General features: G+C 46.8%; 114 protein-coding genes, 1 pseudogene and 1 riboswitch (1 of these 116 running past the window's edge). Of the genes and pseudogenes, 89 read left to right on the top strand and 26 right to left on the bottom strand.

All coding sequences use genetic code 11. From position 1 onward, the window contains the following. The 5 genes from C7R93_RS10550 to C7R93_RS10570 all read left to right on the top strand — a co-directional run. On the top strand, positions 1–80 hold the end of the coding sequence (locus tag C7R93_RS10550; protein ID WP_106838763.1) for a Stp1/IreP family PP2C-type Ser/Thr phosphatase. It extends 676 nt beyond the left edge of the window; 80 of the gene's 756 nt are visible here — the last part of the coding sequence; its start codon lies off the left edge, out of view; the stop codon is at positions 78–80. Between the two features lie 5 nt (positions 81–85). Next, positions 86–2,068, top strand: a complete 1,983-nt coding sequence (gene pknB, locus C7R93_RS10555) for a Stk1 family PASTA domain-containing Ser/Thr kinase (protein WP_106838764.1) — start codon at positions 86–88, stop codon at positions 2,066–2,068. An 18-nt stretch (positions 2,069–2,086) separates the two neighbouring features. Beyond that, positions 2,087–2,977: a ribosome small subunit-dependent GTPase A gene (gene rsgA / locus C7R93_RS10560; RefSeq protein WP_106838765.1), complete on the top strand. Its 891-nt coding sequence runs from the start codon at positions 2,087–2,089 to the stop codon at positions 2,975–2,977. Beyond that, complete coding sequence (gene rpe / locus C7R93_RS10565) at positions 2,971–3,621, top strand: ribulose-phosphate 3-epimerase (protein WP_106838766.1); 651 nt, start codon at positions 2,971–2,973, stop codon at positions 3,619–3,621. The genes rsgA and rpe overlap by 7 nt, the downstream gene beginning before the upstream one ends. Positions 3,622–4,006: 385 nt before the next feature. Next, complete coding sequence (locus C7R93_RS10570) at positions 4,007–4,471, top strand: protease complex subunit PrcB family protein (RefSeq protein ID WP_106838767.1); 465 nt, start codon at positions 4,007–4,009, stop codon at positions 4,469–4,471. 210 nt (positions 4,472–4,681) lie between these two features. Here the strand turns inward: C7R93_RS10570 and C7R93_RS10575 are convergent, their stop codons facing one another. After that, positions 4,682–5,104, bottom strand: a complete 423-nt coding sequence (locus C7R93_RS10575) for an RDD family protein (protein ID WP_106838768.1) — start codon at positions 5,102–5,104, stop codon at positions 4,682–4,684. Positions 5,105–5,234: 130 nt separating this feature from the next. After that, positions 5,235–6,368: a M20 family metallopeptidase gene (locus C7R93_RS10580; RefSeq protein ID WP_106838769.1), complete on the bottom strand. Its 1,134-nt coding sequence runs from the start codon at positions 6,366–6,368 to the stop codon at positions 5,235–5,237. A 244-nt stretch (positions 6,369–6,612) separates the two neighbouring features. Between C7R93_RS10580 and C7R93_RS10585 the strand changes: the two genes are divergently transcribed. The 6 genes from C7R93_RS10585 to spoVM all read left to right on the top strand — a co-directional run bounded on the left by C7R93_RS10585 (position 6,613) and on the right by spoVM (position 10,052). Then, positions 6,613–7,419 carry a transporter substrate-binding domain-containing protein gene (locus tag C7R93_RS10585; protein ID WP_106838770.1) on the top strand — a complete coding sequence of 269 codons (807 nt, stop codon included), beginning with the start codon at positions 6,613–6,615 and terminating at the stop codon, positions 7,417–7,419. A gap of 53 nt (positions 7,420–7,472) precedes the next feature. Continuing rightward, a complete protein-coding gene (locus tag C7R93_RS10590) occupies positions 7,473–8,132 on the top strand; it encodes an amino acid ABC transporter permease (RefSeq protein WP_106838771.1) in 660 nt (219 codons plus the stop codon). Next, complete coding sequence (locus C7R93_RS10595; RefSeq protein ID WP_106838772.1) at positions 8,125–8,847, top strand: amino acid ABC transporter ATP-binding protein; 723 nt, start codon at positions 8,125–8,127, stop codon at positions 8,845–8,847. Before C7R93_RS10590 ends, C7R93_RS10595 begins: the two co-directional genes overlap by 8 nt. A gap of 171 nt (positions 8,848–9,018) precedes the next feature. Further along, the gene (gene thiT, locus C7R93_RS10600; protein ID WP_106838773.1) at positions 9,019–9,579 is read left to right on the top strand and encodes an energy-coupled thiamine transporter ThiT; all 561 of its coding nucleotides are present in this window, start codon (positions 9,019–9,021) and stop codon (positions 9,577–9,579) included. 192 nt (positions 9,580–9,771) lie between these two features. Continuing rightward, positions 9,772–9,945, top strand: coding sequence for a hypothetical protein (locus C7R93_RS30245; RefSeq protein WP_007728365.1), 174 nt, complete (start codon positions 9,772–9,774; stop codon positions 9,943–9,945). A 23-nt stretch (positions 9,946–9,968) separates the two neighbouring features. Beyond that, positions 9,969–10,052 (top strand): stage V sporulation protein SpoVM, encoded by an 84-nt coding sequence (spoVM, locus tag C7R93_RS10605; RefSeq protein ID WP_005831022.1) that lies wholly within the window; start codon positions 9,969–9,971, stop codon positions 10,050–10,052. 98 nt (positions 10,053–10,150) lie between these two features. Here the strand turns inward: spoVM and rpmB are convergent, their stop codons facing one another. Continuing rightward, a complete protein-coding gene (gene rpmB / locus C7R93_RS10610) occupies positions 10,151–10,339 on the bottom strand; it encodes a 50S ribosomal protein L28 (RefSeq protein ID WP_005831020.1) in 189 nt (62 codons plus the stop codon). A 248-nt stretch (positions 10,340–10,587) separates the two neighbouring features. On the opposite strand from rpmB, the gene C7R93_RS10615 reads away from it, so the two are divergent. The 8 genes from C7R93_RS10615 to C7R93_RS10650 all read left to right on the top strand — a co-directional run bounded on the left by C7R93_RS10615 (position 10,588) and on the right by C7R93_RS10650 (position 19,699). Beyond that, a complete protein-coding gene (locus tag C7R93_RS10615; RefSeq protein ID WP_106838774.1) occupies positions 10,588–10,953 on the top strand; it encodes an Asp23/Gls24 family envelope stress response protein in 366 nt (121 codons plus the stop codon). A 13-nt stretch (positions 10,954–10,966) separates the two neighbouring features. Then, on the top strand, positions 10,967–12,673 hold the full coding sequence (locus C7R93_RS10620) for a DAK2 domain-containing protein (RefSeq protein ID WP_106838775.1): 1,707 nt from the start codon (positions 10,967–10,969) through the stop codon (positions 12,671–12,673). Positions 12,674–12,717: 44 nt separating this feature from the next. Next, the gene (locus C7R93_RS10625) at positions 12,718–13,575 is read left to right on the top strand and encodes a DegV family protein (protein ID WP_106838776.1); all 858 of its coding nucleotides are present in this window, start codon (positions 12,718–12,720) and stop codon (positions 13,573–13,575) included. Between the two features lie 79 nt (positions 13,576–13,654). Continuing rightward, complete coding sequence (locus C7R93_RS10630; RefSeq protein WP_244191505.1) at positions 13,655–14,143, top strand: hypothetical protein; 489 nt, start codon at positions 13,655–13,657, stop codon at positions 14,141–14,143. Between the two features lie 253 nt (positions 14,144–14,396). Continuing rightward, positions 14,397–15,062 (top strand): L-serine ammonia-lyase, iron-sulfur-dependent subunit beta, encoded by a 666-nt coding sequence (gene sdaAB, locus C7R93_RS10635; RefSeq protein ID WP_106838778.1) that lies wholly within the window; start codon positions 14,397–14,399, stop codon positions 15,060–15,062. 38 nt (positions 15,063–15,100) lie between these two features. Next, positions 15,101–15,985: an L-serine ammonia-lyase, iron-sulfur-dependent, subunit alpha gene (gene sdaAA / locus C7R93_RS10640; RefSeq protein WP_047068155.1), complete on the top strand. Its 885-nt coding sequence runs from the start codon at positions 15,101–15,103 to the stop codon at positions 15,983–15,985. A gap of 1 nt (position 15,986) precedes the next feature. Further along, positions 15,987–18,041 carry an ATP-dependent DNA helicase RecG gene (recG, locus tag C7R93_RS10645; RefSeq protein ID WP_106838779.1) on the top strand — a complete coding sequence of 685 codons (2,055 nt, stop codon included), beginning with the start codon at positions 15,987–15,989 and terminating at the stop codon, positions 18,039–18,041. A gap of 158 nt (positions 18,042–18,199) precedes the next feature. Further along, on the top strand, positions 18,200–19,699 hold the full coding sequence (locus tag C7R93_RS10650) for a hypothetical protein (protein WP_106838780.1): 1,500 nt from the start codon (positions 18,200–18,202) through the stop codon (positions 19,697–19,699). A 212-nt stretch (positions 19,700–19,911) separates the two neighbouring features. Here the strand turns inward: C7R93_RS10650 and C7R93_RS10660 are convergent, their stop codons facing one another. Further along, a complete protein-coding gene (locus C7R93_RS10660; protein WP_106838781.1) occupies positions 19,912–20,274 on the bottom strand; it encodes a VOC family protein in 363 nt (120 codons plus the stop codon). Between the two features lie 121 nt (positions 20,275–20,395). On the opposite strand from C7R93_RS10660, the pseudogene C7R93_RS10665 reads away from it, so the two are divergent. The 6 genes and pseudogenes from C7R93_RS10665 to C7R93_RS10700 all read left to right on the top strand — a co-directional run. Continuing rightward, positions 20,396–20,962: pseudogene (locus tag C7R93_RS10665) on the top strand (AraC family transcriptional regulator); the annotation flags it as partial. Positions 20,963–21,520: 558 nt separating this feature from the next. Beyond that, positions 21,521–22,261 carry a LytR/AlgR family response regulator transcription factor gene (locus C7R93_RS10670; RefSeq protein WP_106838782.1) on the top strand — a complete coding sequence of 247 codons (741 nt, stop codon included), beginning with the start codon at positions 21,521–21,523 and terminating at the stop codon, positions 22,259–22,261. Between the two features lies 1 nt (position 22,262). Next, positions 22,263–23,534 carry a sensor histidine kinase gene (locus C7R93_RS10675; protein WP_106838783.1) on the top strand — a complete coding sequence of 424 codons (1,272 nt, stop codon included), beginning with the start codon at positions 22,263–22,265 and terminating at the stop codon, positions 23,532–23,534. A gap of 135 nt (positions 23,535–23,669) precedes the next feature. Then, the gene (locus C7R93_RS10680; protein WP_106838784.1) at positions 23,670–25,724 is read left to right on the top strand and encodes a serine hydrolase domain-containing protein; all 2,055 of its coding nucleotides are present in this window, start codon (positions 23,670–23,672) and stop codon (positions 25,722–25,724) included. A 1,177-nt stretch (positions 25,725–26,901) separates the two neighbouring features. Next, a complete protein-coding gene (locus C7R93_RS10685) occupies positions 26,902–27,810 on the top strand; it encodes a VanZ family protein (RefSeq protein ID WP_106838785.1) in 909 nt (302 codons plus the stop codon). 1,574 nt (positions 27,811–29,384) lie between these two features. Continuing rightward, positions 29,385–29,729 (top strand): helix-turn-helix domain-containing protein, encoded by a 345-nt coding sequence (locus tag C7R93_RS10700; RefSeq protein ID WP_158264015.1) that lies wholly within the window; start codon positions 29,385–29,387, stop codon positions 29,727–29,729. Positions 29,730–29,779: 50 nt separating this feature from the next. Here the strand turns inward: C7R93_RS10700 and C7R93_RS10705 are convergent, their stop codons facing one another. Beyond that, the gene (locus C7R93_RS10705; RefSeq protein ID WP_106838787.1) at positions 29,780–30,262 is read right to left on the bottom strand and encodes a YhjD family protein; all 483 of its coding nucleotides are present in this window, start codon (positions 30,260–30,262) and stop codon (positions 29,780–29,782) included. Further along, entirely contained in the window at positions 30,259–31,497 is a 1,239-nt protein-coding gene (locus C7R93_RS10710; protein ID WP_167402452.1) for a DNA polymerase IV, read from the bottom strand. Before C7R93_RS10710 ends, C7R93_RS10705 begins: the two co-directional genes overlap by 4 nt. A gap of 755 nt (positions 31,498–32,252) precedes the next feature. Here C7R93_RS10710 and C7R93_RS10715 point away from each other — a divergent pair. From C7R93_RS10715 to C7R93_RS10730, 4 genes are all read left to right on the top strand, one after another. Then, complete coding sequence (locus C7R93_RS10715) at positions 32,253–32,603, top strand: YolD-like family protein (protein WP_106838789.1); 351 nt, start codon at positions 32,253–32,255, stop codon at positions 32,601–32,603. Between the two features lie 281 nt (positions 32,604–32,884). Next, positions 32,885–33,166: a hypothetical protein gene (locus C7R93_RS10720; protein ID WP_106838790.1), complete on the top strand. Its 282-nt coding sequence runs from the start codon at positions 32,885–32,887 to the stop codon at positions 33,164–33,166. 211 nt (positions 33,167–33,377) lie between these two features. Beyond that, positions 33,378–35,216 (top strand): ABC transporter ATP-binding protein, encoded by a 1,839-nt coding sequence (locus C7R93_RS10725; RefSeq protein ID WP_106838882.1) that lies wholly within the window; start codon positions 33,378–33,380, stop codon positions 35,214–35,216. Further along, positions 35,185–36,921, top strand: a complete 1,737-nt coding sequence (locus C7R93_RS10730; RefSeq protein ID WP_106838883.1) for an ABC transporter ATP-binding protein — start codon at positions 35,185–35,187, stop codon at positions 36,919–36,921. The genes C7R93_RS10725 and C7R93_RS10730 overlap by 32 nt, the downstream gene beginning before the upstream one ends. Positions 36,922–36,984: 63 nt before the next feature. Here C7R93_RS10730 and C7R93_RS10735 read toward each other — a convergent pair whose 3' ends face one another. After that, a complete protein-coding gene (locus tag C7R93_RS10735; RefSeq protein WP_106838791.1) occupies positions 36,985–38,295 on the bottom strand; it encodes an MFS transporter in 1,311 nt (436 codons plus the stop codon). A 220-nt stretch (positions 38,296–38,515) separates the two neighbouring features. On the opposite strand from C7R93_RS10735, the gene C7R93_RS10740 reads away from it, so the two are divergent. Further along, the gene (locus C7R93_RS10740; RefSeq protein ID WP_106838792.1) at positions 38,516–40,114 is read left to right on the top strand and encodes an amidohydrolase; all 1,599 of its coding nucleotides are present in this window, start codon (positions 38,516–38,518) and stop codon (positions 40,112–40,114) included. 82 nt (positions 40,115–40,196) lie between these two features. Here C7R93_RS10740 and C7R93_RS10745 read toward each other — a convergent pair whose 3' ends face one another. Both C7R93_RS10745 and C7R93_RS10750 read right to left on the bottom strand, forming a co-directional pair. Then, a complete protein-coding gene (locus tag C7R93_RS10745; RefSeq protein ID WP_106838793.1) occupies positions 40,197–40,676 on the bottom strand; it encodes an SRPBCC family protein in 480 nt (159 codons plus the stop codon). A gap of 99 nt (positions 40,677–40,775) precedes the next feature. Then, positions 40,776–41,672 (bottom strand): DMT family transporter, encoded by an 897-nt coding sequence (locus tag C7R93_RS10750; protein WP_106838794.1) that lies wholly within the window; start codon positions 41,670–41,672, stop codon positions 40,776–40,778. Between the two features lie 145 nt (positions 41,673–41,817). Between C7R93_RS10750 and C7R93_RS10755 the strand changes: the two genes are divergently transcribed. Next, a complete protein-coding gene (locus C7R93_RS10755) occupies positions 41,818–42,696 on the top strand; it encodes a LysR family transcriptional regulator (protein WP_106838795.1) in 879 nt (292 codons plus the stop codon). 1 nt (position 42,697) lies between these two features. Here the strand turns inward: C7R93_RS10755 and C7R93_RS10760 are convergent, their stop codons facing one another. Together C7R93_RS10760 and C7R93_RS10765 are read right to left on the bottom strand one after the other, a co-directional pair. Beyond that, a complete protein-coding gene (locus tag C7R93_RS10760) occupies positions 42,698–43,444 on the bottom strand; it encodes a YwaF family protein (RefSeq protein ID WP_106838796.1) in 747 nt (248 codons plus the stop codon). A gap of 362 nt (positions 43,445–43,806) precedes the next feature. After that, on the bottom strand, positions 43,807–44,316 hold the full coding sequence (locus C7R93_RS10765) for a Gmad2 immunoglobulin-like domain-containing protein (protein ID WP_106838797.1): 510 nt from the start codon (positions 44,314–44,316) through the stop codon (positions 43,807–43,809). 159 nt (positions 44,317–44,475) lie between these two features. Between C7R93_RS10765 and aspA the strand changes: the two genes are divergently transcribed. Next, a complete protein-coding gene (gene aspA, locus C7R93_RS10770) occupies positions 44,476–45,900 on the top strand; it encodes an aspartate ammonia-lyase (protein ID WP_412679464.1) in 1,425 nt (474 codons plus the stop codon). A gap of 70 nt (positions 45,901–45,970) precedes the next feature. Here the strand turns inward: aspA and pdaA are convergent, their stop codons facing one another. Then, entirely contained in the window at positions 45,971–46,756 is a 786-nt protein-coding gene (gene pdaA / locus C7R93_RS10775; RefSeq protein ID WP_106838799.1) for a delta-lactam-biosynthetic de-N-acetylase, read from the bottom strand. 266 nt (positions 46,757–47,022) lie between these two features. Here pdaA and C7R93_RS30020 point away from each other — a divergent pair, with 266 nt between their 5' ends. The 9 genes from C7R93_RS30020 (at position 47,023) to C7R93_RS10820 (ending at position 59,188) form a co-directional block, all read left to right on the top strand. Next, positions 47,023–47,253 carry a DNA primase gene (locus C7R93_RS30020; protein WP_158264016.1) on the top strand — a complete coding sequence of 77 codons (231 nt, stop codon included), beginning with the start codon at positions 47,023–47,025 and terminating at the stop codon, positions 47,251–47,253. 100 nt (positions 47,254–47,353) lie between these two features. After that, positions 47,354–50,626 (top strand): DEAD/DEAH box helicase, encoded by a 3,273-nt coding sequence (locus C7R93_RS10780; RefSeq protein WP_106838800.1) that lies wholly within the window; start codon positions 47,354–47,356, stop codon positions 50,624–50,626. A 184-nt stretch (positions 50,627–50,810) separates the two neighbouring features. Next, positions 50,811–52,595 (top strand): CotS family spore coat protein, encoded by a 1,785-nt coding sequence (locus C7R93_RS10785; protein WP_106838801.1) that lies wholly within the window; start codon positions 50,811–50,813, stop codon positions 52,593–52,595. 33 nt (positions 52,596–52,628) lie between these two features. After that, entirely contained in the window at positions 52,629–53,777 is a 1,149-nt protein-coding gene (locus C7R93_RS10790; RefSeq protein ID WP_106838802.1) for a glycosyltransferase family 4 protein, read from the top strand. A gap of 387 nt (positions 53,778–54,164) precedes the next feature. Beyond that, entirely contained in the window at positions 54,165–55,202 is a 1,038-nt protein-coding gene (locus C7R93_RS10800; RefSeq protein WP_106838804.1) for a DUF7847 domain-containing protein, read from the top strand. Beyond that, positions 55,195–55,821: a DUF4129 domain-containing protein gene (locus tag C7R93_RS10805; protein WP_106838805.1), complete on the top strand. Its 627-nt coding sequence runs from the start codon at positions 55,195–55,197 to the stop codon at positions 55,819–55,821. The genes C7R93_RS10800 and C7R93_RS10805 overlap by 8 nt, the downstream gene beginning before the upstream one ends. Beyond that, on the top strand, positions 55,814–56,938 hold the full coding sequence (locus C7R93_RS10810) for a DUF4350 domain-containing protein (RefSeq protein ID WP_106838806.1): 1,125 nt from the start codon (positions 55,814–55,816) through the stop codon (positions 56,936–56,938). Before C7R93_RS10805 ends, C7R93_RS10810 begins: the two co-directional genes overlap by 8 nt. 8 nt (positions 56,939–56,946) lie before the next feature. Continuing rightward, the gene (locus C7R93_RS10815; protein WP_106838807.1) at positions 56,947–57,867 is read left to right on the top strand and encodes an AAA family ATPase; all 921 of its coding nucleotides are present in this window, start codon (positions 56,947–56,949) and stop codon (positions 57,865–57,867) included. After that, the gene (locus C7R93_RS10820) at positions 57,818–59,188 is read left to right on the top strand and encodes a DUF58 domain-containing protein (RefSeq protein ID WP_106838808.1); all 1,371 of its coding nucleotides are present in this window, start codon (positions 57,818–57,820) and stop codon (positions 59,186–59,188) included. Before C7R93_RS10815 ends, C7R93_RS10820 begins: the two co-directional genes overlap by 50 nt. On the opposite strand, the gene C7R93_RS10825 is transcribed toward C7R93_RS10820, so the two are convergent. After that, positions 59,155–60,135: a stage II sporulation protein M gene (locus tag C7R93_RS10825; RefSeq protein WP_106838809.1), complete on the bottom strand. Its 981-nt coding sequence runs from the start codon at positions 60,133–60,135 to the stop codon at positions 59,155–59,157. The genes C7R93_RS10820 and C7R93_RS10825 overlap by 34 nt on opposite strands. A 78-nt stretch (positions 60,136–60,213) precedes the next feature. Here C7R93_RS10825 and C7R93_RS10830 point away from each other — a divergent pair, with 78 nt between their 5' ends. The 6 genes from C7R93_RS10830 (at position 60,214) to C7R93_RS10855 (ending at position 66,782) form a co-directional block, all read left to right on the top strand. Further along, a complete protein-coding gene (locus tag C7R93_RS10830; protein WP_106838810.1) occupies positions 60,214–61,038 on the top strand; it encodes an RDD family protein in 825 nt (274 codons plus the stop codon). Between the two features lie 137 nt (positions 61,039–61,175). Next, a complete protein-coding gene (locus tag C7R93_RS10835; protein ID WP_106838811.1) occupies positions 61,176–61,682 on the top strand; it encodes a coiled-coil domain-containing protein in 507 nt (168 codons plus the stop codon). Beyond that, positions 61,663–62,742 carry a phosphodiester glycosidase family protein gene (locus C7R93_RS10840; RefSeq protein WP_106838812.1) on the top strand — a complete coding sequence of 360 codons (1,080 nt, stop codon included), beginning with the start codon at positions 61,663–61,665 and terminating at the stop codon, positions 62,740–62,742. Before C7R93_RS10835 ends, C7R93_RS10840 begins: the two co-directional genes overlap by 20 nt. Before the next feature lie 168 nt (positions 62,743–62,910). Then, positions 62,911–64,944: a gamma-glutamyltransferase gene (ggt, locus tag C7R93_RS10845; RefSeq protein WP_106838813.1), complete on the top strand. Its 2,034-nt coding sequence runs from the start codon at positions 62,911–62,913 to the stop codon at positions 64,942–64,944. Positions 64,945–64,972: 28 nt separating this feature from the next. Continuing rightward, positions 64,973–65,863 carry an NAD-dependent epimerase/dehydratase family protein gene (locus C7R93_RS10850; protein WP_106838814.1) on the top strand — a complete coding sequence of 297 codons (891 nt, stop codon included), beginning with the start codon at positions 64,973–64,975 and terminating at the stop codon, positions 65,861–65,863. Positions 65,864–65,945: 82 nt separating this feature from the next. Then, a complete protein-coding gene (locus C7R93_RS10855) occupies positions 65,946–66,782 on the top strand; it encodes a M15 family metallopeptidase (RefSeq protein WP_106838815.1) in 837 nt (278 codons plus the stop codon). Positions 66,783–66,844: 62 nt separating this feature from the next. Here C7R93_RS10855 and lepB read toward each other — a convergent pair whose 3' ends face one another. Beyond that, positions 66,845–67,405: a signal peptidase I gene (gene lepB / locus C7R93_RS10860; RefSeq protein ID WP_106838816.1), complete on the bottom strand. Its 561-nt coding sequence runs from the start codon at positions 67,403–67,405 to the stop codon at positions 66,845–66,847. A gap of 387 nt (positions 67,406–67,792) precedes the next feature. Here lepB and C7R93_RS10865 point away from each other — a divergent pair, with 387 nt between their 5' ends. The 4 genes from C7R93_RS10865 (at position 67,793) to C7R93_RS10880 (ending at position 70,359) form a co-directional block, all read left to right on the top strand. Next, positions 67,793–68,218 carry a MarR family winged helix-turn-helix transcriptional regulator gene (locus C7R93_RS10865; protein WP_039961380.1) on the top strand — a complete coding sequence of 142 codons (426 nt, stop codon included), beginning with the start codon at positions 67,793–67,795 and terminating at the stop codon, positions 68,216–68,218. A gap of 75 nt (positions 68,219–68,293) precedes the next feature. Then, the gene (locus C7R93_RS10870; protein WP_106838817.1) at positions 68,294–68,797 is read left to right on the top strand and encodes a hypothetical protein; all 504 of its coding nucleotides are present in this window, start codon (positions 68,294–68,296) and stop codon (positions 68,795–68,797) included. A 118-nt stretch (positions 68,798–68,915) separates the two neighbouring features. Beyond that, positions 68,916–69,098, top strand: coding sequence for a DUF4025 domain-containing protein (locus C7R93_RS10875; protein WP_106838818.1), 183 nt, complete (start codon positions 68,916–68,918; stop codon positions 69,096–69,098). A 145-nt stretch (positions 69,099–69,243) separates the two neighbouring features. Next, positions 69,244–70,359 carry an aminopeptidase gene (locus tag C7R93_RS10880; RefSeq protein ID WP_106838819.1) on the top strand — a complete coding sequence of 372 codons (1,116 nt, stop codon included), beginning with the start codon at positions 69,244–69,246 and terminating at the stop codon, positions 70,357–70,359. 18 nt (positions 70,360–70,377) lie between these two features. Here C7R93_RS10880 and C7R93_RS10885 read toward each other — a convergent pair whose 3' ends face one another. The 3 genes from C7R93_RS10885 to C7R93_RS10895 all read right to left on the bottom strand — a co-directional run bounded on the left by C7R93_RS10885 (position 70,378) and on the right by C7R93_RS10895 (position 72,413). Then, entirely contained in the window at positions 70,378–70,698 is a 321-nt protein-coding gene (locus C7R93_RS10885; protein ID WP_106838820.1) for a hypothetical protein, read from the bottom strand. 120 nt (positions 70,699–70,818) lie between these two features. Further along, positions 70,819–71,346, bottom strand: a complete 528-nt coding sequence (locus C7R93_RS10890; RefSeq protein WP_106838821.1) for an isoprenylcysteine carboxyl methyltransferase family protein — start codon at positions 71,344–71,346, stop codon at positions 70,819–70,821. 2 nt (positions 71,347–71,348) lie between these two features. Then, positions 71,349–72,413, bottom strand: coding sequence for a type III polyketide synthase (locus C7R93_RS10895; protein ID WP_167402453.1), 1,065 nt, complete (start codon positions 72,411–72,413; stop codon positions 71,349–71,351). 288 nt (positions 72,414–72,701) lie between these two features. Between C7R93_RS10895 and C7R93_RS10900 the strand changes: the two genes are divergently transcribed. The 3 genes from C7R93_RS10900 to C7R93_RS10910 all read left to right on the top strand — a co-directional run bounded on the left by C7R93_RS10900 (position 72,702) and on the right by C7R93_RS10910 (position 75,177). Then, positions 72,702–73,388, top strand: a complete 687-nt coding sequence (locus C7R93_RS10900; RefSeq protein WP_106838823.1) for a GGDEF domain-containing protein — start codon at positions 72,702–72,704, stop codon at positions 73,386–73,388. A 159-nt stretch (positions 73,389–73,547) separates the two neighbouring features. Further along, complete coding sequence (locus C7R93_RS10905; protein WP_106838824.1) at positions 73,548–74,165, top strand: DUF47 domain-containing protein; 618 nt, start codon at positions 73,548–73,550, stop codon at positions 74,163–74,165. Beyond that, positions 74,158–75,177 carry an inorganic phosphate transporter gene (locus C7R93_RS10910; protein WP_106838825.1) on the top strand — a complete coding sequence of 340 codons (1,020 nt, stop codon included), beginning with the start codon at positions 74,158–74,160 and terminating at the stop codon, positions 75,175–75,177. The genes C7R93_RS10905 and C7R93_RS10910 overlap by 8 nt, the downstream gene beginning before the upstream one ends. Before the next feature lie 62 nt (positions 75,178–75,239). Here the strand turns inward: C7R93_RS10910 and C7R93_RS10915 are convergent, their stop codons facing one another. The 3 genes from C7R93_RS10915 to ligD all read right to left on the bottom strand — a co-directional run bounded on the left by C7R93_RS10915 (position 75,240) and on the right by ligD (position 77,378). Further along, on the bottom strand, positions 75,240–75,479 hold the full coding sequence (locus C7R93_RS10915) for a hypothetical protein (RefSeq protein ID WP_088908244.1): 240 nt from the start codon (positions 75,477–75,479) through the stop codon (positions 75,240–75,242). Between the two features lie 125 nt (positions 75,480–75,604). Beyond that, complete coding sequence (lgt, locus tag C7R93_RS10920) at positions 75,605–76,402, bottom strand: prolipoprotein diacylglyceryl transferase (RefSeq protein ID WP_106838826.1); 798 nt, start codon at positions 76,400–76,402, stop codon at positions 75,605–75,607. Between the two features lie 73 nt (positions 76,403–76,475). Next, positions 76,476–77,378: a non-homologous end-joining DNA ligase gene (gene ligD / locus C7R93_RS10925; RefSeq protein ID WP_106838827.1), complete on the bottom strand. Its 903-nt coding sequence runs from the start codon at positions 77,376–77,378 to the stop codon at positions 76,476–76,478. 168 nt (positions 77,379–77,546) lie between these two features. On the opposite strand from ligD, the gene C7R93_RS10930 reads away from it, so the two are divergent. From C7R93_RS10930 to C7R93_RS10950, 5 genes are read left to right on the top strand one after another with little or no spacing between them, the layout of a single operon-like run. Continuing rightward, complete coding sequence (locus C7R93_RS10930) at positions 77,547–79,127, top strand: spore germination protein (protein WP_425266730.1); 1,581 nt, start codon at positions 77,547–77,549, stop codon at positions 79,125–79,127. After that, entirely contained in the window at positions 79,124–80,293 is a 1,170-nt protein-coding gene (locus tag C7R93_RS10935) for a Ger(x)C family spore germination protein (RefSeq protein ID WP_244191506.1), read from the top strand. The genes C7R93_RS10930 and C7R93_RS10935 overlap by 4 nt, the downstream gene beginning before the upstream one ends. Then, complete coding sequence (locus C7R93_RS10940; protein ID WP_106838828.1) at positions 80,286–80,522, top strand: hypothetical protein; 237 nt, start codon at positions 80,286–80,288, stop codon at positions 80,520–80,522. The genes C7R93_RS10935 and C7R93_RS10940 overlap by 8 nt, the downstream gene beginning before the upstream one ends. Positions 80,523–80,534: 12 nt before the next feature. Next, complete coding sequence (locus C7R93_RS10945) at positions 80,535–81,893, top strand: GerAB/ArcD/ProY family transporter (protein WP_106838829.1); 1,359 nt, start codon at positions 80,535–80,537, stop codon at positions 81,891–81,893. Between the two features lie 29 nt (positions 81,894–81,922). Next, positions 81,923–82,870 (top strand): ATP-dependent DNA ligase, encoded by a 948-nt coding sequence (locus tag C7R93_RS10950; protein WP_106838830.1) that lies wholly within the window; start codon positions 81,923–81,925, stop codon positions 82,868–82,870. Positions 82,871–83,003: 133 nt separating this feature from the next. On the opposite strand, the gene C7R93_RS10955 is transcribed toward C7R93_RS10950, so the two are convergent. Then, on the bottom strand, positions 83,004–83,369 hold the full coding sequence (locus C7R93_RS10955; RefSeq protein ID WP_106838831.1) for a winged helix-turn-helix transcriptional regulator: 366 nt from the start codon (positions 83,367–83,369) through the stop codon (positions 83,004–83,006). Positions 83,370–83,574: 205 nt separating this feature from the next. On the opposite strand from C7R93_RS10955, the gene C7R93_RS10960 reads away from it, so the two are divergent. From C7R93_RS10960 to C7R93_RS10985, 6 genes are all read left to right on the top strand, one after another. Beyond that, a complete protein-coding gene (locus tag C7R93_RS10960) occupies positions 83,575–84,222 on the top strand; it encodes a nitroreductase family protein (RefSeq protein WP_106838832.1) in 648 nt (215 codons plus the stop codon). A gap of 156 nt (positions 84,223–84,378) precedes the next feature. After that, positions 84,379–85,371: an LLM class flavin-dependent oxidoreductase gene (locus C7R93_RS10965; RefSeq protein ID WP_106838833.1), complete on the top strand. Its 993-nt coding sequence runs from the start codon at positions 84,379–84,381 to the stop codon at positions 85,369–85,371. A 19-nt stretch (positions 85,372–85,390) separates the two neighbouring features. Further along, a complete protein-coding gene (locus C7R93_RS10970) occupies positions 85,391–85,633 on the top strand; it encodes a DUF896 domain-containing protein (RefSeq protein ID WP_106838834.1) in 243 nt (80 codons plus the stop codon). Further along, positions 85,630–86,106: an Rrf2 family transcriptional regulator gene (locus tag C7R93_RS10975; RefSeq protein ID WP_106838835.1), complete on the top strand. Its 477-nt coding sequence runs from the start codon at positions 85,630–85,632 to the stop codon at positions 86,104–86,106. The genes C7R93_RS10970 and C7R93_RS10975 overlap by 4 nt, the downstream gene beginning before the upstream one ends. 33 nt (positions 86,107–86,139) lie before the next feature. Beyond that, the gene (locus tag C7R93_RS10980; protein ID WP_244191507.1) at positions 86,140–86,427 is read left to right on the top strand and encodes a putative quinol monooxygenase; all 288 of its coding nucleotides are present in this window, start codon (positions 86,140–86,142) and stop codon (positions 86,425–86,427) included. A 322-nt stretch (positions 86,428–86,749) separates the two neighbouring features. After that, positions 86,750–87,079, top strand: coding sequence for a DUF1904 family protein (locus C7R93_RS10985; protein WP_106838836.1), 330 nt, complete (start codon positions 86,750–86,752; stop codon positions 87,077–87,079). Between the two features lie 48 nt (positions 87,080–87,127). Here C7R93_RS10985 and C7R93_RS30250 read toward each other — a convergent pair whose 3' ends face one another. Together C7R93_RS30250 and thiC are read right to left on the bottom strand one after the other, a co-directional pair. Then, the gene (locus C7R93_RS30250; protein WP_167402454.1) at positions 87,128–87,298 is read right to left on the bottom strand and encodes a hypothetical protein; all 171 of its coding nucleotides are present in this window, start codon (positions 87,296–87,298) and stop codon (positions 87,128–87,130) included. A 15-nt stretch (positions 87,299–87,313) separates the two neighbouring features. Beyond that, complete coding sequence (thiC, locus tag C7R93_RS10990; RefSeq protein WP_106838837.1) at positions 87,314–89,068, bottom strand: phosphomethylpyrimidine synthase ThiC; 1,755 nt, start codon at positions 89,066–89,068, stop codon at positions 87,314–87,316. 149 nt (positions 89,069–89,217) lie between these two features. Then, a riboswitch (TPP riboswitch) is annotated at positions 89,218–89,329 on the bottom strand. Between the two features lie 247 nt (positions 89,330–89,576). Between thiC and C7R93_RS10995 the strand changes: the two genes are divergently transcribed. Continuing rightward, positions 89,577–90,458, top strand: coding sequence for a cation diffusion facilitator family transporter (locus C7R93_RS10995; RefSeq protein WP_106838838.1), 882 nt, complete (start codon positions 89,577–89,579; stop codon positions 90,456–90,458). Between the two features lie 60 nt (positions 90,459–90,518). On the opposite strand, the gene ku is transcribed toward C7R93_RS10995, so the two are convergent. Together ku and C7R93_RS30255 are read right to left on the bottom strand one after the other, a co-directional pair. Continuing rightward, positions 90,519–91,469 carry a non-homologous end joining protein Ku gene (gene ku / locus C7R93_RS11000; protein WP_106838839.1) on the bottom strand — a complete coding sequence of 317 codons (951 nt, stop codon included), beginning with the start codon at positions 91,467–91,469 and terminating at the stop codon, positions 90,519–90,521. 123 nt (positions 91,470–91,592) lie between these two features. Continuing rightward, positions 91,593–91,736, bottom strand: coding sequence for a hypothetical protein (locus tag C7R93_RS30255; RefSeq protein ID WP_167402455.1), 144 nt, complete (start codon positions 91,734–91,736; stop codon positions 91,593–91,595). Between the two features lie 628 nt (positions 91,737–92,364). Between C7R93_RS30255 and rsmD the strand changes: the two genes are divergently transcribed. Together rsmD and coaD are read left to right on the top strand one after the other, a co-directional pair. After that, positions 92,365–92,931 carry a 16S rRNA (guanine(966)-N(2))-methyltransferase RsmD gene (gene rsmD / locus C7R93_RS11010; RefSeq protein WP_106838841.1) on the top strand — a complete coding sequence of 189 codons (567 nt, stop codon included), beginning with the start codon at positions 92,365–92,367 and terminating at the stop codon, positions 92,929–92,931. Between the two features lie 46 nt (positions 92,932–92,977). Continuing rightward, complete coding sequence (coaD, locus tag C7R93_RS11015) at positions 92,978–93,457, top strand: pantetheine-phosphate adenylyltransferase (RefSeq protein WP_106838842.1); 480 nt, start codon at positions 92,978–92,980, stop codon at positions 93,455–93,457. On the opposite strand, the gene ylbJ is transcribed toward coaD, so the two are convergent. Beyond that, the gene (gene ylbJ / locus C7R93_RS11020; protein WP_106838843.1) at positions 93,458–94,690 is read right to left on the bottom strand and encodes a sporulation integral membrane protein YlbJ; all 1,233 of its coding nucleotides are present in this window, start codon (positions 94,688–94,690) and stop codon (positions 93,458–93,460) included. Positions 94,691–94,837: 147 nt separating this feature from the next. Here ylbJ and C7R93_RS11025 point away from each other — a divergent pair, with 147 nt between their 5' ends. The 21 genes from C7R93_RS11025 (at position 94,838) to rpsP (ending at position 115,326) form a co-directional block, all read left to right on the top strand. Then, positions 94,838–95,632, top strand: coding sequence for a patatin-like phospholipase family protein (locus C7R93_RS11025; protein ID WP_106838844.1), 795 nt, complete (start codon positions 94,838–94,840; stop codon positions 95,630–95,632). Continuing rightward, a complete protein-coding gene (locus C7R93_RS11030) occupies positions 95,629–96,696 on the top strand; it encodes a SepM family pheromone-processing serine protease (RefSeq protein WP_106838845.1) in 1,068 nt (355 codons plus the stop codon). Before C7R93_RS11025 ends, C7R93_RS11030 begins: the two co-directional genes overlap by 4 nt. An 84-nt stretch (positions 96,697–96,780) precedes the next feature. Beyond that, positions 96,781–97,299: a YceD family protein gene (locus C7R93_RS11035; protein WP_106838846.1), complete on the top strand. Its 519-nt coding sequence runs from the start codon at positions 96,781–96,783 to the stop codon at positions 97,297–97,299. 140 nt (positions 97,300–97,439) lie between these two features. Next, positions 97,440–97,610 carry a 50S ribosomal protein L32 gene (gene rpmF, locus C7R93_RS11040; protein ID WP_106838847.1) on the top strand — a complete coding sequence of 57 codons (171 nt, stop codon included), beginning with the start codon at positions 97,440–97,442 and terminating at the stop codon, positions 97,608–97,610. Between the two features lie 151 nt (positions 97,611–97,761). Then, positions 97,762–98,523, top strand: a complete 762-nt coding sequence (locus tag C7R93_RS11045) for a DeoR/GlpR family DNA-binding transcription regulator (protein WP_106838848.1) — start codon at positions 97,762–97,764, stop codon at positions 98,521–98,523. Between the two features lie 185 nt (positions 98,524–98,708). Then, the gene (locus C7R93_RS11050; protein ID WP_106838849.1) at positions 98,709–99,488 is read left to right on the top strand and encodes an ABC transporter permease; all 780 of its coding nucleotides are present in this window, start codon (positions 98,709–98,711) and stop codon (positions 99,486–99,488) included. 4 nt (positions 99,489–99,492) lie between these two features. Beyond that, entirely contained in the window at positions 99,493–100,281 is a 789-nt protein-coding gene (locus tag C7R93_RS11055; protein WP_106838850.1) for an ABC transporter permease, read from the top strand. A gap of 11 nt (positions 100,282–100,292) precedes the next feature. Further along, on the top strand, positions 100,293–101,261 hold the full coding sequence (locus C7R93_RS11060; RefSeq protein WP_106838851.1) for an ABC transporter ATP-binding protein: 969 nt from the start codon (positions 100,293–100,295) through the stop codon (positions 101,259–101,261). A 127-nt stretch (positions 101,262–101,388) separates the two neighbouring features. Then, on the top strand, positions 101,389–101,979 hold the full coding sequence (gene fapR, locus C7R93_RS11065; RefSeq protein WP_106838852.1) for a transcription factor FapR: 591 nt from the start codon (positions 101,389–101,391) through the stop codon (positions 101,977–101,979). A 13-nt stretch (positions 101,980–101,992) separates the two neighbouring features. After that, entirely contained in the window at positions 101,993–103,000 is a 1,008-nt protein-coding gene (gene plsX / locus C7R93_RS11070) for a phosphate acyltransferase PlsX (RefSeq protein ID WP_106838853.1), read from the top strand. A gap of 5 nt (positions 103,001–103,005) precedes the next feature. Beyond that, a complete protein-coding gene (locus C7R93_RS11075; protein ID WP_106838887.1) occupies positions 103,006–104,022 on the top strand; it encodes a beta-ketoacyl-ACP synthase III in 1,017 nt (338 codons plus the stop codon). 2 nt (positions 104,023–104,024) lie between these two features. After that, a complete protein-coding gene (gene fabD / locus C7R93_RS11080; RefSeq protein ID WP_106838854.1) occupies positions 104,025–104,975 on the top strand; it encodes an ACP S-malonyltransferase in 951 nt (316 codons plus the stop codon). Beyond that, positions 104,969–105,709 carry a 3-oxoacyl-[acyl-carrier-protein] reductase gene (gene fabG, locus C7R93_RS11085; RefSeq protein ID WP_106838855.1) on the top strand — a complete coding sequence of 247 codons (741 nt, stop codon included), beginning with the start codon at positions 104,969–104,971 and terminating at the stop codon, positions 105,707–105,709. Before fabD ends, fabG begins: the two co-directional genes overlap by 7 nt. Positions 105,710–105,794: 85 nt before the next feature. After that, positions 105,795–106,028 (top strand): acyl carrier protein, encoded by a 234-nt coding sequence (acpP, locus tag C7R93_RS11090; protein ID WP_005834336.1) that lies wholly within the window; start codon positions 105,795–105,797, stop codon positions 106,026–106,028. Between the two features lie 139 nt (positions 106,029–106,167). Next, a complete protein-coding gene (fabF, locus tag C7R93_RS11095) occupies positions 106,168–107,409 on the top strand; it encodes a beta-ketoacyl-ACP synthase II (RefSeq protein ID WP_106838856.1) in 1,242 nt (413 codons plus the stop codon). Between the two features lie 54 nt (positions 107,410–107,463). Beyond that, a complete protein-coding gene (rnc, locus tag C7R93_RS11100) occupies positions 107,464–108,150 on the top strand; it encodes a ribonuclease III (protein WP_026043146.1) in 687 nt (228 codons plus the stop codon). 259 nt (positions 108,151–108,409) lie between these two features. Beyond that, a complete protein-coding gene (smc, locus tag C7R93_RS11105) occupies positions 108,410–111,982 on the top strand; it encodes a chromosome segregation protein SMC (RefSeq protein WP_106838858.1) in 3,573 nt (1,190 codons plus the stop codon). 45 nt (positions 111,983–112,027) lie between these two features. Then, complete coding sequence (gene ftsY, locus C7R93_RS11110; RefSeq protein WP_106838859.1) at positions 112,028–113,035, top strand: signal recognition particle-docking protein FtsY; 1,008 nt, start codon at positions 112,028–112,030, stop codon at positions 113,033–113,035. Between the two features lie 143 nt (positions 113,036–113,178). After that, positions 113,179–113,517, top strand: a complete 339-nt coding sequence (locus C7R93_RS11115; RefSeq protein WP_106838860.1) for a putative DNA-binding protein — start codon at positions 113,179–113,181, stop codon at positions 113,515–113,517. A gap of 10 nt (positions 113,518–113,527) precedes the next feature. Beyond that, positions 113,528–114,940 carry a signal recognition particle protein gene (gene ffh, locus C7R93_RS11120; protein ID WP_106838861.1) on the top strand — a complete coding sequence of 471 codons (1,413 nt, stop codon included), beginning with the start codon at positions 113,528–113,530 and terminating at the stop codon, positions 114,938–114,940. Positions 114,941–115,053: 113 nt separating this feature from the next. Next, positions 115,054–115,326 carry a 30S ribosomal protein S16 gene (gene rpsP, locus C7R93_RS11125; protein ID WP_007719713.1) on the top strand — a complete coding sequence of 91 codons (273 nt, stop codon included), beginning with the start codon at positions 115,054–115,056 and terminating at the stop codon, positions 115,324–115,326. The last annotated feature ends 17 nt before the right edge of the window (positions 115,327–115,343 follow it).

Here is a 115,343-nt window from a genome sequence, read left to right on the forward strand (position 1 = left end):
CACTGGATGCTGGTGGGGAAGATAACATTACGCTGGTTGCCGTACGAAATACGCTTGATGCCGGTCAGGAAGAGGGGTGAGAGAGATGGAAGGTCAACGACTGGGAGGACGATACCAAATAGAATCCCGCGTCGGTGGGGGCGGTATGGCCATTGTATACAAGGCCAAGGATTTAATATTGAATCGTCAAGTGGCAGTCAAAGTGCTGCGTTCACAGTTTGGTACGGACGAAGATTTCGTCAATCGTTTCCGACGTGAAGCGCAGGCGGTGGCGAGCTTATCTCACCCCAATGTGGTTGGGGTGTATGATGTCGGTCAGGAAGGCGATACCCATTACATGGTGATGGAGTACATAGAAGGCTATACGTTGAAAGAAGTCATCATTCAACGTGGAGCACTGCCAGTAGAAGAGGCAGTGCGGATCGCCGAGCAAATTTGCGATGCACTCGATCATGCGCATCAAAACCAGATCATTCATCGAGATATCAAGCCGCATAACATTATGATTGGAAAAAATGGTCGAGTGAAGGTTACGGACTTCGGGATTGCCCGAGCTGTTACTTCAGCAACGATTACGCATACGAATGCGATGCTTGGCTCTGTCCATTATTTTTCGCCAGAGCAGGCGCGCGGTGGAATTACCGGAGAAAAATCCGATATTTACTCGCTGGGGATCGTCTTGTACGAAATGGTGACGGGTGAACTGCCGTTTTCCGGTGATTCGCCTATATCAGTAGCGCTCAAGCATTTGCAGGAGCCGCTTCCAGAGCCGCGCCAAGTCAATCCGGCTATTCCACAAAGTGTGGAGAATGTCATTTTGAAGGCGCTGGTAAAGGATCCGTTTCTCAGATACGCATCCGCGAGTGAAATGCTAGAAGATTTGGAGACCTGCCTGTTTCCAGAGCGATTAAACGAAGAAAAGCTGACGTTCCCCGTAGATGAAGAGATGACACGTGTAGTGCCGATCATTACACCTGACATGCTCGAAGGCCATAGCAATGGCAAAACCGGTGGAGCGGGGCGAAGCCGCTATGAGCAGCGTACGGAAGAAGAGGATGCCAAACCCCAGAAAAAATGGTGGGTCAAAGCACTCATGTGGGTGGGGGGTATCGGACTGTTTTTCGTACTGGCATTCTTCGGATTTAACTTACTGTTGAATATGTTCCCGTCTGTTCCAGAGGCACAGGTACCTCATGTAGAAGGGATAGAAGTGACGCTCGCTGAGAAGAAGATTCAGGATGCCAAACTCGTTGCCCGCGTCGTGGAAGAAGCCAATGATACGATCGAAAAGGGAATGGTGATACGCCAGGACCCTGCACCTCCCATGCGATTAAAGGAAAATTCCGTTGTGACCTTGTATGTAAGTAAAGGACAGCAAGAGATCAATATGCCGAATCTGGTGACGCTACCACGGGCAACAGCAGAGGAAGCCCTGAAAAGTAATGGTTTCAAATTGGAGAATGTCACTTTCGTAGAGGAAGAGGACGACAAGGCCGAGGTAGGAACGGTTACCAAGCAGTCGCCAGCAGCAAACGAGAAGGTGTTCCCGACCAAAACGAATGTGACGGTCACGATCAGTAAAGGAAAAGCCTTCGTGAAAATGCCGGATGTGCGGAATAAATCCGTAGAGGCTGCACAAGTAGAATTGTTCAAAAAAGGGCTGTCTGTCGGTGAAATCAAGGAAGTGCCAACTTATACAACCGACAAACCAGGTATTGTTCTGAGCACCCACCCATACGATCCGGGAATGGATGTGCAAAAAGGCGTAGCGGTTCCGCTTGAAGTCAGCAATGGTCAATACCCGCAAGACGCCAAGCTGGCAAACGTTCCGGTTTTTGTAGAGGTTGTACCTGGTGAAACACTAGAAGTGAAAATTGAAGTGACCGATGCTCGTGGAGAAGCAAAAGTTATGCACACGGATACGATCACCGAAAATAAAGAGTACGATGTACAAATCGTCTTGGCGCCACAGAAAGACTCGGTAGTCAAGGTTCTTGTAAAACGATCGACTGATCAAGGCTTCAATGAGTACCAGACGATTCCAGTTTCGTATAACAGCTTGCCATAGTGTAGTGGAGGGACATGAATGCCAGAAGGACGGATTGTGAAAGCGCTCAGCGGTTTCTATTATGTAGCCGACGAAGGGCGAATCTACAGTTGCCGTGCACGCGGGCTCTTCAAGAAAAAAGATGCAAAAGTAAATCCACTGGTTGGGGATTGGGTCGTATACGATGTGATCAATGAAGAAGAAGGCTATGTGATGGAGGTGGGCGAACGGACGAATGAGTTGGTTCGTCCGCCCATTTCCAATGTGGATCAGGCAGTGCTCGTCTTTTCGATGTACAAGCCGATGTTCAGTCCGTTGCTGCTGGACAAGTTTCTGACGCACACGGAGCATGCTGGGATCGATTCCGTGATTGTGCTGTCCAAAGCCGATCAAGTGTCGGAAGAAGAGGTAAACGAAATCGTCCAGAAGTATGAAGCAATTGGGTATCGCGTGATTCCGACCTCAACAGTGGACGAACGCGGTATGGAAGACGTGCGTGAGATTTTGCGGGACCGCATCTCGGTTTTTGCAGGTCAGTCAGGTGTAGGCAAATCCTCGCTGATCAATATGCTGTATCCAGGAGTCAGCCTGCAGACAGGAGATGTCAGCCAAAAGCTCGGACGCGGAAAGCATACAACGCGTCACGTCGAACTAATTCCGCTTGCGGGTGGCGGCTATGTGGCAGACACACCAGGATTCAGTTCACTGGAATTTATCGATTTCTCCGAGCTTGATTTGGCGGAATCCTTCCGGGATTTTGCCGACCGCAGCACGGGATGCAAATTCCGCGGCTGTCTTCACATCAGTGAGCCAGCTTGTGCTGTACAAGCCGCACTGGAAGCTGGTGAGATCAGTGAGCAGCGCTACGAACACTACAAACAATTCCGCGAAGAGCTAAAAGAATACCAACGGAGGAACAAACCATGGTAAAAATCGCACCTTCTATCCTATCTGCTGATTTTGCCCGTCTGGGTGAAGAAATTCTCGATGTCGAGAAGGGAGGAGCGGACTGGATTCACGTGGATGTGATGGATGGACACTTCGTTCCAAACATTACGATTGGCCCTCTGATTGTGGAGGCGATTCGTCCAGTGACCAAGCTGCCTCTCGATGTACACTTGATGATCGAGGAACCAGATCGCTACATTCCGCAATTCGCGAAAAGTGGGGCAGACTGGATTACTGTTCATCAGGAAGCATGCCGCCATCTGCATCGCACGCTGCACTTGATCAAGGAGCAAGGTGTAAAAGCAGGAGTGGTATTGAACCCGGCTACACCGATTTCCACGATCGAGCCGGTCCTTGCTTATTTGGATATGGTTCTCCTCATGACAGTGAACCCTGGTTTTGGTGGACAAAAATTCATTCACAGCGTTGTACCAAAGGTTGCCGAGTTGCGTCAAATGCTGAACGAACGTGGCTTGGGGCATGTGGAAATCGAAATCGATGGCGGTGTCAATGCACAAACAGCACGTTTGTGCGAGGAAGCAGGAGCGACTGTCCTCGTTGCAGGAAGCGCGGTATTCAATCAGGCAGATCGCGGTCAAGCGATCGCTGCGATTCGTGGACAGTAAGAATAACAAGTAGTTGTAAGCTGGCGACGATATTCAATCGACGTCAGCTTTTTTTGTGCTTTCTTCTGTCGAAGTTTATTTGTAATCATCTGAATATTATAACTAATTATGTGATAAATCAATTAATAATAAAGATAAAAGTATTATTATTTTTCTTACTACGAATATAATGAAATCGAATTATTCCGGTTTTTATAAGGAATATAGTGGGTGGAAGGTAAAGGTAAATTAACAAAAATAAAACAATATGGAAAATATTGCTTTTTGATAAATATAATGATTAAATCAAATTATCCAGATGATGGTAAATATTTCCTGTCTGAGAGATACTGGCCAGTATCAAGAAAATTCTCGCCCTCTAAAAAAAATCAGGAGCTGATCATGAATGAAATCGTTATTGAAAAACAGTGTAGCGGTTCTCACAATTCTCTCCATCCTGCCATTTTCACAAGCTGCAGTACACGCTGAACAAAAACATTCGGAGCCGATCTCGACTTCTCAAGTAGACGTGCAAACCAAAAAATTGTCTATCGAAAAAGAAGGCAGATTGTCAGCGGCTGAACGAGCATTCGTAGGAAAAGTAAAATCGAAAAAGGGTGTACATCGCCAAGGCGACCTTTATGTGGTCTCCCGCGGTGAAATGCCAACCTCTGGCTATGGTATGAAGGTTGTTGGTACTCAGCAAGGATGGGAAATGCTCACGGTTTATGTAGAGCTGACAAATCCTGTGCCAGAAGATATTACAATGCCAGCGGTGCACACACCTTATCTCATTGTGCGGGCAAGCCTACCATCATATACAACAATGGTGTTTGTGGATGCAACAACAGATAAGGTGTTGTTCCGATAAACTGCTTAATGTATAGAAGTGAAAAAAGGCCGGATGATTATATCCGGCCTTTTTTTAGTCGGGACATGCATGTCCTCTTTCTTTCAACAGCTGCATGGCTATTAAAAATGCCCCCTTAGATTTTCATCGGGCAAACCTGGTGGTTTTTCCCATGACGATTCTAAGGGGGCTCGTCTCAGAGCTGCTATCCTATTTATGATGTGTGGAAAATTAAGGCTGATCCGATGTTGCATACGTACCAGCGATCAAATCATGGATCGAGCGTTTATCCTGACGAACACCGACCATGATGGCGCTGACAATTATACCAAGACCAAGTGTAATGACGTACACGATCCCTCCAACGAAGTTGCGCAGCAGCATGGTTCCGATTCCTACAGGCTCTCCATCGATTCTGGCGATGCGTATACCAGCAATTCTTTTGCCCACCGTATAACCATGCCAGAATACAGGCACGAGGAGGCTGTACAGCGAGGAGATGATATTGGTAACAAGATTGTCTTCTGTATTTCCTGTAATGATATAGCTGATCAATAGTAGTGGTAGTCCGATAATAAGTGCATCTAGCAGACCGGCACCAAGCCGGAGCCAAAATCCTACGGGATTGCTTGGCAATGTGGTGTTTGATTCCATGTTTTCCCTCTCCTTGTTATTCGAATAGGAATATATATGACTGCCCATCCGAAAATAGTGCAAAATAAGGCTCCGTCGCCAAAGTAGACGGAGCCTTATTTTTCCATAAAATTATACACCTGTAAATTTATTATGACAAGGTTAAAAACATCCGAAGCATCACAGCAATCCGGCCAGGAATGGCGTCAATGACGATATGTTCGTGGGAAGCGTGGGCTCCATCACCAACAGGTCCCAATCCGTCAAGCGTTGGTGTACCTGCATCAGCGGCGAAGTTTCCATCGCTTGTTCCACCGACAGCTTGCTCCGTCAATTCAAAGCCTTCCAGACGCGCTTGTTCCTGCGCATGCAAGAACAGTTGCTCGGTACCCGCTGTTCGTTCCATGGGAGGCTTGGTGATCCCGCCTTCCACGCATAGCTTGGCTTCTGGATGGACAGGGGTCAGCTGGCTCATCAAGCGGGTAATGCGCTCACCCTCCTCCCGGCTTTCGATGCGTACATCGATTTCTGTCATGGCAAAGTCAGGCACGACGTTTGATGCACTTCCACCTGTAATGGTACCGACAGACAAAGTCGTGCCCGCCTCATAATTCGTAAACGATTGAATATCGAGGACGTGGTGAGCCAGCTCAGCAATCGCATTGATCCCCTTGGCGTGATCATTGCCCGCATGCGCAGCGCGGCCTGTTACTTTTAAAATGAAGTCTCCGCCGCCTTTTCTGCTTGTTTTCAAAGAGCCATCTCCAGCGGCAGGCTCCAGTACCAATGCATATTTACTTCTTTTTGCTTCCTCTCTAATGAGCATTTCGGAGGACACACTGCCAATCTCTTCATCGGTATTCCAAAAAAAGACGAGCTTATTTTTGGGCGAAAGATTATGTTCCATCATGGCGCGCAGGGCGAAATAGCTAAAAACGATCCCCGCTTTCATGTCATATGTACCAGGCCCATAGAGTCGGCCATTTTCCTCGCGACAAGGCTCTACGGCTAATGTACCTATTTCTTTTACGGTATCGAAGTGACCGAGAATGAGGATTTGTTCATCGCCATCTCCATACTCCACTCGCAACTGATTTCCGTATTGCTCTTGTGGCAAGCTCTCCACTCGACACCCCAATTGACGAAAGCGTTCTGCAATCAAGCTGCCTAATTCATCGACAGCTTGCTTGTTATGGGTGGGTGTTTCCATCTCTACATATGTACGTAGCTCCTCGACAATTTCTGGGAGCTGTTGCCGAAAATAGGACGTCCAATTTTTCTTCATGTCAGCCTCCTGTGATTCCTTTTACTAGCACTATAAAGCCTTGTTTGCTTTTCTGCCACACAAATAAAGATTTGTGAATAAAATTCAGTATATTCCGCATTTAAAATGTAAGTAAAAAATGATTGAAATTGTTCAGATTATGAGTAAAATAATCATTGTGATGCATAAATATAAGTTTTCATGCAAATTAATGCTGCAAATAGACTGCTTTTATGCGTATAAATCATATTTATGGGGGTTCAACATGAAAAAATCTAAATCATTCCTTTCACTTGCACTTACTTCAATGCTTGCGGCAGTGGTTATCGCAGGATGCGGAACAGGCAACCAAACAGCGACAGGACAAGCACCGGCACCTTCTGCTGGCGACAAGAAAACACTGGTGATGGCTACTTCTGCTGATTATAAGCCGTATGAATATCACGACCTGAGCAGCGGGAAAGATGAGATTGTCGGCTTTGACATTGATATCGCGAAATATATTGCAAAAGAGCTCGGCTATGAATTGCAAATCAACGACATGAACTTTGACGGGCTTATTCCGGCACTGCAAACGAAACGCGCGGATTTCGTTATGGCTGGCATGACAGCAACACCTGAGCGCGCGAAGAACGCTGATTTCTCCACCATCTATTACGATGCAAAAAATACGATCGTAGCAAAGAAAGACAGCAATCTGACCAAGCCTGAGCAATTGGCTGGCAAAAAAGTGGCGGTCCAGCTCGGCTCTATTCAGGAAGGGGCAGCAAAGGAGCTTGCAAAGACTGTTTCCGGCTTGCAAATCACTTCGCTGAACAAGCTGCCTGAGATCGTCGAAGAAGTAAAAGCGGGTCGTGTAGATGCTGCCATTATCGAGGACACGGTAGCGAAAGGCTTCGTGGAGAGCAATGACTCTCTGCAATTCACCACTCTGGAAGAAAATGAACAGAATGGCTCCGCTGTTGCATTCCCAAAAGGATCGCCGCACGTAGAGAAATTTAATGAAGTCATTAAAAAGATGCAAGATAACGGAGAAATGGACAAGCTGATCCAAAAATGGTTCGGTCAATAATCTCTCCAAGCAACGAAGAATAACTGCATAAGTAGCAAAAGGGGAGAACGGGCATGAATTTGGATTTTGCACAAATCGTGCCCTATATTCCTTTCATATTGGAAGGGATAAAGGGTACGTTACTTGTTACCTTGATTTCAGTTGTTTTGGGATTTTTCTGGGGCTCCATCCTCGCACTCATTAAAATTTCGAATGTAAAATTGCTGAACTGGCTCGCGGTTGCCTATACCTCTGTTTTCCGCGGGACACCTTTGATTTTGCAGCTGACCTTTGTGTATTTTGCAACGCCTCAGCTTACTGGTTACAATATTTCGCAACTGGAAGCAGCTGTATTGACGTTTACCCTAAACTCAGGTGCATACATTTCTGAGACGATTCGCGGTGGTATTTTGGCCGTAGATAAAGGGCAGTGGGAAGCGGCCAAAGCACTTGGTGTACCTTATCACCGGATGATGCTTGACATTATTTTGCCGCAGGCTGTCAAAAATATCTTGCCTGCACTTGTCAATGAAACGATTGCACTCTTGAAGGAATCCGCACTCGTTTCCACGATTGGTCTTGCAGACATCATGCAAAACGCGAATGTGGTCAAGGGCACCATCTTCCGCTATTTCGAGCCATACATGATCGCTGGTACCCTGTACTATGTCATGGTTATGATCCTGACGTGGGTAGCTCGCGTACTGGAACGGAGGATGAGACTCAGTGATTAAGATCGATAACATTACGAAGTCATTTGGACAACTGAATGTATTGAAGGGCATCTCGACGAACATCGGAAAAGGGGAGGTTGTCGCCATCATAGGTCCATCTGGATCGGGGAAATCAACGCTATTGCGTTGCATCAACCTGATGGAGACTCCGACTTCCGGTACGATCACAATTAATGGACAGGAAATCACCGCTCCAAAAGCTGACGTGATGGGCATTCGCCAGCAAATCGGGATGGTTTTCCAGCACTTTCATCTCTTTCCGCATATGACAGTCTTGAAGAACCTGACCTACGCCCCGATGAAAGTAAAAGGGATGTCTGCGGCTGAAGCGGAAAAAAAGGCGAGGGAGCTGTTGGCGCGCGTAGGGCTGGCAGACAAAGCGGATGTCTTTCCATCGCGCTTGTCAGGCGGTCAGAAGCAGCGTGTAGCTATTGCCCGTTCCCTTGTTATGGAGCCACAAATCATGCTGTTTGACGAGCCGACCTCAGCCCTCGACCCAGAGATGGTCAAAGAGGTTTTGGAGGTTATGAAGGGTCTTGCTGATAGCGGAATGACCATGGCAATCGTGACACATGAAATGCGCTTTGCTGAAGAGGTGTCAGACCGTATTTTGTTCCTCGATGATGGCCGTCTCTTGGAGGATACGCCACCAGAAGAGTTTTTCAAAAAGCCGAGAAGTGAACGGGCCCAGCAGTTTTTGGAGAAGGTTCGGTAATACAACTAGCCGCAGTGCCGATAAGGCAGCGGCTTTTTTCTTTGACACGAGCATAGACTTGGGCTAGAATCAGAAACAGCCTAGCAGAGGTAGTTCGAAGAATTGGCTTTTGAACATCTATTATTTTTAGAAAGAAATTTTCTATTTATTCTATTTTGAGGAGTGACTATTTTGGATCGTCAACGGTTGGTCATTTTGTTGGAAATGGCGATGATGGCGGCTCTTGCAATTGTGTTTAGTCAGATCAAGGTTTTCGAAATGCCACAGGGTGGCTCTGTGTCCCTGGTGATGGTACCGATCGCATTGATCGCCGTTCGCCGTGGACTCGCTGCTGGTGTCATTACAGGGCTTGTTGTCGGATTTCTTCAGTTGCTCTTGGGCAGTACAGTTGTCCATCCGGTTCAGCTATTGCTGGATTATCCGCTTGCTTTTGGAGCACTGGGTCTCGCTGGGTTTGTTCGCCTGTCTGGCTACGAAGGAACGAAGCAACGAATCATGGTACTGTGGAGCGGCTTGTTCATCGGCGTGATTGGACGATTTGTCTGCCATTTTCTATCGGGTATTGTTTGGTTTGGTAGCTACGCGCCAGAAGGTGTACCAGTCTGGCAATATTCCCTCATTTATAACATCACGTACCTGCTGCCAGAAATGATTATCGCGGGAGTCGTTTTGACAGTTGTGCTTAGCAGCGCATCGCAGCTGCTGTTCCCTGCACGCGACCGAGTCGCGTAGGAAACAGGAAAAAATCGGTATCAAGTACAAACCATCCACATAATGTAATCAGGCAGCGTGTTTCGTTGCCTGATTTTTTTTTGCTTCGCAGACATATACTTTTTTCATGTGGCAGGATACATGTTTATCCGACAGCAGAATATGATGTAATATGCACGTTTTTGAGAACACCTAAAGGAGGTGCGGCACGAAATGGGATTGCGCTCCTATCGCCTGCGACAGGGGGGCGCCTTGCGACGTGTTCTCGGGGTTGCGTTGGCTGTCGGGGGAATCACCATTTTCCTGTATTGGGCACCTCCGTGGGTTTGGTATAGCCTATTGGCATTAGCACTCATAGGGGCCGGCGTGTATTTGTATCGTGTGTAGTAATTTCGGTGAGGAGGGGTAGCATGCGGTTTTACACCATCAAGTTGCCGAAGTTCCTGGGTGGCATGATTCGGGGCATCATCGAGGCGTTTAACAAGAAAAAATGAAGCTTCGGCCCCGAGCCTCCTTCGGGAGAAGAGTGGAGAACCGGGAGAAAAGCAAAAAAGCACCTCGAGGGTGCTTTTTTTCGCATAGTTGAGATTAACTATACGCGAGTTACGAGACCGGATTTCAGTGCTCGAGTACTTACATAAACGCGCTTCGGTTTTCCATTTACGAGAATGCGCACTTTTTGTACGTTGACACCCCAAGTGCGGCGAGTTGCGCGCATGGAGTGGGAGCGAGCGTTTCCAGCTTTAGCAGATTTACCTGTTACAAAGCAACGACGTGCCATTACAATCCACCTCCCTTGTTACATATAAACGGGATTTCCTTTGTGGGAAATACAAATACTCGACTATATTAGCACAACATTGCTGTCAATTGCAATACTTGACAAGATGATTTACCCCGTCTTTTACATAGGGTTGATAGGATCGACAAAACGCTTCATTTCTCTTTTGTGTTAGTGTAGAATTGTAAGGAAGCATGGTTACGCTTACCTATGACGGTCAAGCTGTTTAACAGAGGAGGAGTCCTTGCATGACAGTGGAAATGAATACATCGCTTGGAAAGATCGATGTTACAGAAGACGTGATCGCACGGATTGCTGGAGGCGCGGCCATGGAAGTTTTTGGACTTGTGGGCATGGCTTCTCGCAAAGCATTGAAAGATGGAATCGCTGAGCTGTTAGGAAAAGACAACCTGAGCAAAGGTGTCGTCGTTCATAACACAAATGGCGAAGTAGTATTGGACATGCACATTATCGTCAGCTATGGCGTGAAAATTTCTGAGGTGGCAGGCAACGTTCAACGCCGTGTTCGTTATACCTTGGAGCAAACGGTAGGTATTGATGTGACTGCTGTTAATATTTTTGTGCAGGGAGTTCGTACAGACAGGGATATGTAAGGAGGAACATCAGTTGGTACATACGCGTCTAGATGGCGTGCTGTTTAGCCGGATGGTTTACCTGGGGGCGAACCTTTTATCCGACAACGTCAGAGTAGTGGATGGATTAAACGTCTTTCCTGTGCCGGATGGCGATACGGGGACAAACATGAATTTGACTTTCTCTTCCGGTGTGGAGGAGCTGTCCCGAAAGGAATCCCCCCGAATCACCGAATCGGCTGCTGCTTTGGCAAAAGGTCTGTTAATGGGCGCGCGCGGTAACTCCGGCGTGATTTTGTCCCAGTTATTCCGCGGCTTCAGCAAATCAGTCAATGGAAAAGATGAGGTTAACGCCCGTCAGTTTGCCGATGCCTTGAAAGCTGGTGTTGACTCTGCGTATCAGGCAGTGATGAAGCCGGTAGAAGGCACGATTTTGACTGTTGCCCGTGAAGCGGCGGAGATGGCTGTGCGGGCAGCGCGCACGTCAGATGACATTATCTCTGTCATGGAAAAAACATACGAGCAGGCGCAAGCTACGCTGTTGCGTACGCCGGAAATGCTGCCTGTTCTAAAAGAAGTGGGCGTAGTCGACTCAGGTGGACAAGGTCTCTTGTTTATTTATGAAGGGTTTTTGCGAGCGTTGCGCGGGGAAGAGTTTTCCGCCGATCGTGAGCGTTCGGTACCAAGTATCGGTCAGGAAGAGCTGGACAAGCTCATTTCTGAGCAGCATAATGCGCAGATCCACATGAAAACAGAAGACATCACGTACGGGTATTGCACAGAGTTTATGGTTCATGTCGCGCATAGCACCGAGCCGAGCAAAAAGCCATTTTCAGAAGCGATGTTCCGAAACCATCTGGATACGATGGGAGATTCATTGCTTGTCGTCTCTGACGATGAAGTTGTCAAGGTACATATTCATGCAGAGCATCCGGGAAACGTACTGCAATACGCGCAGCAATTCGGTAGTCTGCATCGACTGAAGATAGAAAACATGCGCGAGCAGCATGCGAACATTCTAAAAGCGGAAGAAAGCAAAGGACAGGCGAAGCCAGAAGCAGTTGCTCAACCTGCCACAGAGCTGCTTCCATACGGATTGATCGCGGTAGCTGCTGGTGAGGGAATCGCTACGATTTTGCGCAGCATGGGTGTGCATGTGGTAGTAGAGGGCGGCCAGACGATGAACCCGAGCACAGAGGACTTCATGAAGGCCATTGTAGGACTCCATGCCCAGCAAATCATCATCCTGCCAAACAACAGCAATATCATCATGGCAGCACAGCAGGCATCGGAACTCGCTGAAGTTCCTGTATCTGTCGTACCGACGAAGAGCATTCCGCAGGGATTGGCAGCACTGGTCAGCTTCCGCGCAGATGCTCAGCCGGAAGCGAACGTGCAAGCGATGACCAAGGCGATTGCCCAAGTGAAAACAGGTATGGTGACGCATGCGGTTCGCGACACGCAAATGGGTGAGGTACAAATCAAAGAAGGCGATTTTATCGGCATGGCTGAGAAAGAAATCGTCACAGCAGGTCCCGACTTGCTAGCATGCGCAACGACGCTGCTCTTGGGAATGGTGGATGAAGACTCCGAAATCATTACGATATTCTTGGGAGAAGATGCGACAGAAGATCAGGCTCATGCTTTAGAAAAAGCTTTGTCTGATGCCTACCCGGAAGTGGAAGTAGAGATCCAGGCAGGCGGTCAACCGTTGTATCCATTCATTTTTTCCGTCGAGTAATTGAGGTTGTGAGCACGAACGAATAGGGAGAGGAGCGATCGAGAATGCCAATTGTGATTCTTACCGACAGCGCGTCTGATATCGATGCGTCTGTGAGGCAGTCATTGGGGATCGTGGCCGTCCCGTTGAAAATCATGTTTGGGGCCGAAACGTACGTGGACGCAGTGACTATCTCTTCTTCGGAGTTTTTTGATAAGCTGAAGCAGTCGAGTGTGATGCCGACGACCTCGCAACCGTCTCCGCTTGAATTTGCCGAAGCGTACAAAGCGATCCATGAGAAATATGGCAAGGACGTACAAATCATTGCCATACTCTTATCGGGCTCCTTATCGGGTACGTATCAATCAGCGATGATCGCCAAGTCGATGTTGGATGAAAATATCGACATTACGGTGATCGATTCTCGCAAAGCTTCGTTTGTCCATGGAATGATCTGCGTGGAGGCTGCCAAAGCCGCACAAGCAGGCCAGAACAAGGAGCAGATTCTGGACCAGATTGATCGTTATTTGGATGAGGTGCAGGTATACTTTATTGTGGATACTCTGGAGTTCCTGCAAAAAGGCGGTCGGATAGGCAGAGCATCTGCCGTCATCGGTTCGCTCTTGAATATCAAGCCGATTTTGACACTGGATGCTGCCGGATACGTGTCTGCTTTTGACAAGGTAAGAGGGACGAAGAAAGCCCTGAATCGCGTATTTGAAGCTTTGCAAGAGTACGCGCAAGGCGAGTCTGTGAAAATCGCTGTGCTACACAGCAGTGTTCCGGATCAAGCGGCTGAGCTCTTGGAGCGACTCAAGCAAGAGTTTTCGATAACGGACTCTTGGTTGGAACAGATTGGTCCCGTGATCGGTACGCATACAGGTCCAGGTCTACTTGGGATCGTCATGGTAAAAGATAAGTAAGGTATATATCGTATGGAGAGGAGCTTCCCTGAGGTAGGGGGCTTCTTTTTTATACGTGAAATACAAGGGGGAGGTTTTGGTGAATAAGGATGATTTCCTTATTGAGTTGGAGGATATTGTGTATGACTCTCTATTTATTGGCGGTCATAAAGATGATTTGAATAAAGAAATTTCTGCCAATATGTGGTCTATTTCTTTAAGTAAGCGGTTAGCTAGTCAGTTCACAGTTTCTGATTTCATGAACTTCTTCCATAAAGTAATAGAGAATAGACAGCAGCAAATTTTTAAATCAAATAGTGATCATGGAATGCTGTTATATGTTTGGTTCGATTGGCAGGCTTCGCAACTAAGATTTAATCTTATCTCTCAGATTCATGAAAGACTCCCCTTTAGCGGAAAGATTGAAATCCTTGATGAGCTTGAACCAATCATTAACGAGTTTATTGATTTTCCGTATCATGATGGAATTCCAATAGTAGAAACAACAAACGAAGGAAATGATGTTCAAGCAGATTTCGACCGAGAACTAGATCCCGTAAAGGTATTCCTAATTTCACTTCCAAAGTAATAAAATGAAATTCATGAAGTTTGCACACTTACATGCTGGCTGTGGGACTCAGAAGATATCCGCTTGACTATCCTTGACGCTTCGCTTCTTTTCAGAGGGAGTTTTTTCATATAGCCTGATTTGACCGCATGTTGTCAGCATAAATCGGTTATGATTGCTTTACGTACAGTTTCCTCTGTAGCGCTTTCAAAGGCTGTAGGATACAATGAAAGTGAATCTTGCCCCACCCCTTGTGATTCAGGAGGAGAACCGGTTGAAGTACAAAAGCGTATTTGATATTATCGGTCCAATTATGGTTGGGCCATCTAGCTCCCATACGGCTGGTGCAGCCCGTATCGGTCGTGTAGCTCGCAAGCTGTTTGGCAGAATGCCTGCGCGAGCAGAAATTGTTTTTTACGGCTCATTTGCAAAAACGTATCAAGGACATGGTTCTGATGTGGCGACAGTGGCAGGGATTCTTGACTTTGACACGTCGGATTTGCGTCTGAAAAATTCGCTGGTGATCGCAGAAAAAGCAGGCATGGAAGTGGAGTTGACCACTTCTGAGGTTCTGACAGAGCACCCAAACACGGCGCGGATCAAGCTGTCCGATGATGAGCATGAGATTGAACTCGTTGGTGTTTCCATTGGTGGCGGGAAGATCGAAGTGTTGGAATTGAACGGGTTTTCCTTTCAGTTGGGCTTCGATACACCGACGCTCTTGGTCTTGCATGAGGATCGCTTTGGAATGATTGCGGCTGTGGCAAAAGTGCTGACCCAGCACGGCATTAATGTGGGGTTCATGGAAGTGTCTCGACACACACGTGGTTCGCGTGCTTTGATGGCAATCGAAACGGATTCGACGATCTCTCCGGAAGTCCTGGAGGAAATTCGGCAAATCCCCCATATCTTTGACGTATCCCTGCTCGCATTGAACTAAGGAAAAGGACGAGCAGGATTAGAGGAGTGAACAACCAGATGTTTCGTAATGTGGCTGAACTAGTAGAGTTGGCCGAATCTCAGGGGAAGAAGATCTCCGAGGTGATGATTGAAGCAGAAATGGAAGTTTCCCAGCGCAGTCGGGACGCCATTATGCAAGATATGTACGCCAACCTCGATGTGATGGAAAAAGCAGTGCGTCGCGGGCTTACCGAAGATATTCGCTCGCATAGCGGGTTGACGGGCGGAGATGCGAAAAAGCTGCAAACATATATGGAGACAAAGACGTTTTTGTCTGGTCCCACACTGTTGAATGCCGTCTCGATGTCCGTGGCGGTTAACGAAGTAAATGCTGCAATGGGTACGATTGTCGCAACACCTACAGCAGGAGCATGTGGCATTGTACCAGGGACGCTGTTTGCCGTATCCGACAAGCTCCAGCCGACCCGCGAGGAAATGGTCAATTATTTGTTCACGGCAGGCGCTATCGGGTATTGCATTGCCAATAACGCATTCATTTCGGGTGCTGCGGGTGGTTGCCAGGCAGAGGTGGGCTCTGCTACAGCCATGGCTGCTGCTGCGATTGTGGAAATGGCTGGCGGTACGCCTGAGGAATCTGCCCAAGCAGTGGCGATCGCGTTGAAAAATATGCTCGGTCTGGTCTGTGACCCCGTAGCCGGACTTGTTGAAGTACCATGTGTCAAACGAAATGCGATGGGAGCAGCGATTGCGACGGTAGCCGCAGATATGGCAATGGCCGGCATCAAGAGCGTAATCCCGACAGATGAAGTCATTGACGCCATGTACCGGATCGGCTGCGCCATGCCGACAACACTGAAGGAAACCGCACAGGGTGGTCTTGCTGCCACGCAAACGGGCCGCATGATCGAAGCCAAAGTGTTCGGCGTACGGATGGAGAAGTAAGATGGCTGGTGCATATCAATCGCCCGTCTCCCTTTTGCACGGGGTAGGGGAAGAGCGGGCGAAAGCATTTGCAGGACTGGGAATCAACAGCATTGGTGATTTGCTGGAGTATTTCCCGTCTCGTTATGAAGATTACCGTGTGCGCGATTTGACAGAAGTAAAAGACGGAGAGAGGGTCACGCTGGCAGGTACGGTGTACGGCGAACCCTCTGTTCGTTTTTATGGAAAAAGAAAATCACGACTGTCGGTCAAGGTTGTCATGGATCGTGTCGTGGTGACAGCTGTCTGGTTCAATCAGACATTTGTCAAAAGCAGGCTGTCGCCAGGCAAGGAAATACTCGTCACAGGAAAATGGGACAAGCACAAGCTACAAATCACTGTGAGCGAGATGACAGAAGTAGACTCCGAACGTGCGACAAAACGAGGCGAGCTCGCCCCTGTCTATCCACTTGGTGGCGATGTGACGCATACACTGCTGCGCAAAACCATTCAACAGGCGTTGCGTCAGTACGGCAAGGAGATTCCTGAGATCCTTCCTGCGGATATTGTGGAGCGCTACCGACTGATGCCACGGATGAATGCCTTTCAATCGATCCATTTTCCGGAAAATGCGGAAGACGGCCGTCAAGCGCGGCGACGGATTATGTTCGAGGAGCTTTTTTTATTCCAGTTGAAAATGCAAACACTGCGCAAAATTAATCGCCAGCAAACAGAAGGCGTTGCTTTGGCTATACCGATGGAAGAGGTCCGGGAATTTGTCAAAGGGCTACCGTTCCCGCTGACAGATGCGCAGAAACGTGTGGTAAAAGAAATTTTGGATGACATGCGGGCACCTCATGCAATGAATCGGCTGCTGCAAGGGGACGTAGGCTCGGGGAAAACCGTCGTAGCTGCCATCGCGCTGATTGCTGCGGTGAAAGCAGGTTATCAGGGAGCGCTGCTGGTACCGACGGAGATTCTCGCCGAGCAGCATGTGCAGTCGTTGACGAAGCTCTTGTCCGAGTACGGCATTCAGGTCGCGCTCTTATCGGGCTCTCTGACGGCTAAACGCAGACGCGAAGTCATCGGTTCTCTGCAAATGGGGTTAATCGATGTCGTGGTTGGTACCCATGCGCTCATTCAAGAGGATGTCTTTTTCTCGCGTCTTGGTCTCGTGATTACGGACGAGCAGCACCGATTCGGTGTGGAGCAGCGGCGAATTTTACGAAACAAAGGGTTGTCACCTGATGTCTTGTTTATGACAGCAACGCCAATTCCGAGAACACTGGCAATTACGGCATTTGGCGACATGGACGTCTCGACGATTGATCAAATGCCTGCGGGGCGCAAACCGATTGAGACGACATGGAAAAAGCATGATCAGTTTCCGGCTGTGTTGGAGCAAATGCGGGATGAGCTGCGTAAAGGGCGGCAGGCGTACGTTATTTGCCCGCTCATTGAGGAATCGGAAAAGCTCGATGTGCAAAATGCGATTGATGTACATGCTCAGCTCACACACATTTTCCCTGAATTCGGAGTAGGCCTGATGCATGGGCGCCTGCCAGCGAAGGAAAAGGATGCAGTCATGCAAGCCTTTCTTGCGGCAGAGCACGCTGTCCTGGTCAGTACCACGGTCGTAGAGGTTGGTGTGAATGTTCCGAATGCCACCTATATGGTCATTTATGATGCGGAGCGGTTTGGTCTTGCTCAGCTTCACCAATTGCGTGGGCGCGTAGGACGTGGCTCTGAGCAGTCGTATTGTGTGCTGATCGCCGATCCGAAATCCGAGATCGGAAAAGAGCGGATGCGTGTCATGTGCGAGACGACGGATGGATTCGAGCTGTCGCAGCGCGATTTGGAATTGCGCGGACCGGGTGACTTTTTCGGAACGAAGCAGAGCGGTTTGCCGGAGTTTAAAGTCGCTGATCTATTAAGTGATTACAAAGCGCTGGAGGTAGCGAGACAAGAGACTGTCAAGCTGGTAGCAGAGGACACCTTTTGGCGGGACGAAAAGTATCACTGGCTGCGTGACTATTTGAAGAATGAGGGCGTGCTGGACGGTGTCGTCTTCGATTAAGAAAGGAAAGAAGCCTTCCCACTTCAAGCGTGTGGGAAGGCTTTTTCTTTTGTGGGGTGAAACTTTAAGCATGCTCTCGACGTCTATCCTCTGTAAGGTAAATTTTTCTAGGAAGCGAGGCGAGTTTTTTGTCATTGCGAAAAATTCGGGGAATTAGCATGTCCATTGTGTTTGCATTGCTTATCATGACAGGATCGGACTTCGCGCAAGCATCTTCCACGGACAGTCGGATTGCTCAGACTGGCCCCTCCCATACGACCAGCCAAGCGACAAAGGAATGGAAGCAAAAGGAACTGCCTTACGACTACGCGGCGATGAAAGAAGACGTGGTCATTCAGCTAAACGATACGTCACAGCTCCGCTCTCCTCGAAGAACGGTTGTGGGAACTGCACCACAGGCGTACACCCTCTTTTTTAAGGAAGCCGTGAACCGTGGAACAATCGAAGCGGCTATCCGCAAAAATGCCCAGGAAGAGACCAAGAAAGAGGGCTTGGGTTACGTGGAGCCGATGTTTACGTTTCACTGGGTGCACGACCGTCAACTGCAGCTGCTCGCGACCCTTCCTGATACGCTTGCCAAAGACAGAGACTGGACGGAATACGTTTTGAACGTAGCAGGAGCGAAGACAGCGAAGGGAGCCATATTTGACGATAAGAATTACTTCAAGGCGGTGGTGTTTGTTCCGTCTCAGATCTGGCGAGTATCCGTGGATGGCAAGGTGAAAGAAAAAATGACGGACTTTGCCGTCAGGACTCCCATGGAGTTTATCGACCCTGAGGAGCGATATGTGTTGCTGGAGCGATTTACAGAATATTGTGAGTGCGATGCGCGTTTCCCCATGCTGTATTCGATTTATGACACACAGACGAGAGAACTGATCACTTATCCCGTGGAGTTGACTGACAACTATAGCGGTGCAGGTGACTTCATGGCAGATCGTCGCGGCTTCTTTTTCGCTCATCCACCGAAAGGGACAGAAGTACCGAAAAGCGAGTTTGCCACTCGTGTCAAGGTAGATGGATACGTACATGGAGCCAGCTTTAGCCATGATCGCAAGCATGTATTGATGGCAGTAGGCAAGACCGAGCAGAAAAAGGATCTCGATCTGGTTGTGTACGATTTGGCGACTGGAAAAGAACAGCGCCTCCCAGGTGTAATTAAAGGATGGGTTCCAACAGATGAGATGAATGGGCACGTCCAGCCCGTCAGTTTTATGGACGATGGACGTTACGCGACGTTTGAAATGAGAACAGAGGAAGAAAGTTTTGAAGAGCTTCGTCAACGCTACGATTGGCAGTTAGGCAAGGTGATCAGCTGGAATCCACCGGTTCCCAAAGAAGCTTGGTCAGGCTATGTCCAGTCGACGGATGGCGCCTATCAAATGTATTGGAATGCAGGAGTGTTTAAGGGAGACGTCAAACTGATGGAAATGAAGCCAGATGCGGTATGGATTCCAGGTACTCACCATTTGGTTTATATCGATTGGGAAAAAGCTGAACAGGGAGCAGAGTCTGTGTCGTCGCTCTTTTTGTTCGATGCCGATCGTAAGCAACAATCTGTGCTGGTGAAAGGACTGCCAGCAAGTGTATCTATGTTGGGAGCTAGCAACGACGGCAAATGGCTGTATGTCACGACTCCGGAGCCACTTGCCCCTTAAGCGTCATATTCCGTTTCCCCCTTTACTGCGATTGTAATACGCATGAGTTCAATGCTTTGATGAGGATTGGTCAGCCCGGCGATGATGACGTAGCCGACGGGGTGGCCTGTTTCTTTTTTTTGGCAATCATATGGAGGATGTCAGGGTTAAGGGAATGGCTGCCGGTGTAGTGTGGCGCAAGTGGATGGTCATGTGTGTATCTCCTTTTCCGCTTAACATTTGCTTACCATGATCAGATTGCCGTCGGGATCGCGGAAGTTGAACCAGTGACCATGCTGGATGGGAACGATGACTTCGACTCCACTCTCCTTGAGAAATGCATAAGAGGCTTCAATATCCTGTGTGTTGAAATGAAACAAAGGAGCATCGTCTGCGATGCGCATCGGAAAGATTTTGCTGTCTAAGACGAGCGTCAGTCCGTTTTGCAAGGAAATGCAATATATATGTCCGAACATAATCGCACCGTCCGTGGGAATGCCCAAGAGACGGCAGTACCAGTCGCGTGCGCGTTCGATGTCGCTGACTGCTACAAAAATGGATCCGATTTGGGGGAGCAGGGGGGAAGGGTTTGTCATTGTGATAGAGCTCCTTTCAATAGGCGTTTTTCATAAGGTGGACCCGTCATAATCGTGCACGAAATGTCGGATTGCCCGATTTGGCATTTGCTATTCTGAAGGGGAAAGAGAGGTCATTACCATGGATTTGCTTACAAAGCTGAATGAGGCTCTGGACTACATCGAAGACAATTTGACCAGCGAGATTGACTATAAAGAAATCGCCCGGGTAGCTTGCTGCTCCGAGTATCACTTCAAAAGGATGTTTTCTTTTCTCGCTGGTGTTCCGCTATCCGAGTACATCCGGCGCCGACGCATTACGCTTGCCGCTTTTGAGCTTGCGGACAGCAACGAGCGGGTCATTGACATTGCGATCAAATACGGATACGAATCGGCTGATTCTTTTGCCAGAGCTTTTCAGAATGTGCATGGAGTCACTCCGACAGAAGCCAGACACATCGGCCATTCCTTGAAGGCTTATCCACGAATGACCTTTCATCTATCCATAAAAGGAGGCAGTGCCATGAACTATCGTATGGAAGAAAAAGAGGCATTTCGCATTGTTGGTTTGAAAAAAAGAGTCCCGTTGATTTATCACGGGGTCAATCCGGAGATTGCAGCCATGTGGGCTTCGCTCGATATGGAGACGATTCATCAATGGAAATCGCTATCCGATGTCGAACCATTAGGACTGCTCAGCCCGGCGAGTCCGATACTGGCAGCGGCCAGGAGAATCATAGCTAACTTCATGTTGTTGTTCAACGTTTATCTTCCTTTCTTCTGCATATGCTAAACAGATCGTCATTTCATATCACGTGATCCGCTTGTATATTAATCGTACAGTGGTCAGAAAGATTTGGTAACAGACTTTGGTTTGAATAAGAACTGGACTTATGTTTAGGGAAAGCCTCCTCCTTTAAACTAGGGGCACATGATGAATCGAATCCTTGATGTTGGGAAATTAACCGTTTATTCGGTATACTCATAGAGTTATGCTATGAATTTCAATTTTGTAGGACTAAGAACGGGTGAATTTTTAATAGCAATATGATTAATAACGTTGTCTATAATCGGCTACTGATTTAACTTAACAGCGGGATAACTATATGCGCCATTAAACTAACGGGCAGCATTCATCACGTGAGAAGTGATTTAAGGGATTCAAATTTGCATTTCATCCGAAATCTATCTATATAATGTCAAACGGTTGTATCATGTTTATAATAGAGTTTTAGAATAAAGGTAATGGAACGAGGGAGCATCATTTATGTATAGAGTGGCTATTTGCGATGATGAGGAAAAACACAGAGAGTTTGTTAAAAGCATTCTAATGACTTTGTCGATAAAGGCAAATATTGAATTTGTAATCGAATCATTCGGCTCGGGAGAGCAGTTGGTATCTTATTATGAGTGCCATGAAACTCCATTCCACATTTTAATTTTGGACATTGAAATGGGTGGAATGAATGGAATTCAAACGGCCCGAAAAATAAGAGGGTTAAATAACCTGGATGAACAAATTATTTTTCTGACAAGTTACCCTAAATATATGGTGGAAAGTTTTGACGTCATGACATTCCAGTATTTGATAAAACCTATTGCACCTTCGATCTTGGAAGAGAAAATCATCAAGCTGCACCAATACTTTCAAGCACTTAATAAAAAGTATATGGTCATCAAGTCAGGCTATGAAGAAGTCGTATTAAAATATGATGAACTTATTAGTATTGAAGCTGCCAAAAGTTTAACCATAAAAAGCAAACTGCATTTTACGACCACGAACCAAACATATGAAAGCAAAGGCATCATTTCACATTATGCTATGGCCTTAAAAGACTGTAACTTTTTGCAAATCCATCGTTCCATCATTATTAACTTGCTTCATGTGAGGAAGTTTGCTAGCGGAGTTGTTCTAATGTCCAATGGGTTGGAATTACCCATAGGCCGTTCTAAAATTAAAGAGGTTAAAGATGTTTACACCAAATTTATGATTATGAGGGTCGATTGATATGATTCAAAATAATTTTCTTATTGTCTTTAGCATTGTATTTCTGATGGGTGTTCAAGTTAATTTTTTCTTCAACTCGATTTTTGATAAATCAGCTAAAAAACAAAATCGATTCATTTACTTCATTATCTTTGGGTTGCTCGATTACCTATATCTAGTTATTCCGGTCTCTCCTATTTCATCTTCGATTCTCACCTTGCTTATGATATTTAGTTTTGCGCAATCTTATAAAGTAGAATTTAAAACCAAGTTCACTTTTTCAATATTTTATGCTGTATTAATATCTCTCACTAATTTTATATCCCTTCATCTTTTTTATACCATAAATTCAGTTGACTTTAGATTTGATCCTGTAAATGAACAAGATCAAATAGCCAACACGAAAGCTATTTTACTCGGTTGTGTGATCATGTTTGCGATCATTCAGATCATACGACTAGTTGCAAAACGCAGAAGTTTATCTTTGGATAATCGTTACTACGTATTATTCTTGGTTGTTCCTATCGTAAGTATATACCAGCTGAATATTCTAACTTATAAGGACGTTTATTCTATCATTTCCGTTATTGGATTTCTTTTCTTAAACGTTATGATTGTCTATATTTTTGATAATATCGTTGATAAATTTCAATTCATGCATGAGAATACTCAGTTGCAACATCAGATGGACTATCAGGATGCAAATTATGAAAAAGTCGTTCACAGCTTCAAATCCATTAAAAGAATCATTCACGATACGAATCAACAGTTTTTGTATATTGAAGAGTGTATTAAGCGAAATGAGTTAGCAGCAGCCATGGAACATATTAAGACTACATTAAATAAAGTCGAGGGGGCCTATCACCGGGTGAATACGGGGAATCTGGTTATAGATGCTCTTGTCACGAATACGCTTAATATTGGACAAGCCAATGGCATAAGAATAGATACGAAGCTTAACTTATGTTCACAAGAAGTCCATATTGACCGTTATGACTTATGTGTTGTCATTGGAAACATGCTAGATAACGCAATAGAAGCTTCTAAAAAGTTGAAAATCGCAGAAGATAGGTACATGCTTATCAAAATACATTCTACCGAGTCTACCCTTCTCATTCACATCTTGAATCATATGGAGAATGAAGTTGCCCACTTATACAGCCACAAACCAAATCCGGAATTTCATGGTATTGGATTAACAAACATAGCTAGAATCTGCGACAAGTACGGTGGTCATATGACCATTGAAACGAAACATAACGTATTTCATAATATGGTCCTACTGCCATTTTAAAAGAACAATCCTTAGACAACATGTTGCTTAGGGATTGTTCTTTTCGTTTCAGGGTGATTTTTAATATAACGGCCTTCTTCCTTGTATGATGAATTCAGTAAGTCACATCTAGAAGAATACGAGGAGGAATTATTAATGAAGAAGATGGTTTCTGTATTCATGACCGCTAAACTTATTGCAACACCGGTCACCTCTGCTTTTGCTCTAGCGAATCATGATACTGTAAAAGAAAAGGCACAGGAGCTGGCTTCGAAGATCGTGTCCGATTATGGTGTAAGTGGATTGCAGTATGCAATTATGGATCATGGATCCATTGTTCTATCCGATAGCGCTGGTGTATACGATAAAGCGACCAAAAGTCCGATCACCAAAGACACGATGTTTGGAATCGGCTCGGTAAGTAAAACGTATGTGTCTGCTGCAACGATGATGCTAGCTGATTCTAATAAAATTGATATTGATAAACCGCTAACCACGTATATTAAGGACTTTAAAATGGCAGATGAACGATATAAAGAGATTACGCCGCGCATGTTGATGAATCATTCTTCAGGAATTTACGGTAGTTACTATGGGAATAGTCTATTGTTTGATGATAATGATACGAAAAATCATGATGAATTATTGGTCAAATTACAATCAGAACGCTTAAAGTCAAAACCCGGCGAGTTTTCGGTATATTGTAATAATGGTTTTCAGCTGCTTGAAATCTTGATTGAACGAGTGAGCGGTTTAAGTTATAGCGAATTTCTTGAAACCTATATTAGCAAGCCTCTTCATTTAACCTCTACCAAAACACTGCGTGATTCATTTGATAGAGACAAGCTCACAAAAACTTATTTTCCAGGGATCGACCAGGCTTTACCCATTGAGAATCCCAATCTCATTGGGACAGGAGGCATCTACTCCACGGCCGAAGAAGTAAGTAAGTTCGCTGAAGTATTAATCGGGAATCGAACGGATATTTTATCTGAGAAGTCAGCAAAGGCGATGCAAAGTCATGAGTATAGAAAAGGTGTGTGGGTTTCTGAAGAGACAAACACCATTAATTATGGTCTTGGTTGGGATGCCGTCCGTTTAGCGCCGTTTAGTGATTACGGAATAACCGCATTATTTAAAGGTGGAGATACGCTTATGTATCATGCTGCTTTGACTACCCTACCCGAACATAATATTTCTATAGCTGTGCTTTCATCGGGAGGGAGTTCTATCTACAATAGTATGCTTGCAACTAATGTTTTATTGGAATATGTAAGAGCCAAGGGCATCATTAAAGAGACCCTACCTGAAACAACATTTGCAGCTCCATTGAAAGTGGATATGCCATCGGATTTGACTGCTTACTCTGGATTATACGGTACCGTAGGTAAAACGGTAAATCTGGAGATAAAGAACGGAGAGATTGATTTACCCGCTCTAGCAAATGGATTGCTCCCGCCTCAAAAATATGTATATACGGGCAATGGACAATTCAAAAACAACGATGGGAATGTAACCCTGAGTTTTGACCAACCGAAGAATGGAAAAACCTATTTAAAACTTAACGCTAACATAAATATTCCAGGATTAGGTCAAACGGTTATGGTGATGTATGAATATCAAAAGTTAGATTCCAATTCTCTAAATCAGTCAATTAAAACGGTATGGAAAGAAAGGGATGGAAAAAATTACTACGCTTTGGATGAAAAGATAACTTCAGTCATGTATCTTACCAAAGCACTGTTGGCCAAAAATATATCCGTTGATATCAACCATGGATACGCATCCGGTACTAAAATTGTTGATAAGAATAAAGCAGTAAATGTAATTAATATTCCTATTATGAAGGGAAGAGATACTTTTGATTTGAATTTCTATAACGTGAACGGTGCAGAGCATTTAGTGATCGATGGACAATCCTATATCAGAGAAGATGCGATTCAACCGATTTATGAAGGGAATGATTCATTTTGCAACATACCATCCAATGGTCAGGCTGTATGGTATAAAATTGATGGAAAATCAGCCAATCGAGTCATGAACGTTGAGACTCCGGTAAGTGGGGGATTTGCCGTTTATGACAAGAATGGAATGCTTGTGAACTTTTCAAAGGCAACGAGCAATTATTCGGTAGTACTGCCTGAAGGTGGGATGATCGTTTTTGGTGGAAATAAGGGGGATGTATTCAAAATTAATTTGAAGAATAAATAGACTTGTAGCACATAAGATTGTTAATTACTAGTAAGGTTCTTGTCAACAGACAGTACCAATTATAACACGAATACTCATTCTCCGTAATCCTATTGCACATAATTATTATTTTGTGCAATAGGATTACGAAAAGCTAAAGAGACACTTTGCCCCCTCTTCATTTGTTGTCTGTTGACGTAAACATTACAGAATTGTTGACAAAAACATTCAATCTGAATGGATGTATCTATTGAAATTTTTAATAAGAGACGAAAATCTTATGGAGCAACGTCGCGCAAACGATAGATATGTTGATAAGTTTTTGTCAAAATCCGGTTATGTTGCAATGTTTATGTAAACAGACATTGGTGTAATTTGGGCTCTGACATACCTGGAATCTCTCTGCTATAGTTGAATATGGAAAATATACGGCTCTTTGTTTAGAATGCTTCCATGAAGGTCTGTCGCAAAATCCAGCTCCATCTTCACAATGATGAAGTCCTCCAGAACAAAGTTAGATGCTATTTCCAACGATACGAATCTAACCTACAATATTAGTATCTCACATTACGCATTTGTGTCATTGCACATCTAGTGACACATACAAGTATGCTTTTTGACAGGAACCATAACTTCAGCTACTCTCTTTGCGGGGCAATTTAACTATAGCTCGTAGTCCACATAATGTCTTTACGGCATACTACGAGAGACTGTAGAAGACCAAATGCCCAAGAGGAAAGCCATTGGATATATGTGTGGTAAGGTTGCAAAGATTATCCACAGTGTCCTGAAAACTGGTGTCCCTACGATCCCAAAAGACACACAGCAGCCTGTGGTGTCCCGTGGAATGAACAGTATAAGGAAAAACCTTTAGATATTGATGTGGAGCCTTTTGAAGCTGAAGCAAAAAAGCTTGTCGGAATCTCAGATGAATCAGACGAGATTGAGGTTGATGAAGAATAGTGCATCTCCTGTGCTATTCTTCTTGCCATTCAATATCTCAATGCTTTAATTTCGCCAAATAGCGCGTTTTTAACGAAAAATAGATCAATTTACAACAGAAAACCTAACGCTTTTTTTGTGTTAAGCACTACGCTACATTTGTTAAATGAAGGATGTGACTAACAGCTAATCACTAACGTATTCATTCAGAGTAAAATCATTCATATATAAATAAAGTTTTAAGGAGATTGAAATTATGGAACCGAAATCACGGAAAGTCATTTTAGCTGGTACCATATGCTATACGATTTTAATTTTATTTTTTATGTTCTTAGCGTTTAACAGGCTCGACGGTGCAACTAGTGTAGATGGATACACCTTTATCCTTGTTCCAGAAGGAGTACCACTTAAATTTCCAGAACTGAATTATTCATGGATTGTTGGTTTTGGAAACATTGCTGCTTTTATCCCTTTTGGAATATTATTTCCCCTGTTGTATCGTGTCAGATTTGGGAAGTTCATATCCTTGTTTGTCTTAGCGATTCTCGTTCTAGAAACCATTCAGGCCCTAACCTATCTTGGTAGCTTTGATATAAATGATGTGATATCCAATACAATAGGGGCAGCAATTGGTTATGTTGCCTATAGAGTTGGATTTTCTTCAAAAATTTCTTATAAAAAGCTCATGACTTCGGCTCTATCTATTGTTGTCCTTATAATTGGAGTTATGGTGGTCTCTGAAATCATCAAAAAAAGAGAAGGCCCTATTCAATCATTAACAGTTATGAAAGAAATGACAGGAACTACACCTATGACTGAGAAGCTCCCAAGTTTCACCGTAGCAGGTGAGCGAATAGAGCCGAAAATGAACATGTATAGCAGTGAAGGTGAATCAACCAAAACATACAACTATATTCTTGGGAACAAAGAAAATGTCTGGCTTTCTTTCTATTTCGGTATTCCCGACAATGTAAACTTTAAGGGTGAAGCCAAAATAATCGTAGATGGACAAGAAGTATATCAGTTAAACGAACAATCTTCTCAAGGAGCAGAGGCTTTACGGGAGTTGCCTTTTAACAAGGTAAACGAGCTGACCATTATCGTTTCCGGAAACGGTAAGCTGTGGGATGTTGGAATCCGCGGAATGCAACATTGGTGGGAGTAAAGAACAGTACATCCTGTATCATCATGAAGTCACTAAGTGGTGGGAAAATTACAGAAAATAAACGTAAAAACGGACTGTCATTCAGGTGGCAGTCCTTTATTTCATTGGAGGGTGTGAGCGCAGAGTGAGTAATTCTATTGACCGCATTTTAGAAAAGATTCAGGGAATTTGAGAAACACTAAACGGGGATTTACGTATTATCGGCGAGGAGTTTGAGTTCATTTTTTACAAATCTAACGATCCTGGCACCGAGATAGAGATGCTAAAATCGTTTGATTTACTATGTCAGCTATTTGTGTCAGTACAGCAGAGCCACGCTATTTCGAGACTTAGAATTTGGCAGCAGTCGCTGCACGATACTAAGCCCTCACAACGTCAATGAAAAAACACGCTATTCTTTCTATAAATCATAGGGGACTGACCCCCATATTCGATAACTTCCACCAATCCAGCGGAAAAGACAAAGTCTATCACCAAAAAGAAATTAATGGATATCCCCGGTGAGCAGGTACGGCCAGAGGAGTTCATTGCACATTATACAGTGACTGAATTCGAGCAATACCTAAACACTTAGTGCAGTATAGATCATTGAAAGAAGGTTTGTATCATAAGGAATTACCTGAATTCTCAGCTCTTATGAAGGACGTCATTTCACGCCTATCCAGTGGAAGAATATACAATTATCTTCCCTTGTGGTAAATCTGAATTTTCACCATGATTAAGCTGTACATAATTACAACTTATCAGAATCAGAAAAAAGAACACCTACTCATCATATTGAGAATTAGATGTTCTTTTGAGGAACTGACTTTCAATTTTAATATGTCTCTGTAATACGATTTAGCTAAGAGCCCAGAGCCTTGTTTCTGGGCTCTTAGCGTCAACCGATCATTTGCTCTAGTAACTCCGAGGCTAGCGTTCTCGAACCACTCAAACCCTTTACATACTTCAATGGCCCCTCACTCGACCATTCGATCCCCTTAAGTTTCTTAATATGACGTGCAGCTGCAGTAAGATCGACTTGTTTACGGGTTTCCTGTATGCAGGTAGCAAGAACTTGGGAACCTGCGATTGATAGGACATCTAAGCATACAATATGTGTTAAACGTTGGCCTTTATAGTCCATCCATTCTGAAGGGAACAACTCCTTCATTGAAGAGAAATAAAATGTGGCAAGAGAAAGCTTTTCCTCTTTTGTGAAAACACTTAGTTTTTGATTTTTAAACAACAAGCTTAATGTTCGGTATAAGTTTTGAAGTGTAATATGCCTGCTTTTGTTACGTTTGCCGAGGATACTTCCTTTATTATGGAAGGGGCTACCGCTCTGGATTAAGAGCTGTGTTGCAACCCAACTAAGTTCATCAGAATCTCTACGTAAATATTTACTTAATGAGGAGCCTATGCCTTTAGCTTTTGTATTAATCGTATCAAAAAGCTTAATCTCCTCATCTTCATCGAGATAATGAAAGGAAAGGAACGGGATGTTTAAATCCGAATTTGTTTCTTGGTTTTATATGCTATGAGTATATTTAATTGCCTACATGACTTGCCTACTCTTTAAGAGAGGTGGTTTTATGGCAGGGTTAATTAATCAAATCGGGAAACAAATACGTATTCTTCGAAAAAATCGTGGGCTTACACAAGAGCAATTAGGAGAGATAGTAAAATTGCCTCAGTCATATATCGGTGGTGTAGAGCGAGGGGAGAAGAACATTTCAATCGAGACCCGTGAGCGGTTCATTCTTGCTTTAAAGGTTAGCCCTTCTGAGGTATTTGGAACGGAACTGCCTTCTGATAAGGAAAAGATTCTGGACTTACTCAAAGTGTTACTTCAAAATCGTAGCTTAAAAGAAATAGAGATCATTTACAACCTATCCAAAGACGTGCTAAGCGCTTTTGATGCCAAAAGTGCTGATTAGACTGCTTCAAAAAAGTGGTCTTAAACCGACCACTTTCCGCAGCCGCTGGTCTAGTTATCGCTATTTCTGAACATATCAGAGACATATTTTGAAATTCGCATACTTATTTCTGCTCGTGCTACATCACGCACTATAGCGAAGGTATCCTCATAACCTCGACACACAAACCGATAGTACAGCGCGCTATCTATGCGTTCTTCTTGAAATACTTTAATGTTTTTTGCCTTCAGTTTTTTCCTGACCTCACTTAGATCCATATGGATTCGTGCCATCAATACTTGGGAAGCTTTGAGGTAAAGACTTTTCAATGAATAGGACGAGAGGCCGATTTCTGTACTGTTTTTATCGACTATTGTTAAGATCATCGGCAGAAGAACAGAATCCCTTATTAATTCAAGTTCTTCTTTGCTGGGCAACTCTGGTTTGACCGGCTCTTGGTGCTGATTCTTTCTGCTTAAATATTGTTCCCGGTGTTCTGGAAGCATCATTCGACTGGATTCCCATCGTCCATTATTTTGAAGTTTTTTACTCATCTATAGTGCCCTCCTATTTTCGCACTACGCTCTTGAGCTTGTGCTGCTCCCAATAAAGATGATGCGCGTAAAATCGCTGTGCTTCCGTAGCGATTCTTTATTTGATCTGTGGCACGTTCTAGCCTTCTGTACCTTTCTCTATTACCGAAGAAGGAAAGTTGGTACTCATCATCACGGCTCAACTTTGATACCACTACTCCAAGTTTTCGAACCGGTTGTTCATCCCAATGGATATAAAACAACTTCCGAGCTGCTTCAAACACCTCATTCGTGATATTGGTTGGATCGTCAATCGTGATTTGTCTAAAAAATCCGGTAGGTTTGTCAAAGTCAGCACCTTGAGCTCCTACGGATACCACTTTTCCCATGTAGCCTTTGGCACGACAACGGCGACAAACTTCTTCGCTTAACTCAAGCAGAATGACGTCGATATCCTCCTTTTGGGAATAGTCATGCGGCAAAGTCATTTGATGTCCAACAGCTTGTTGATGATCATGCGTGCCTGGTGTAACTGCGCTTGGGTCTATGCCGTTCGCAGTTTGCCAATACAATTCAGCTTGTATATCACTATTTTTACCCATAACAAGTTTCATTGTACGTTTGAAATCAACAAGCGGAAGTTTGGCTATATCGCCAATTGTCGCAATGCCTATTCGATTAAAGTGAGCCGTCATCCGTGAACCGACACCGAACATTTTGTTGATGGGCTGAGGCCATAACAGACTATCTATATCGCTTTTAGGAAGTGTGAAGATACCCGTTTCACTTTTTTTAGCCCATATGTCAGTTGCCATTTTCGCCAATATCTTTGTTGAACTTATACCCACCCTGATCCAGACGCCGGTAGACATCATTACCTTGACTTGTATTCGTTTTGCAATTTCTTCTGGAGATCCAAAATAAGAAAGCGATCCGGTCACATCCAAAAATTGCTCGTCAATTGAAAACGGCTCAACTAAGTCTGTAAAGGATTCAAAGATCTCAGTAATCATTAGTGATACATCGATATAAGTCTGCATGCGAGGACGTATAACGACCGCATCAGGACACTTAGCGAGAGCCTGACCCAATGTTTCTGCCGTAGTTATTCCAAACTTTTTGGCCACAGGACATGCTGCTAAGACGATGCCCGATCTTCTGGCCGGATCTCCGGCCACAATAACAGGACTATTGCGATATTCTGGACGTGCTGCCTTTTCAACAGATGCATAAAATGATTGGCAATCTGCCAACATTATTACGGGCACCACAATGACACCCCCAAATTAATGCGAAAATATGTTCTCGTTTTTATTATATACCGAATGTATGTTCGTGATACAAGGGTTAAATCATCCAGCTCAGGTATTTTTTCCACTCCAAAATTTTACTTCAAGCTTCTATACAACAATGGTCCCAGAACTCCTGAATAGAGTTCTGGGACCATTGTATGCAAAACCTTAGGTAAAAGAGGGGATTAACCCTATAAACGAGAATGTAGGCGCGGCTAAACACCAAGTAAGGGTGTCCCACTGCAAGGAATGGATGCGCGAATGCGTCGATTATGAGAGCTATTGTAACCATCGCAATGACGTCGGTTTAATCCGTGAATAAAGCTATCGCAGCAGGTGAAAAGATCAACATGAGCACACCGGTGTACTTAAAGTGCATATTAAGTTCTTGGACCAAACATGCCAAACTGGTTTATTCTTTAAGTTTGAATCCGGATACGATGAAGTTAACGCAATATCTCGATATGCTTGACTAAAATGATCCACCTGCTCCTGCACCGATCGGATAGTTTCCTTGTCCTGTTTCGATTGCTCATTGATTTTTTTTAACTCCATTTCACAGTAGTCAGCTCACGACGTCAGGGACATATGTATGTCGTCCACTATCGACGACGCGGGTATGTTCGAGAAGCGATTTATACGATTGAGGTATTGCGGGCAGAGTGTCAGGAGCTCGTCCATTTGTGGACCCGATATGATCAGCGAGGAGAGAACAAGCGATGAGGGAAAGACGCGTGTCCAAAAAGGAAAATGTATTCGTTGCCAGTCGGTTTGTGCTGCCGGAGCATCGCGAAATGTATTTGCGCATAAAAGAAGAAGAGCGTCGTTATGTACCACCCGAGCTGGATCAGGAGCAGCTCAGTGCCTTGAGCGAGCTGGTATGGCAGGCGTTCCAGACAGAGAGCATCCTGACGCTGACCTATTATGACGGGCGAGAGCCGCGACGTCTGTCCGCCCACGTTATCCATATTGATCAAGCAGCGCGAAGCCTCAAGCTTCGGGCAGGCTCCGAGATTCACTGGGTTCCTTTTGCCCGACTGCTGCATGTGGAGCTGGCAGCGAGCTTCTAAATCGAGGAAAGGCAGGTACATGATGGGGAGAGCACAAGAATAACTCAGGAAATAGACAAAAATAGGTCTCTTTTTCAAATGCAAGCGTCAAAAAACAGCGTGCCGCGTTGAAACGGTGTGTGCGAGGAAGATGTGAGATTCCTGAAACGAAAAGCGGTCAAAAACAACCGTTTTTCGTGTTTTTTTGGCTTACACGGATTTTGCCAGAAGGGAGGTTTCCTTGTATTGTTAGATTATCTTTTGAAGCATATATTTGACGGATAGAACAAAGGAGATTTTGCATGCTAGCACAAGAAATGGGTGTCATATTCACCAAGCACGCCGATCAAATTACTTCCAAGCGTTGGGGAGAATTCATGCAACAATTGGAGGAAAAAGGCCTGTACGTGCTCATTGAGACAGACACGATCGGAAGAGTGATGAGTCCATTGGGCGGATTGATGCCCATGCCGTGTAAAAGTGAGACGCTCCATATTGTGACAGCTGATGAGCTGGAGCAGCGCGGCTTGCCGCTCGGTCACCACATTGTAACGAAAGCGAAAGACAAAGTAGTCCAACCATAATCGAAAAAACCAACGTAACCTTTCCTGTAGGAGCTAGCCTCCAAGTGGGAAAGGTTTTTTGTTGTCCCGAAAAAAGAATACTCCGGCTAGGGGCAAGATCTATCCGGCAATCGGCGGTAGAGGGCAGGAGATCACATTATGATGAGGAGTAGGACAAAAGATGGAAGCAGGAGAGAGGAGAACAAGAATGACAATGGAGAGCAAAGCGGGGATGCAGCCCAAAAAAGGCGTGCGTCGCTTGCTAGAGATTGCGGATGAGAGGCGCGGATTGCTCGTCGTTTCGGCAATATTGTCTTCCTTGAGCGCAATTTGCATGCTGGTGCCTTATGCATCCGTCTACTTCATTTTGCGCGAACTGTTAACGCATGCCGCGTCTCCCGCTATGGCGGACGGGGCGTACATGATTCGGTGGGGAGCTATAGCGCTTTTGGGGCTTTTGGGAAGTCTGGTCATGATGTATGCAGGCGGGATGGTGTCTCATATCGCTGCGTTTCGCATTTTATACGGAATGCGGGTCAAATTGGCTTCGCATATCGGGCGTTTGCCGCTTGGCTGGCTGAACGGAACGTCTACCGGTGCAGTCAAAAAAACATTGGAGCAAAATGTGGAAAAGGTTGAGACGTTTGTCGCGCATCAGCTTCCGGATTTGGTGCATGTAGTCGTGACGACGGTGCTCATGATCGGCGTGATGTTTTACTTGAACGTCTGGTTGGCGCTTGCCTGCGTCGTGCCGATCCTACTGGGACTGATTGTGCAAATCATCACCTTTTCCGGGACGAAAACGAAAGAAAATATCAAGAGGTACTACGATTCGCTAGAACGGATGAACGGATCTGCCGTCCAGTATGTACGCGGAATGCCCGCGATCAAGGTATTCGGGCAGACGGTTCATTCTTTTCGTCGCTTTTATGCAGACATGATCACCTATCGGGACTATTGCGTCAAGCATACCGATGATTTTCAAAACGGATTTTTGGTGTTCAAGGTGATCCTGGGTTCATTTGCGGCCTTCATTCTCCCGGTAGGGGTGTTCATGCTGAGTCAAGACCCGCAAAATGTCGCGTTTGCTTCTGTTCTGCTCTTTTTTCTCGTAATGGCGCCAGGTGTATCTGCACCGATGTTTAAGCTCTTGTTTTTAACCTCTACCCTGCGTGACATCGGCGAGGGGGTGGAGCGCATGGATCGGATTTTGGCAGAGCAACCTGTTGCCGAACCGCTTAGCTCCCAGCGTCCACAAAGCTTTGATGTCGCGTTTGAAAACGTCTCTTTTTCTTATGCAGCAGAGGGAAAAGCAGGAGGAGAGGCACTTTCTCGCATATCCTTTTTAGCGAAGCACGGGCAGGTGACAGCTCTGGTCGGACCGTCTGGTGCAGGGAAGTCTACGGTAGCGAATCTCATTCCGAGATTTTGGGATGTTTCGGAGGGAGCGATTCGCATTGGCAATGTAGATATTCGGGAGCTGTCGAGCACCGATTTGATGAACACCGTAGCTTTCGTCTTTCAGGATACGTTTTTGTTTTACGACACGGTTTACAACAACATTGCCATCGGATTGCCAGATGCAACGCCAGAGGCAGTCTATGCAGCGGCGAAGGCAGCCCAATGCCATGATTTTATTCAAAAGCTTCCGCAAGGCTATGACACCCTGATCGGAGAAGGGGGAGTCTACTTGTCTGGGGGAGAAGAGCAACGTGTGGCTGTCGCACGGGCGATCCTGAAAAACGCACCGATTCTTGTCCTTGACGAAGCAACCGCCTTTGCTGATCCTGAAAATGAGTATGAGATGCAATTGGCTTTGGCAGAGCTGATGAAGGGCAAAACCGTTATTGTCATTGCGCATCGCCTGTCAACGATTCGAGATGCAGATCAAATTTTGGTGCTGGAAAGAGGGAAGCTGATCGAACAAGGTAGGCATCAATCATTGGTAGAGGCGAATGGACTCTATGCCCGGATGTGGAAGGCTTATACCGATGCGCAGGATTGGCAAATGGGCGAAGGAAAGGGGAGTGTGGATGCAGATGAGTATACTGAACAATATCACAGCAGGTAAACCGCGGGCGCTGATCAAACCCGTTATTTACACGACACTTGCCAACCTTGCGCAAATATTGCCGTTTGCCTTCCTGGTGGAGGCTGCCCGATTGATTTTTGAACCGTTTGCCCAGCCAGGTGCCCCATTGAACATTGAGCGACTCTGGTGGGTATGCGGATGGATGGTCGTCTCGTTGCTCCTTTTGTTTGTATGCGAAATTCCAGCGTACCGTTCACAGTTTCGCGGCGCCTACAGCACGGCTGCCGAGGGGCGAACCAAGCTCGCAGAGCACCTTCGCAAGCTGTCACTCGGCTACTTGAACAAAAGAGACCCAGGGGATTTGGCTAATATGATGATGGGAGACTTTACGATGGTGGAGCACGGGATTTCCCATCTCGTACCACAAATGATGGGGGCGATCATCATGCCCGTCATGGCGATTGTAGGTCTTTCTTTCGTGGATTGGCGCATGGCACTGGCCTTGTTCGCTGCGTTTCCTATTGCGATTCTCTTGGTGCTGATGACATCAGGATTGCAGCGCAGGCTCGGAGCGACACATATGCGAGCCAAAATTGACGCTGCTAATCGCTTGCAGGAATATTTGAACGGTATCCGCGTCATCAAGGCGTACAATCTGACAGGTGAACGCTTTGTACGGCTGGAGCGATCCTTTCGCGAGTTCATGCGGCAGAGCATACGGATCGAAGGCTTGCTGGGACCGATTGTGCTGGCCGCCATTGCTTTTATCCGGGCTGGCCTCACACTCATGGTGATGGTCGGCGTGTATTTGCTCATAGCGGGTAGCATAGACCTAATCACGTTTGTCATGTTCCTGCTGGTTGGGACACGTATCTTTGATCCATTGACAGCGGCACTCGTCAACTATGCTGAATTCCGTTACCACGAACAGGCTGGGGAGCGGATTGTCCAGTTACTGACGGAGCCGATTATGACAGGCGAGCAGCAACCGCCTGCGGAAAACGACGTGAAGCTCGAAGGCGTCTCTTTTGGCTATATCGAAAAGAATGTCCTGCACAACGTGAGCATGCACATGCCAGTCGGTTCGTTTACAGCGTTGGTCGGGCCATCCGGCAGTGGAAAAAGCACCGTGATGCGGCTGATTGCCAGATTTTATGACCCGTGTCAAGGCACTGTTCAGCTGGGGAATCAACCACTTGTCCACATGGACCCGGAAGCACTCCTCTCCCGCGTGTCGATGGTGTTCCAGGACGTGTATTTATTCCAGGACACGATCTCAAACAATATTCGCTTCGGAAATAGGGATGCGACACAAGCTGAGATCGAGGAGGCGGCCAAACAAGCGTGCTGCCATGATTTCATCATGAAGCTGCCCGATGGCTACGATACGCTCGTAGGGGAAGGGGGAAGCACGCTATCAGGCGGGGAGAAACAGCGGATTTCCATTGCCCGAGCGATCTTGAAAAATGCCCCGATCATTCTCTTGGATGAAGCAACAGCCTCACTAGACCCCGAAAATGAGGCGCAAATTCAGAAAGCAATCGATACGCTTATCGAGGGAAGAACGGTTATTGCCATTGCTCATCGCCTGAAAACCATCCGTAATGCTGACAACATCTACGTGTTGGAAAATGGCACGGTCGTCGAACAGGGACAGCATGATGAGCTTGTGATGAAAAACGGTTTGTATGCACGGCTGTGGAAGCTGCAGCAAACGACAGGTGGCTGGAGACTGTCTTCATAACTCAGAGACAAAACCCGCTAGGTAGTCAGCCGAAGCGGGTTTTGTCATGGGTGCACTTCTTGTTTAGTTGTCTGCTTTTTTAGCAGCAGGGACGTGACGAAATAGCTTGGTCATGCACGCCCACGCGATAAGTGGACCGATTCCAATGCACAGGATCAACCAATTCAGCGTATGAGGAGAGACGCTCAAGGACGTTACTAACAGAAAGATCAGGATCCCCACGAGCCGACCAACGTCCAGAGCGAACTCTCGCAGCACGACATACTCGACCCGATTGCGTGCGCTCTCTTCGTTGGTGCCAATCAGATCAAAAATTGTGGAGAGCATGGGTACAGAATACAGTGGATAAGCGATAGACACGGCAATTCCGAAAATAAGCAGTGTCGTGAAGCTCACCTGCCAAAAAAACACAAGGAGAATGCCCCACATGATGACAGCGCCAGCGAGCATTCCCCACTTGCGATAGCGAGGAGCGAACCATTTGGCGATCAGGAAGTAGCTCACAAGCCCGACGGCGGATGTAGTCAGCCAGTAGTTACCTAGAGTCATCTCGCTTCTTGTGGATATGTAGACGAGTAGACCGATCACGAAACCGAACACGCCTTCACGAAGTCCTTGACCAGCCAAAGCTCCTGCCGCCCAACGCCACTCGCGCTCCTCTCGCAAGCAACGCAAGGAAAAGCTCCAGGAATACGTCCCTTCCGATTGGCGTTTTTTCAGAAAAAAGCTGATGAACACGCCGACGACAAATAGCGCAAGAGAGATTCCGAAAATAAGGGAGTAGCCGCTATTGCCCGGGAGCCGCGTAATGAGCAAGCCTGATATCCATGGAGCGAGCATGCCGCCGATGGAAGCAAGCAACCCTGCCCAACCGTTGAAAAGGTCGCGATTGTCGGCATTCGTGATTTCGAAGTATACCACATTGAAGGAAAGCCAGAAAAATCCATTCGCCATGCCTTGTACGAGACCAAGCGGTACGGCATAAGAGACAGCTTTGGGACCCGCCAGAAGAACGAGCAAATAAAAAAGGGCAGAAACCGCCATTCCAGCACGCAGGACATTCATTTTATTCAAATGCTTGACATACCAGCCAGCAAGCCAGAAGGTAAGAGCACCCGCGAGATGTGCGGCAAAAGTAAACCAGGCGATCGGTGCAAATTGACTTTTTACCTTCCACAAATAGACGTTTACAAACGTACCAGAAAGGGCGCCAGCGGCAATGAATACAGCGTTGACCAGGAGCAGCAGCTTAGCTTGATTGTCTAGACGACCTGATTGCTTTTGATGAGAAGGCTCGTGGCGCGACATTTTCAGACCAGTGGACTCCTGCATTTGAAGGAAGGGTGGAAGGCGTTTTTTTGTTTTTTGTTGCATACGTTCCCTCCGCGCAAAAATAGGACATGAACATAACGTGCCCCACCGCTGCTGCTTTCAACAGGGAAGTGATTAAACACCATGTTTTTCCAAAAGAAAAGCGGAGATCGCAATTTTTCGAACGTTATTTCTTTTTAGGGAGGAAAACGACTAACGGCAAACAAATTAAGAGAGGATAGGCATGCGAAAATACAGAAGCGAATAGAAAAGAGGTCACGAGATGGCGACAACCATTTTCAGGAATGGACGCATTTACACAGGAGATTCCAGGCATTTGTTCGTACAAGCGCTGGTCGTTCGGGATGGAATTGTCCATGACTTAGGCAGTGATGCGGACATGCTTCTTCAATACGGAGGCAGTGATGCAACAGTCATTGATCTGCAAGGATGTACCGCTACGCCAGGACTGATTGACAGTCATCTGCACTTGGGGTGGCTCGGCCTCACCTTTATGCAGCTGGATTTAAGTAAAGCTCGCTCCAAGGACGAGATGCTGTTTCTTTTAAAAGAGAAAGCGCAAGCCACACCTGAACATTCGTGGATTCAGGGCTACGGCTGGGATGAGAATTTGTTCGCGGATAGTGGCGGCATCCCTACCATCGAAGAGCTTGATCAAGCTGCCACGCATTGCCCGATTCTTCTGGCACGTATATGTGGACATGCGAATCTGGTCAACAGCAAAGCATTGGAGCTATGTGGCTATCATCGTGACATGGAGGTGCCAGCGGGGGGAGTCATTGTCCATGATCCTGTGAGCGGAAAGCCAACGGGCATGTTGTTGGAAACAGCCTCCAACCTGATTACGAAGCATATTCCGAGGCCCGACTACGATCAGCTAAAGCAAAGCCTGCGCAGCTCGATTCACTATGCAATGGCGCATGGATTGACAGGAGCACATACGGAGGATTTGCGTGAATTGGGCGGACTAGCGCAAACGTATCGGCTCTATGATGAGCTCATCAATGGCGAAGAGCTTGCGCTGCGCAGCAACCTGCTTGTCTACTATCCGCATATGCATGAGCTGCGGGACTTAAACATGACGGCAGGTTACGGCAACGCTCATGTGCAAATTGGTGCGGTGAAAATATTTGCAGACGGAGCATTGGGACGCAGGACGGCTTACCTGTCTGCACCGTACGCTGATGATCCGAGCACCAGCGGTTATCCCGTGCATGAGCAAGACGAGCTGACAGAGCTGGTTCGACAAGCACGTGGACTCGGGATGCCAATTGCCGTACACACCATTGGCGACAAAGCACTGGAAATGGTGCTGGACAGCTTGGATCAGTTCCCGGCAGTCGCCTATCGGGATCGCCTCATACACACACAAATCTTGCGGCCAGACCTGCTGGAGCGCTTGAAGCATCCTCATCGAATCGCAGATATCCAACCGCGTTTTCTCGCCGGAGACTTCCCGTGGGTGATGGATCGGGTAGGACAGGAGCGGATTCAACACTCGTACATCTGGAAAACGATGATGGAATACGGAATCATTTGTGCTGCGGGCTCGGACACACCGGTAGAACCAATCGATCCTCTGTTGGGAATACACGCAGCGGTCACGCGCAAAGCACCGGGAGAAACACACGATGGATACTTCCCGCAAGAAAAGCTGACGATGGAGGAAGCGATTCATCTCTTTACGTTGGGCAGTGCACAGGTAACGAACGAGGATCATGTCAAAGGTACGCTGTCTCGCGGAAAATATGCGGATATGACCGTCTATTCCAAAGACCTGTTTACCATCGATCCAGACGAACTGCTCGCGACAAAGATCATGATGACAGTCATTGGCGGAAAAGTATGCTACACGTCTTGAAAACATAATCCGAAAATCATAACAGCGGCTGCCCTGGACAAGAAAAATAAAGTCCTAGACTACCGCTGTTTTATTGAACGATTTACTTTTCAGACATACTTGCCAGAAGTTCCTCAAGACGGTCCATGGTCTGTTCGGCACCTGGGACGGCATATGTTTTCACCTTATCGAATACAGCGGGAGTTTCTTCAAAAACTGTGCGATAGGTGAGTTTGGTCTTACCATCCAGATCTTCAAAGATGGCTGTCGCTAGAAAATGAGGAAACACAGCATGTTTGAAGACGATTCGCTCGAGTTTGACGACCTCGACAATGACGTTGGTGTTGGGAAAATCAACGCCATCCGGACCGTGCATGATAAACTCCCAAGTACCGCCCGGGTTCATATCAAACTTCTGAAAAGTCGACGTAAAACCTCGAGGCCCCCACCACTTCGATAGGTTTTCCTCTTTCGTCCAAGCATCAAATAGAAGGTCGCGTGGAGCATCCAATACGCGGGTGATGACAATCTCGCATTCACCTACTTGCGTTGCGATTTTGTTTGTTGCGTTGTTTTGGTTCATGTTCATCCCTCCAAATTCATTTTTTCAATCATAGCAAATCAATTATTGATAGATTTCTTTCAGATTGCTCTCTTGCATAACCGATACAAAAAACCCGGCTCAGGATAAGTGAGTCGGGTTTTTTGTCAGCTGCTTTCCACGCAGCAAGCTCTTCACATCGATTTCAGCAATCAGCACGCTAATCAAAACGAGACCTGCGCCTATGTACCCGCGAACAGACAGCGTTTCACCTGTGACCAAGAAGGCAAATAGGGCAGCAAAGACTGGCTCCAAAGAAAAAATAACACCCGTGTGCGTGGCGGTCGTATATTTTTGGGCAACCGTTTGTACGACAAAACCAATTGCGCTGCACAATACGCTAAGAGCGAGCACGGCGATCCACGCCTCTGTAGTCTGCGGCAATGTGGGAGTCTCCAGCGCAAACGAAAAAATAATGCCCAACAGTGCCGTAAAGCCAAGCTGGTAAATCCCCAACTGAATCGTATCTGATTGAGTGGCCCAACGGCCTGTTACAGTGATATGTGTAGCATAAAAGAGGGCGCCAGCAATGCACAAAAGATCACCTTGGCTGATGCGAAATTCAGCGCTTAGTGTGAGCAGTCCGATGCCGATTATCGCCAATCCAGCTCCGACAAAGACTCTTTTTTCAGGCCGGTTTCTCAAAAGAATAGATAAGAGCGGAACAAAGATAACGGTCAAACTAACGAGAAAGCCTGCCTGGGAAGCCGTCGTTGATTTCACTCCGTTCGTAATAGTTGCAAAAACCCCGAAAAGGAGCGAACCGAGTACGAATGCATGGAGCAATGTTTTCCGATTCGTGCCACGCAAGCGTTTATGGAACAAGGCGGCTGCCAGTACAAAAGCAATGCCAAAACGGATGCCGATCAGATTGAAAGTCTCCAAATCCTTCAATCCCATTTGCATAAACACATACGAGGTTCCCCAAAACAGGGTGACCAAAATCATAGCCAAATCGGCTTTCACTTGCGGTTTCATGATGGGATGAGCCTCCTTGCCCGGGAAAAAGCGGGTCCTAATCAATGTTGCGCCATAAACAGTATACGAGTATCGTTTAAATAAGAAAAATGAATGTTTGTGATGTTTTTCATGAATCGGATTCATGCAAAGGAGACGAGAAAAGGTGAGTTTGAACAAGTTTGAGGTCTTTATCACCGTTATTGAGTCGGGGAGCTTAACCAAAGCTGGAGAAATACTCGGTCTGACACAATCAGCGATTAGTCATGCGATTGCGAGTCTGGAGCGGGAATATGGGTTTTCACTTTTGACCAGAGGACGATCGGGTATTAGCCTCACGAGTAATGGGGAGCGACTGCTACCGTACATGCGTGAGACCTTGCGCTGTCATGAGCGGATGAAACAAGAGGTGTTTGCTATCAACGGGTTGGAGGTCGGGACAGTGAGAATAGGAACGTTCACGAGTGTCTCCACGCAATGGCTTCCCGGAATCCTCAAACGGTTTCAAGATCAGTATCCGGCAATCGAGATTAAACTGATGGAAGGGTATTACGATGGAATTGAGAGCTGGATTCAAACCGGAGAGATTGATTTCGGCTTTGTCTCCTTACCGACAACGGAGGATTTGGAATGTATGCCATTAAAAAAGGATCAAATGTATCTGCTGGTGACAGAGGAACACCCGCTCTATGGAGAGGAGCGGGTGCATGTGAGTCGATTGGCCGAAGAGACATTTATTATGCCGAAGACGGGCTGTGACAATGATATACAGCGCTTGCTAGCCCAGTATCAGATCGTGCCGCGAATCAAATATGAAGTGGGAGATGATCACGCGATTATTGCTATGGTGCAAAATGGGCTCGGGATCAGCATTCTCCCGGAAATGATTTTGTTCCGCTTGCCTGCAAATATTCGGATGATCCCGCTTGAAGGGGAGCATTACCGGTCGCTGGGGGTGGCAGCAACCTCTTTTGCTAAGCAGTCACCGGCTGCCAAACGTTTTTTGCAGTTTGTAACGGAATGGGTAAATGAGCAGCAGACGTGATTCAGACAGACAAATCGCCCCTGGCTTCCTGCGGCTGTGGCTGTTTTCGGACAAAGGGCAGGTATAACAAGAAAAACAACGCGAGCGCTACTCCTTCCAACGAAACGATATACCACGGATATGGGCCCAAAAAGTCAATCAGACTGGGATTGTCCGGTTTGCGCGAGACAAATAAGTAATTTCCTCCCGTCCATTGGTTTACGAAAAGGGCGACGAGCAGGAGTAGGTTTAAAAAGCCCATCGTTTTCCAAATCGAACGGACAGTCGGACGGCAGCCTTCTACCCACGTCATGTACAGGCAAGCAAGGACGATTCCTGCGTGGGCTACAAAAAAATGCACAAAGCGAAAATGCGGAAATGGATAAAACAACTCGGGTGTAAGCAATGCCTGCATGGCGCCACCAATCCCGGCAAAAAACGTAATCTCATATAGCCCGTAGCTTCTCGTCATCAGCATCATGGCAGAAAGAAGGAGCGTTACGCTACACAGCTGCAAGGGCAAAGTGTAAGCAGCGGTCCAGCTCTCGGTATAAACATGCCATAGCTGATAACAGACCTCTGACAAAAGTAAGACACCCGCGAGTACGTAACGTGTGGCGAGCCGATTTGCCGGGGCTTGGAGCTTTTTCCGAAAGAAATAGGTGAGCACGACCAGACAGAGCACAATGATTAAGGTGATCAGGTGGGAAAAGGAAAACAGCCGAAACGGCTCCCCTGCTAGGGCAAGTGAAAAATAGGGTGAGGTCATGATGGTCTCCTCTTTGTTTATTATTTTTTATATTTGAAAATTCACGAAATTTTAACAGATGGTTATTTGTCTGATATAAATCTTTGGTTATAATATAAATAGACTACGTTACATCATTGAGAGGAGATATAGTCTTGAACTTAGTGCTCACGGAAAAACAATGCAAGTCTTGCCAGGTTCGCTTGACCGAGTATGAAATCGAGAACAATGGTGCACTTTGCATGGAATGCTTCAAGGAAGAACAAGGCGAGTAAAAGTCACAGCAAAGCATACGGCAACTGACTGTCTACTGCTATCTAATAATAGACCCTTTCAATCAGACCCTCTCTTTTAATAGAGAGGGTCTGATTTTTTAGCAAACGTTATTCAGGGAGCGGAATGATGAGTTCCATTCTTCGGCTGCCGTCTTTCATGCTTGTTTCAAACAAGATCAGTGTCAGTGTGCTGTTCGGCTCCGCTTTTTTCACTTTCAGTGTATGGGTAAAATCTCCCCAATCAGGAGCAGCTGTCGTAGCCTGAACGAATCCTTGCGCCAGCTCGTTATGTCCATCTTCTACGACATAATTGAGTACAGCTTCGAACACGCGCGCCTGTCCTTTGATTTCAAACGTGTCCTGGGCGGTTTTCTTCACAGTGACATTGCGGAAAATGTCATTGGCATAGACAGTCTCTTGTTGTTCAGGTTGTTCCGTTGTTGGCTTTTCAGCCGTTGTAGGTGGTTGCGTGGTTACGGGTGGCTCAGAAGCAGGTGTCTCGGGCTCGGTTGCAACGGGTGGCTTCTGTTGTTCTGTTGAAGTAGAAGGGCTATCTGTGCCACTCGTGCATCCTTGTAGCAAGCCGATCGTCAACAACAGCAAAAGCATTCTTTTCATGATATCCCTCGATTCTGTCTGGTATGAAATGGTACCTACAAATAGTAAGACGTAAAAACAAATGAGAGTGTTACAGGTGGATAGGTCTTCCTGCGTCAAACTGTGGTAGAATGGAGAGGAAGTAGCAACCACTATTCCTAGAAGGCTGGTCTGATAAGAATGGAACAACAGACGTTTCGAGTGGAAAAAGACTTTCTCGGCGAGAAGCAAATTCCAGTAGATGCCTATTATGGCGTGCAAACGATGCGAGCAACGGAAAACTTCCCAATCACTGGGTATCGTCTTCATTTTTCCCTCATCAATGCAATGGCAATGGTAAAAAAAGCAGCTGCGATGGCAAATATGGAAGTTTCCAGATTGAATCCGCGGTTAGGAAATGCGATTGTCGCTGCAGCGGAAGAAATCATGCAAGGAAAATGGCATGATCAGTTTATCGTCGATCCGATCCAGGGCGGAGCAGGTACCTCGATCAATATGAATGCCAACGAAGTGATCGCTAACCGCGGTCTTGAGATGCTTGGTGAGAAAAAAGGGGATTATTTCCATTTAAGCCCAAATACACATGTCAACATGTCTCAGTCTACAAACGATGCTTTCCCGACAGCGATTCATATTGCAACACTCACCCTGTTGGAAAAGCTGCTCGTGACGATGGATACAATGCATGACGCATTTGGCCAAAAAGCAAAAGAATTCGATGATGTCATTAAAATGGGCAGAACGCATTTGCAGGATGCGGTTCCGATTCGCTTGGGCCAAGAATTCGAAGCATACCGTCGGGTGCTTGAGCGCGACATCAAGCGTATCAAGCAATCTCGTCAACATTTGTACGAAGTCAATATGGGAGCGACTGCGGTAGGAACAGGTTTGAATGCGGATCCTCGTTATATTACTACTGTAGTCAAGCACCTTGCCGATATCACAGAATTCCCGCTGACAGGTGCGGAGCATCTCGTGGATGCTACACAAAACACAGATGCGTACACAGAAGTATCAGCAGCACTGAAAGTTTGCATGATGAATATGTCTAAAATCGCTAATGACTTGCGTTTGATGGCATCAGGACCTCGAGCTGGACTGGGAGAAATCTCCTTGCCAGCACGTCAGCCAGGCTCCTCGATCATGCCAGGAAAAGTCAATCCTGTCATGGCAGAGCTCATCAACCAGGTAGCGTTTCAAGTCATCGGAAATGACCATACGATTTGTTTGGCATCCGAGGCAGGTCAGCTAGAGCTGAACGTCATGGAGCCTGTGCTTGTCTTCAATTTGCTGCAATCGATCAGCATCATGGACAATGCATTCGCTGTCTTTACGCGCCACTGCTTGGAAGGAATCGAAGCAAACCGCGAGCGCATGAAAGAATACGTGGAAAAGAGCGTAGGCGTCATCACTGCGGTGAATCCTCATCTCGGGTATGAGACTGCTGCACGCATTGCCCGCGAAGCCATTTTGACTGGCAAGTCTGTACGTGAGCTGTGCTTGCAACACAATGTACTGACAGAAGAAGAATTGGATTTGATTCTCGATCCATTTGAAATGACTCATCCAGGTATTGCTGGAGCATCCTTGCTGGATCGCGACTAAACCAAAAAGCTCCCGCGCTTTGCACATGCGAAGCAGCGGGAGTTTTTGCTTGGAAAAGGAAGGGCTTGCACTACTTTTTCGGAAGCTGATCCAAGCTCTTGAATTCATATCCTTGCTTGCGCGCTTCATCGATCATCATCCCGAGAGCCTCTGCATTGTCTTTGGAGACAGAATGGAGCAGAATAACAGCGCCGGGATGCAATTGGGCCATCACGCTATCATAGGCATATTTTGCCCCACGTTGGACTTTGGTATCCCAATCCTTATAGGCAACTGACCAAAAGACATTGGTATAGCCCAATTCTTTCGTGACAGCAAGTGTGCGATCGCTGAAAATTCCTCTAGGAGGTCGCAAATAACGCATGTTCGCTTGTCCGGTCACTTGCTGGACAGCATCACTTACTTTCGTCAATTCGTCTTTGATTTTCTGATTCGGTACGGTCGTCATATCGGGATGGCTCCAGGAATGATTGCCGATCAGATGCCCCTCTTGTGCCATTCGCTTTAACAACTCAGGCTGTTCCTTCACAAAGTGCCCTGTCACAAAGAAAATGGCAGGGACTTTTTTGGCGAGAAGTGTATCTAAAATCTTTGGCGTAAAGCCATTTTCATAACCATTATCAAACGTCAAATAAAGCTCTTTTTTCGTAGTATCCCCTAAAAAAACGGCACCGTGTCGATCTACAATGCCTTTAAAGCCTTCCTCGTTGATAGAGGGTAATTGCCCATTCTTGCTCTTTTTAAATCCAAAATGGTACGGGTGGTCTGGTGAGGCCATAATCGAGTCAACTGGTAAGGCACTTGTCAGCAACAAACTAATCGCGATCAACAAGCTTTTGAAAAATCGTCTATTCAATAACGAGCTCTCCCTTCTGTAGCGAAGTCATGATGTATGCGAGGCGATTCCATCAAAAGTTTGTCCAGTCTACTTCCAAATATGTAAACGTACATCTGCAACCGCGCAAGTAAAGCAGTATTCCAAGTTGTGTAAAAATCTTCCCTGAGTGAGGAGACAACTGTCCATACATGAAAAAGAAACGCGACATATAGTATCAAAGTCGACAGAAAACTGTTGGCAAATGTCTACCAAGTAATCAACTTTAGCCAGGAGGTGTAGTTAACATGGAAGAATGGTTGGAGCAATTACGTGATGCTATCGGTGAAGGTGCAGAAGAATTGGAAGTAAAAATCGAATACGAAGATGGTACCACGAAAAAATTGTACTTCGGCAGTAATCAAGAAGATGATGAAGATGAAGATGAAGAATCCGATGATGAAGAATCCGATGACGAAGACGAAGACGAAGAATCTGATGACGAAGATGAAGACGAAGACGAAGATGACGACGACTAATCGTTTGTATTTGTTGAAAAAAGATACGCGTACATGCGTATCTTTTTTCTGTTGCATTCTGTAATATTAAACATATTTCATAATGAGGATGGAACAGAAAATGAGCTTTCAAGTGAGTCATCAAACGATAAAAGAATGGTGCGGTCACCTTTCTTATGAAAGAGGAAAGACTTTTTACCGTTCTGGGAACGTGCTTGTGGAGCATTTTCAACAGGAGCCTGCTTGGATCAAAACGACAGTGAACGCAGGAAAAAATAATTATCAGGTCACGATTGAACTGGACGAGTCTGGTATGGCAGCAGTGTGCAGTTGTCCTACTTTAGCGTCGTACGATCACTACTGCCAGCATATCGCGGCCTCGTTGTTGACCATGCGCGATTTGCAAGTAGACGACCAGCCTGGCAGCTATTCCCCTTCCCTTACAACGAGACAAGCAGGCATGGCAAGACAGGCTGATTCTCAACTAACAGAGGGACTGTTCGGGTTGTTCGTGGACAGGCCGATTCGGACAAGCCATAATCGCGTGTTGCTAGATTCACGAACAACGCTTGCCTTGGAAATCATTTGTAAAATCGTACCGTACGGCTTTCGCAAAACCATGATCGGAATAGAGCTAAAGCTAGGGCCAAAGCGGTTGTACATCGTAAAGGACATTCGCGCATTTTTAGATCGACTAGATAAGCAGCAAGTTTATCGTTTCTCCAGCCAATTTACCTATGATCCGAATTTGCATCGCTTTTTGCCAGAGCATGAAGCCATCCTCCGCGAACTTCTGCAAATTTACCGTACGGAAAAAATATATCGAGAGACAGCAAGCTACCATTATCAGGAACAGAAGCATGTGGGTGGGGAACGGATCCTTCTTGTTCCACCATTTACCTGGGAACGATTATTTGCTTTGCTACTTACCGCATCGTCTGTTCACATTCAGCATCATGACCAAATGTATCCAACGTTTGTCTGTATCGATGAGCCGCCGCCGCTCCATTTCGAATTTGACCAGACAAAAAAAGATCAATATCAGCTGGAAGTGCAAGGCTTCAAGCACATCACTGTATTGGAAGCTTACGGACTGTTGCTCGTAGATGGCAAATGGCACAGACTGCCGAAGGAACAATGCCAAAGTTTGGCAGAGCTCAAGCACTTATTAGAATCGCATAGCAGTGAGCGGATTCACATTCCCGCTGAAAAAATCGAGCCATTCATGGTGCAGGTTGTCCCCGCCTTGATGAAACTGGGGAAGGTGCAAATTGCGAAGGCTGTCTCCGATCGAGTCGTGCAATTCCAGTTAAAGGCCAAGTTGTACTTGGATAGGGTAAGAGACCGGTTGCTGGCGGGACTTGAGTTTCAATACGGCGATATCGTCATCAACCCTCTGGAAGGCTATGAAGGAGGAGGGCAACGTGGCAGTGAGCTGATTTTGATGCGCGACGGGGAAAAGGAGCAGCAGATTTTAGATCTGATGGAGGAAAGTGCCTTTACTCGAACGGAAGGAGGGTATTTTCTAGATGATGAGGAAGCGGAGTATGACTTCCTTTATCACGTCGTCCCTAAGCTGGAAAAGCTGGTGAAAGTATACGCGACGACTTCCGTAAAAATCAGGATTCAGCCTCTCCACCTGCCACCAAAAGTAAAAGTGGATGTTGACGAGCGAACAAATTGGCTGGATTTTCGCTTTGATATGGATGGGATACCCGAGTCCGAGATCCGAAGTGTCATCCAATCAGTCGAAGAAAAGCGTAGATATCATCGGCTGTCGAATGGAGCTCTTCTGCCGCTTGAGACAAAAGAATTTGAGCAAATCAATCGCTTCCTAGATGAGATGGGCATGCAATATGCTGATCAAATGGGGAATGGTTTTCAATTGCCTGCTTTTCGCGGGCTGCGCTTGCTTGACATTCCCATGCAGGGACAGTCTGTTCAGCTAGGCAAATCGTTGCGCCAGTTTTTGGAGAATATGCGTAACCCTGATAATCTGGACTTTCCAGTACCCGAATCTTTGCAGGGGACACTCCGAGATTACCAGAAGTTTGGCTATCAATGGATGAAAACACTGGCATACTACGGCTTTGGGGGAATTCTCGCAGACGATATGGGATTGGGGAAAACATTGCAAAGTATCACCTTTCTTCTTTCTGTTTTGCCCGAAATCCGAGAACAAAAGCTGCCAGCGATTATCGTGGCGCCTGCCTCTCTTTTATACAATTGGCAAAATGAAATCAAAAAGTTCGCGCCAAATATCCGTAGTGTAATTGTGGATGGCACGAAGGAAGAGCGGAACCAAATCGTAAACGAGCTGTCACAAATCGATGTGCTCATTACTTCGTATCCGCTCTTGCGTCGTGATCATGCCCAGTTCGAGGAGCATTCCTTCCACACCTTGATCTTGGATGAAGCACAGACCTTCAAAAACTATGTCACCCAAACAGCCCAGATAGTAAAACGAATAAAGGCCAAGCATCGCTTTGCTCTTACAGGAACACCTGTGGAAAACAGGGTAGAGGAGCTGTGGTCCATCTACGATGTTGTTTTTCCAGAGCTATTTCCTGCACGAAAGGAATTCCTCGACTTGCCCCGAGATACGATTGCGAAGCGGACGCGTCCATTTTTATTGCGCAGACTCAAGACTGAGGTACTGAAGGAATTGCCGGCCAAAATTGAAACACTGCAAAGCGCAAGGCTGTTGCCAGAGCAGAAAAAGCTGTATGTCGCCTATTTGGCACAGCTCCAACAGGAAACAGTGAAGCACCTGTACAATAAAGGTTTTCAAAAAAATCGGATCAAAATTCTCGCAGGCTTGACGAGATTGCGCCAGATATGTTGTCACCCAGCGCTGTTCGTCAAAGAGTATGATGGAGGGTCAGCCAAGCTCGAGCAGCTATTAGAGATCATCGGGGAATGCAAAAACGCCGGGAAGCGCGTTTTGCTCTTTTCTCAATTTACGGAGATGCTAGGGATGATCGGACGCGAGCTGGGGTATCACGGAGTCCCGTTTTTCTATCTGGATGGTCAGACACCAGTGGCAGAGCGACTAGATTTGTGCAACCGATTTAACGAGGGAGAGCGGGATTTGTTTCTCATGTCATTGAAAGCTGGGGGAACAGGATTGAATGTGACAGGTGCGGATACCGTCATCTTGTATGATCTGTGGTGGAATCCCGCCGTGGAACAACAGGCGGCTGATCGTGCCCATCGTATCGGACAAAAGAAAGTCGTCCAAGTGATCAGGCTTGTTGCAGAGGGGACTGTCGAAGAGAAGATGTACGAGCTGCAACAAAAAAAGAAAAATTTGATCGAGGAAATCATAACACCGGGGCAAGAGGCAATCTCTTCTTTAACCGAGCAAGAAATACGCGAATTGCTGATGATTTGACATGAACAGCTTGACTGTCGCTACCATGCGAGGGGTCAAGTTGTTTTTTTTGCGAGACTTTATCCCTGTGCGAATAACGAATTGGCAGACTCCCAGTGATATTTGTCCGGTTCGAGATAAGAACAGAACGAATAGCTTATGGAGAAGGACGAAGGCAACACCACAGTAGTGTGGGGGGAATGGAATGGAACAATATGTGATTAAGCCATGGGATACCCGAGAAGGGAATGTGGAAACGCCGGCTAACTGGGATATGACAGTGCCACCGGAAGTAGATGCGATCGCAGAACAAGTGATCAAAGAGTACGACATGTCGGTGAATAGTCGTACGCTCATTACCTCCAAGCCAGACAAAGGCGGGGCTATTTGGCGCATCGAGACAAATAAAGGTCCGCGCAGCCTGAAGGTACTGCACCGTACGCCTGAACGAAGTCTCTATAGTGTGGCTTTCCAAGAATACGTCGTCAAACAAGGGGCTAGGGTACCAGCGCTGATTCCTGCCCGAAATGGCAATCTTTATGTGGAAAAAGGCGGGAAACTCTGGATTGTTACCGATTGGATTGCCTTGCAACCGGCAACAAAAGTAGATTTGGTAGGCGCGCAAGAGCTTTGCTACGGCCTTGGTGAATTCCATCGTCATTCAAAAGGCTATGCTCCGCCCGCTGGAGCCAAAAACTCCTCTCGCTTATATCGTTGGCCCAATCATTATCAAAAGATTGCCAAAAAAATTGGATGGATGCGGGAAATAGCAAAAGCGTACAGTGATGCCCCGACAAGTAAATCCATTCTGGCCGTAGTCGATCACTATGAACAGCAAGCATGGGCAGCCTTAGAAAAACTAAAGGCATCTTCCTATCCGAAAATGATCAAAATGGGAGAGGCGCACTGGGGATTGGTGCACCAAGATTACGGCTGGTCAAATGGTCAAAATGGTCCCGGAGGGCTTTGGGTCATCGACCTGGATGGTGTGTCGTACGATTTGCCGTTTCGGGATTTGCGCAAGCTCATCACCAGTACGATGGATGATATGGGCGTCTGGGATGTTACCTGGATGCGAGGCATGATCGAAGCCTATCATAAGGCAAATCCGCTGGATCGCGAATCGTTTGAAGTGCTCTTAAATGACATGGCAGTGCCAAACGAATTTTATAAGCACCTCAAAGAGATGTTTTATGATCCCGCAATCTTTTTGTCAACGGAAGCAGAAGGTATCCTGCAACGAGTTTTGACGGGGGATAAAACGAAAGATGCAGCATTGGCAGAGCTCGCGAAAGACATCAGCAAATACAATCCGGGCAACTATGACCAAATAACGGAAGAGGTTGAACCGCAAAGGGTGGCATCAGGTATCAAGGGCATCAGACCTGTTGCGGTATCCACGCCAACAACGGAGGCTTTGGTCGAGGAGCCGAAAGGCAAAGTGTCCAGGATCAAGGTATCTAAGGTGAAAGGATCCAACGACATAGAGTCCCAAGTCAAGGAGCCTGCAAGCGACCAGGTAGCCAACTCTTCCGAGCAAACGTCTGTTATTCCAGAAGAAAGCCAGCAGGGAGGGGTAGAAGTAGAACAAAGCAGCACCATGAGCAAAGCTCCGATCACATTTTCGAGAGATGTTCCTTTTACGCCATCAGCGCCATTCGAAACAAGTGAAGCACGAAAACTCGTTCGTCGAAACAAAAGCAAGGGCATGAGCTCTGCTGTCTCAAAAAGCAGCAGCAAAAAGCCAAGCACACCTCAAAGTAAAGTACGGATCTCTATCAATGTAAAGGCAAAATCACCACAAGCAAAACCCGGGAGTCAAGCAGGAAAAAACAAAAAAAGAACTGTGTGGACATCTAAACCGCAGTCCCGGACCGTCACTTCCAACAAGAGCAATAAGGTTGCCAAGTCGGCGAAACCAAGCCGTAAATTTATCAATAATCAGATGAAGAAGCAGCGTCAAAAATCAAAGAAGTCGAGAGGCAACTGAGTTAAGAAGTCGGAACGGGAAAGGAGAATCCGTATGAGAGTTATCATGGTCTGTACAGAAAAATTGCCAGTCCCTCCTATACGAGGTGGAGCGATTCAGACTTATATTGCAGGGATTGCAGATATTCTAGGGAGGCATCATGAGCTGACGATCCTGGGAACGTCGGATCCCACGCTACCAAAGGATGAAAAAATTCGCAATGCGCGTTATGTGCGGGTAGATGGTCAAGGTGTTTTCGAGATCTATGCACGTGAAGTAGCCGCGTTTCTGAGTGCGAACACTTATGATGTCATCCATGTTTTTAACCGACCGCGGATGGTTCCCATCATTCGTGAGGTATGCCCGAACGCACGTATCATCTTAAGTATGCACAATGATATGTTTGATCCGGTAAAAATAGGGCGGGCAGAAGCTGCTATAGCCGCTGCTGAAACAGAAAGCATCATTACCATCAGTGATTATGTCGGCAGGGTGATTGCCTCCTTGCATCCCGAAGCCGCAAATAAGCTTCGTACGATTTATTCAGGTGTGAACTTGGATACATTCGTTCCGGTGGAAGGATCCAGAACGGCGCAAAAGATTCGTCAGGAACTGCGGGCGACGCACAATCTTGGCAACAAACAAGTGATCTTGTTTGTAGGAAGACTGACGCCGAAAAAAGGGGCCGACATCCTGGTTCGTGCGATGAATGAACTCCGCTCCTACCATTCCAACATCGCTCTTGTCTTAGTTGGAGGGTCCTGGTACGGAGAAAATAAAATCAGTGATTATGCAGCATATGTACGATCATTAGCGAATCGTTCGCCTGTTCCGGTTATTACAACGGGATTTGTTCCGGCAGACCAGATTCACCACTGGTTCTGGGCGGGTGACGTTTTTGTCTGCCCATCGCAATGGGAGGAGCCGTTGGCACGTGTCCATTATGAAGCGATGGCTGCCGGTCTCCCCTTTGTCACGACAAAGCGGGGAGGAAATGCTGAGGTGATCATCGGAGGCAATGGACTGTTGGTCGAGCAGCCGGAGGACCCTCTAGCGTTTGCTGTACAGCTGAAACAACTATTGTCCAGCCGTGATCTCCAACGTCAAATGGGGAGAAGTGGACGCCAGGTTGCCGAACAAAGATTTACATGGGATCGAGTCGCAAGAGATGTGCTAGACGTATGGAATAATAGGGGTAGGTAACACCAAAAAGCGAATGCTAGCAGCTCACTTCTCTGAGAGATTGGAGAAGTGGGCGATTACTTATACCTTCGGGTCGAAAGAGGTATGCAATGATGTCCTGCTAGAGTGGACAAGCCCGACTGAACAATGGTATCAAAAAGGGCTTGTCCCACATGCGTTTTGCACGAAATGGGGGAATCTACTACGCACAGACTCCCCTCATCTTGCCTTACTATACATGCAATATCATATTCAGCAGGGGGGCGACGGCATTGGACTAACGGACTAACACCTGATTTGACAAAATCAGGCAGGAAAACATTAGCAAAATTAGATGATTTTTTTAAAAAAACAGGAAAATCGTGTATACTTATCAAGTAATCTCAAAAAGAAAGATGGAGGTTTCTCATGAATCGTACGCCGATTGCCCCCATGGGAGTGGGGAAGCTGTTGGACAAGAGCTTTTCTGTGTATCGCAAGTATTTTGGAGCATTCTTTTTGATGGCATTAATTTGGTTCGGTCCATTATTACTCCTGCAGCAATTGCTCCTGGTTGATCTTACCAGGGTCCCTTTGCTCGCACAAGATACAGAAGGTATGGACTTTGCAGAATCGTTAGGCGCAAGATTTGCCGGACAAGAAGAATTTATGACACAAAGCCTGCCTATGTTGCTCATATTTCTATTCCTTGTCGCACCAATCCTTTTGATCATCGCGTATCCACAAATGATTTCCGGTTCGATTTTACTGACAAAGGCTGCTCTCGAGGGAGAGACCTTGAGTTTAAAGGATGCCCTTAAGGGGGCGCTTCGTCGATTTTGGCCGCTCGCGGGCAGTACTTTCCTATATGGAGTAATCGCGTTTGCAGTGTCGACAGCATTTGTCATCGTATATGGATTCATTTTCTTTATGATCGCCTTCGCCGGTGGAATGACATTAGAAACCATGTTTGATCCGTCAGATGAAGGCAGCATTGTGCTTATGATCGTTTTAGTTTTATTTGGCTATTTATTCTTAATTGCTGGGATGATGCTCGTACCGGGCTTTTTCTTAATTCGTTGGGGTTTTTATATGCCGCTCGTTCTGTTCGAACGCGATGGTGTCGGAATCGGCCAGAGCTGGAATTTGACAAAAGGAAACTTTTGGCGTTTATTCGGTATTTTTGTTGTTCTCAGTGTGATCTACTCGATGTTCTCAAGCGGCATTCAATTAGTACTTACTGGCGTCTTAGGTACGTCTATCCTCGCGCAAATCATTCTGGTTGCACTTACCTGCCTCCTAACTCCTTGGATGTCCATTGTTTACGCTTTGGCTTATTTTGATTTGCGCGTGAGAAAAGATGGAACAGATCTACAAGAGCTAGTGAGCCGTCAGCTTGCTACAACTGAACCCGTACAACCAGCAACTCCTACTCCTGCACAAGAGCCGGGAGTTACACATGATTAGCACGAGTCCTTGGGTAGATGACAAGGAGCATTTGCAAGAGATTCTAGCCAGAGACGAGTTCAATGTACCCCAAGGAAGTGGAGAGAACTGGATTCAAAGAGCGATGGAGTTTGTGATCGAGATGATCGCCGATCTTTTTCAGTGGACCAATATTCCGTCTGGTGCGGCTAATACCGTATCAACACTGGTGCTCATAATGGCGGTACTGGGACTGGTCGGCATCATTTACTGGTTGTTCCGCAGAATGATTTGGGAACAGAAGAAGCATCGACCGCTGTTTATGGACGGTGAAAAAATACGTTCTCATGCAGACTATCTGCGTGAAGCGAAAGAAAAAGCAGCGCGAGGAGAATGGCGGGAAGGAGAACGCTCATTGTTTTTGGCGTTGTTGGTTTATTTGCAAATGAAGTCATGGGTTCGTGTGGAGAAATGGAAAACGAACTGGGAATACGCAGAAGAAATTGAGGCAAATCAGCCGAGCTTACGTGAGGTGTTCGGCCGCTTTGCACGAGAATTCGACGCTGCTTGGTACGGGCAGGCACTAGTTGATGAAGTGTCGTTTTGGCAGCGTGTAAACGAACTGGAAGGCATCTGGCGCGAGGAGGGACAGCATGGATAGTTTGCGCACCTATCGTGTCGGAATTATTGTGGCTACTTTGTTGCTCGTCATCGTGGGCTGGCTGATCGTGAAGCCTACAGCTGAGCCTCTCCCACCGTACTTGGCTTCGTCCGCACAGCCGAGCGGAATCAAGGCTGTGCTCGTGCTGCTGGAGGAAAAAGGCAAGCAGGTCAAGGAATGGCGGCAGCCTATGCGTTTTTTACCAACAGCCACAGGGCAGGCCATGCTCGTTGTAGAGCCGGAAAGACTGATGCCAGAGGAACAGATAGACATTCTCGATTGGGTCAGTGAAGGCAATGACCTGATTCTCTTTGACTCGAGACCGGAGTGGGAAGACCTCCCTTTTTATACGGAGTTCATCCGGGACAAAGAAAATCAGGAACGAAACATTCAGGGACCTCTCGTTCAGGGCAGGTTCATGGGCAAAGCCGGGACCTCATTGAGATTGTTGGAAGATGAGGACATGGAGTCACTGCTCTACGACGATCAGGGGATACTCGGGGGCAGAACAGAAGTGGGAGATGGTAGCGTCACGTTTTTTCTTGTGCCGGAATGGTTGACCAACCAAAAAATTGATCAACTGTCCCACTTTGAAGCGATTTGGCCGTATGTACAAGGCGATTGGTCCGTCCTTTGGGTAGACGAATACCATCACGGCTTGCAAGAAAAACCAGGGTTTCTGGCGATCTACCCAGGCTGGCTCATAGCTGCCTGCATTCAACTTGCCATCCTCCTTTTGCTGTACGTGTGGTGGAGGGGCAAACGTTTCGGACCGGTCTATACGCTGAGGGAATGGACGGTGCGTCGTGGTGATGAGACGTTGCTCGCCGTGTCTAGCTGGTATGAGCGAAGAGGGCTGGCACAGGATGCGTTGCGACATCGAGAAGCGTATATGCGACAGTTATTGTACGATCGGTGGGGAGTGCACCAACGGGCTGATCGTGTGGAAATAGTGAGATATGCCAAAACAAGATGGACAAATCAAGAGGTAGAGAAATTCGCTCATCTGCTGGAACGACTGGAACAGGCAAAAAAAGAAGGGCGATACTCGCCGAAGAGTTTGCTTGCAGACAGCCTCTTGTTGGATGAGATTACGAAGCGTTTGGAGAAGGAGTGACAACTACCGTGGAGCAATTGTTACAACAAATGGAAAAAGAGCTGGTTGGGCAGCGGCAAAATGTTCGGTTACTGCTAACAGCTTTGGTTGCCGGCGGACATGTTTTGCTAGAAGGTGTACCTGGCATCGGAAAGACGAAAATGGTGCGAACCTTATCGGAATTGATGGGGGGCGTGAGCAAGCGCGTTCAGTTTACCCCTGACATGATGCCATCGGACATTATTGGTCATGTGGTGTTCAATATGCAACAGAATCAGTTTGAGACAATCAAAGGTCCTGTTTTTGCAAACCTAATGCTGGCGGACGAGATCAACCGGACTCCCCCGAAAACCCAAGCGGCCTTATTGGAGGCAATGGAGGAAGGACAAGTAACGATTCATGGTGTCACCTATCCTTTGCCAGATCCGTTTTTCGTTGTCGCTACGCAAAACCCGGTGGAGTATGAAGGGACGTATGTGTTGCCGGAGGCGCAGCTCGATCGCTTTTTGTTCAAGCTAACGATGTCGTATCCTTCCCATGAAAATGAGAAGCAAATCCTCTCCAAGCATCTTCCTAACAAGCGCAATCACGAGCGGAATCAAGAGCCGCTCTTTACATGGGATGCGATTTTGGAGAAGCGACGCCAATTAGAAGAAGTGGTTGTGGATGATTCTATTTTGGAGTACATTACGACATTGATTCGCAATACACGCGAAACGAAACGATTGCTCCTGGGTGCCAGCTCTCGTGCCGGAATCGCCGTGTTGATGGCGAGCAAAGCATGGGCACTTCTGGACAATCGCAAGTTTGTGACGCCTGATGACGTGAAGATGGTGGCCCGACCTGCATTGCGGCACCGACTCATACTGTCACCGCAGGTAGAATTGGAGGGGGGTACCAGTGACCACATCATCGAAGAGACGCTGGCGGCTATTCCAGTTCCTCGCTGATTTTTTGGCAGACCGATTTGTCTTGCCATCCAAGCGACTGCTTGTGGCGGTTTTGCTAGGCACACCTATCGCGATCGTCGGATTTCTACTGGAGATTGGTTATTCGACATTCTTTTTGTACAACGGTTTACTCCTGATCGCTAGCATCTTGGATTGGGTTACCATCCCAAAACGCCGAGACTTGTCGATCCGGCGAATCTTGCCTGAACAAACGGATATCGGACAATCGTTTTCGATCGAGCTTGTGCTGGAGAACAGAAGCGGCCAATCTGTTTCGTACTCCATCGTGGATGATCTTCCGCTGTCATTTGAAGAAGCCGGACCAGTAACGGGTGTGATGGAGCAACCCTTCACCAACATACGTTTTGAAACAAGAGGTAAAGAGCGCGGAGAGTTCGTGTTCCGCTGGCTTTACATGCGTTGGCATGGCAAGCTCGGCTTGTGGTATCGCCAAAGTCGCTTTTCATGTGAGCAAACCATCAAGGTATACCCCGATCTTTCGGCCGTTCGTGGCTATTTGGCCTCGTTGCAGGAGAGCTTGATCGTCGACGGGAAAAAAATCATGCGCAGGGCTAAAGCGGGTACGGAATTCCATGCTATCCGCGATTACGTGCCTGATGATGATCCTCGGATGATTAACTGGTCTGCTTCCGCACGCTCCCGACGTCTGATGACAAATCAATATCGACCAGAGCATGGCAAGGTGATTACCATTCTGATCGATTGCGGCAGGTTGATGGGAGTCGAGCTGGATAATCAAACGAGACTGGATAGATCGTTGGAGTCTGCGCTCACGTTAGCGGCAGTAGCATTGCGCCAAGGAGATCAGGTAGCGCTATTAGCTTACTCGCATGAGATCAAGACGTACATACCTCCAGGCAGAGGTCTGCGCCACTTGCACACTCTTTTGGAGGCAACCTACAACCTGACGAGTGATTTTGTAGAGGCTGATCCGGCGAAGGCGCTAGAATTTTTGAATCGCCAGCAGAAGAGAAGGAGCTTGGTTGTTCTTTTTTCAGATATGGAAAACTACCTCGTCGAAGATCAGTTGAGCAATTATTTGTGGCGGATGCGCCGTTCGCATTTGCTCTTGCTGCTTTCTTTGGCAGATCCGCTTCTGCATGACTGGAGTCATATTGACACGAGCAACAGCAGCTTGGCGTTTACGAAGGCGGTAGCTCAACGGTTCCAGCTTGATCGCAGGGCATTTCAACAAAAAATGATCGGCGCGGGTATCCAGGTACTGGACGTTCCGGCCGATCAATTGACGCTTACGGTTATCAATACTTATTTGGATATCAAATCAAGAGAAGCTTTGTGAGAATTGGGTCTGTATCCGAGGAGGTACCAGGCAATCAGCAAAAGCAACGTGCCGACAGCTACGATGTACTTGGCTTCGAGGGAGAGACTCGAAGGAGTAATATAGCCCTCGATAATTCCCGCGATGAACAAGAGTGGGATGGTAGCCAACAGCAGATGCGCAGACTCTTTTGCCGCCTCCAAAAATTGATGTTTTCGAGCATAGCGGCCGGGCACAAGCAGACGGTACCCCATATGAAGACCTGCTCCGCCAGCAATGAAGATGGCAGTCAGCTCGATCACGCCGTGTGGCAAAATGTAGGCCCAAAATGCATAGCTGCTATCCGCCTGATAATAGACGGCTGCCAAAGCTCCAACCAAAAGGCCGTTGAATAAGAGAAGGTAGATGGGGACGATTCCAAACGTAATTCCACTGACAAAGGCCAGCATCGCAACTTTGATGTTGTTGGTCATAATCATCGTGGAGATGACCGGACTGTTGAGAGATTCGTGCCCTTCACCCAGCCTGGATGGATCGATTTGCTCAGCCATCCCTTGTGGCAAGACATAATACAGGTTGAGTGGATCGACCATGACGGCGGCAAAGCCAGAAATACCACCGATGATGAAGAGAAGCGCTGCCACAGCAATGAAGCTCATTCGCTTATGTACGAGACCCATCAAGTAGCTGCCAAAGAAATGCTTGAGCTGCTGCCAGCTGCCTATTCGCTGCTTGTAAGCCAAATTATGTGCACGTAAAACGAGTTGGTTTAAGTAGAGCGTGATCTCGTCTGCCGGATGGTAGGAGCGCACATAGGCCAAATGAGCAGACGTTTTCTTATACAGTTGTGTCAGGCGATCAATATCAGCAGCACTGATGTGCCGAGGTTGTCGGGTAAAACGCTCCACTAATTGTTCCAGTTCGGCCCAAGAGGCTTTATGCTTGTGCCAAAACGAGGTAATATCCATGTATAATGCCTCCTTCATTAGCGCGTGTTCAAAAACTCGAAAAAACCTCAAAGTTTCGAGGGGGGGAAGAAAAACATCATGAATGAACCGACATACGTCAGTGGGTCAAATCGAGAAGCGTCTGTCGTGACACCCGAGCATGTTATGCTGCGATTTCAGACAGCAGGTCTTGGTAGCCGTGCCACTGCCATGCTGATTGACTTCGCAATCTTGCTCCTGGTTAATCTTACTGTATTTATTTTGTTTGGTATAGTTTTATTTGGAAATGAAGAAGGGTTTTTCCAGGATCCTGGAAATTACGCGTTAGCCATCGTCCTCTTGATTATCTTCGTGGTGAACTTTGGCTACTTTTGGTTATTGGAAGCATTCTGGGGCGGACAGACTGTTGGCAAAAGGCTGGTGGGAATCCGGGTCATCCGTGATAACGGACAGCCTGCGACGTTTGTTTCCTCTACGATTCGGAATCTGTTCCGCATCATTGACGCGATGCCATCTGGTTATTTTCTCGGGGCGCTTGTCTGCTTTTTTCACCCACGGGATAAGCGAATTGGCGATTTGGTAGCGGGTACAATTGTCGTGGTGGAGTCAGGACAGCGATCGACTCTTTTTCAGAAAAAGAAAGACAATCAGCTAAACGGCTTTGATTTGAATCATGCGCTACTCGTGCTTGATGAGCGTCAAAAACAGGCGATTACCCGAGAGGATTGGCAGTTGCTGTCCTCCTTCGTCAGCAGATTAGCTTCTCTATCCCAAGCGAAAAAATATGAACTCGGGAATCAAATCGCCAGCATCATGCGCAAAAAATTAGAGCTTTTTGACGAACAGACCAACAAGGAAGATCCAATCCTGTTTTTGCAAAGACTGTACAATCAGCTGCAAAACGAATTTCAACTCCGAAAATAAAGAGAGGTACCGCCAAAAAAATGGCGGTATTTTCTTTTTTCGACTTGTTTTTCCATTATTCAGCAAAATGCTACTTCAAAAACTTTCTATGTTATAATGAAACCTCATTCTCTATCACAGAAAGGAGGAGGGAGCCGATGGACGACAAATACATGGGAGCGTCATCGACTTCGTCACCCACACTGCCACTCCCGGCAAACGGGAAGCAGAAAGGAAGACGCAGAAGAGGCATCCTGTTCCAGGCATTGATTCCCTCCCAGACAGAAGGTAAGCGCCCTTTACTACCTATCGTTTTGGCCGTTCTGGTCTGGGTAGGACTTGCCTATGCTGGCTATGCCTTTGCTGTTTATACGTTGGACAAGCAGCAACAATTGGTAAACCAACGAATTGATCAAGTTCAAGAAGATAATCAAAAGCAGATGAAGGCATTGGGAGAGCAATTGGCTCTGGTGCAAGAAGAAATGCAAAATGTCCAGAAGGGTCTGGGAAATCTAGAAGAAGATCTGGCATTGACTGGTGAAACCATTGGTGGAACAAACAAGACCAAAGAAGCCCTACAGGATCGGGTTGACCAGTTGAACAAACAGCTGGTTGATTTGAAAGCATCTCTGAAAAAATTGGAGGATGCAGCCCGTGCTTGGTAAGATAAACCGTTTCTTTCTCTTTCTGTTGGCACCTGCACTCGGTTTTTTGGTCGCTTTTTCGCTGGTAAGTCCAGTGGACAAGCTCCAGACAGAAGGGCTGAAGCTTCCTTCTGCTGTAGCGAAGAGCCAAGCAGATGAGCTGAGGGAACGGCTCAACGACACCAAGGTGCAGCTTCGAAACGTAGAAGTCGTCATCGAAGACATCCAGGATCGCTCGAAAAAGGAACAGAAAGAATACGAGCAGCAAAACAAGAACATCAGCAGCGCACTGGAAGCGAGCAAATCCCAGACGCAAAAATCTGCGGATGTATTGGACACAATCTTGTCCAATATGCTTGGCAAGCCGATCGGTCAGCACTTCGGGAAAAACTCTACAGTGAAGGTCTATTCCCTGCAAGAAGGCGGATACCGCGGTTATATGGCAAAAGTTCGCCTTAATGATCCGAATGCGTTGAAAATGGTGCTGGCGAATAACTCCGTTAAAAGTAAGGGTGAAACGACGAGTCAAGCCGGTAAGCGTACAGGAGCCATTCTTGCGATCAATGCAGGCGGCTTTATGGCGGACAAGCAGGGCAATTTGACTCCACTTGGCATTACGGTTGTTGACGGCAAGATTCGAACCTTTTCTAATAATGCGAAGCTGAGCTTTGTCGGTTTTAACAACAAAGGTCATCTGGTGGGAACAAGTATCAAGACGCAGGCACAAATTACGCAACAAGGGATATTGCAGGGAGCGAGCTTCTTGCCGCGTCTCTTGCAGGACGGAAAGCGACTTCCTATTCCTCGTGAATGGGCCAATGCACGTCAACCGCGAACGTTGATCGGCCATTTCGACAACGGCGATTTGCTGCTGATTGTCATTGATGGAAGACGAGATGGCTGGAGTAATGGTGTTACGCTGGAGGAAGCGCAAAAAAAGCTGCAAGAGTGGCATGTCGTGGATGCGTATAACCTCGACGGCGGAGGCTCCAGTGCGTTTTATTACAATGGCAAGCTGTTGAACAAGCCTTCAGGCGGAAAAGAACGCCGCGTAGTGAGCAACTTGGTCATCATGCCATAAGCAATAATCGATACACTCTTCTGTGAAGACGACAAGTCTTGCTGCAGAAGAGTGTTTTTTTCTGTAGAGAAAAGTTTGCCTAGTTAACTGTGAATGTGGGTTGACCTTGAAAAATGCTGAAAATTATAATAATAAATAGAAGTAATGAAATGGAATAGGAGGGATCGCATGAAAAAAGGGATGTTGGTTACCCTCTCGATTGTTTCTGTGCTTTCGTTTCCTCATTTTGCTCTGGCGAAAGTCCCAGGAGTGCCTGCAGGTGTGCAAGGAGCTACAAAGGGGATTGTCGCGGTCTCTCATCCAGCAGCGGCCCAAGTCGGCAGAGATATCTTGGCAAAGGGCGGCAATGCGATTGACGCTGCGGCTGGGATCCAATTTGCTCTGAATGTGGCAGAACCGTATATGTCCGGTATCGGCGGCGGTGGCTTCATGATGATTTATGTGAAGGATCAAAACAAGGTGACGGTGATAGATAGTCGGGAAATGGCGCCTGCCAAGGTTACTCCTGATATGTTTTTGCAGGCAGATGGTAAGCCGATCCCGTTTGAGGAGAGACATACCAGTGGTCAGGCCGTAGGTGTCCCAGGTACATTGCTGGGCGTAGAGCAAGCGTTGGAATCGTATGGGACATGGGACTTGGGAAAAGTGATAGAACCGTCGATTGAATTGGCGGAAAAAGGCGTTCGCGTCAACTGGGTGTCTGCTCAATTTATTGCTAATTCCAGTGAAAAGCTGAAAAAGCACGGGACTGCTGCACAGGTGTTTGCACCAAACGGAGTTCCACTCAAAGAAGGTGAGATGCTGGTTCAGCCCCAATTGGCGAAAACGTTGAAGATCATTCGCGATAAAGGCTCAGATGCCTTGTATGAAGGGGAAATTGGCAAGGCCCTCGTCGAGGAAGTGCAAAGAACGGGTGGTTCCATGACACTTGATGATTTGCAGTCGTATCAAGTAAAAGAGCGTGAACCGGTTTGGGGCATGTATCGTGGATATGAAGTGATTTCAATGGCACCACCCAGCTCTGGCGGCTTGACACTCATTCAGATTTTGAAGCTGATGGAAGGCTACGATAACAAAAAGGACGGAATCGGGTCGGTAGCCTATTTGCATCATCTGATCGAAGCCAACCACCTCGCCTACGCAGATCGGGCGGCGTTTATGGCGGACGAGGACGTGTATCCAGTACCGAAGAAGGGGCTGATTGCAGACGAATACATCAAGGAACGGCGTCAGCTCATTCGTGAAGAAACCGCGAATGCCAATGCAGGGGCAGGAGACCCTTGGAAGTACGACCCTGGCAAAAAGCCCGAGGTGTCCATAAAGTTGAGTGATCAAACCCCAGTCAAGCAGACGACGCACTTCTCTGTCATGGACAAATGGGGGAATATCGTTTCGTATACGACCACGATCGAAGATATATTTGGCAGTGGTGTGATGGTTCCGGGTTACGGCTTCATGCTCAATAATGAGCTGACAGATTTTGATGCGATTCCTGGCGGTGTCAATCAGGTCGAGCCCGGCAAGCGCCCACGTTCGAGCATGACGCCAACCATGGTACTTAAAGACGGGAAGCCTTTTTTGGCAATTGGCTCACCAGGTGGGTCCACGATTATCGCTTCTGTATCGCAGACGATTCTCAATGTGATCGATCATGGAATGGAGATTCAAGATGCCATCCGAGCACCTCGATTTTTTTCTAGCAGCTATCCGAATGTGACATGGGAAGCGGGCATCGACCAGGACGTCATCCTGCAATTGATGGCAAAAGGCCACGTCTTCACCGAGGAACCGACGAACATTGGCAACGTCCAAGCGATTGTGTACGATTTTGAAACGGGAAAAATGTACGGCGGAGCGGATAACACGCGAGAGGGTACTGTACTCGGGGTCGATGCCATTGCCTATACGGCTGCTCAGCCAATCCAGTCGCCAAAAGAAAAGGAAGGCCCTTTTGATTTGCGGGTAAACGGCAATGTATACCCATATACAGCAGAACAAAAAGTGATGATAGACAAAGCCGCATATGTCCAAGCAGAAAAGTTGTTGTTAGGGCTGGGACAAAAAGTGACGTCCTTCCAGTCAGATATCGTCATGGTAGAGGGTATTCCTTACTTGCCTGTTAAAAAAGTAGGCGAGAAGCTGGGCTATACGGTCATGTGGAAAGAAGCGGAGCGGTCCATCGAGTTGACGAACAAGAAGTAGATCGATCAAGAAAAGGATGTGGCAAAAAATGAAGAAGGTACTTGTACTCGGCGGAACGCGATTTTTTGGAAAGCGATTAGTGAATCTCCTCGTTGAAGCTGGGGTAGACGTTACGGTGGCAACGAGGGGGATTACCCAAGTGGATTTGCCTGCCTCTGTCAAAAGGCTTACGATTGATCGCGATGACGTCCATTCTCTTGCTGTTGCAGGGGAAGAGCAGTGGGACGTGGTGTACGATAACATCTGTTATTCCTCCCAAAATGCCATGGATGCGTGCAAGGTTTTTCGGGGGAAAGTGGGTAAGTACGTTTTGACCTCTACCTTGTCCGTCTACGATTATGCAGAGGAAAGCTTAAAGGAAGAAGCATTTGATCCGTATACGTATCATATCCAGGCGAAAACAAGAGAAGAGATGACCTATCAAGAGGGAAAACGCCAAGCAGAAGCCGTCTTTTTTCAGGAGAATGCTTTCCCTGTTGTAGCGGTTCGCTTTCCAATCGTGCTGGCGGAAGACGATTACACACGTCGGTTATACTTTCACATTCAGCAAGTGCAAGAGGAGAGGCCGATTGGTATTCCGAATCTCGCTGCCCAGATGTGCTTTATTCATGCACAGGGAGCAGCTCAATTTTTGGCATGGGTGGCGACAACGTCTATCACAGGACCTGTGAATGCGTGCTCGGATGGGACTGTTTCACTTGCTGAGCTGATGGAGAAGATTGTACAAATAGTCGGGAAACCTGCTCGAATCGAACAAACGACAGATGATTCTGATGCGTCACCATTTGGATTTGTAGCGTCCTTTTACATGGATAACAGCAAGGCTAAGGCCGCGGGCTTCCCTTTCTGGTCGCTGGATGAATGGTTGCCAGCGCTGATCAAAAACGTAAATGACGAATATACCTCCGAAAAAGCGTGACCTATCTACCTTTTCTTTCGTATAACTCCATGGTAAGGTAAAGCAGAACATATGTGTCTGTAAGGAACCAGGAGGATCGATCATGAACAAAAATCGCACCAGCAGTCTTGCGATCGTCGCAGCACTATCAGTAGCACTACTCAGTGGATGTGAACCTCCCTCATTAAGTGGATTGTTATCCAGCGAGTCGAATGGAGCTGCTGAGAATGGACAGTCAGCGGGAGAGGGAACGCAGCCGACGACAGTTGAGCAAAAAAACGAGGAAACAGCACGTCCCCAACGGGAATCTCTTGCAGAGACGATAAAAGATGTGGATGGAGTGCCAACCGTTACGAATGAAACAGATCTATCGGTTGTCGTAAATAAACAGCGGGCATTGCCTGCAGATTATATTCCACCGGATTTGGTAGAGCCGAATGTGCCGTTTCCTTTTGATGAAAAAGTGGAGAAGCGTTTGCTGAGAGCAGAAGCCGCACAAGCATTAGAAGAACTGTTTGCCAAAGCAAAGACAGAAGGAATTGAACTGTATGCCGTTTCTGGCTACCGCTCGTATAAGACCCAAAGATCGCTGTATGAAACGTATGTAAGGACGCAAGGTGCTGAACATGCTGCTGCCTACAGTGCCGTCCCTGGAAAGAGCGAGCATCAGACTGGCTTGGCTATGGATGTGTCCGGGTATGATGCAAGTACACGCTTGGAAGAGTCATTTAGTGAGACGCCTGAAGGAATATGGCTGGCAGCCAACTGTGCAGACTTCGGGTTTGTCATTCGTTATTTGAAGGGTAAGGAAGATACGACTGGATATGCGTATGAGCCTTGGCATTTGCGTTATGTTGGGAAGGAAATGGCAAAAGAAATTATGGCAGATGGCCTTACTTTGGAGGATTATTTTTCTCAAGCGGCAATTGCCCACAAATAACGTAATCGAAAACGCAAAGAGCCGCCCCGATAAGGAGCGGCTTTTTGTTGCATGGAAAAATGTTAACGAGGGAGGCGAACCTGGGACAGCGGCCAGTATACGACCTCTGCTCGTCCTACTACATGATCCAGCTGAACAGGGCCAATGACGCGGCTGTCCATACTGTTGTTGCGATTATCCCCCATGACAAATACACTGCCCTCAGGAATTTTCACAGGATCAAAATCTTCGGTTAATGTCACACCTGCTGTAGAAGTTTTTAGTTTGTTTTCGACCAAATACTCTTCGCTGAGCGGTTGGCCATTGACATACACTTGATCATTTTTAGCTTCAACGGTGTCACCGGCTACTGCGACCACGCGTTTAATCCAGTTGTCGCCAGTTGCATCTGGATGAACAATGACGATATCGCCAGGCTGTGGTTCTTTGAGATAGTAAATGGCTTTGTTGACGATGACACGCTCGCGGTCATGCAACGTACTTTCCATGGAGCGCCCTTGGACGACGTAGGGAGCCATGACGAATACGTAGATAAAGGCAGTCAATCCGCCAATCAAGACAAACGATTTTAACCAATCGAGCAATTCCGCTTTCCATTTTGGTGTAGGGTTGGTTTGTTCCATTGAAATTCTCCTATGTATGTAGTTTCTGTGGCAAATATGCCTGAGTCAAAAGCCTTCTGTGAATAAGGCTGTCTTCCCATTATACATGCTTTACGAATAGATACGAAAGATGATTCAAGGAAATAATTGGGTTCAAGGTGAAGATGAAAAAAGTCGTAACATTATTTTGCAAGCTTACCTATTGTCAGTTTTTCCTGTTTGAGTTAAGATGTTCTTGAAATAAGTTTTACACTAAAAATATTAAGTGGTAAACACTTTGTCTGGCTCATACATATCTTTCGTGAAAAGAAATAATTTCGGGAGTCCTCTTGATCTTCCGGTACTTAGGCTATATAGTTTTATAGTAAAAGTACTTATATTATTAATTTTCCGAAAATAGGTGATGTTGTGAGCAATATGTCCCGTGCCAGTAAACTTGAGGAACTGGATCGAGTATTTGTCGAGATTGCTCGTTTCTTTATTAACAATTGGCTAGAGGAAGAGTCAATCAGTCCGAAGCAGTTTATCTTGTTGCGTGTGCTGCATCAAAAAGGACGAAGCACAGTTTCTGAGCTGGCGACTATTTTGAAGTTATCCAATAGTGCCACCACAATCGCACTCAATCGGTTGGTCAAGGCAGGTTTTATTGACCGGGTTCGAGATGAACAGGATCGACGTGTCGTGTGGGTCACTTTGTCACAACAAGCGATTCCGACTCTGGAAGGACTTTTGTGCCACAGGAGAGCACTAGTAGGAAAGCTGCTGGAGAATCTGACTGACGACGAATTAGAGCAGTTTACGTATTTTCTCCGGAAAATGCAGCAGTGCATATAGCATACCTTCAAGTTCGGGTTTGGGGACATTCGTGTAAGACAAAAGTGTGTACCGCGGGAATGGGAGTGTACACATATGAAAAAGAAAAGCACACTGATCATGAGTTCTTGTATCTTAGGAGCAGCGCTGTTTACACAAGCTGCATTTGCTGAAGAGGCAGTAAAAGCTACTGAAACGACTACTGCAACAGAAGCAAAAACAACTGCAACTGAAGAAAAACCAGCAACTACAGAAGAAAAGCCTGCAACTACAGAAGAAAAGCCTGCAACTACAGAAGAAAAACCAGCAACTGAAACCACAACAACTGCACCAACAACTAAACCTGAAGTAAAACCTGCGACTCCACAAACAGTTACCCCAATTCAAGGTTTGACTCAACAAGGTGGCTGGGTCATCATGCCAGGTAAAGATGAGTTTGTATGGGTGAGTGGTCAATATGTTCCAGTAATCTCTAACGTATCTGGCTGGGCTATGATGCCAGGCGTAGATCAATTTGTTACAACTGGTGGCGTAACTGCTGTGAGTGCACCAGCAGCTGGCTGGGCAACGATCGCTCCAGAATCCGATAACGAAAAATAAGCATGAATGATAAAGGCGCTTTGTCCCTTGATTGGGCAAGGCGTCTTTTTTTCGGCTAAATCTGGAGATTCTCGTACAAACTATAGCGGATAGAAACCAAAAGGAAGGAGGGGCGAAAATGGCAGATCAGGATAAGGGTCAGGCTCGATCCAAGGCGAGAGAGTTGGGTACGGAGGATACGGGCGGAGCCGTCTATTATCAAGAAGCAGACGAATATACGGCTGGTCTGGCTACGACGCAGGAGTTGGTCAGTGACATGTACAAGATGGGAACCATTGAGGACAAGGAACAGATGATGTAAAACACATGAAAAGAGCAAGGCCAGCCTGGATGCATGGAGGCTGGTCGCTTTTTGTTCCCTTGATAAAAATTTTTTTATTGACTTAGTAGATTGTATCAGTAAAAATACAAGAGGAATCAGAAAATTTAAAAAGGGTGTGCCACGAATGAGAGACTCACGATTAGATCAATTAGCGTACAATCTGGTTAACTATTCTGTACGAGTACAGCCAGGGGAAAACATTTTGATCAACGCGAAAGGGGATACACCGGATTTGGTGCAAGCCCTCGTGCGTGAGATTTACAAAGCAGGCGGCAGTCCTTATGTTCAATTGATTGATCCCGCCGTAAGCCGAGAAATCGCAATGAATTGCAATGAAGAGCAGTTGACGATCATGGCTCAGCATGAAGTCGAGCTCATGGAGAAAATGCAAGGTTATATCGGGATTCGTGCAGCGAACAACATCAATGAGATGGCCGATGTTCCAAGTGACAAGCTGAGCATCTATTCTCGTCTATATGAGCTGCCAGTGATGAACGTACGCGTTCCTAAAACGAAGTGGGTTGTTCTTCGCTACCCGAATCCTTCCATGGCACAGCTTGCGAACATGTCTACAGCAGCGTTTGAAGATTTTTATTTCCAAGTATGTAACCTGGATTACGCGAAGATGGACAAAGCAATGGACAGTCTGGTTGACTTGATGAATCGCACAGATAAGGTGCGATTGGTAGGACCTGAAACGGATCTCATCTTCTCGATCAAGGACATTCCTGCTGTGAAATGTGCTGGCTTGCGGAATATTCCAGATGGAGAAGTGTATACAGCACCTGTGAAGGATTCCGTAAATGGCGTGATCACTCATAATGCTCCAACACCATACCACGGCTTCACTTTCGAAAATGTTCGCCTGACCTTCAAAGACGGTAAAATTGTGGAAGCAACAGCGAACGATACCGAACGTCTGAATCAAATTTTGGATACGGACGAGGGAGCTCGCTTCATTGGAGAGTTCGCCATCGGTGTGAACCCTTACATACGCAACCCGATGAAAGATATCTTGTTTGACGAAAAAATTGATGGAAGCTTCCACTTCACCCCTGGTCAATGCTATGACGAAGCATACAATGGCAACAAGTCGTCCGTACACTGGGACATGGTTTCCATCCAGCGTCCGGATTGGGGCGGAGGGGAGATCTGGTTTGATGACGTCCTGATTCGCAAAGATGGTCGTTTTGTCATTCCAGAGCTTGAATGTCTGAATCCAGAAAACTTGAAAGGGTAAGGCACAGGCCTACTCGAATCATTTGTCGTACTGACGGAGCCTTTCGTGGGCAAGCATAATATCCATTTCTAGCTGAAATAGCATGTGCAGATTGCTTGAAGGTAGAGTAACTCTGCGTGCCGCGTGGTAGAGAAGTGGTTTGTTTTGTTTGATGACGGTCATGATTTCCACAACAGGAGGAACGACTTGCTTGATTCTCAGCAGACTCTGCAAATAACGGAGAAATGTTTGAATACTAGCCTGGTCATCCTTGTTCGGTACCGTTTCAATCAAAGCGAAAAAGTCTCGGACGATGATACGCTTCGTCTCCTGAGGCTCCACGGCAGTTGTACGATTCACTAGATCCACCTCACGGGAAAGAGTAACAGCTTCTTTTCCTTTCCCGCTGAATGCTATGTGATAAACCTTTTACTCGATAAAAAGTCTTTGGCATGTACATGTGCCAAAGACTTTTCGTTTTTATGACTCGCTATGACCATCGTAGACGCTTGCTTCTTCCAGTGGAATCCGAATGCGCAAGAGCAGCCAGGCATTCAAGAGAGAAAACGTCAGGGCAGTTGCTACAGCGGAAAATGTCAGAGGTAATAGGAGCACCTCAAGCGATACGACCATGTAGTTGGGGTGACGAAGGAACCGATAAGGCCCTCGCTTAATCGGAGCTTCTCCCGGGAGTATGAAGATGCGGGTATTCCACCGTTTACCCAAGCTGCGAATACACCAGTACCGTAGTCCTTGCGCGATCAAAAACAGGCTGAAAGGAACGGCCCACCAAGAGGGCAGAACCATGCTGCTTCCTTTTCCTAGAACTTCGAAAATAAGCGAGAGAAAAAAGAGAAGCTGAAGAAGAACGATGTATTTGTAATGACTCGCCCCAACCTCGTAGCCCCCTTTTAATCGGATATAGCGGGCATTCCTCATGGCAACGAGAAGCTCGATTAGCCGCTGCAATACGACTACAGCCATGACGAGTCCAAAGAAGAGCAACATGACTATCTCGCCTCCAGTAGTAAGAGCTCGGAGCTAAATCCCGGTCCAAGAGCAGCGACCAAACCGCGATCTCCTGACTCCCATGCTTTCTCCATGCTTTTTTCCAAAACGAACAGAACTGTAGGAGAAGACATGTTACCAAAATTGGTTAACACATCTTCAGAAAAACGAGTGGCTTCTGTGCCAATGCCCAGAGATCGCTGGTAAGCTGTTAACACCTTGGCTCCACCTGGATGGAAAATAAAATGACGCAGATGATCAATAGACATTCCGTGCGGTGACAAAAAGCTCTCGACGTTTTCTCGCATCGAAGAACGAATGAGAGTAGGGATGTCACGGGAGAAAATGACTTTTAACCCCGGATCGGTCAATTCCCACCCCATGACATCTACGGTGTCCGGCCAAGTTGTTGTACGTGCATCACAAAATTGAACCTTGGGTACGTCAGAAGAGGACAAGACTTCGTCTCCTTCTATTAATACGGCTGCAGCTCCATCTCCAAATAGGCATGTTGCAACCAAATTGCTTTTGGACAAATCTTGGCGGATGAAGGTCAAGCCGCACAGTTCTACGCTTACAAGCAATACTCGTCGCGAGGGATAAGCCTGGGTGTACTCACATGCTCGCGACAATCCCATCGCACCACCGGCACAGCCTAGACCCCACAAAGGGACACGGGTTGCTTGCGGACGGAGTCCTAAACGGTGGAGTAGGCGGGAATCAAGACTTGGGGTCGCAATGCCAGTGCTTGATACAAACATCAGACAATCGATGGATGACGGCTCAACACCTGCTTTCGTCAAGCACTTTTGGGCAGCTTCTACGGCTAAGACTTCCGCATGCTCGATATACAATTGATTTTTCTCTGCGAACGGCCGGTCCTCCAAAAACCAGTCCATTGGCATACAAAAATGTCTCTTTTGAATGTGACTGTGCGCAAACACATGTAACAAACGGTCGATATCAGGAAAAGCGTCTTGAAAAAATAGGCGTGCCAGCTTCATGGAATCCTCTTGTGTAATCTCGTGGGAAGGTACTGCGGTAGCCACTGCTTCAATACGGGGCATGCATTCATTCACTCCCGTCTCTTTTATTAGCCATTAGCTTATCCCTTCCAATTGGTTCCAATTCATGCTGCACCATGTGCATAGAGCACAGTCTGATTGTCAGGATTTTTACAAGATTCGCATGAATGAAATAAGTGGCAGTTTCGTGGTTTTGCTTGAACTTACAAAAAAAGATAGGTAAAATATTCCTGATCATATGAAAAAAGACCTATTACAAAAGTTAGTTAAGTAGGTCTAATGTACGATGGAAAAGAGGGTTACATCGAAAGGGATCGGGGGTAGTGTACGTTGGGCTCACGCTGGATTAGCTTGAGTGTGTCCTGTGTGATCATCTCGGTTTGGCTGATCGGATACGGATTGCCGTCGGATGAAAGCATGATTATCTTTCTTTTACTTGTGACCGTCATTCAGTCGCTTGCTGCCTATCAAATCGGGAAGTATGTAGATCAGTTGCGGCAGATGGCATATCACGATTCACTTACAGGCGTTCTGGTCAATCGCAGATTTTTAGACAAGCTGGTCGAAGAAGTGGAGTTGGCAAGAAGCAATCATCAATCTGTTACTTTATTGTTTATTGATTTGGATAATTTCAAAATATTCAATGATTCATTTGGTCATATGGAAGGTGACCGACTCCTTTGCCAATTTGCAAGGCTTTTGCAAGCAAGTGTACGTAAGCAAGATACGGTTGGAAGATGGGGTGGGGAAGAATTCGTCGTTTTGTTAACGCATACTGACACAATAAGAGGCTTGGCAATCGGGGAACGAATTCAAAATCAAGTGCGACTCGCTCTTTCAGGTGTCACGGTCAGTATTGGAGTGGCCTCGTATCCACACCATGCTTCAACAGCGGAAGAGTTAGCGGAAAAAGCAGATATGCTTATGTATGAAGCGAAAAAAAGGAAAGATTGCATGATGGTCGCTTCGAATGAAAAGATAAATATTGGCAAGACTAACACTCGTTCTCTCTCTTGACACGGGTGTTTTTTTTCATTGTAAAGAGCATTTACAAAAACTTAATAATTCCTTAAAGAAAAATATACACATTTGACCTTGATTTTAAATTTACGGAAACAATAACTTTCGATATAATCTGTTAGGTGTGATTTATTCAAAGGAGTGAAGAAGTCCCGTATGTTGAAATCAAACAAGTATATCTTCTTTGATCTGTTCGAGCAGCAGATTGCCACTGTGCACAAAGGAACTCATCTTTTCTATGAAATGATAGGAAACTATCAAGATCTAGAAACAAAGGTTAAGGCAATCAAGGCTGTCGAGAAAGAAGGAGACGAGATCGTTCGCCGCATTATGAACGAGTTGAACTCTACTTTTATCACTCCGCTTGAGCGTGAAGACATTCACCAACTCGCTCATACGATGGACTCGATGATCGACTACATTGACGGTGTCGCTGATCGTATGTATTTGTATCAAGTGACTCAACCAGATCCACGTGTACTGGCACAAGCCAATATTTTGGTGAAATGCTCGGCTAAGCTGATCGAGCTGATTCGCACACTGCGCAAGCTGGATCATAAAGTCGTTACAAAAATTGCTGGGGAAATCAAAGATTTGGAGCATGAATCAGACTCCAACTACCGCAAAATGGTATCTGATCTGTTGAATTCTCCTGATACCAACCCAATTGAAGCGATTAAACTCAAAGAGATTTACGATAAGCTCGAAGACTGTGCTGACTTCGCTGAGGACGTCTCCAACCTGGTAGAAGGGATCGTGTTAAAGAATGCCTGATCTTTCGCCAGAGGTGATTATTCTCGTACTCGTCGTCATCATGGCGCTAGCTTTTGACTTTATCAATGGTTTCCACGATACGGCGAACGCGATTGCGACTTCTGTTTCGACGCGAGCATTAAGTCCGAAAACCGCGATTATTATTGCATCCTTGTGTAACTTGATTGGTGCACTCTCGTATACAGGTGTAGCGAAGACAATCGGGGGAGGCATTACCGATCCATTCAAGTTGGAAAATGGATTGGTCGTCGTTTTGGCCGCGTTGACATCTGCGATTTTGTGGAACCTAATCACCTGGTGGTTCGGAATTCCTAGTTCGTCCTCGCACGCGATTATCGGCGGCGTTGCAGGTGCTGCTTTTGGTGCCGCAGGAAGTGGTGCCATTAACTGGTCAGGCTTCATTAGCATTATCCAAGCGTTGATCGTATCCCCGCTTGTAGCGTTTGCTATTGGTTTTGTCGTGATCAAGCTTGTGTCTTGGCTTGTCCGTAACTCAGCGTACCACAAAACCAATCGAGGTTTCCGTTCGCTGCAAGTAGTGTCAGCATCTTGGCAGGCCTTCAGCCATGGAGCCAACGATGCGCAAAAAACAATGGGCGTAATCACCCTTGCTCTGATTTCTGGTGGATTCTTGATTCAAGAACCGGGCGAATTCGTCATTCCACTGTGGGTAAAACTATCAGCTGCTATTGCAATGGCTTTAGGTACAGCCTTTGGTGGATGGCGTATCATCAAGACCTTGGGTGGTAAGATTATGAAAATCAAGCCAATTTCCGGTTTCTCAGCAGACCTGTCTTCTGCCTTGATTATCACAATCTTTACAGCTTTGAAACTGCCGGTGAGCACAACGCACGTGATCACATCCGCCATCTTAGGGGTTGGGGCATCGCAAAAGCTGAACGCAGTAAAATGGGGCTTGGCTGGCCGAATCTTGGTCACTTGGGTCATTACCCTTCCGATTACAGGACTTTTGGCTGCTGCATGCTACGTCGTGTTTGACGTCTTCCTGTAGAGCTACACCTTTAAACACCAGACACCTTTCCGTGTAGAGTACGCGGGAAGGTGTCTTTTTCATTAACTTGATCCAGTTAAACGCTCCCATAAACCGGGCTTGGGCTTAATTTGCACGAGGCGTACAGCAGAGAATGGGATATAGTCCAGCGAGCCATCCCGCTCTTCAATTAAAATGCCGTTTGGACTGTAATCATACAGTTTGCCTTCTGCATAGGCGGATAATCCTTGACCGATCATATCAGGAGCAAAATGAATACGTACGTAGCGATCGAGATACTCCTCCAAAATTCCATCATCCATCTTATTCCTCTCCTTTTTTCATTCTATCTCCTAGTTATTGCCTGCATTGCGACAATTCAGACAAGGCAAAGAAAAAACCACCCAGTCGGACTGACCTGAGTGGTAATGAATCTATCATGGTGACGTTATTCGATCGAGTTTTGGGAATGGCCTGTCTGCCTGTTTTTGCGTGCAAACACGAGCATCAAGATGACACCGGCAGCAATTAAGCACAGACTGACTAATTGAGCGACACGCAGGGTATCGGCTATTAACAAACTGTCTGTACGCATTCCCTCAATGTAGAAGCGACCAAGTGAATACAGGATCATGTAGCTGAACAAGACCTGTCCATCGAATTTTTTGAATCGGTACAGCATGAACATGAGAACGGCGAATACGAAAAGGTTCCAGATCGATTCATACAAAAACGTAGGGTGGTAATACTGTCCGCCGATAAACATTTGTTCGCGGATAAATGCAGGGAACTTTTCCATAAACTCAGCAGAGACGGGACCACCATGTGCTTCCTGGTTGATAAAGTTTCCCCAACGTCCGATGGCTTGGCCCAAAATGACACTAGGCATAAAAATGTCAGCCAAACGAAGAAACGGCAGATTATGTTTTCGAATATACCAGCTTCCTGCCAGAACACCACCGATTAATCCACCGTGAATGGCCAAGCCGCCTTGCCAAACTGCGAAGATGTCCAGTGGATTGTCTTTGTACTGCTCCCATTCAAACGTAACATAATACAATCTTGCACAAACGATGGCTGCAGGAATGATCAGAACCACCATGTTCAAGACGTGATCAGGATCAATGCCAGAACGTTTGGAATTGTAACGCGCGAGATAAGTACCCAAGAAAAAAGCCAGCCCCATAATAATGCCATACCAGTGAATCTTTAAGGGGCCGATTGCAATTGCGATCGGATCAATCATGAATGTGCCTCCTTGCCTCAAAACATCTGTGCCAAGTATAGCACAAATAGGCTGCAGGATTCCAACTAATGGCTTACTGAGACTGCAAAAAGCCGAGGATGGCATCAAGGGAGGCTCGTTTCGTCGGAGCGGATACGGATGAGAATAAATCTCCGAATGTTTCCAGCCGTTTGGGAACCGTATAAACCGTGAAGTCTGTAGGATGACAATGGGGAACCTCCTCCCATAGAATGGGCGTTGATACGGTTGCCTGTTCTTTTGCTCGGGTTGAATAAGGGGCTGGCAATGTTTTGCCCCGCCAGTGTTGCAAATAGTCAATGTACAGCTTATCTCCCCGGTTCTTCACCAAGCGCTCAATAGTTAATAATGAAGGGTGCTTACTGACTAAATAGGATGCGATGAAATGTCCGACCTGCCGCGTCTGTTCAAACGTATAGCGGAGTTCGATTGGGACGTATACTTGCAAGCCGCTGGAACCAGAAGTTTTGACCCAAGAAGACAGCTGTAATTCATCGAGCAGCTGTTTCAATAAGAGGGCAGACTCAATCACAACGGAAAAATCATCGGTGGAAGGGTCGAGGTCAAATACCAGCTCTGTCGGAGACTCATCCTTGGCGAGGTGAAAGGAGACGTGCCACTCTAAAGCCGCTTGATTTGCCATCCACACGAGTGTCGCTTGGTCATTGCACAGTACGTAACGCACATTCTCCCACGTATGCGTTTGTATCCAGTCAGGCGCATAGTCAGGTGCGTTTTTTTGATAGAAGTGCTTGTCACCAATTCCGTGAGGGTAGCGAATGACGGTTAACAGCCGATCCTTGCTATACCGTAGGAGTGGGGCTGCGACAATCAGCAAGTAGCGCAAGTAATCTAGCTTAGTTACCTTTGCCTGCGCCCATAGGGGCTTATCAGGATTTGTAATGGACAATGTGTGATTGTCGATCGTCAGCTCATACTCTTTTGTTGCAGGACGCAATGACGTATTCACCTTCTTTTTGAACGGTATAGGTGTTCCTACTATCTCCCATCCGTGTTTCTCTATGTAAAGAGAGTACCTCTTTGCATATATTTCCTGCTAATCAACCATAATACGGGTAGCTTTCCAGTGGTTGGTGATGAAATGAAGTTCAAGAAGAAAGATAAAATGAAAGAACTGATTGAAACGATGAATTCCTGCAGCTTGATTGAGCTGGAGGGTATACCGATTTCGCCTCAATTAGATGATAACGTTGATTTGTTGAAAAAAATGTTCTCTGATTGCTCCGATTTTGTCATACGAGAATTCCGCCAAAAAAACAGTGTCCGTGCGATTGCTGTCTTCGTAGATGGGCTGATTGATACCAAAGAGGTCAATTCTGCACTGAAATCGTTAATGGTGCTTGAAGATGGCGATGAAGATATCAAAGTGATAGAAGAGGCACTTTTGCCGGTTTCCCAGATGGGAAGAGTAGACGATTATAAAAAGCTGCTACAGGCTGTGCTATCAGGTGATACGGGCATTCTCGTAGAGGGAAATACAGAAGCGCTCACGCTCGGGATTCGTGGAGCAGAAAAACGCTCAGTCAACGAACCAGAAGGAGAAGCGGTCGTAAGGGGACCACGTGAAGGTTTTATCGAAAATATTCGCACCAACACGTCGATGCTGCGGCGCAAATTGCGAACGCCTCGCTTGAAAATGAAGTCTCTGGTAGTTGGACGTGAGACGAACACCAATCTGGTGGTTGCCTTTCTTGACGGGATTGCGGATCCAGAAATTGTACAGGAAGTTACTGGTCGAATCAGCAAGATCAATATGGATGCTGTTCTGGAAAGTGGATATATCGAAGAGATGATCCAGGATAACACGTACTCGCCTTTCCCTCAGCTCATGTATTCCGAGCGCCCAGACACGGTTGCAGCGGCATTGCTGGAGGGACGTGTCGCCATATTTGTGGACGGGACACCGATGGTTTTGATAGCGCCTGTTACGTTTTGGATGATGATGCAGGCAAGTGAGGATTATTACGAACGATTTCAAATGGCCACCCTTGTTCGGCTGCTGCGCTACATATTCCTCATCATTTCGCTCATTACCCCTGCTTTATATGTAGCGATTACGACTTATCACCAACAAATGCTACCAACCACGCTCCTTTTAAGTATTGCGGCTGCTCGCGAGTCCATTCCTTTTCCCGCTATTGTGGAGGCTTTTATCATGGAAATTTCCTTTGAAGCCTTGCGAGAAGCGGGGATTCGCCTCCCGAAAACGGTCGGGCAAGCCGTCAGTATTTTAGGCGCACTGGTCGTCGGTCAGGCAGCGGTGCAAGCAGGAATCGTTTCTGCCCCCATGGTTATCGTCGTATCGCTGACAGGGATTGCTTCGTTTACCATCCCGCATTTTAATGCATCGATTTCACTGCGAATGCTGCGCTTTCCGATCATGATTGCCGCTTCGATTCTCGGCATTTATGGGATGCTGGTAGCGTTATTGCTAATCCTGGGGCATATGGCCAACCTACGTTCTTTTGGTGTCCCTTATTTATCGCCACTCGCACCGATGTCGATCGGCGATCTCAAAGATGTATTGTTGAGGGCACCATGGTCGATGATGGAAAAACGCCCGAGCTTTTTGGGAGTTCAAAATGCAAGGCGTATGAACGATGGTTATGCGAATTCTATCCAGGAAAGAGGAGGGCAATCAGGGGTGACAGGCAATCGCCATCAGAGCGAGGAGGGGCAATCGTGAAGAAGACTGTGACCCGCATGTTGGTGGTGTTGCTCTGTATGTTCCTGGTATCTGGATGTTGGGATCGCCGTGAAGTAAATGATATGGCCATCGTCATTGCGCTGGCGATGGATAAGGAACCAGAGGGCAGGTATCGGATATCTATCCAAGTCCCACTGGTCAGCAGCCTCGGTGCACAGTCCGGAGGTGGTGGAGGTACGAGTGGTGACAAGAGTTATTATGTTGATTCCGCAGTAGGCAGAACGATCAGAGAGGCGAATGACTTGATCCAAGCTAGAATGTCACGAGAAATTTACTACTCCCATCACCGGATGATCGTCATTGGTGAAGAATTGGCGAAGGACGGTATGTCGGATGTGCTGGATATTGTGGCCCGGTTTCCGGAAAACAGACTGACAGCTTACATTGTCATGACCAAAGGAAAAGGTATCGAATTGTTAACTGCACAGCCGCAATTTGAACGTTTTTCAGGAGAAGCGATGCGTGAGCTGGTTAAAATGGGGGGGATTACAGTATCGCTAAAGGACTTAGCCCAGATGCTTAGCACACCGGGCGTAAATGCCATTATACCTGTTCTGGCAGCAGTGGATTCACATCCAAAAGGAAAGTCGAAAGAAATAGAGGCGACAGGGGTAGGTTTGTTTCGAAACGATAAGCTCGTGACCATTGCGAAGGCAAAAGACCTGACAGGCTTGCGGTTGTTTCAACGTAATTTTACACCCTTTTCTGTCGTGCTGCCCTTAAACAAGAAAGAACGGCTTACCGTTAATTTCTCGAAAGGAAGAGCGAACATCAAGCCCGAGATCAGGAAAGGCCACATCCATTACAAAATTGATCTCTATACTTCTGCCGTTGTGCTGGAGAATATGTCAAATCTCGATCTCGAGAAAGAGAAAAATATTAAAATGCTGCAAACGAAGCTTGTGGAGCAAATCAATCGTGGTGTGAACGATACAATAAAAACAATCAAACAGTATCGGTCAGACATTATTGGGTTAGGAATCGTATTATCTCGACATTATCCTCATGAGTGGCAAGAGCGCTATCGGAGCAGATGGAATGAGGAACTCCCAAAAATCACTTATGAAATACACTCCAAAGTGAACATGGCCAACTTCGGGCAGACCACCAAAAATATTACGCAGAGTGAAGATAATCATGAATAGAATATTCCTGATTTTTTTCGTATCCATGCTGTTGCTTTCGTTTGGAGAATTCATCCTGAAGCGAAAAGGTATGGATGGGAGACAGCAGCGAGTGATTGTTATTTTCTACACCTTGACCATTGCTTTTCTTATCGCTTTGCAATTCCAGTATTATCAAGTGCTACCTACGAGTAATGTGATGAACTTTCTATCTCCTCATGTGAAGCGGTGGGTGGATCAGTTCTTATAAGGAGGCCCAAGTATGATTCACAAGCAAGTTGTCAATCATCGACAAATTGCCTGGCTGGTCGGCAGTGTCTTGATGACAGGAATGATGATCAATCTCTTGAGGTCTGTCGTTCAGGTAGCAAGGATGGATGCTTGGTTCTCTCAAATTTTACCCATCTTTTATGCGCTTTTTATCGCCTACGTTTTGAGTGGGCTGGTTGAAGCATACCCCGGGAAAAATATCTTTGAAATCTTGTTTATCATTGGCGGGAAGTGGATTGGTGGAGCTATCAATCTACTCATATTGTTTTACATTTGGATCATCCTGGCGATCGATATTAAAGGAGTTGCTGATTTTTTACATATCTCGTTATTGCCAACCACGCCATTGGAGGTCATCTTACTCGTCTTCGTCTTACTGATGATGTACTATGGCAAAACGAGTCTTGAGGTGGCGGCACGGGTAAATGAGTTTTATTTTCCGCTTTATTTCATCATGTGCATTTCGCTATATTTCCTGCTGGGTAATGAATACAACGTAGAGCGATTGGAGCCAATCTTGACTAGTAGCTTGGATCGGATCGTGGTCAGTAATTTTTTGCCGATTGGTGTGTATGGGGATATTTTTCTAATCGGGGCGTTCTTACATGCCATTGTAGAGCCGCGACTTTTTTATGCTGCGATGAAGCACGGGATCATCATTGTTGGCTTTGGTACGACGATTATGTTGCTCGTCTTGCTCGGGGTGATGGGGTTCATTATCGCTGGTCGGCTGAATTTCCCCATCTATATTCTCGTCCAGCAAATCCACGTCACAGATTTTCTGGATAGGGTCGAAATGATCCTCTTTAGCGTGTGGTTCCCTGCTTTTACAATCAAGGTCATTGTCGCTTACTTGGCATTTTTAGTGGGGGTTGGATCGTTTGGGGGACAGCGGCATTATAATACATTCAATGCTCCGTGTGGATGGTTTATCGTTGTATCGTCTATCTTCGGGTTTCCAAATGTAGCCCATATCGATCAGTTTATTAGTTATAGCTTGCCGATGATCGTTCTCGTTTTCCAATTTCCGTTGGCGCTCTTTTTGCTCATTCATGTAAGGCGAAAGAACAAGGGAAGAGAGCAAAGCCTCATTCCCGAAGGAACGAAGCTTTATCGATTTTACCGGTCGATGATGTGGATCACAACAGTCTGTTTGAGTGGTTGTGTGATCGTGATTTTGATTGGGGACTTTTTTAAAGATAAATCAGCGGTGGGAGGGGTTGTGACAGCCGTTGTGTATATTGCCCTCTTAATATTAGCGCTGTTGACGAGCTATGGGGAAATGCAGGCTCTCAATCATGGCAAGCAAAAGCTGGGGAGGGCAAAACAGGCTGGTTCGTTTCGCCAATAAAGCAATTTCAATCGATGATGGGAGGAACCATGTCGTTTACACCTATTATTCCGTTTGAACCAGTTATGGCAGATGAATTTCCGAGTGAAGATAACTGGATCGCACAAGTCAAATGGGACGGAGTCAGAATGCTCACGTACTACGATGGACATGAAGTGCGTCTGGTTAACCGGAGATTAAATGATCGAACATTGCAGTATCCTGAATTCGTAAATGCAAAAAGGTATTGTTCGGGCTCATCCTTTATCCTTGATGGCGAGATGATTGCTTTTGACAGTAACCGACCTTCCTTTCAAGAAATCATGAAAAGAGATAGCCTGCGGAAAAAACAGAGTATTGACCTTGCCGTCAACCAAACACCCGTCACATACATGATCTTTGACGTCTTATATTACAATGGCGATTGGGTCATCGAACAAGAACTCATTCGAAGACATCAATTGCTGGAACAAATGATTATCCCTCAACCCAATGTCCAGGTCGTGCAAAATTTTAAGGATGCAAAAGCATTATACGACGTGATGGTTCAACACGAGATGGAAGGTATTGTTTGCAAGGGTTGTACAAGCTCCTACGCCATCAACGGGAAGGACAAACGGTGGCAGAAAATGAAAATTTTTCATGACCTTTTTGCTGTTATAGGAGGGGTAACATTCCGTGATGGGGTCGTGAATGCGTTGTTGCTCGGCTTGTACAACGATGAGGGGAAGTTTTATTATATTGGCCATGCAGGCACTGCGAAGTTCAGTAAGAAAACGTGGCAAGATCTGACACAGCAGATACAACCCACTATCAGACCTACGAAACCATTTGAGAATGAACCGGAGAGAAGGAAAGACGCAATTTGGGTAGAACCTGAGATTGTTGTAAAAGTGAAATTTATGGAATGGACCACAGGAAAGACAATGAGACATCCTAGTGTTCAAGCAATCGTAAACATGCCTGTATCGGCATGTTTGTTTTCCCAAAATGAATAACATGGCGTAAGGGCGAGCTCTACTTTACCGAGTCGCCCAAAAAAGCATCCGTTATCCCAAATCATCAACCTCTCCATGCGAGAGGTGTCTTTTTTGTGCGCAATATAAAAAATGTTAGGTTTATTCCTGCTGGTTACTGTATTCCTATTTCGTCATCACTATTTCTAACGGTCACTTCGCCATTCGGATACCGATGCTTAAGATAGTCGCCGCCCCAATCGCATAGTACTTTTAAAACTTCTTTTAATGATTCCCCATATTCTGTAAGCGCATATTCCACTTTGGGTGGTACTTGATCGTACGTTTTTCTGGTGATCAAGCCATCTCGTTCAAGCTCCTTTAGTTGTACCGTGAGCATCTTTTGTGATATACCCGTCACTAATCGCTTTAATTCACCCGTCCGTATTGGTCCCTTTGTCAAGTAATACAAAATATGCGTCTTCCATTTCCCTCCAATTACTTCCAAGACGATTTCGATTCTGTTGTTGTACTGTTTCATTTTCTTTTAACTCCTTTAAAAATGTACAGGTACGTGGACGTTCCTATAGTACGTTGACGTTCCTATGGTACGAAAAAGTGCGTACTTTTTTTTAGTTACTTTCTCTTGCATAATAGGATTCGTTACCAAGCCATGCAGTATCGTGACCTTTACCATTATACCCATATAAGTATGCTGCATAAAATATTGAGGAGGTACTCTTACTATGAAAACAGCAAATCGTACGGCAAATTTTTATGACGTGATTCGTGAGCGCCGATCTGTTCGGACCTTTGATCCTTCTTATAAAATCTCAGAGCAAGAAATCAAAGAGCTCATTGGAGAGGCAATGCTCGCTCCGAGTGGTACGAATCTGAATCCTTGGCGTTTTATGGTGTTTACAGATAAGGAGCTCAAGGAAAAGCTGCTTCCGATGGCTTTGGGACAACAACAAGTGGTTGATGCATCCGCGGTCATTGTTGTGTTAGGGGATATGGACGCCTATACAGTGGAGAACGCTGACAAAATCAATCAAAGAGCTGTAGATGCTGGTTTTATGCCTGAGGAAGTAAAGAACAGAATTAACGAAAGTGTGAAGGGGTACTATGGAACTGTCAGTGAGCAAGTATGGAGAGAGTGGCAACACCTTGATGGAGGCCTTATAGCGATGCAATTGATGCTCGCGGCTAAGGCAAGAGGTTATGACACAGTTCCTATGCTTGGCTACAATACCGAAGAGTTCCGAAAAGCTTTTCATGTTCCAGACAACTGGGTGAATGTCCTCATGATTCCAGTAGGAAAAGCAACGCAACCAGGGTTCCCGACGGTAAGGTTGGGCGTTGACGAAGTAACCTATTGGAATGGGAAGTTATAAAAACTCATTGTGAATGTAATATTCACGAGAGGAGGGGGACCGCTACATCATGTGGCGGCTTCCCTGCAATTCGATAGAGATAAACTCTGTCGCCTCTCTATAAAACTAAATTACAGATATTAAATATCCTCATTAACTATGAAAGAAGGTATTTCTATGAAATTGAGTGTTTTGGATCAAACGCCTACTTCTAATGGACAAACCTCAGCTCAAACCTTTCAAAATACCATTGAATTGGCGAAACTGGTAGATGAATTGGGTTACAACAGGATATGGTACTCCGAGCATCATGGGGCGACAAACTTGGCAAGTGCCTCACCTGAAATCATGATTGCACATATAGCTTCTACAACAAAGAACATTCGTGTAGGATCCGGTGGCATTATGCTGATGCATTATTCTCCGTTAAAAATGGCGGAAGTTTTTAAAACCTTAACTACTCTCTATCCAAATCGAATTGATTTTGGAGTAGGTCGTGCTCCAGGTGGGGATCGCTTCTCTACGCTCGCCTTGCACGAAGGTAGGCAACCGAATGTGTTAAACCAGTACGATAAGCTTGTGGAGACCATGATGTTTATGACTGACACGATGCCAGAAGACCACGTGTATAGTCGGACGCTGGCGGCTCCTTTGGATGCACCACTACCTGAGGTTTGGCTGTTGGGTTCCAGTGGAAGCAGTGCTGCACAAGCAGGAAGATTCGGGATTGGTTATTCCTTTGCTCAATTTATTAGCGGACAGTTGGAAACGTCGATGCTTGAGGCATATCACGAAAATTTCACTCCTTCTGAATTTATGCCGGCCCCAAAAATCAATGTTGGATATTTTGTGATGGCGGCAGAAACAACGGAGGAAGCAGAATATCATGCGGCTAGCCTGGATTTGAATTTGCTGTTTTTGGATAAAGGAATGCCGTTTCAAATTTTCAGCCCAGAAGAAGCGTTGAATTATTCCTATACTGAAATGGATAAAATGGCGATCGAACACAACCGCAAACGATTCCTCGTAGGAAGTGCAAAAGACGTTGCGAATACACTGCGTGAACACGATGAAAAATACGGTATCGCTGAAGCTGTACTTGGAACAATCAGTCATAGCCATGAGGCGAGACTACAATCTTACCGATTGCTTGCAAAAGAACTTCTCTAATAGAAAGGTGGAAAAAGCAATGATTCCGATTTTGAAACGAATTAACATTTTAGCCCAAAAACAACGTGAAGATGGGTTAACTCAGACAGAAAAAGAAGAACAACAACAGTTGCGTCAAGAATATCTGCAAATCATTCGTGGGCAAGTTTTGCACACATTTTCAGGGTTAACGATTTTGGACCCACTTGGTAACGATGTCACACCTCAAAAGTTAAAAATCGCACAACAAAATCAGATGTTTAAGACAAATGATGAAGCATGAATATGAAGGGTGGCGTCGAACAAGCCGTGTATGCTCTTCTCGTGCTCACTCGATTACCTAGACATGCGATGTTATCTGGTGAAGCTCTAAGTCAACAGCTCCGGGTCTCTCCAACTTATTTGCAGAAGTTAATGAGAAAACTTGTACAGGCAGGGATCGTTTCTTCTGTGACAGGTGCAAAAGGTGGTTTTCGACTACAAGCTTCACCTGATGACATCACCATACATGATGTGTTCGTCGCAATCGAAGGCGTGAAATCTCTTTATCGTTCAACTGGTATTTTTGAAGGGATGCTTTCTTTGAATGAAAACAACGCCTGTTTGTTATCCGATGTAATGGAGGAAGCTGAGCATGCTTGGCAAGCCGTATTAAAGAGTCAATCCATCGCTTCTTTACACAGAGAACTAAACCAAATATGCTCAACTGATTATTTGACGAAATTGGATTCTTGGCTAAAAGAAGTTATTCGTTAACTAGTTAATGAATGCGAAGTAAGGAGGTATAACATGTTTGTTCGAGTCGTAACGCTCAGAAGTAAAGCGGGAATGGAGGAACAATTACAGCAAATGGGACGACACGTACTTGTTCCTGTCAACAAAGATGCAGGATGTGTTGAGGTTTATTTCATGGAGCCTAGCTTAGAAACGGACAATATTTTTTTCGGTGTGGTCAGTGTTTGGAGAGATAAGGAAACGTTGGAGACCATGAAAAATAGTGAAAGGTATCGTAACCTGCTTCAAGATATGGGGCCTTTGATTGAATCCGTAACAGATCAGCTATACGTAGTAGCGTAATCTGCCGTTTCCATCTGCAACAGTTGGAATTTTACGAAACTTATTTATTGATTAAGTATTGAATTCGAGCTATACTACTTGTAACTAAAGGTACTGATGGGTTAGCGAATTGGGCTGTATCTGGTTGAGTTGCTTCCTCCTTCCGTGGTACGTCCACCACACCTCATGGGAAGGGAGCTGCTCTCTGATATGGCCCTCTTTGTGTCTCCTATGTGTTGGGAATGTTTGTAGTTCACTTTCTTTAACCCTTTTTTCATTGATATATAAATAGTGACTTGTTTATAATGACTGTGCGAACTCATTTACGAAAGAAGGAATTGACTTGCCGTTTCTTCGGTTTAAAGGCTTTGCGAAGCAAGACATAGAGCCCATTTCTCAGATTCTTATAGAAGAGTTTTCTAAAATTGCTGAGGTAGCTCAGGAAAAAGTGAAATTGGAGCTGCTTTCTGTAGAGCAACTGACGAACAGTCCTCTGTCAGTAGAGATCATGATGTTTCCCCGTGAACCAAAGCAACATGACGCGATTGCGAGCGCCATACACGGCATTTTGAAGAAGCAGGGCTTTCTGCATGTCCATATTTTCTTCATCCTGCTATCGCCCACTCTCTATTATAAAGAAGGACTTCCGTTGCAAGTTGGAATGACGAAATAAGAAAGAAAAAAGGTCGAGATCCTCCAAAAGGATTTCGACCTTTTTCTATTAATAATAGAGACTTTCGGTTTGCAGGCACTTGGAGCATGTTCGCGCGAGTGGTGTTTCGATATAGACGTGGTTGCAGTCCTGTTGAATCAGCCGCAATTGTTGTTTGGATTGCTCTAGCTCGGCTTCTAGTCGAATGATCTTTTCACGTAAACGACTGGCTTCCTCCATATGCATCCTCCTCCATTACGACTGGTACAAACGACTACCTTGTTCGCGGAACTCACGCGATTTTTCCTGCATACCTGCAAGAATGGCGGGATCTTGGGCAGTCCCTTGTTCATAGGCGATATGACGAATGTCGTGCGATATTTTCATGCTGCAAAATTTAGGACCGCACATGGAACAAAAATGAGCGGATTTGGCTGCTTCAGCTGGCAATGTTTCGTCGTGATATTCGCGGGCGCGCTCTGGGTCCAGAGACAAATTGAATTGGTCGTTCCAGCGAAAATCAAAGCGAGCTTTGGATAAGGCGTCGTCTCGCTGCTTCGCCCGCGGATGTCCCTTCGCGAGATCAGCGGCATGCGCTGCGATTTTGTATGCGATGAGACCGTTGCGGACATCCTCTTTATTGGGTAAGCCGAGGTGCTCCTTGGGCGTTACATAGCAGAGCATGGCTGTTCCGAACCACCCAATCATAGCGGCGCCAATTGCTGAAGTAATGTGATCATAGCCGGGGGCGATGTCTGTCGTGAGCGGCCCAAGTGTGTAAAAAGGCGCCTCGTGGCAAATGGATAACTGTTTATCCATATTTTCGCGAATGAGATGCATCGGGACGTGACCAGGGCCTTCAATCATGACTTGTACGTCGTGTTCCCACGCAATTTTTGTGAGTTCCCCCAATGTCTCAAGCTCGGCGAACTGCGCCTCATCATTCGCATCCGCGATGGAGCCAGGACGTAGCCCATCTCCGAGAGAGACGCAAATGTCATAGGCCTTCAGAATTTCGCAAATTTCAGCGAAATGCGTATACAAAAAGTTTTCCTCATGATGGGCCAGGCACCATGCAGCCAAAATCGATCCGCCGCGAGAGACGATACCGGTAACACGGGTAGCTGTCATGGGGATGTAGCGCAATAGAACGCCAGCGTGAATGGTAAAGTAATCGACGCCTTGTTCCGCTTGCTCAATCAAGGTGTCTCGGTATACTTCCCATGTCAAATCCTCTGCTTTCCCATTTACTTTTTCGAGTGCTTGGTAAATGGGGACGGTTCCTACTGGGACGGGACTATTACGGATAATCCACTCCCGCGTGGTGTGTATATGTTTTCCCGTCGAGAGGTCCATAATGGTGTCAGCACCCCAACGGACCGACCAAATCATTTTTTCGACCTCTTCTTCCATCGAAGAGCTGACAGCTGACGTTCCGATGTTGGCATTAATTTTGACATGAAAGTTGCGGCCAATGATCATCGGTTCGCTTTCAGGATGATTGACGTTAGAAGGGAGGATCGCACGTCCAGCGGCGATTTCTGCCCGTACAAATTCAGGAGAGACACCCTCGCGAATGGCAACGTATTCCATTTCCGGTGTGATGATATTTTTTCGGGCATAATGAAGCTGGGTAACAATTTTCCCTGGCTTTGCCCGCTTTGGTTTGTAGCCCTCTCGAGGGAAAGTGGGGAGGGTGGTAGCCTTTTCTTCGTTTCTGATGCCGTCGTCGACTAGTTGCGGCTCGCGACCGACGTACGTTTCCAAATCATTTCGCTCATCGATCCACTTGTGGCGGATGGAGGGCAGTCCTGCTTGAATGTCAGGGACGTAACCCGTTGCGGTATACTCGCCACTCGTATCGTACACGCGAATAGGAGGATTGGGTGTGGAGCCGAACAATCCTTCGGTAGGATGAAGGGAAATCTCGCGCATCGGGACGCGGATGTCCGCACGGCTACCTGTTTCGTATACTTTGTGACTGCCTGGAAAAGATGACACCAATGACATAAGAAAAACCTCCTTGTTTTGGTTGCACGAAAGCGAGAACCGTTTAGGGAGGCGAAAGAAACTACCCGCGAAAAAGCGCCGCATATTCAACATGCGACGCCAACGCGAGAGTAGAGAAGAAACAGGTATCCTAAAGATACACGCATCTTTTCGTGTCGTATATGACATTCCTCCGCTGGCATTACCCAGTTCAGGTTCAACGGTCGATGGCACGTACCATCCTCTCAGCCTGGTGATTTCCAAGCTCCCGTGCTGTTTTATTTTTGATTGCAAGATTAGGATAACGGGAAGTCCAGCTAATTTCAAGGAAAATTTTCCAATGAAAAATTGCGGCTGTGCAACACATTTTCCTCCCCCCTATTCTCGTGAATCGGACTAAAACTGTTTCTGTAGACCCACATGAATCCTATCTGTTACGATGAAGTTCGAAAAAAAGCAACTGCTTCCAGCGCTTTGATTTTCCGAGTTGTCGAAGCAGGGTAGAGAAGTATTTTTGAGGTGATGAGGTATGGATGTCTATTCGGATCTAAAACAAGGAGAACGTGGAGCGTGGGTGAGTATTTTCGCCTACATATTCTGCTCTGTATTAAAAATAGGAGTTGCGTATGTCACTGCGTCAGAAGCTTTAATGGCCGACGGTCTTAACAACTCAACGGATGTCGTCGCATCGATTGCTGTTTTGATCGGGCTGCGTATTGCAAGGAAACCACCTGATAAAGATCACCCGTATGGTCATTTTCGGGCGGAGACGATTTCAGCACTTGTCGCATCATTTATTATGCTATTTGTCGGAGTTCAAGTCGTTACGAGTGCCGTACCATCCTTGTTTGACTCACATCATGCCGCTCCTGACCTGTTGGCAGGGTGGACAGCACTTGCGACTGCAGTCATTATGCTTTTCGTCTATCGCTACAATAAAAAGCTCGCCATCAAAACAAATAGCCAAGCACTGGATGCAGCGGCTGCTGACAACCGTTCAGACGCATTCGTCAGTATAGGGACGTTTATCGGGGTAGCAGGTGCACAATTTCAATTGTATTGGCTTGATCCTTTGGCTGCTTTTGTTGTTGGTCTCATCATCTTAAAGACTGCTTGGGATATTTTCAGGGAGGCAACCCACCGCTTGACAGATGGTTTTGACGAGAGCGAGCTTGCGGACCTGCGAGCTACGATTTCCTCGATTTCAGGAGTAAAGGATATCAGTGACATCAAAGCCCGCTACCATGGAAGCAGCGTACTGGTTGATGTTGTGATCCATGTAGATCCAGGTCTGAATGTGGTGGAGAGCCACACAATCACTGAGAAAATTGAAGAACAGATGCGCAAGATTCACCGAATAAACGCCGTTCATATCCATATTGAACCATGCAGAAAGATGGCACCAAGCTAGGTGTCCTGATGCGAATACCAAAAAACCTGTCCAGAGTGGGCAGGTTTTTTTGCGTGTAGATTAAACAGTGGTAGTCTTCTTTTTGCGCAATGTTTTGGTTGTAGACGTGGTCGCAGTGTTTTTTTGACTGGATGCAGGCTGCTTTTTCTCTTTTTCGGACGCGGAGGCTGCTGTGGTGCGTTTTCGCGCAGGCTTTGACGGAGTGGGTTCAGGCTCGATTTTGATGGGCACTGCGGCTTGACCAGCTGTAGACTCCAAGCTTTCTTTTAGGGCTTGCATGAGATCGATTACGTTGGTTCTTGCCACAGTAGGTGCAGTTGCGATCTCCTGACCCTCCAGTTTTTTCTCAATCAGTTTTTGCAGGTCAGATCGATATTCATCCGTATACTTTGCGGGGTCAAATGAGATCGTCATATTGCTAATGAGCTCAGTAGCCATCTTCAGTTCGTTTTCGGCCAAGGCTATAGTGGCTTCTGGCAAGGCAGGCACTTGACTGACCGGACGTACCTCATCTGGATAGAAGATCGTCTCCAGCATGATGCAATGTTCGTACAGTCGGATCACTGCCAAGCTTTGCCGATTGCGCATCGTTACCTGTGCAACACCGATCTTGCCTGTCTGTTCCATGGCGGAGCGCAGCAAGGCGTATGCTTTTTCTCCCGTGTCCTGGGGTGATAAGAAATAGCTTTTATGAAAATAAACCGGATCAATCTCCGACAAGTCTACGAAGTCGATAATTTCAATGGCTCTGCGCGTTTCTGGCGTAATGGCTTCCAGATCATCATCGTCGACCATGACAAAATGTCCTTTTTCGTATTCGAAGCCACGGACGATTTCGCTCGTATCGACTTCGCGCTGGCAGTGGGGACACATTTTCGTGTACTTGATCGGGGTATGACACTCTTTATGCAGTTGGCGAAAGCGGATATCGCGCTCTTCCGTTGCGGTAAACATGCGAACAGGTATATTGACGAGGCCGAAACTGATCGAGCCCTTCCACACCGTATGCATTCGGATACCTCCTTCACAGCTATTTTTGTATAGTATCTGTATTCGCGTAGAAGAAGTGCCGAGGGAAATGAAGGTGGAAAAGTAAAAAGCCAGCCGAGTCGATGCGGCTAGCTTCATGAGCAGTTACTGTCCATGTTTGACGATGTCCGATTGATCTGCGCGCGATTGCATGTCTCGCGCCAGCTCCACGTCTTTGCCAGTGCGGTCCGCAAGGGACTGGGCTTTGGACGCCTTCAGCTTTTGTGCAGACGGTTGTTTTTCTGCCATGAACGACTCACTCCTTTCAGGCAAACTACATGTAGAGGTTGTTGCAGGTACATGTAGTATGCGCTGCACACAAAAAAATACCCCATCGCCAAATGACGAGGGGCAGCCGTTCAACTCCTCCCGATGAAGGGAGCGATGGCACGAAATGCTCCTATCAGACACGTCGTGCGCCAAAGTGAACAGCCTTTCAATTATGGGAGAGGAGAAACCGGAGGAAGAGCTTATGGGGAAACGTAAGTCTTCTCCGCGGTTGTCAGCGACACCGTTGCGTCGCTATTCAACATCTTTTCCAATCGAAATGGGTTGTATACCTGTTTTGTCCATAAAATTTTCCAGTTGCTAATTTTACGGGTTTATGTAGTTGTGTTAGTATGATATCATTCTCGGTCGTAGAAAAATCGCGTCTAACGGTACGCGTTCAAAAAGTCGTCTTTTCAGCACTGAGAAAGTGGTGAGAAGCTGAAGAAGGAGGCGCGGAGTGTAGGGAACCTACATGAGCACTGGACTTTGAAGCTGAACGCCTCTTTCGATGTTGAATAAGCTTGCGGGACTGCTACGTGATCAAAAGACGACTTTTTGAACAACCTCTTACAACATACATAAAGGAAAGCAGACAGGTGAAATGAGTATGCGAGTCATCGCTGGAGAACACAGAGGAAGACGGTTGGCAGCAGTTCCGGGCAAAGGAACCAGACCGACAACCGATAAAGTCAAAGAATCAATTTTTAATATGATTGGCCCGTATTTCGATGGTGGGTGGGCATTGGACCTATACGCAGGAACAGGTGGCCTTGGGATCGAGGCATTGAGCAGGGGAGCGGATCGAGCTGTTTTTGTAGAGCGAGATCACAAAGCATTTGCTGTAGTAAAACAAAACGTCAGCACTTGTAGGCTGGACGATTATGCAGAGCTATATCGGATGGATGCGGATCGCGCCATACGCACACTGAGTACACGCAGTCAAAAATTTGATCTCATCTTCTTGGACCCGCCGTACGCCCAACAAAAAATTGTCGAAGAAATTGAGTTGTTGCAGGAGCTGGGAATGTTGGCGGACGGGGCATGGATCGTGGCTGAGCACGATATCGCAGACTCATTTCCGGATTCAATTGGTCATTGTGTGAAGGATCGAGCGGCTAAGTATGGTGATACAGCCGTTACCGTTTATTATTACGATTTGGAGCCACAAGCTTAACTTTCATAGTAAGGGACAAAAGAGCACTAAGGGAGGATAACCCGCTATGGCAATCGCTGTATGTTCAGGAAGCTTCGACCCTGTTACCTATGGGCATCTCGACATTATTGCGCGGGGTGCCAACGTTTTTGATAAGGTCATTGTCGCTGTCTTGATCAATTCAAAGAAAAACTCATTGTTCAGCGTAGACGAGCGCGTCGAATTGCTTCGTCAGGCAACGGCTGACATGAAAAATGTAGAAATAGACTCTTTTGACGGCTTGTTGATTGACTATATGAACAAAAAGGGCGCACAGGTGATCATTCGTGGCCTTCGTGCTGTTTCTGATTTTGAATATGAGATGCAAGTCGCCTCCATTAATAAAAAGCTCGACGAAAATATCGAAACGTTTTTCATGATGACGAACAATCAATATTCGTATTTGAGTTCAAGTATTGTGAAGGAAGTTGCGAAATACAAGGCGAGTGTCGCCGATTTGGTGCCGCCAATCGTAGAAGAGGCACTAAAGCGAAAACTGAACGAGTAATTATCGCGTCTTGCTACGGTTCATGTGACGAAGAGTCAGGCTGGTACATAAAAGAATTGCACCGACGCCAATCGCTATTCCTCCTGATAGTAGCAGAGTCTCCCACCAACTTGTCTCCGGGATCTCAGATTTCGCATGCACAAATACAGGGACTGCTTTCTCCACAAACCAGGAGCTGACTGTGGCAAGTGGACCCCAAAAGACAAAGGTCAAAATTGCAGCTAGCAAAGCATGAAGCGATCTGGCAATCAGGTAGGGAGCGACACGAATATCCGTTTCACTCAAGATACTCGCGACCTGTGCGTGAACACTCAAACCGCCCCAGGACAAGATAGCGCTGGCAATGGCCGCTTTCCAGACCAAGGAAACACCATCCGGCACCATGCTCGCTGCTTGTGCGCCGAGGGTTACTTCGAACAAACCAGCGACGATTGCTTGGGAAAAGGCTGGTGGAAAACCAAAGGGACCGAGAATAATCGAGAGAAGCGTACTGATGATTTGTGTCAGATGAATCGTGGAGAATAGTTGGATTAATACCGAAAAAACGATGATGAAGCCACCGATCATGAGCAATGTATTCAGAGCGGATTGCACGGCTTCTCCCATTAATTTTCCGAACGGACGTCCATCGCGGACACGTGCCCGATGCATCGCTTGCAAGGCGCGGATAGGAAGAGGCAGTGAATTTTTCTCCAATGGAGTGGTAGTAATGGCAAATGGCGCATGAAAACGATAGATCACGCCCATGAGAACAGCTGACAAATAATGAGTCAGGGCTAGAATGATGCCCATTTGCTCACTGTGGAAAAAGCCGATTGCCACCGCTCCCATGACGAATAAGGGGTCTCCCGTCGTTGTAAAAGAGACGAGACGTTCACCCTCCGCCTTCGTCACATTGCCTTGTAGACGCAGGCGTGTTGTCAGCTTTGCGGCTACCGGATAGCCGGACGAGAAGCCCATAGCCAGTACGAATCCACCGGTGCCCGGAACGTTAAACAATGGACGCATTAATGGCTCCAGTAACACGCCGACAAAATGAACGACGCCCAGACCCATTAACACCTCAGACAGCACAATAAAGGGAAGGGTAGAGGGGAAAACCACCTCCCACCATATTTTCAGACCGCGTACGGCAGCTTCAAAAGAAATCTGCGAGTAAGCAACCAACGAAATAACAATGGAAACTGTCGAGAGGGCAAGCAACAGAGTAAGTACGGGTGAGTGGCGTGACATGGATTCCTCCTGAATCGAAGAAAAGTAGTAGTACATGTCTACGTGGCAGGCGGGAGAACTATGCGTAAGCTTGGTCAACGAATATCTCCCAAGTGTGAAAGGAATAGCGATTTACCACATAGGCTGGTTACAGGGAGGGGTTTTTCCATGCAGACAAAGCGTAAACCAATCGTGGGTGTAGCCCTGGGTTCTGGGGGCGCTCGCGGTTTTGCGCATATTGGTGTATTGAATGCGCTAGAAGCACATGGTATCCAGATTGACATGCTGGCTGGCTCCAGTATGGGCAGTCTGATTGGGGCCGTCTATGCCAACGGAATTGAACCGCACATGATGGGAAAGCTTGCCCTTAATTTAAAACGCAAGCATTGGCTCGATTTGACCGTACCCAGCATGGGCTTTGTTACAGGAGAAAAGATCAAGCAATTGATTCGCCTGTTAACGCACGGAAAACGCTTGGAAGAGCTGAACAAGCCGCTTGCCATTGTGGCGACGGATATCGAATCAGGTGAGCGAGTCGTATTTCGGGAAGGTCCGATTGATCAAGCAGTGCGGGCAAGCATATCCATTCCAGGTATCTTCGTACCTGAAAAAGTAGGGGGGCGGCTTTTAGTCGACGGAGGAGTCATTGATCGTGTGCCCGTGACGGTGCTGCGTGAAATGGGTGCTGATATCGTTATTGCGGTAGATGTCGCCCAATTCGATACGCGGATGGAGGTCAAAAGTATTTTTGATGTCATCGCCCAGACGATTGATGTGATGGAAAGGGAAATTCTGCGACATCAAATCATTGCGGCAGACATCGTAATCAGGCCGGATGTTGGACACTATAGCAGTATCGCGTACACGGGTGTCGAAGAAATTATCGAGCTAGGCGAACGTGCGGGTACTGAACATATCGAACGCATTCAGGACCTAATTGCAAATTGGGAGGCACAAGAATGAGTGAGGATCAGCTTTATGCCAATAGACGCAGATCTACAGGAACCAGAGGCTTTAGCTGGATACTTGCCTTGGTTTTTGTCTTGTTGGGTATTTCTTTTTTTGTACCGACGAATTATTACGTAAGTCGTCCAGGTTCAGCGATTGAGCTGGGTCCGATGATTAAAGTGGAAGGAGGCAAGAAAGACGAGACCGGCTCCTTCATGCTCACGACGGTCCGAATGGGCGAAGCAAATTTGCCGTGGTATTGGTATGCGAAAATGACTCAGGATGTTGAGTTGATGCCTAAAGAACTGGTTGTCAGCAAGGGCGAGGACAGCGAGGATTTTATCCGTCGAGAACAAGCGATCATGGACAATTCACAAAAAATTGCGGAGGCAGTCGCATTCCGTCTTGCCGGCTTCGAAGTGAAAATCGAGAAGCAAGGTGTGTGGGTGATGGGTACCTTGGAAGGGTTCCCCGCCTATAAAGCATTGCAAATCGGTGATGTCATTACGTATGTAGACGGGGTTCGCACGTCTGAGGCAAAAGATTTGCTGACAGCCCTCTCTACAAAAAAAGCAGGCGATCAAGTCGAAATTACGTACACAAGAGATGGACAAGAGGCCAAAACGATGTTAACCTTGGAACCACTACCTGAATCCAAGTCAGTTGGAATTGGTGTACGCCCTGACAATAAACAGGAAATCATCATTCCAAAAGAAGTAACTATTGCCTCCCAAGGGATCGGCGGTCCTTCTGCTGGTTTAATGATGACGCTGGAGATTTATGACCAGTTAAATACGGAGACGGATTTAACAAAAGGCTATAAAATTGCAGGAACAGGCACGATTTCGTTGGACGGAAAAGTAGGCAGGATCGGTGGCATTAATCAAAAGGTAATCGCTGCAGACAAAGCGGGCGCAGAGATCTTCTTTGCTCCGCAGGATACGCCAGATACAAACTCCAATTACGAGGAGGCGTTAGCGACTGCCAAGCGGATTGGAACTTTAATGAAAGTTGTTCCGGTCAAGACGGTAGATGAAGCGATTACGTACTTGAATGGACAAAAACCGAAATCTACCTGAGCAAACTAGCTGTCAAGCAAAAATGGTTGACAAAGCTTTGGGCAGGGTCTATAATCATCTTTGTTGTGCATGAGGTGAAATGCTATGAACATTAAGTTAGCAGAGTTAGAGCACCGAAAAGGAGAGCCGTTGCCATTCCAGGTAACTCTGGATGAAGATGAGCTGAAGAAGCGCCATCATGAGATTCGCGGGATTACTCCTGTGACTGCGAGTGGTGAAGCTGTACAGCTGGGCAATCTCTTTTACGTAAAAGGAAGCATGAAGGCAAATGTGAATTTTGTCTGCGCGAGATGCTTGAATCCTTTTACCGATCAGGCAACAGTAGATTTCTCTGAGACATTTGCGCTTGCAGATGATCCGATCCTGCAAGATGACGAGGACAGTGATATCCTTCCCCTGGAAGGTGATGAAATCGAGCTGAACTCGCTGCTGCAAGAGGATTTCTTACTGGCAATGCCGACCTTCCCGCTTTGCGAGGAGGATTGTAAAGGTCTATGCCCGACTTGCGGTGTGAACCGTAATGAAGTGGCATGCAGCTGCAAGAATGAGCGTGTTGACCCGCGATTGGCTGGGTTGGCTGACTTTTTCAAAGACAGCAAATAAGTATTCTTACTGTATTCAAGATGATTCGCCGACCATTTGTGGCAGCGTCTCATTTTTGAAGGATGGCATAAGCATTTTGCCTATACTATCCACCCAATAGAGCTTCTTAGCATTTGTCAGTTGAAGGAGGTGTAAGGAAGATGGCAGTACCTCAACGGAGAACTTCCAAAACCCGTAAAAGAATGCGTCGTACGCACTTCAAATTAGAGATTCCAGGCATGATCAAATGCGATAATTGCAGCGAATACAAGCGTGCGCATCGTGTTTGCCCAAGCTGCGGTCACTACAAAGGCGTGAAAGTAGCGAAGTAATATTCGCTGCTAAGAAAGCAAGGTGAGAAATCGCCTTGCTTTTTTTGTTTGTTTAAATTGCTTATGATTACTTATGAATACTTAATATTACTTGCAACTTTTACTTAAATCACTTATACTGAAGTCGAGATAAGGATGGGGTTGAGGCTTCGTGTTTCAAGAGGAGAGGCTGGCTGCAATTCTTGCGTATTTACAGAAGCACCAGCGAATCAGTGTGCAAGAGGTAGTTGAGCAGTTTGGGGTTTCCCGTGACACAGCGAGGCGGGATATCGTCAAGCTGGAGGAACAGGGAGAAATCCTGCGGACTAGGGGAGGAGCAGTATTGCCCAGCCTCAACAAAAAGAACTACTCCCATCAGGAACGAATGCAGCTTGATTTGACAGGAAAGCGCAGTATTGCAGCAGCGGCAGCTCGTTTGATCAAAGATGGTGATTATTTGCTGCTCGACGCGTCCACAACCGTTCAACTCACGGTGGAATCCTTGCAGACCCGGGATCATGTCATTATCACGAATTCATTAGCTACTGCCGCCAGTATGTCCCGAAAAGAAGGGGTTCTTGTCAAACTTTTGGGCGGAGACGTACATGCAGAGGATCAATGCGTGCTTGGTACACGCGTGATTCAAAACCTCGCTGATTTTCATGTAGATAAAGTGCTGGTTGGTGCATGCGGTATTACCCAGGAGGGGCTCATGTCCACGCAGGAAGATCACGGCTTCCTAATCAAAGAAATGATTAAGCGCGCTGATCAAGTGATCATACTCACCGACCATACCAAGTTCGGAAAAAGCATGCTGTATCGCGTTGCCGGTTTTGACCAAATCGATATTATCGTGACCGATAAGCTGCCTGAAAAGGAAATGGCTGAGGCTTTGTACGCCAACGATGTAGAGGTGATTGTAGCTTCCACATGAAGCTATTGATCCATAAACAAGAGGATAAGTTTCGTTTGGCTGGCGTGAATGGGTGACCAGCGTGACAGCAAATGGATTTATCGAAAGAGAGTCCTTCCAATGGAAAGGGCTCTTTCTTTTTTTCTTGCATTCGTATACGGTCCCTGCTATTCTATTAATCCTGACTTTTCCAAGAGGAGGGTTCTATGGTCTATTGGCGGATTATTCGCAAGAGCTATCATCGAAATCTTCAGTATCGTTTATCGCATGTCATCAACAATGTCGCAAGCTCGATTTTTGGGCTTGTTTTTATTGCCATTTGGACAGGTGTCCTTTCTGGAAAACAAGTATACGGTCCATACGATGTCAAGACGATGGGGTATTACATCGCGATTTGCCAAAGCGTTCTCTGGATGACAACATTTATGTCCCCGGGTCTCAATGTGCAAATAGGAGTAAGAAGCGGGGCTGTCAGCTTGGATATGATCAAGCCTGTTCATTATCTCTGGTACATGCTCAGTCAGGAGTTTGGAAGACTTGCTTACAACGCTTTTTATCGAAGTGTTCCGATTGGCTTGCTGCTTGGATTAGCGGTAGGCTTCTTTTTTCCCTCCAATCCGCTCACGTACTTTTGGTTTATCCTCTCGCTACTGCTTGGAACTTACGTAGGGATGCTGCTCTTTTATCTCGCGGGCATTTCCTCCTTCTGGACCACAGAAATTCGCTGGGTACACCTAATCCTTTTGTCTTTGATTTTTGGGTTGGGCGGACAAATGATCCCGCTGGATTTGATGCCAGGGCTTATTGGAAAGGTCGCACCTTATTTGCCTTTTTCTGCGATGATTTTTTATCCAGTCATGACCTTGCTAGAACTGGCACCTCCAAATGGCATGCTTGTTCAGGCCGGCTGGGCGCTCGTTTTAACAGCAGTTGCTTTGTTGGTGACGAGCATGGCAAGAAGAAAGCTAGAAATTCAAGGAGGATAACCGCATGTTTGCCCTCTATCGCAAACTGATCGCGGCTAGCATTCGCTCGCAAATGCAGTACAAGATGAATTTTGTCACGAGTGCTGCCACGACCGGAATGATTATGGTGCTTGATTTTATTATTCTATCTGCGATTTTGTACCGATTTAATGATGTGGTCGGGTGGAATATTTACGAGGTTGGGATGCTTTACGGGATTTCCTCTGCATCTGTCTCCTTGTATCGACTGTTCGCCCCGGAAATCAACGACTTCGAGAAGTACATCGTACATGGGGAGCTTGATCAATTGCTCATCCGTCCCGTTTCACCTTTGCTCTTGTTAATGACACGCAATCTTGATTTGTCGAGAGTGGGAGGGTTGGTGCAAGGGGTGTCTGTTTTGGTCATCTCCTTGTCGGGTCTTGCGGCGGAAGGAAAATCGATCGTGGGGTTGGTGCTATTCTCACCGATTGCCATTTTGTCTGGCGGAGTGATTTATTTTTCGATTGGACTGGCTACGGCTGGAGTTGCCTTTTGGACGCAACAGATGAAAGACATGCTGACCTTTACCATTTATGCGCCAGCCAATGCTTCCAATTACCCGATCGGGCTATATCCAAACTGGCTCAAATGGCTGTTCTTCTCAGCGCTTCCGATTGCGTATATGAATTATTTGCCGATGTTGACGCTGTTGGGCAAAGGGGGCGAATGGTTCTATCCGTTACTAACTCCTGTGGCCGCAGCGAATGCTTTTTATTTCTCTCGTATGCTGTGGAATGTCGGGATTCGACACTACCACAGTACAGGGAGCTAAGGAGGGGTAACATGATTGAAGCAAAGCACATCGAAAAATCATTTTTCCTGACAAAAGCGAAAGAGGGGAGTTTTGCTTCTCTACGTACACTCTTTTCTCGTGAGCGAAGGGAAGTCAAAGCCGTCCACGATATCTCCTTTTCCATAGACAGAGGCGAGTTCGTGGGATATATCGGGCCGAATGGTGCGGGGAAATCGACGACAATTAAAATGCTCGCCGGAATTCTTCATCCCAGTCATGGGGAAATACGAATAGGCGGCTATAGTCCGCAGCGGGAAAGAATTCAAGTAGCCTCACAAATCGGTGTGGTATTCGGGCAGCGAACACAGCTGTGGTGGGATCTGCCAGTCAGAGATTCCTTCGAAATTTTGCAAGCGATGTACAAGGTTGACGATAAAGCATATCGGCGATCGATGGAGGCGTATCAGGAACTGCTGGATCTGCATGAATTCCTCGATACGCCAGTGCGCAAGTTGTCATTAGGTCAGAGGATGAGAGCTGATTTAGCGGCGGCTTTGCTGCATGATCCGCCTGTCCTGTTTTTGGACGAGCCTACGATTGGGTTGGATGTGGTCGCGAAAACGCGCATCAGAGCCTTTTTGAAAGAAGTGAATCAGTCCCAGAAGAAGACCATTCTATTGACGACTCATGATATGGACGATATTGAGCAACTCTGCAACCGGATCATTGTAATCAATCATGGCAAAAAGATGATGGATACGAGCTTGGCCGATTTGCGACACCAGATAGGGCTGCCAAGCCTCATTCGAATCGAATTTCGACAACCACCTGAAAAGCTTTACGAGCTAGAGGGGATCGAGCGGATGGAGCTATCAGAGAATGTGCTTTCGATTTACTTCGACAAAGGAAAAATCTCTTCTCCGAGAATCCTTGCCGAAGTGGCGGGCTGGGGTGAGCCTTTGGACATCCAGATGAAAGAACCGGGAATTGAGGAGATCATTCGGCTCATTTACCGTTAAGGAAGGTTACCTAATTTCGCGATCGATACTTGTAATTCCACATTTTCTCCCTTATACTGTGTTTTGGTACCAGGTATTAAAAACAGATCGCAATCATACATAGTAGAACTGAATCCTGCTTAAGGGGGTGTTCAGCATCGCCCGCTTGCCAAAAAAAGATCGCCAGTCCCGCTTGGTGCAGTATCTGGCGGATAACCCATTTGCGACGGACGAAGATCTGGCTGAGTTATTTCACGTCAGTATTCAAACCATACGTTTAGACCGACTGGAATTAGGCATACCGGAGCTGCGTGAACGTATCAAGACAGTCGCAGAGAAAAGTCTTGATCCTGTAAAATCATTGGGCATCGATGAAATCATCGGTGAAATTATTGATCTACAGCTCGATTCACAGGCCATTTCCATATTGGAAATTAAAGAAGAGCACGTTTTTTCGAAAACACAAATTGCCAGAGGGCATTATATATTTGCTCAGGCCAACTCATTGGCAGTAGCAGTAATCAACGCAGAGGTAGCGTTGACAGCAACGGCACGAATCCGCTTTGTCCGTCCTGTACGAGCAGGGGAGAAACTGGTTGCCAAAGCATTGGTAAGAAGCCGTAACGGCGACGAATGCAAGGTGCGTGTAGAGACGAAGGTCCAAGGCGAATTAGTCTTTACCGCCACCTTCCGTGTAGTTGAAATGTCGCGCTACAATAACAGCATGGATGAGGAGTAAGGAGGAATCACGGTTGCGAATTGCAGTGGATGCGATGGGCGGCGATCACGCACCGAAGAGTACTGTATTAGGGGCGCTAGCTGCCGTCAAGGAAAACCCGGCCATTACAGTTGTATTGGTGGGAGATGAACAGGCTATTCGGAACCATTTGCCGCAAGATCTGCCGGCAAACATCGAAATCGTTCCAACAGCGGAAGTGATTTTGCCAGATGATGAACCGGTTCGAGCTGTTCGTCGTAAGAAAAATTCTTCGTTGGTCGTAGCTGTTGAGATGGCGCGCGAGAAAAAAGTGGACGCGATGATCTCAGCAGGAAATACGGGAGCATTAATGACAGCAGGCTTGTTATACGCAGGTCGCATGGATGGAATCGAGCGGCCTGCGCTTTGTGCCTATATCCCAAATACAAAAGGCCGGGTAACATTGACGCTGGACGTCGGTGCCAATATGGATGCCAAGCCGCATCAGCTCGTACAATACGCGCTGATGGGTAGCCTGTATGCTGAAAAAGTGTTGGGCTTCGAGCGTCCGACAGTCGGCTTGCTCAACGTCGGAACGGAAGAGGGAAAAGGTAACGAGCTGACGAAAGCTGTTTTTCCTCTCTTACAAGAAGCTGACTTGAACTTTGTAGGAAATGTGGAAGCGCGCGATGTTATGCAAGGAGCATGTGATGTGCTCGTATGCGACGGTTTTGTCGGAAACGTTTTGTTAAAGGCCGTAGAGGGTGCTGCCTCCACAATCTTTTCGCAGTTGAAACAGGAGTTTACCTCCAGCCTAATTAATAAGGTAGGAGCGGCCATTTTGAAACCGGGATTGGTTCGCTTCAAAAAGAAAATGGATTATGCGGAATACGGTGGTGCTCCACTGCTGGGATTGAAATCCCCTGTGATCAAGGCCCACGGTTCCTCAAATGAACGCGCGATGAAAAATGCGATCGTCAGTGCTACGCGGTTTATTCAGCAGGACGTGAACGAGATTATCCAGCAATCATTACAGAAAAATACTTTGGGAGAAAGCGAGTGAAGCAGATGAGTGGAAAGCGTTCAGTAGGGATTTTGTCTACAGGCTCTTATACCCCAGAGCGGGTGTTGACAAACTTTGATCTGGAGAAAATGGTGGAAACCTCTGATGAGTGGATTGTTTCCCGTACTGGAATCAGAGAACGCCGCATTAGCTCACCGGAGCAAGCTTCCTCCGATTTGGCTTACGAGGCTGCCAAAGAAGCGCTCGAAAAAGCAAACATCAGCGCGGAACAGCTGGATATGATCATTGTAGCTACGGTAACGCCTGACATGTCGTTCCCGTCTACTGCATGCTTGCTGCAAGAAAAGCTGGGTGCTACACGTGCCGCTGCAATGGATCTTTCCGCGGCTTGCACGGGCTTTTTGTACGGAATTACGACCGCGGCTCAGTTTATTGAAAATGGATTTTATAAAAAAGTATTGGTCGTAGGCGTTGAGACCTTGTCCAAAATTACGAATTACAAAGATCGAAATACTTGTGTTCTGTTCGGAGATGGTGCAGGTGCTGCTGTTATCGGTGAAGTGACTGAGGGCTACGGCTTCCAGTCCTTTGAGCTTGGAGCAGATGGATCAGGCGGTTCCCTCTTGTGCCAGCCGGCAGGTGGTTCCAGAACGCCTGCATCTGCTGAGTCTGTCGAACAAGGATTGCACTACCTCTACATGGCAGGCGGAGAAGTTTTCAAATTCGCTGTCCGCGTCATGAATTCAGCAACAGAAGCTGTTTTGACTAAAGCGGGTGTATCGAAGGATGAGATCGACCTGTTGGTGCCGCATCAAGCAAATAAACGCATCATTGACTCTGCCGTGCAGCGTTTCGGTCTATCTGAGGATAAAGTAGCGATTAACCTGGATCGCTATGGAAACATGTCCTCTGCTTCGATTCCAGTAGCGTTGGATGAAGCAGTAAAGGCTGGTCGCGTAAAAGAAGGCGATAACCTTATTCTGGTTGGGTTTGGTGGCGGTTTGACTTGGGGAGCGACGCTCTTGAAGTGGTGCACGACCCCGGCAGAAGGGGGCAAGTAGGAATGGGTAAAGTAGCCTTTGTTTTTCCAGGGCAAGGTTCACAATTTGTAGGAATGGGGCAAGCGCTCTGTGAACAATCGGAAGCGGCTCGTCGCATATTTGAGCAGGCTGATGAAGCACTCGGCTTTTCCTTGTCGGGACTGTGTTTTGCAGGACCAGAAGAGGACTTGAAGCTGACAGCAAACACACAGCCAGCTATTTTGACAGCAAGTATCGCTGTTTTTGCAGCATTGAACGAAAAATTGCCTGACTATAAGCCTGCGTTCGTAGCGGGTCACAGCTTGGGTGAGTATTCTGCTTTGGTGGCAGCAGGGGCCTTGTCCTTTGCAGATGCAGTTAAAACGGTGCGAGCTCGTGGTCAGTTCATGGAAGAGGCAGTGCCAGCGGGACAAGGTGCAATGGCCGCTGTCTTGAACATGGATCGCTCGGCACTGCATGCGGTTTGCGAAGAAGTAACAGCATCTGGACATCCTGTTCAATTGGCGAACATGAACTGCCCAGGGCAAATTGTGATCTCTGGTTCTGCCGAAGGTGTGAAGCTGGCCGGTGAAAAAGCGAAGGAAGCGGGAGCGAAACGCGTCCTTCCATTGAATGTAAGCGGTCCGTTTCACTCGAGCCTGATGCAGCTGGCAGCAGATAAACTGCAAGCAGTTTTGGCTGGCGTTACGGTACAAGAAGCGATTGTGCCTGTAGTGGCAAACGTAACGGCTAGACCAGTGACTGAGGCTACAACGATTGCGGATCAATTGGTTCAACAAGTTTCCGCCCCTGTTTTGTGGGAGGATTCTGTACAATGGATGGTTGAAGCAGGAGTGACAACCTTTGTAGAAATCGGTCCGGGAAAAGTTTTGGCCGGTTTGATCAAGAAAATCGCACCAGCGGATACAACGATTATCTCTGTACAGGATATGGATTCGCTTACTGAGCTTTTGAACGGAGGGGTACTATGCTAACAGGAAAAACAGCACTCGTCACAGGTGCTTCGCGTGGTATTGGGCGTGCAATTGCATTGAAGCTTGCAGAAGCTGGCGCCAATGTAGTTGTCAATTATGCAGGTAGTGAAGCGGCAGCAAGTGAGACCGTTGCGCTTATTAAAGAAATGGGCCGCGATGCCATCATGATTCGCGCGAACGTTTCTTCTACAGAAGATGTCAACGACATGTTCAAAGCTGCTCTGGATCATTTTGGTGCGATCGATATTCTCGTGAACAATGCGGGAATTACTCGCGACAACCTGATCATGCGTATGAAAGAAGACGAGTGGGATGATGTGATTGCGACGAATCTGAAGGGTGTATTCAACTGCCTAAAGGCAGCGACCCGCCCGATGATGAAGCAGCGTTCAGGCAAAATCATCAACATCACTTCTGTGGTAGGTGTTTTGGGGAACGCAGGACAGGCTAACTACGTGGCAGCAAAAGCTGGCGTCATCGGCTTGACGAAGACAGCTGCTCGCGAGCTGGCTAGCCGTAACATCACGGTGAACGCTGTTGCACCAGGATTTATCGATACAGAAATGACCGCTGTACTGCCGGAGGATGTAAAAGCAGGACTGACTAGCCAAATCCCGCTTGCTCGTTTGGGACAAACAGATGATATCGCAGCTGTGGTGCTGTTCCTGGCCTCTGATGCAGCGAACTACATGACAGGTCAAACCCTGCATGTAGACGGCGGTATGTATATGTAAGAAGAAAACCTCAATCGAGCGTTTTCACGAAAACTGGTTTTTTGAAAGCTCATCCACTATAATACGGGAGAGGGGGTGAAGCAAGATGGCAGATACTTTGGAGCGTGTGAAGAAAATCATCGTCGATCGTCTGGGTGTAGATGAGTCCAAAATTACTTTGGAAGCTTCTTTCAAAGAAGACCTGGGCGCTGACTCCCTGGATGTGGTTGAACTCGTAATGGAACTCGAAGATGAGTTTGATTTAGAGATTTCCGACGAAGATGCTGAAAAGATCACTTCTGTTGGTGAGGTTGTTAAATACATAGAATCTCACAAGTAATTGATCTGTTGGAAGTCCCGTACCATACGGGACTTCTCCTTCAATGGCCACCTGTTACATATTCCAAACAAATACACGTTTTGCATGAAGTGAATGTAAGAAACTGACTGCTGGACTTTCATATAGAGGTGATTGCACAATGAAACGCAGAGTGGTGATTACGGGCGTTGGTGTCGTTTCTCCAGTGGGAAATGACGCGCAGACTTTTTGGAACAGCTTGCTGGAAGGAAAATCAGGCATTGACCGTCTGACTGCTTTTGACGCTTCTGATTATCCAACACAAATTGCAGGCGAAGTGAAAAACTTCGATCCTGAGCAGTATATGGACAAGAAAGATATCCGACGTACAGACCGATTCGTTCAGTTTGGATTAGCTGCTGCCAAAATGGCTGTAGAAGATGCAAAACTGGAGATCACGCCAGAAAATGCGGAACGAGTGGGTGTATACATCGGGTCCGGAATCGGTGGTCTGACTACATGGGAAGAACAGCATTCCGTATTGTTGGAAAAAGGACCGCGTCGAGTGAGTCCGTTCTTCATTCCGATGCTGATTGCAAACATGGCGTCTGGTGCAGTATCCATTCAATACGGTGCAAAAGGACCAACTTCCAGTGCGATTACCGCTTGTGCGACAGGTACAAATGCGATTGGTGATGCACTTCGTCTGATCCAGTTCGATCACGCAGATGTCATGATCGCAGGTGGGGCAGAAGCAACCGTGCGACCAATGGCATTTGCAGGCTTCTGCTCAGCGAAGGCGATGTCCACCAGTAACGATGAGCCACAAAAAGCAAGCCGTCCGTTTGACAAAGATCGCGATGGCTTCGTTATGGGTGAAGGCGCTGGCGTTCTGATCCTGGAAGAGCTCGAGCATGCAAAAAAACGTGGAGCAACGATCATCGCGGAAGTCATTGGTTACGGGATGAGTGCAGATGCTCACCATATTACTTCTCCATCTCCAGGTGGCGAAGGAGCAGCACGTTGCATGGCAAGCGCTCTGAAAGACGCTGGCGTAGACCCATCTGAGGTAAACTATATTAATGCACATGGTACCTCCACTGGCCAAGGCGATATCGCAGAAACACAAGCAATCAAGAGTGTGTTTGGCGAGCATGCCTACAAGCTGGCTGTCAGCTCGACCAAATCGATGACAGGCCATCTGCTGGGTGCTACAGGTGGTGTCGAGGCAATCGCGACGGCATATGCGCTGCGTGATCAAGTACTGCCTCCAACAATCAACTTGGAAAACCCGGATCCAGAATGTGATCTGGACTATGTTCCAAACCATGCGCGCAAGGCGACCGTCAATGTGGCTGTTTCCAATACATTTGGATTCGGCGGTCACAATGCAACGGTAATCCTGAAGCGATACGAAGCATAAATGAGCCCTACTGAGAGAAAAAGTAGGCAGTCTCCTGGAATGGTGGTGAGGGTGATGAATTTTGCACAGCTGCAAGAAACGATAGGCTTTCGCTTTCGCGATGAAAGTGTTTTGCGGCAGGCATTCACCCATTCTTCCTACGTGAACGAGCAACGCGGCAAACGAATATCAGACAATGAGCGGCTGGAGTTTTTGGGGGATGCTGTGTTGGAATTGACCGTCTCCCAGTTTTTATATAAAACTTTTCCGAAGATGAGCGAAGGGGAAATGACGAAGCTGCGTGCGGCCATTGTCTGTGAACCTTCTCTCGTCAAGTTTGCTGAACTGTTGAATTTTGGCGATCTCGTATTGCTGGGAAAAGGGGAAGAGCTGACAGGAGGACGTCAGCGACCAGCCTTGCTAGCGGACGTTTTTGAGGCATTTGTAGGTGCGCTTTACTTGGATCAGGGGTTGGATGCTGTCTTTTCTTTTATGGAAAAATACGTTTACCCGCGCATCGACAAGGGAGAGTTTGCCCAGGTAACCGACTTCAAGAGCCAGTTGCAGGAATTTGTTCAACAAGACAATCTGGGAGACATCCATTACCGAATTGTAGAAGAAAAAGGACCAGCTCATAATCGAGAATTCGTATCTGAGGTGCTTTTGAACAATCGTTCGCTTGGCATCGGCTCTGGCCGCTCCAAAAAGGAAGCGGAACAGCAAGCTGCTGCACGAGCGTTGGTCAAGCTGGGGGATAAATAATCACTCGTCAGCGAGAAGGGCTGCATCATCTGCTACAAGATGGTGCAGCTTTTTTCTTTCGAGTGGGAAACATAGGGAAAATACTGCGAGATGACCGCTATCTATGATACACTTACCTACAGATGACCATGTAGGCTCGTAGTAGGTAGCTCCTGTTCGATGCAGGGGCTTCTTTTCGGGTACCATCCGATCCTTGCATGTTTGAAATCTGTCAGTTTGGCAGGCAGTCTTGGATGGTTTCTTAAGGAGGACCGTAAGTATGTATTTGAAACGCCTGGAGCTGGCTGGATTCAAGTCCTTTGCCGATCGCACGGAATTGGAATTTGTACCAGGGGTAACAGCCGTAGTTGGACCGAATGGTAGTGGGAAAAGTAACGTTTCTGATTCGATCCGCTGGGTGCTGGGGGAACAGAGCGCGAAGTCGTTGCGTGGAGCGAAAATGGAAGACATTATTTTCGCGGGTAGTGACAAGCGCAAGCCAGTGAATTTCGCAGAAGTGACACTCACCTTGGACAACACAGATCGTTCACTCGATGTGGAATATTCGGAGGTGTCCGTTACCCGCAGAGTGTATCGTTCTGGTGACAGTGAGTACTACATAAACAACAGATCCTGCCGTCTAAAAGACATCATGGAGCTGTTCATGGATACCGGGCTGGGAAAAGAAGCGTATTCCATTATCGGTCAAGGAAAAATTGAGGAAATTCTCAGTACCAAGTCCGAGGATCGCCGTGGAATATTTGAAGAAGCAGCCGGAATCGTCAAATACAAAACACGTAAGCGCGAGGCAGAGAAAAAGCTCGATGACACCGAGCAAAATCTGGTGCGCATTCACGATATCGTCAGTGAAATTACGGAGCAGATCGGACCTTTGCAGGAGCAGGCAGAAACAGCCAAGACGTACAAGGAGCTTCATCGCAAGCTGATTGAGCATGAAGTAGCTCTTTACGTGCAGCAAATTGAAGCAGCTCATACGAAGTGGGAAGCAGCCACAGGACGCGTAGAGGAACTCAAGCACCTGTTAATCGGACAAACGACCGAAGCATCCAAGCAAGATGCTGATTTGGAGCAAGCGCGTTTTCATGTCACTCAAATTGACCAATCTATCGAAGAGCTGCAACAAGTACTTTTGACAGTCAGTGAAGAGACTGAGAAAGTCGAGGGGCAGCGTGAGGTATTGCGGGAGCGTATGCGCAATCTCAATGCCAATCGTCAGCAAACGATGGAGCAGATGCATCGGATTACTGAGAAGCAGCACGGTCTTGAGGCAGAACTGACAGAAGAACAAGAGCGGGCCAAGGAAGCGGATCGTCGAATGACAGAAGCCCACGCTTCGTTGCAAGAAGCAGAAGGTCAATTTTTTTCCATGGTGCAATCACTGACAGATGATGTAGAGCGTTTGAAGAGTGATTACTTTGAAAAACTCAATGAAATGGCGAATCTGCGTAACGAAAATCGCCATCAAGAGCAGCTTCTCAAGACAAGCGAGGCAAGAGTTGAACGTCAGTTGTCTGGAAAGAAACAGCTCGATCAGGAAGAAGAGCAGCGACAAGCTCAGCTGAGCCAGCTCCAAGATCAACTGGAGAAGATCGTTTCTACCATTCAAGAAACAGCCGTTAGATACAAAGAGCTGGTCGAAGGCATGCGCGAAGGACAAGCCCGCCTCGAAACAGCCCGTCGAGAGCTGCGTCACTGGGAACAAAAGCGGGAAGCCGCGAAGTCGCGTTTTGACATGTTAAAAGAAATGCAGTCGGAGTTCGCAGGGTTTCAGCAAGGGGTAAAAGAAATTTTGAAAGCACGCGAGCGGGGCTTCAAAGGGATCCATGGAGCGGTCGCTGAGCTCGTTGTCGTTCCACAGCAATACGAGACAGCGATGGAAGTCGCATTGGGTGGCGCCCTGCAAAACGTCGTTGTGGACAACGAAGCATCGGGTCGTGCAGCCATTGCTCACTTGAAGCAGCACAATGCAGGGAGGGCGACATTTCTACCGCTCGATGTCATCCGTCCTCGCACCTTGCAGGCAAGCGATAAGCGCCTGCTGGAAGGGGAGAGCGGAGTCGTCGGTATCGCGAGTGAGCTCGTGACCTTTGAGGAAGCGTACCGCCCAATCCTAGAAAGTCTTTTGGGCAGCGTCATTATTACGGAAAAGCTGGAGCAGGCAAACCGTGTCGCTCGTACTCTTGGCTACCGCTATCGCGTCGTGACGCTAGAAGGCGATATCGTGAATGCTGGTGGTTCCATGACCGGGGGGGCCTTGAAAAAGAACAGCACGAACCTGCTTGGACGTAACCGTCAATCAGAAGAGCTGGAAGCGCAGCTGGTAGAAATCGAGCAGGCAATTTCTGGACATACTACTCTAATGGAGCAGCTAACGAAGGAACTGGCGCAAATGGAGCAGGAGCAAGAAGCTCTGCGTACAGAAGGCGAGAGTCTGCGACTGAAAGAACAGGAAGTAAAAGGGCTCTTGCAGCAAAAAGATTCGGAAGGCAGATCCTTGGGCGAGCGAGCAAAGCTTGTTGAACAAGATATTGAAGGCTATCGCCGCGAGATGGAAGAAGCCAAGCGCAAGCAAGAGCAGCTCCAAGCCTCTCTGACTGCCATGGAGCAAGAGGAAAAAGAGCTCGGTGCGCGGATTGCAGAAGCAGAGGCGAAACGCCAGGAGCAGCTCGAATCCAAAGAAGAAATGAATCAAAAAATAACCAGTCTCAAAGTACTGAATGCACAGGTCAAGCAAGAGTATCAATCACGCTTGGAGCAAACCGAACGCTTGCAGGAGCAAAAAAGCCAGTTGCAGCACGAATGGGAAGAACAAAATGCGAACTTGGCATCTCTTGATGAGCTGGAGCGTACGAACGAATCGTCCGGGCTTGAACTGGATCAGCGCATTAGCGAACTGCGACAGGATAAAGACCGTGTAGCTGGCTTGATTCAAGAACGGCGAAGTGAGCGGGCGACTCTCTTTTACAAACAGGAGCAAGTGGAACAGCAGGTGAAGGAAATCCGCCGCGAGGTTAAATCGCTCGAGGAAAAGCTTCATCAGGAAGAAGTAAAAGTCAACCGCAATGAGGTAGAGCTCGATCATCTGTTGAATAAACTCTCCGAAGAATACGAAATGAGCTACGACCTGGCGAAGCAAAAATATCCGGTACGTGGCGAGATTCAGGAAGAGACACAAGTGGTCAATCGTCTCAAAAAGCAGATTGGGGCACTTGGCACTGTGAATCTCGGCGCGATTGAGGAATATGAGCGCTTGTCCGAGCGTCAGCAGTTCTTAAGCTCGCAGGAAGCTGATTTGAATGAAGCAAAAGACATGCTCTATCAAGTGATTCAAGAAATGGACGCTGAGATGTCGCGCCGCTTCAAAGAAACATTTGATGCGATCTCGGAGCAATTCCGCGACGTGTTTGTCCAACTGTTTGGAGGAGGACGCGCAGATCTCGTACTGTCCAACCCAGATAACCTGCTTGAGACGGGTATCGATATCGTGGCACAGCCACCTGGCAAGAAGCTGCAAAATCTTGCGCTCTTATCCGGGGGCGAACGTGCGTTGACTGCAATGGCCTTGCTATTTGCCATCCTGCGTGTGAAGCCAGTACCATTCTGTGTATTGGATGAGGTAGAAGCCGCTTTGGATGAGGCAAACGTTAACCGTTTCGCCGAGTACATGCACCATTTCAGTAACCAGACCCAATTTATTTGCGTCACACATAGAAAAGGCACCATGGAGAGCGCAGACGTGCTCTACGGTATCACGATGCAGGAGGGCGGCGTGTCCAAACTTGTCTCCGTGAAGCTAGAGGACAGTGACAATTTTATCGAATCAGCCTCGTAAACGGATTTGCCATTCAATTGATATTACCCGCAAAGGAAGATGAATATGAGTTTTTTCAAGCGCCTTCGTGATACTATTGTCCAAAAGTCCGAAGAGGTCACCCAGAAGTTTACGGATGGCCTGGCGAAAACGAGAGACCTGCTAGTAGAAAAAGTAGAGGATCTCGTACGTCGCTATAAAAAGATCGACGATGACTTTTTCGATGAATTAGAAGAAATCTTGATTACGTCCGATGTTGGCGTCAATACCGTGATGGAGCTCATTGACGACCTGCGGACAGAAGTACGCAAGCAAAAAATCGAGAATGCGATCGATCTGCAGCCAATTCTCTCAGAAAAACTGGTTGCCCTTTTGAAAAATGATGATGCTGCGGATACGACTCTGAACGTAGAGGACGGTCGCCTGAACGTCATTTTGTTCGTAGGGGTAAACGGAGTAGGGAAAACGACCACGATCGGTAAAATGGCGCATATGTTCAAGCAGCAGAATAAAAAAGTACTGCTGGCAGCGGGTGACACGTTCCGCGCGGCAGCGATTGAACAGCTGGAAGTCTGGGGAGAGCGCGTAGGTGTCGACGTAATCAAGCAGCAGCAAGGCTCTGATCCGGCAGCAGTAATCTACGATGCGATTCAGGCAGCGAAATCCCGACAGGTCGATGTGCTGTTGTGCGATACTGCAGGCCGCTTGCAAAACAAAGTCAATCTCATGGAAGAGCTGGCGAAGGTTCACCGCGTATTGCAGCGCGAATTGCCAGGAGCTCCGCACGAGGTCCTGCTAGTTTTGGACGCTACGACTGGGCAAAATGCGCTTTCACAGGCGAAAACGTTTGGACAGTCTGCTGGTGTAACAGGTTTAGTCCTGACCAAACTGGATGGTACAGCAAAGGGCGGTATCGTCATTGCGATTCGCAACGAGCTGAACATTCCTGTGAAATACGTCGGTTTGGGTGAAAGAATGGATGACTTGCAGCAGTTTGATCCCGAGCAATTTGTGCATGCCCTGTTTGCTGGATTGATTCAAAAAGATGAAACAGAACAGCAGGAAAACGCGTAAAAACATAGTGTTTCGATGATGAAAAAATGATGTCAATAAAAAACCTTGACACTAGGTGTGGAATTAGGTACTATAATCTACGTGCTGTAAAGAAAAAGTCTTTACAGTTTGAATCGAGTACCTCATAGCAAAGGATTGGTTTCATGTTAGAAAAGACCAATCAAGTCAACCTCTTGTTTGACTTTTACGCGCCGCTACTCAAGGGCAAGCAGCGAGAATATCTTGAGCTGTACTATCTGGACGATTTATCGCTCGGAGAAATTGCCGAGATGCATGAAGTTAGCCGCCAAGCTGTTTATGATCATATTAAGCGGGCAGAGAAGCAACTGTTTGAATACGATCAGAAGCTTCACCTCGCCGAACGTCATGAAAACCGCATGGCAGTGTTGAATCGCATGACTGAGCTTGTGACTGAGCTGTCGGAGAGCGAGACAAGAGACGAGCTGAACACTTTGCTCCACCAACTGTCAGAGATGGATTAGGAGGGCTCGCATGGCGTTTGAGAGCTTAGCCAATCGGCTGCAAAACGCGTTTGACAAACTGCGCGGCAGAGGGAAAATAGACGAGACCATCGTGAATGAAGCGATGCGTGAAGTTCGTCTAGCCTTGCTGGAAGCAGACGTTAACTTTAAAGTAGTAAAAGACTTCGTTGCTCGCGTCAAGGAGCGCGCAGTCGGTCAGGAAGTCATGAAAAGCCTGACTCCTGGTCAAATGGTGATCAAAATCGTGAATGAAGAGTTGGTCGCTCTGATGGGTGGCAACGTCGCTCAGCTCACGATGGCGAACCGACCGCCGACTGTCATCATGATGGCAGGTCTGCAAGGGGCAGGTAAAACGACCACAACTGGTAAGCTGGCGAAGTACTTGCAAAAGCAAAACCGCAAGCCGCTTCTGGTAGCGGGAGACATTTACCGTCCTGCTGCGATCAAGCAGCTTCAGGTTTTAGGGGATCAACTAAATGTTCCCGTCTTCACTCTCGGTGATCAAGTCAGTCCTGTCGATATCGCTCGCCAAGCGATTGAACATGCGAAGACGAATCATCTCGACGTAGTTCTCATCGATACTGCAGGTCGCCTGCACATTGATGAAGCACTGATGGACGAGTTGAAACAGATTCGCGAAGTAACCAAGCCCGATGAGATTTTGCTCGTCGTGGATGCGATGACAGGTCAAGATGCCGTCAATGTAGCAGAGAGCTTTAATAGCCAGCTCGAACTGACTGGTGTGGTTCTCACAAAGCTCGACGGTGATACCCGAGGCGGTGCGGCACTTTCCGTCAAAGCTGTCACTGGCAAGCCGATCAAATTCGCGGCGATGGGTGAAAAGCTTGATGCGCTTGAACCGTTCCATCCGGATCGCATGGCTTCCCGTATCTTGGGTATGGGTGACGTGCTCAGCCTGATTGAAAAAGCACAGGCATCCGTGGATGAAGACAAAGCACGCGATATGGAACGCCAAATGCGTCAAGGTGAGTTTACCTTCGACATGTTTCTGGATTCCATGCAGCAGCTTCGTAACCTGGGTCCTTTTGAAGACATTCTCGGCATGCTGCCAGGAATGAACAAGATGAAGGGCAAAATGAACGTGGATGAGAAGCAGATTGCCCGCGTTGAAGCGATCGCCAAATCCATGACCAAACAAGAGCGCGCTAATCCTGATTTATTGAATGCCAACCGTCGCAAGCGCATCGCAAGCGGAAGTGGAACAAGCATTCAAGAAGTCAATCGCTTCCTCAAGCAATTTGAGGAAATGAAAAAGATGATGAAGCAATTCTCAGGCGCTGCTGACAAGATGGTCAAGAAGTCGAAGAAAAAAGGCTTAGGATTACCGTTCATGGGTAAAGGCGGAGGCAACAACCAAGGCGGGATGAACTTCCCCTTTAACTTCAAACCACCGTTCAAGTGAGTAGGCATGATCTCTTCGCGACACTGACTTGTCAGCTGGCCGCGATGGTTCAGATATAGTAGCACCAACGCAGATGCTCTTCTAGCGTTGATTAATACAGGAGGTGACACAACATGGCAGTAAAAATCCGTCTGAAGCGTATGGGTTCCAAGAAAGCTCCTTTCTACCGTGTAGTAGTAGCTGACTCTCGTTCCCCTCGTGATGGCCGTTTCATTGAAGAAATCGGTTACTATAATCCGGTTGCACAACCGGCAGTGGTGAAAATTGATACCGACAAAGCGGTACAATGGATCCTGAATGGTGCAGCTCCGACTGATACCGTTCGTAACCTTCTCTCCAAAGAAGGCGTTATGGCTAAAGTGCACGAAACCAAATACGGCAAATAAGTCGGTCATCTGGAGGT

It is taken from the genome of Brevibacillus fortis (assembly GCF_003013395.1).
Classification (GTDB): Bacteria; Bacillota; Bacilli; order Brevibacillales; family Brevibacillaceae; genus Brevibacillus; species Brevibacillus fortis.

What these genes read in the sequence shown, in the direction of transcription:
- fabD (WP_106838854.1), top strand. Translation starts at nt 104,025, where the DNA reads ATGGGTAAAGTAGCCTTTGTTTTTCCAGGGCAAGGTTCACAATTTGTA.
- C7R93_RS10805 (WP_106838805.1), top strand. Translation starts at nt 55,195, where the DNA reads ATGATTAGCACGAGTCCTTGGGTAGATGACAAGGAGCATTTGCAAGAG.
- coaD (WP_106838842.1), top strand. Translation starts at nt 92,978, where the DNA reads ATGGCAATCGCTGTATGTTCAGGAAGCTTCGACCCTGTTACCTATGGG.
- C7R93_RS11060 (WP_106838851.1), top strand. Translation starts at nt 100,293, where the DNA reads ATGATTGAAGCAAAGCACATCGAAAAATCATTTTTCCTGACAAAAGCG.
- C7R93_RS10870 (WP_106838817.1), top strand. Translation starts at nt 68,294, where the DNA reads ATGAAAAAGAAAAGCACACTGATCATGAGTTCTTGTATCTTAGGAGCA.
- rpmB (WP_005831020.1), bottom strand. Translation starts at nt 10,339, where the DNA reads ATGGCACGTCGTTGCTTTGTAACAGGTAAATCTGCTAAAGCTGGAAAC.
- C7R93_RS10880 (WP_106838819.1), top strand. Translation starts at nt 69,244, where the DNA reads ATGAGAGACTCACGATTAGATCAATTAGCGTACAATCTGGTTAACTAT.
- C7R93_RS10835 (WP_106838811.1), top strand. Translation starts at nt 61,176, where the DNA reads ATGGACGACAAATACATGGGAGCGTCATCGACTTCGTCACCCACACTG.
- C7R93_RS10960 (WP_106838832.1), top strand. Translation starts at nt 83,575, where the DNA reads ATGAAAACAGCAAATCGTACGGCAAATTTTTATGACGTGATTCGTGAG.
- C7R93_RS10970 (WP_106838834.1), top strand. Translation starts at nt 85,391, where the DNA reads ATGATTCCGATTTTGAAACGAATTAACATTTTAGCCCAAAAACAACGT.
- ku (WP_106838839.1), bottom strand. Translation starts at nt 91,469, where the DNA reads ATGCATACGGTGTGGAAGGGCTCGATCAGTTTCGGCCTCGTCAATATA.
- C7R93_RS10965 (WP_106838833.1), top strand. Translation starts at nt 84,379, where the DNA reads ATGAAATTGAGTGTTTTGGATCAAACGCCTACTTCTAATGGACAAACC.
- C7R93_RS10590 (WP_106838771.1), top strand. Translation starts at nt 7,473, where the DNA reads ATGAATTTGGATTTTGCACAAATCGTGCCCTATATTCCTTTCATATTG.
- rsmD (WP_106838841.1), top strand. Translation starts at nt 92,365, where the DNA reads ATGCGAGTCATCGCTGGAGAACACAGAGGAAGACGGTTGGCAGCAGTT.
- C7R93_RS10735 (WP_106838791.1), bottom strand. Translation starts at nt 38,295, where the DNA reads ATGCAACAAAAAACAAAAAAACGCCTTCCACCCTTCCTTCAAATGCAG.
- C7R93_RS10670 (WP_106838782.1), top strand. Translation starts at nt 21,521, where the DNA reads ATGTATAGAGTGGCTATTTGCGATGATGAGGAAAAACACAGAGAGTTT.
- C7R93_RS10740 (WP_106838792.1), top strand. Translation starts at nt 38,516, where the DNA reads ATGGCGACAACCATTTTCAGGAATGGACGCATTTACACAGGAGATTCC.
- C7R93_RS10675 (WP_106838783.1), top strand. Translation starts at nt 22,263, where the DNA reads ATGATTCAAAATAATTTTCTTATTGTCTTTAGCATTGTATTTCTGATG.
- C7R93_RS10615 (WP_106838774.1), top strand. Translation starts at nt 10,588, where the DNA reads ATGACAGTGGAAATGAATACATCGCTTGGAAAGATCGATGTTACAGAA.
- C7R93_RS10580 (WP_106838769.1), bottom strand. Translation starts at nt 6,368, where the DNA reads ATGAAGAAAAATTGGACGTCCTATTTTCGGCAACAGCTCCCAGAAATT.
- C7R93_RS10810 (WP_106838806.1), top strand. Translation starts at nt 55,814, where the DNA reads ATGGATAGTTTGCGCACCTATCGTGTCGGAATTATTGTGGCTACTTTG.
- C7R93_RS10650 (WP_106838780.1), top strand. Translation starts at nt 18,200, where the DNA reads ATGTCCATTGTGTTTGCATTGCTTATCATGACAGGATCGGACTTCGCG.
- fabF (WP_106838856.1), top strand. Translation starts at nt 106,168, where the DNA reads ATGAAACGCAGAGTGGTGATTACGGGCGTTGGTGTCGTTTCTCCAGTG.
- C7R93_RS10625 (WP_106838776.1), top strand. Translation starts at nt 12,718, where the DNA reads ATGCCAATTGTGATTCTTACCGACAGCGCGTCTGATATCGATGCGTCT.
- C7R93_RS10855 (WP_106838815.1), top strand. Translation starts at nt 65,946, where the DNA reads ATGAACAAAAATCGCACCAGCAGTCTTGCGATCGTCGCAGCACTATCA.
- C7R93_RS30250 (WP_167402454.1), bottom strand. Translation starts at nt 87,298, where the DNA reads ATGGAGGAAGCCAGTCGTTTACGTGAAAAGATCATTCGACTAGAAGCC.
- C7R93_RS10730 (WP_106838883.1), top strand. Translation starts at nt 35,185, where the DNA reads ATGAGTATACTGAACAATATCACAGCAGGTAAACCGCGGGCGCTGATC.
- C7R93_RS10955 (WP_106838831.1), bottom strand. Translation starts at nt 83,369, where the DNA reads ATGAAACAGTACAACAACAGAATCGAAATCGTCTTGGAAGTAATTGGA.
- C7R93_RS10785 (WP_106838801.1), top strand. Translation starts at nt 50,811, where the DNA reads ATGGAACAATATGTGATTAAGCCATGGGATACCCGAGAAGGGAATGTG.
- C7R93_RS30255 (WP_167402455.1), bottom strand. Translation starts at nt 91,736, where the DNA reads ATGGCAGAAAAACAACCGTCTGCACAAAAGCTGAAGGCGTCCAAAGCC.
- C7R93_RS10780 (WP_106838800.1), top strand. Translation starts at nt 47,354, where the DNA reads ATGAGCTTTCAAGTGAGTCATCAAACGATAAAAGAATGGTGCGGTCAC.
- C7R93_RS10705 (WP_106838787.1), bottom strand. Translation starts at nt 30,262, where the DNA reads ATGAGTAAAAAACTTCAAAATAATGGACGATGGGAATCCAGTCGAATG.
- sdaAA (WP_047068155.1), top strand. Translation starts at nt 15,101, where the DNA reads ATGTTTCGTAATGTGGCTGAACTAGTAGAGTTGGCCGAATCTCAGGGG.
- C7R93_RS10715 (WP_106838789.1), top strand. Translation starts at nt 32,253, where the DNA reads ATGAGGGAAAGACGCGTGTCCAAAAAGGAAAATGTATTCGTTGCCAGT.
- rpsP (WP_007719713.1), top strand. Translation starts at nt 115,054, where the DNA reads ATGGCAGTAAAAATCCGTCTGAAGCGTATGGGTTCCAAGAAAGCTCCT.
- C7R93_RS10980 (WP_244191507.1), top strand. Translation starts at nt 86,140, where the DNA reads ATGTTTGTTCGAGTCGTAACGCTCAGAAGTAAAGCGGGAATGGAGGAA.
- C7R93_RS10945 (WP_106838829.1), top strand. Translation starts at nt 80,535, where the DNA reads ATGATTCACAAGCAAGTTGTCAATCATCGACAAATTGCCTGGCTGGTC.
- C7R93_RS10585 (WP_106838770.1), top strand. Translation starts at nt 6,613, where the DNA reads ATGAAAAAATCTAAATCATTCCTTTCACTTGCACTTACTTCAATGCTT.
- C7R93_RS10660 (WP_106838781.1), bottom strand. Translation starts at nt 20,274, where the DNA reads ATGACAAACCCTTCCCCCCTGCTCCCCCAAATCGGATCCATTTTTGTA.
- recG (WP_106838779.1), top strand. Translation starts at nt 15,987, where the DNA reads ATGGCTGGTGCATATCAATCGCCCGTCTCCCTTTTGCACGGGGTAGGG.
- rpe (WP_106838766.1), top strand. Translation starts at nt 2,971, where the DNA reads ATGGTAAAAATCGCACCTTCTATCCTATCTGCTGATTTTGCCCGTCTG.
- thiC (WP_106838837.1), bottom strand. Translation starts at nt 89,068, where the DNA reads ATGTCATTGGTGTCATCTTTTCCAGGCAGTCACAAAGTATACGAAACA.
- C7R93_RS10570 (WP_106838767.1), top strand. Translation starts at nt 4,007, where the DNA reads ATGAAATCGTTATTGAAAAACAGTGTAGCGGTTCTCACAATTCTCTCC.
- C7R93_RS11075 (WP_106838887.1), top strand. Translation starts at nt 103,006, where the DNA reads ATGAGTGGAAAGCGTTCAGTAGGGATTTTGTCTACAGGCTCTTATACC.
- C7R93_RS11055 (WP_106838850.1), top strand. Translation starts at nt 99,493, where the DNA reads ATGTTTGCCCTCTATCGCAAACTGATCGCGGCTAGCATTCGCTCGCAA.
- ggt (WP_106838813.1), top strand. Translation starts at nt 62,911, where the DNA reads ATGAAAAAAGGGATGTTGGTTACCCTCTCGATTGTTTCTGTGCTTTCG.
- C7R93_RS11025 (WP_106838844.1), top strand. Translation starts at nt 94,838, where the DNA reads ATGCAGACAAAGCGTAAACCAATCGTGGGTGTAGCCCTGGGTTCTGGG.
- C7R93_RS10875 (WP_106838818.1), top strand. Translation starts at nt 68,916, where the DNA reads ATGGCAGATCAGGATAAGGGTCAGGCTCGATCCAAGGCGAGAGAGTTG.
- C7R93_RS10905 (WP_106838824.1), top strand. Translation starts at nt 73,548, where the DNA reads ATGTTGAAATCAAACAAGTATATCTTCTTTGATCTGTTCGAGCAGCAG.
- C7R93_RS10910 (WP_106838825.1), top strand. Translation starts at nt 74,158, where the DNA reads ATGCCTGATCTTTCGCCAGAGGTGATTATTCTCGTACTCGTCGTCATC.
- C7R93_RS30245 (WP_007728365.1), top strand. Translation starts at nt 9,772, where the DNA reads ATGGGATTGCGCTCCTATCGCCTGCGACAGGGGGGCGCCTTGCGACGT.
- C7R93_RS10685 (WP_106838785.1), top strand. Translation starts at nt 26,902, where the DNA reads ATGGAACCGAAATCACGGAAAGTCATTTTAGCTGGTACCATATGCTAT.
- C7R93_RS10950 (WP_106838830.1), top strand. Translation starts at nt 81,923, where the DNA reads ATGTCGTTTACACCTATTATTCCGTTTGAACCAGTTATGGCAGATGAA.
- C7R93_RS10725 (WP_106838882.1), top strand. Translation starts at nt 33,378, where the DNA reads ATGCAGCCCAAAAAAGGCGTGCGTCGCTTGCTAGAGATTGCGGATGAG.
- ftsY (WP_106838859.1), top strand. Translation starts at nt 112,028, where the DNA reads ATGAGTTTTTTCAAGCGCCTTCGTGATACTATTGTCCAAAAGTCCGAA.
- ylbJ (WP_106838843.1), bottom strand. Translation starts at nt 94,690, where the DNA reads ATGTCACGCCACTCACCCGTACTTACTCTGTTGCTTGCCCTCTCGACA.
- C7R93_RS10840 (WP_106838812.1), top strand. Translation starts at nt 61,663, where the DNA reads ATGCAGCCCGTGCTTGGTAAGATAAACCGTTTCTTTCTCTTTCTGTTG.
- C7R93_RS10710 (WP_167402452.1), bottom strand. Translation starts at nt 31,497, where the DNA reads ATGTTGGCAGATTGCCAATCATTTTATGCATCTGTTGAAAAGGCAGCA.
- C7R93_RS10765 (WP_106838797.1), bottom strand. Translation starts at nt 44,316, where the DNA reads ATGAAAAGAATGCTTTTGCTGTTGTTGACGATCGGCTTGCTACAAGGA.
- ffh (WP_106838861.1), top strand. Translation starts at nt 113,528, where the DNA reads ATGGCGTTTGAGAGCTTAGCCAATCGGCTGCAAAACGCGTTTGACAAA.
- pknB (WP_106838764.1), top strand. Translation starts at nt 86, where the DNA reads ATGGAAGGTCAACGACTGGGAGGACGATACCAAATAGAATCCCGCGTC.
- C7R93_RS10850 (WP_106838814.1), top strand. Translation starts at nt 64,973, where the DNA reads ATGAAGAAGGTACTTGTACTCGGCGGAACGCGATTTTTTGGAAAGCGA.
- C7R93_RS10890 (WP_106838821.1), bottom strand. Translation starts at nt 71,346, where the DNA reads ATGTTGCTCTTCTTTGGACTCGTCATGGCTGTAGTCGTATTGCAGCGG.
- C7R93_RS10830 (WP_106838810.1), top strand. Translation starts at nt 60,214, where the DNA reads ATGAATGAACCGACATACGTCAGTGGGTCAAATCGAGAAGCGTCTGTC.
- C7R93_RS10995 (WP_106838838.1), top strand. Translation starts at nt 89,577, where the DNA reads ATGGATGTCTATTCGGATCTAAAACAAGGAGAACGTGGAGCGTGGGTG.
- C7R93_RS10575 (WP_106838768.1), bottom strand. Translation starts at nt 5,104, where the DNA reads ATGGAATCAAACACCACATTGCCAAGCAATCCCGTAGGATTTTGGCTC.
- acpP (WP_005834336.1), top strand. Translation starts at nt 105,795, where the DNA reads ATGGCAGATACTTTGGAGCGTGTGAAGAAAATCATCGTCGATCGTCTG.
- C7R93_RS10800 (WP_106838804.1), top strand. Translation starts at nt 54,165, where the DNA reads ATGAATCGTACGCCGATTGCCCCCATGGGAGTGGGGAAGCTGTTGGAC.
- rpmF (WP_106838847.1), top strand. Translation starts at nt 97,440, where the DNA reads ATGGCAGTACCTCAACGGAGAACTTCCAAAACCCGTAAAAGAATGCGT.
- spoVM (WP_005831022.1), top strand. Translation starts at nt 9,969, where the DNA reads ATGCGGTTTTACACCATCAAGTTGCCGAAGTTCCTGGGTGGCATGATT.
- C7R93_RS10750 (WP_106838794.1), bottom strand. Translation starts at nt 41,672, where the DNA reads ATGAAACCGCAAGTGAAAGCCGATTTGGCTATGATTTTGGTCACCCTG.
- C7R93_RS11035 (WP_106838846.1), top strand. Translation starts at nt 96,781, where the DNA reads ATGAACATTAAGTTAGCAGAGTTAGAGCACCGAAAAGGAGAGCCGTTG.
- C7R93_RS10915 (WP_088908244.1), bottom strand. Translation starts at nt 75,479, where the DNA reads ATGGATGATGGAATTTTGGAGGAGTATCTCGATCGCTACGTACGTATT.
- C7R93_RS11115 (WP_106838860.1), top strand. Translation starts at nt 113,179, where the DNA reads ATGTTAGAAAAGACCAATCAAGTCAACCTCTTGTTTGACTTTTACGCG.
- C7R93_RS10700 (WP_158264015.1), top strand. Translation starts at nt 29,385, where the DNA reads ATGGCAGGGTTAATTAATCAAATCGGGAAACAAATACGTATTCTTCGA.
- C7R93_RS10680 (WP_106838784.1), top strand. Translation starts at nt 23,670, where the DNA reads ATGAAGAAGATGGTTTCTGTATTCATGACCGCTAAACTTATTGCAACA.
- C7R93_RS11050 (WP_106838849.1), top strand. Translation starts at nt 98,709, where the DNA reads ATGGTCTATTGGCGGATTATTCGCAAGAGCTATCATCGAAATCTTCAG.
- C7R93_RS10720 (WP_106838790.1), top strand. Translation starts at nt 32,885, where the DNA reads ATGCTAGCACAAGAAATGGGTGTCATATTCACCAAGCACGCCGATCAA.
- C7R93_RS10790 (WP_106838802.1), top strand. Translation starts at nt 52,629, where the DNA reads ATGAGAGTTATCATGGTCTGTACAGAAAAATTGCCAGTCCCTCCTATA.
- aspA (WP_412679464.1), top strand. Translation starts at nt 44,476, where the DNA reads ATGGAACAACAGACGTTTCGAGTGGAAAAAGACTTTCTCGGCGAGAAG.
- lgt (WP_106838826.1), bottom strand. Translation starts at nt 76,402, where the DNA reads ATGATTGATCCGATCGCAATTGCAATCGGCCCCTTAAAGATTCACTGG.
- smc (WP_106838858.1), top strand. Translation starts at nt 108,410, where the DNA reads ATGTATTTGAAACGCCTGGAGCTGGCTGGATTCAAGTCCTTTGCCGAT.
- C7R93_RS10940 (WP_106838828.1), top strand. Translation starts at nt 80,286, where the DNA reads ATGAATAGAATATTCCTGATTTTTTTCGTATCCATGCTGTTGCTTTCG.
- C7R93_RS10825 (WP_106838809.1), bottom strand. Translation starts at nt 60,135, where the DNA reads ATGGATATTACCTCGTTTTGGCACAAGCATAAAGCCTCTTGGGCCGAA.
- C7R93_RS10895 (WP_167402453.1), bottom strand. Translation starts at nt 72,413, where the DNA reads ATGCCCCGTATTGAAGCAGTGGCTACCGCAGTACCTTCCCACGAGATT.
- C7R93_RS10745 (WP_106838793.1), bottom strand. Translation starts at nt 40,676, where the DNA reads ATGAACCAAAACAACGCAACAAACAAAATCGCAACGCAAGTAGGTGAA.
- C7R93_RS10975 (WP_106838835.1), top strand. Translation starts at nt 85,630, where the DNA reads ATGAATATGAAGGGTGGCGTCGAACAAGCCGTGTATGCTCTTCTCGTG.
- C7R93_RS10930 (WP_425266730.1), top strand. Translation starts at nt 77,547, where the DNA reads ATGAAAGAACTGATTGAAACGATGAATTCCTGCAGCTTGATTGAGCTG.
- rnc (WP_026043146.1), top strand. Translation starts at nt 107,464, where the DNA reads ATGAATTTTGCACAGCTGCAAGAAACGATAGGCTTTCGCTTTCGCGAT.
- rsgA (WP_106838765.1), top strand. Translation starts at nt 2,087, where the DNA reads ATGCCAGAAGGACGGATTGTGAAAGCGCTCAGCGGTTTCTATTATGTA.
- lepB (WP_106838816.1), bottom strand. Translation starts at nt 67,405, where the DNA reads ATGGAACAAACCAACCCTACACCAAAATGGAAAGCGGAATTGCTCGAT.
- C7R93_RS30020 (WP_158264016.1), top strand. Translation starts at nt 47,023, where the DNA reads ATGGAAGAATGGTTGGAGCAATTACGTGATGCTATCGGTGAAGGTGCA.
- fabG (WP_106838855.1), top strand. Translation starts at nt 104,969, where the DNA reads ATGCTAACAGGAAAAACAGCACTCGTCACAGGTGCTTCGCGTGGTATT.
- C7R93_RS10760 (WP_106838796.1), bottom strand. Translation starts at nt 43,444, where the DNA reads ATGACCTCACCCTATTTTTCACTTGCCCTAGCAGGGGAGCCGTTTCGG.
- C7R93_RS11030 (WP_106838845.1), top strand. Translation starts at nt 95,629, where the DNA reads ATGAGTGAGGATCAGCTTTATGCCAATAGACGCAGATCTACAGGAACC.